Source organism: Microbacterium yannicii, from assembly GCF_024055635.1.
Classification (GTDB): domain Bacteria; phylum Actinomycetota; class Actinomycetes; order Actinomycetales; family Microbacteriaceae; genus Microbacterium; species Microbacterium yannicii.
Map to the genome: position 1 here is coordinate 1 of NZ_JAMXMB010000018.1, position 82,163 is coordinate 82,163.

Genomic DNA, 82,163 nt, shown 5'->3' on the forward strand with positions numbered 1-82,163 from the left:
ACGTCTGCGTGCCGACGCCCCCCTCTGGAGGAATCCTCTTGTTCAGCGCCATCGCGCGGATCTTCCGCACACCCGACCTTCGTCGGAAGATCGCATTCACCCTGGCGATCATCGCCCTGTACCGCTTCGGCGCGCACATCCCGGCGCCCTTCGTCGACTTCCCGAACGTCCAGACGTGTCTCGAGGCGTCCTCGGGCACCGAGGGGCTGCTGTCGCTGGTCAACCTCTTCTCGGGCGGTGCACTGCTGCAGCTGTCCATCTTCGCGCTGGGCGTCATGCCGTACATCACGGCGACGATCATCGTCCAGCTGCTGCGCGTGGTCATCCCGCACTTCGAGACCCTCTACAAGGAGGGCCAGTCGGGCCAGGCGCGTCTCACGCAGTACACGCGTTACCTGACGATCGCGCTGGCGCTCCTGCAGTCGACCACCCTTGTCACCGTGGCCCGCAGCGGCCAGCTCTTCGGGACGACGAACGTCCCCGAGTGCGAGCAGCTCCTCACCAACGACGTGTGGTGGGCACAGCTCCTGATGATCATCACGATGACCGCCGGCACCGGCCTCATCATGTGGTTCGCCGAGCTCGTCACCGAGCGCGGCATCGGCAACGGCATGTCGCTGCTGATCTTCACCTCGATCGCCGCGGCGTTCCCCGTCTCGATGTGGGCGATCGCGCAGTCCAAGGGCTTCGAGGTGTTCCTGCTCGTCCTCGCGGTCGGCATCGTCGTCGTCGCGCTCGTGGTCTACGTCGAGCAGTCCCAGCGCCGCATCCCGGTGCAGTACGCCAAGCGCATGGTGGGTCGCCGCACGTACGGCGGCACCAACACCTACATCCCGATCAAGGTGAACATGGCCGGCGTCGTGCCCGTCATCTTCGCCTCATCGCTGCTGTACATCCCGGCCCTCATCGCACAGTTCAACCAGCCGCAGGCCGGTGAAGAGGTCCCGGCGTGGGTGGCCTGGATCCAGCTCTACCTGGTGCGCGGCGACCACCCGCTGTACATGGCGCTGTACTTCCTGCTCATCGTCGGGTTCACCTACTTCTACGTCGCGATCACGTTCAACCCGGTCGAGGTCGCCGACAACATGAAGAAGTACGGCGGCTTCATCCCCGGCATCCGTGCCGGCCGGCCGACCGCGGAGTACCTCGACTACGTGCTGACGCGCATCACGCTCCCGGGCTCGATCTACCTCGGTCTGATCGCGCTCCTGCCGCTGATCGCCCTCGCCACGGTCGGCGCCAACCAGAACTTCCCGTTCGGCGGTGCGTCGATCCTGATCATCGTCGGCGTCGGACTCGAGACGGTGAAGCAGATCGACGCGCAGCTGCAGCAGCGCCACTACGAAGGGCTTCTCCGATGACCCGTCTCCTCATCGTCGGACCGCAGGGCTCGGGCAAGGGCACGCAGGGCATCCGCATCGCGCAGGCGTTCGGCATCCTTCCCCTCTCGACCGGCGACGTCTTCCGCGGCGCCGTGGCGGCGGGCACCGAGCTCGGCGAACAGGTGAAGGCCATCATCGAGGCCGGGGATCTCGTGCCCGACGAGCTGACGAGCGCGGTCGTGCGCGACCGCCTGTCGCAGCAGGATGCCGCGGCCGGCTTCCTCCTGGACGGCTACCCGCGCAACGTGGCCCAGGTCATGCACCTGGACGAGTTCCTCGAGGGCCGCGACGAGGAGCTGGACGCCGTGATCGAACTCGACGTGCCGCGTGACGAGAGCATCGCGCGGATCTCGCTGCGCGCCGCCGAGCAGGGCCGCAGCGACGACACCGAAGATGTCATCGCCAACCGGCTCGCGATCTACGAACGCGAGACGGCGCCGATCCTCGACATCTACCGCACGCGCGGCATCGTCGACCGGATCGACGGCGTGGGCTCGCTCGACGAGATCACCGACCGCATCATCGCGGCGCTGGAAGCGCGCGGCCTCGACCGCGCCGCTGCCGCCTGAGCCCGTGTCGCTGCGCCGCTCGATCTACAAGTCGCCCGCCCAGCTGCGGGCGATGGTCGAGCCCGGACTGATCACGGCCGCCGCACTCGACGCCGCGCGCGCCCTGATCGCTCCGGGTGTGACGACGGGGGAGCTGGATGCCGCGGCATCCGCTCTCATCACCGCTCGAGGTGCGAAGTCCAACTTCCAGATGGTGCGCGGCTACCGCCACACCATCTGCGCCTCGGTCAACGAAGAGGTCGTGCACGGCATCCCCGGCGATCGGGTGCTCGCCCCCGGCGACATCCTGTCGATCGATGCGGGCGCCGAGTACAAGGGCTGGAACGGCGACTCCGCGTTCACCTTCGTGCTCCCCGACGACGCGCGGCCGGAGATCGTCGCGGAGCGTCAGCGGCTGTCGGACGTGACCGAGCGGTCGCTGTGGGCCGGCATCGCCGCACTCGCGTCCGCGAAGCACATCGGCGAGATCGGCACGGCCGTGCAACAGTACATCGAGGCGAACTCTCCGGAGTCGGGAACCTTCGGCATCCTGCGCGAGTACGTCGGCCACGGCATCGGCCGCAAGATGCACGAGTCGCCCTCGGTCTTCAACTACCGCGTGCCGGACCCGGGACCGGAGGTGCGGCCGGGGCTCGTGCTCGCGATCGAGCCGATGGTCGTGATCGGGGACCAGGCCACCTTCGTCGAAGAGGACGGCTGGACGGTCTCGACGCTCGACGGCACGGCGGGCTCCCACTGGGAGCACAGCGTGGCCGTGCACGAAGACGGAATCTGGGTGCTCACCGCACCCGACGGCGGTGCCGCGGGCCTGGCGCCCTTCGGCGTGACCCCGCGCGAGATCGCCTAGGAGGCACGACATGGCACAGGCAGCACGCAAGACCAACTGGTTCGCGATCTGGGTGACGGTCGGCGTCGTCGTCGCACTGGCGCTCGTCGTCGTGCTCGTGGTGACGCTCAACAACGCCGCGACGCCCAAGCCGCTGCCGACCGAGGTCAACACCCCCTCCGCGTCGAACATCGACAGCGAGACCGGCGCGATCCTCGTGGGCGACGGCGAGGACCGCCTCGACACGTACGTCGATTTCATGTGCCCCATCTGCAACCAGTTCGAGCAGGTGTACGGCGCCGAGATCGAGGGCATGGTCGACGACGGCAGCATCACCCTCGGCATCCACCCGATCTCGATCCTCGACAAGCAGTCGAGCGGCACGCAGTACTCCACGCGGTCCGCCAACGCCGCGTACTGCGTGGCCGTCGAAGACGCCGACGCTTCGCTGCCGTTCCTGCAGGCGATGTTCGAGAACCAGCCCTCCGAGGGGTCCAAGGGCCTCACGAACAGCGAGATCCTCGACATCGCCGCGGGGGTGGGCGTGACCGGCATCGACTCGTGCGTCAACGACGGCACCTACGCCGGCTTCGTCAGCGCGATGACGGAGGAGACGCCCATCCAGCCCGGCTCGCAGGGCATCGGCACACCGACCATCGCGGTCAACGGCGAGGTCATCGCGAACTCCTCGCTGCCGCCCGCGGGTCAGCTCGCGACGCTGTTCGAGTAAGCATCACGACGGCGGGATGCCGCCGCCCGCGGCATCCCGTCGGTGATTTGCCGAGGCATCCACTATCACGTATGATTGATCTTTGGTGCGTTGCGCCTTCATTGGCGTGTCGTAGCACCGAATCCCATCCACCGCAGACCGACCGGTCTGCAGAACTGTTAGCGAGCGTATGGCGAAGAAAGACGGTGTCATCGAAATCGAGGGCGTGATCTCCGAGGCGCTGCCCAACGCGATGTTCCGCGTTGAGCTGAGCAACGGACACAAGGTCCTCGCTACGATCTCCGGCAAGATGCGGCAGAACTACATCCGCATCATCCCCGAGGACCGTGTCGTCGTGGAGCTCTCGCCCTACGACCTCACCCGCGGGCGCATCGTCTACCGCTACCGCTAGACCGGTCGAGAAGTAACGCCCCACGTGCGCCCGGAAGGTCGCGCGTGCCCGGCGAAGACAGCGAAACAGGAAACAACATGAAGGTCAAGCCCTCCGTCAAGCCCATCTGCGACCACTGCAAGGTCATCCGTCGCCACGGTCGCGTCATGGTGATCTGCAAGTCGAACCCGCGTCACAAGCAGCGCCAGGGCTGATGGGCTGCTGCGCTTCGCGCAGCCCCGGCACGCACAACTGAACACATCACAGGCAGGGTCAGAACCTCTTCGGAGGGGACACCTCGGGCGGAGGCCCGGGCACCGATCCTGCTCCACACCTCCACTCACTCCACAGGAGAAACCGCATGGCACGTCTTGCCGGCGTTGACATCCCGCGCGACAAGCGCGTGGTGATCGCCCTCACGTACATCTACGGCGTGGGCCGTACCCGTTCCAACGAGATCCTCGCTGCGACGGAGATCGACGAGAACATCCGCGTCAAGGACCTCAGCGACGACCAGCTGATCGCCCTTCGCGACCACATCGAAGGCAACTACAAGGTCGAGGGTGATCTGCGGCGCGAGGTCGCCGCCGACATCCGCCGCAAGGTCGAGATCGGCTCCTACGAGGGCATCCGCCACCGTCGCGGCCTCCCGGTGCGCGGTCAGCGCACGAAGACGAACGCTCGCACCCGCAAGGGCCCGAAGCGCACCGTCGCCGGCAAGAAGAAGGCGCGCTAGGCCTCCGCCGGCGCCCCAAGGATTCAGGGAGAGAACGCACATGGCACAGGCCAAGTCCGCCGCGCGCAAGCCGCGCCGCAAGGAGAAGAAGAACATCGCGCTGGGCCAGGCCCACATCAAGTCGACGTTCAACAACACGATCGTGTCGATCACCGACCCGTCCGGCGCTGTCATCAGCTGGGCGTCGTCGGGTGGCGTGGGCTTCAAGGGCTCGCGCAAGTCGACGCCGTACGCCGCCGGCATGGCCGCGGAGTCCGCTGCCCGCCAGGCGCAGGAGCACGGCGTCAAGAAGGTCGACGTCTTCGTGAAGGGTCCGGGTTCGGGTCGCGAGACCGCGATCCGCTCGCTCACGGCCGCCGGCCTCGAGGTCGGCTCGATCCAGGACGTGACGCCGCAGGCGCACAACGGCTGCCGCCCGCCGAAGCGCCGCCGCGTCTGACGCTTCGCCCTTCGACAGGCTCGGGGACCGCTCCCTGAGCCTGTCGAAGGGCCAGCCTTCGTTTTCGGATGCCTCGGCACGAGGCATCCTGATCAAAACTCAACACCTCACCCACCGCACGTGTCATATAGCGGGCACGTGATCGAAAGGAACACATAGTGCTCATCGCACAGCGTCCCACTCTGACCGAGGAGAAGATCGGGGAGTTCCGCAGCCGTTTCGTCATCGAGCCGCTGGAGCCCGGCTTCGGTTACACGATCGGCAACGCGCTGCGTCGCAGCCTCCTGTCGTCCATCCCCGGTGCCGCAGTGACGTCGATCCGCATCGACGGCGTCCTCCACGAGTTCAGCACCATCCCGGGTGTGAAGGAGGATGTCACCGAGATCATCCTCAACATCAAGCAGCTGGTCGTCTCCAGCGAGCGCGACGAGCCCATCACCGCGTACCTGCGCAAGACCGGCGCCGGTGAGGTCACCGCCGCCGACATCTCCGCGCCGGCCGGTGTCGAGGTGCACAACCCCGAGCTCGTCATCGCGACGCTCAACGACACCGCCAAGTTCGAGCTCGAGCTCACGATCGAGCGTGGCCGTGGCTACGTCTCGGCGACGCAGAACCGCAACGAGTACGCCGAGGCCGGTCAGATCCCGATCGACTCGATCTACTCGCCCGTTCTCAAGGTCTCGTACCGCGTCGACGCGACGCGTGCCGGTGAGCGCACCGACTTCGACAAGCTCGTGCTGGACGTCGAGTCGAAGTCGTCGATCGCCCCGCGCGACGCCGTCGCCTCGGCCGGTCGCACCCTGACGGAGCTCTTCGGCCTGGCCCGCGAGCTCAACGTCGAGGCCGAGGGCATCGAGATCGGCCCCGCGCCGGTGGAGACCGTCCTGTCGAACGAGCTGTCGATGCCGATCGAGGACCTCGACCTGTCGGTGCGTTCGTACAACTGCCTCAAGCGTGAGGGCATCAACACCGTGTCGGAGCTCGTAGCCCTCTCGGAGACGCAGCTCATGAACATCCGCAACTTCGGGCAGAAGTCGGTGGACGAGGTGCGCGACAAGCTCGTCTCGCTCGGCCTGTCGCTGAAGGACTCGGTCCCCGGGTTCGACGGCGCGCACTTCTACGGCGGCTACGACGACGAGACCGTCTGAGTTCCGGACCCCCCGAAACTGATCCTGGAGTAACAAAGAATGCCCAAGCCCACGAAGGGTCCCCGCCTCGGAGGCGGACCCGCCCACGAGCGCCTGCTGCTTGCCAACCTGGCCGCTGCGCTGTTCACCCACAAGTCGATCAAGACGACCGAGACCAAGGCCAAGCGCCTGCGTCCGCTCGCCGAGCGCCTGATCACGTTCGCCAAGCGCGGCGACCTGCACGCGCGTCGTCGCGTGCTGTCGGTCATCGGCGACAAGTCGGTCGTGCACGAGCTCTTCACCGAGATCGCGCCGCTGGTCGCCGACCGTGAGGGCGGCTACACCCGCATCACGAAGGTCGGAAACCGCAAGGGTGACAACGCGCCCATGGCCGTCATCGAGCTCGTCCTCGAGCCCGTGACCAAGAAGCCGTCGGCCAAGAAGGCCGCTGCCGCCAAGGCTGCGCCGGCCGAAGAGGCACCGGTTGCGGACGAGGCCCCCGCCGCGGACGAGGCCCCCGCCGCCGACGAGGCCGCCGCTGCCGGCGCCGAGTCGCAGGAGGAGGGCGCGGCCGCCGAGGCTGCAGCCGCGGACGCCGTCGAGGCTCCCGCCGAGGAGAAGTCCGAGTAATCGGACCCCTTCGCACCGCGAGACCCGCCACCCCTTGTGGGTGGCGGGTCTCGCTGTCTGTTGCCGCCGAATAGGGTGGTCAGGTGCGCATCCGCCTCGACATCGCCTACGACGGCACGCACTTCCGCGGCTGGGCCCGCCAGCCGGGCCTGCGTACGGTGCAGGAGACGCTCGAGGCCTCGCTCGCCCGTGTGCTGGGCGGCGACCCGAGGCTCGTCGTCGCCGGTCGCACCGACGCGGGGGTGCACGCCACCGGCCAGGTCGCGCACGTGGACCTCGCTGACGCCCAGGTGCAGCGCCTGCTCGCGCGGCACGCGCGCCCCAGTGCCGGAACGCCGACGCTCGACGACCGCGCCGCCGCGCTCGCCGCGCGCATGACGGGCGTCCTCGGCGCGTACTCCGATGTGGCGGTCCTCGCATCCCGCCTCGCGCCGGAGGGCTTCGACGCCCGGTTCTCGGCGGTGTGGCGGCGCTACGAGTACCGCGTGGGTGACACGGTGACGGGCTACGACCCGCTCGAGCGCCACCGCACCACCACAGTGCGCGCACCCCTCGATGCGGAGGCGATGGATGCCGCGGCCCGCGCCCTCATCGGGCTGCACGACTTCGCCGCCTACTGCAAGCCGCGCGAAGAGGCCACAACGATCCGCACGCTGCTCGAGTTCGACTGGCACCGCGACGAGGCCGGCGTGCTGGTGGCCAACGTCAAGGCCGATGCGTTCTGCCACAGCATGGTGCGCGCGCTTGTCGGAGCGTGCGTGGCCGTGGGGGATGGGCGGCTCGATGCGGATGATGTCGTCGAGATCCGCGACGCGCAGGAGCGCGTCCCCGAGGTCAAGGTGCTCGCCGCCCGCGGGCTCACGCTGACCGAGGTCGGCTATCCGGCCGACGAGCTGCTGGCGCAGCGGGCCGAGCAGACGCGCGCGCGGCGCGATCGCGAGTAGCCGCCCCCCGCTAGACTGACCGGACGTTTCGGCGGTCGACTCGGGGGTCTTATGCATAGGCGAAGCCGGTGTGCCGGGGTGGTCTTGATCAGCGCACTGGCGGTGGCCGCGCTCGCCGGCTGCGGGCCCGCGCCCTGGGATCCTGCCGGCGGTGGCACGCCGACGGCATCGTCGACCGCGGTGCCGACTCCGGTGCCCAACGACCTTTCGGGCGGGGCCACCCAGCGCACGCTCACCGCCGGCGCCGTCACCGCCACCATCGACTACTGGTCCACGCTCGCGATGGACCAATGGACCGCGGACGCGGTGAAGCCGGTCAGCATCTCGCTGATCACGACCGTCCAGCCCGACGACGGGCAGAAGGTCTACCTCCAGCGGGCATCGATGACCGCTGTGCCGTCCACCCCGACGGGAGCACTCGAGGCGCTGCCGCCGCAGCTCGACGCGTCGACCGTGAGCCCCGGCTACCTGGTGCTCGATCCGTACAGCTACTCGCAGACGTTCAACGTCGGCCCGGTGCCCCCCGAGGCGACGTTCGTCACGCTGCAGTTCAGCTACGACTTCCTCGTGCAGACCACTCCGACGTCGAGCGAGTACGCCAAGCAGACGGCCACCGACACGCTCACGGTAGCTCTGACCGACTGATCAGGCGTTCGACGATGGCGGAGCCCACGCGCTCCCACCTGTCGCCGCCCTTCTCGCTCGCGACGCGCGCGGCCTCCCGGCCGGTGTACACGAGCGTGTCGAGGTCGTACCCCAGCACCGACGCCGGCGCCCACCCTGCGCTCGCGGTCGGGCGGATCGGCAGGGCGCCGTGCACGTCCAGGCGCGTGATCCGGTCGAGGATGGTCCGCAGCAGGTCGCGGACCGCGGCATCCGGCCTCGGCACCAGCACCACGACGTCACCCGGTGCGGGCGAGCCGACATCGGACTCGGCGGGGAACGCGGCGCGCACTTCTTCCTGGAGGCGCTCCGACAGTCGTGCGAAGGCCGCCGCGCCCGCGGTCTGGCGGATGTCGGGGGCGTCGTCGAGGCCCAGGTAGACCACCGCCCACTGCTCCGGTGTCCTCTCGGCGCGCAGCAGCCGCTCGCCGGCGATGCGCTCGAACTGATGCCACCCCGTCGACACCGCCGCGGGGCGGCCCAGGCCGCTGTCGCGCGCCGTCGTCCCGACGACGGCCACCACCGCGCAGGCGACGTAGACCAGCATCCCGACCGACGAGACGAGCCGCAGCAGCATGAAGTCGTCGCCGCCCGACGGCGGATAGACGAAGCCCGCGACGAACGTGGCGAGCCCCATCACGAAGAAGGCGATCGATACGATCACCAGGGGCAGCACGAGCCGATCGCTGCGACGACTCGCCGACCGCGCCCAGTCGAGCACGAAGAGACCCGCGAAGACGGATGCCGCGAAGAAGGCGGTGCGGTACGCCATCGTGAACCACGCCAGATCGTCGATGCTCGCGAGCACCACGGCGCACGCGCCGGCGACGACCGCACCGACCCACACGTACGGACGCAGGCCCCACGCCGCCCGGAAACCCGACCACAGGAACGCCGGCGCGCCCAGGAGCGCACCCAGTGACGCACGCCGGAGCCCCTCCATGTCGGTGATCTGCCCGGCGACGACGCCGAAGGTGGCGAGCATCGCAAGGGTGAACGCGAAGCTCCAGTACAGCGTCGGCGGCCCGGGTCGCAGCAGGAAGGCGACGCCGATCGCCAACATGGTGGCGAGCGTCGTGATCACCGCCTGAGCGATGCCGAGATCGACGCCGAGACCGGCGATGAGGTCGGTCATGCTCGTCCTTCCGTCACTGCCGGGGCGAGCGGCAGGCGGACCGTGACGGTCGTGCCTGCCCCCGCCTCGCTGTCGATCTCGAGGGTGCCGCCGTGTGCGAGCACGATGTCGTTGCTGATACCGAGGCCGAGCCCCGTGCCGCCGGATTTCTGCTTCGCCTCCTCGGTACGGAAGTACGGGGTGAGCACGCGGGGCAGATCCTCCGCGCCGATGCCGATCCCGCTGTCCGCCACCGTCAGCACGACCCTGCCGCCGTCGACCGCTCCCACGATGCGCACCCGCCCGTCGCGCGGGGTGTACTTGATGCCGTTGCTCACCACGTTGTCGACCACCTGACGCAGCCGGAAGCCGTCGGCGGTGATCGGCAGCGCCTCGTCGGCGCGCACATCGACCGAGATGTCGTTGGCGGCCGCCGTGGGCCGGAACGAGGCGACGGACTCGAGAAGGATCTGCCGCAGATCGATGTCGGCGACCTCGTCCCGGCCGGAGAACCCGCGCCGGGAGGTGGTGACCAGGCTCTCGGTCATGGTGAGCATGCGATCGCTCGCGGCAACGATCGACTCGAAGCGCTCGCGCGTGCGAGGGGTGAGCTCGTCGAGCTCGAGGGCCAGCTCGGCGTTGCCGATCATGACCGTGAGCGGATGCTTCAGCTCGTGCGAGGCCATCGCGGTGAAGCGCTCGCGCTCCCGCTGGGCGTAGGTGAGCGCCGTGACGTCGTGCACGAGGAGCAGGATGCTGGACTCCTCGTCGCCCCGCGCCGACAGCCGCTTCGCGGTGACCGACAGTGCGCGCCACTCGCCCTCCGCGGTGAACAGCCACACCGAGGCATCCGTGAAGGTCTCACCGCGGGCGGCGCGCGAGAACGGCCGCTCCGAATAGGGCACCGGCATCCCTCGCAGGCCGGTGTATTCGACGGACTGCGCGGGCAGTGTGGGATCGAGCGCGTCCAGCCCGTACAGCCGCGCGTACGCGTCGTTGACGGCAAGGACCGTGCCGTCCTCCGAGATCCGCGCGATGCCGGTGTCGATGCCGTTGAGGATCTCCATCGTCCGGCGCTCCTGGTCGGACCGGCGGGAGAGGGTGGCGGTGAGCCGGTCGGCCTGCCGCCGCAGAAGGCGGCGCAGCGAGCGGGTCCTGCGCAGCGAGAGATGCGCGGTGATCCCGATGAAGGTGAGGGTGAGGAGCACCACGAAGACGCGCAGCGCCCCCAGCGGCCCTGGGGTCATCGCCGAGTCGAGCAGCAGGATGAGCCCGATCAGCGCGAGCATGATCGCCAGCGCGGTGGTGCGGAAATGCATGGCCACCCACATGACCGGGAATGCCCACAGGTAGCCCAGGCGCAGGTCGCTGCCGCTCGACACGAGGCCGATCGCGATCGCGTCGGCGAACGGGACGGCCAGCACCGCGGATGCCGGAAGCCGCGACCACGGCGCCGTCAGCGTCGCGAGCGTCAGAGTGACGATCAAGAGGGTGCCCAGCAGGAAGTTCCAGTGACCGAACACCGCGGGCTGCAGCACCATGACCAGGATCGCCGTGATGAGCAGGCTCGCCGCGAGGACGAGCTGTGTGAGCCAGATCGACCGCGTCCGGCCGTCGGGCGCGCCCACCACGGGCATCGTCCGTGCTGCCCCGATAGCCATGGTGCGATTCTATTGGCCCGGCCATCCGGCATTTCGGGCCGCGCCGCACCCGCGCGCAGAAGGTTCGTTGCGGATGCCTTGCGCAAACCTTGCGGGAGCCCTCGCGTTCCCTCGGCGGAGCGTTGCGGTGGGCGGGAGAGGCTGTACTCGTGCCGGAGACCCCGGTGCCCTGATCTTGAAAGCGACGAACGTGACACAACTGGTCCCGCTCTCCGTCTCGGCCCACGGCTTCGCCGATGACTTCGAGGCTGTGCTCGACGACACCTCGGTGCACCGTTCGACCATCGGCTGCGTCATCCCGGCCTACAACGAGGAGGAGTCGATCGCTCAGGTGATCGAGTCGCTGCTGAGCCAGACCCGCGTGCCGGACGTGATCCACGTCGTCGTCAACAACACGTCCGACCGCACCGTCAGCATCGCCTCGGCGTTCGCGGGAGCCCACGAGATCACCACCGAGCTCGGCGAGCAGTTCACCGAGGTGTTCGTCCACGACATCGGCAAGAACCCCGACAAGAAGGTCGGCGCGCTCAACTACGGCTACACGCTCGTGGAGGGCTACGACTACCTGCTCGGCGTCGACGGCGACACGGTCGCCGACGCGAAGGCGGTCGAGTACCTCGAGTCGGAGGCGACGTCCGACACCCGTATCGGCGGCATCTCGGCGATCTACTCGATCGACGAGAAGCCCATCAAGGGCGGCATCGCGAAGTTCCTGATCACGGGCCAGCGCGCGCAGTTCGCGGCCTTCAACCTGCACAACCTGCTGCGGGGCCGCAACATGGCGGTGCTCGGCGGCCAGTTCTCGATCTTCTCGACGCAGGCCCTGCGAGACGTCATGAAGGAGAACCACCAGTCCACGCCGTGGGTCAAGGACTCCGAGGTCGAGGACTCGCTGCTGTCGCTGCAGATCAAGAGCGCCGGCTACCTGACCAAGATCAGCCCCTTCGCGCGCGCCGATGTCGGCGGGATGACCACGCTGCGGGGCCTCGACGCCCAGCAGGTGAAGTGGACCTACGGCGCCATCGAGCTCATGTGGCCGGGACAGCGCGGCGATACCAAGGGGCAGCCGTTCCACCCGAACCTGCGCGTGCGGTGGCTCGAGAACTTCGGCATGCTCACGAACCTGTTCGTGCGCGTCGCGTTCGTCGCCCTGCTGGCCGGCTCGCTCTCGCTCGGCGCCTTCGTGTTCTCGCCGTGGTGGCTGCTGGCGCCCGCGGTCGCGATCGCACTGAACACCCGCATGGCGCTCACCATGGGCAACCGCACCGCGCGCGACATCGTGTTCGCCGTCACTCTCGTGCCCGCCGAGGTGTACATGTGGCTGCGGCTCAGCTACTTCGCCCGGTCATGGACGCGCTTCCTGTCGCGCAAGAAGGTCGACAACTGGGCCATGCAGGCCAAGGCCGAGCGCGGTGCGGGCCTCGGCCACTGGACGCCGCTCGTCGTGGTGATCGCGGTCATCATCGCCATGGCCGTCATCTGGTCGATGCTCGGCCCGACGGTGCAGTCGACCATCCTGTGGATCGGCTGGCCCATCGTCGGCGTCGTCACGGTGCTGCAGACACTGTCGATGTTCTTCAAGCTCATCCGTCGTCAGCACGGATACAAGGTCTGACCCGCACCCGAAGCGAGTCGGAACTGGGGAAGAGCGCCGCGGCTGGGGAGCACGGCGCGGGGGAGGAGGTGAGGATGCCCACCTTGGGGAAGGCGGGCATCCTCCCGGATCTGTGAAAGGCATCTGCTCGTCTGGGGCGAGCGGATGCCTTTCACGTCTGCCTGGGTCAGACGGCGTCGGAGGTCAGACGGTAGCCCACGCCGCGAACGGTCTCGATGTACCGCGGGTTGGCCGCGCTCTCACCGAGCTTTCGGCGCAGATTCGTCATGTGCGCCTCGACGGCGCGCTTGTCGGCATCCCCGACGAAGTAGCTGGTGACGTACGATTCGCCGCGCAGGACGAGCGTGAGGTCTGCCTTGCTGCGGACGCGTCGCTTCGACTCGAGCAGCGTCGCGAGCAGGTCGAACTCCGTCCGCGTGAGATCGAGTTCGGCGCCGCCGACCAGCACGATGCGGTTCTCGGGATGAAGCCGCAGGTCGCGGTGGACGAGCCAGTCGCCGGCAGCATCGTCCTGGCCATCGACGAGGGCGGGAGCGGATGCCGCGGGCACCGGAATCACCAGGGCGGCGGATGACGAGGACGCCGGGGTCTCGACCTCGTCCGCGATCGGACTGATCGGGATGGATGTCGTCGAGGGCCGGCCACCCGGGAAGGAGGGACCGACGCGGTCCTGAGACGGAGCCACGACGGGCGCGGCAGCACTGTCGCCGGCCCGGGAACGGCGCAGGAGCGCCTCGACGCGAGCACGCAGTTCGCGCGGGCGGAAGGGCTTCAGCAGATAGTCGTCGGCACCGGCACCCAGGCCGGCGATCACGTCGGCCTCGTCGTTCAGGCCCGTCAGCATGATGATGAACGTGTCGGACTGGGCGCGGATGCGCTTCGCGGCCTCGATGCCGTCGATACCCGGCATGTTCACATCGATGGTGGTGAGCACCGGTTTGTATGTCAGCACGGCGCGCACGCCGTCGATCCCATTGCCGACCGACACCGTCGAGAATCCCGACGACTCGAGGACCTCAGCGAGGACGTGCCGGATCTCGGCGTCGTCTTCGATGATGACGGCCGTCTTCAACTCGTCGGACGGATTGCTCATGCTGGGGATGAGTCCTCTCTTGCACAGTCGACACTCCCGCGTCGTAGACCGGCCCCAGCCGCGACCCCCGACGCATGCGGAGAGTACTCACGATGCTACACACCCCGGTATTGCCTGGTCCGGGGTCAATCCCCCACGATCACCTCGCGGGTGAGCCCGATCGCCGCCTCGGGCCACCACCGACCGGCGGCCGGACCGCCGTTGCACTCGCCGTCGCTCTCACCCGGCGGCTTGATCCACAGGTTGGTGTCCACGACGTCGTCGCCGATGGTGCCGCCCGGCTCCCCGACGAGGCGGCCGGGCGGGTTGCACCATTCGCCGTTCGAACCGGCGCCGTTGCGCGAGGTGTCGATGACCGCGTGCAGCCCGTCGAGGCGCGCGGCCACGTCGTGGGCGTACGCCACCTCGTCGTCGGTCGGCTGGAAGTTCGACACGTTGGTCGCGAAGCCCCGGATGCCGCGGCCGTCGTCCGACGCCCGGTCGATCTGCTCGATAAGGCCGGCCATCTCCCCGGCCGGCAGCCAGTCGGAGTGGCCGCCGTCCACGTAGATCCACGTGCTGTCGGAGGCGATCGCGTCGACCGCGGACGCCAGCTGCGAGACGCGCTCCGAGACGTTGCCGCATTCCGGGGCGAGGGCGAGGCTGTCGGGCTCGAGCATCACGAGGGGCGAGGTGTCGGCGGCGGCGCGCAGCGCGTCGCCGATCGCACCGGTCCACGCGGCGTAGCCGTCGTCGTCCAGGCCGCCGGCGGACTGCCCGCCGCAGTCTCGTTCCGGAAGGCCATAGACGACGAGCGCGAGACGGGCGGACTGCGCCCTCGCCTCCTCCGCCAGGTCGGCGATGCGCTCGCCGACGACGTCGGTGGGATCGCCCTCGGGCGTGAGCCAGATCGCGGTCGGCTGTTCGCTCAGGTACTGTGCCGCGTCGTACTCAGGGCTTCCCGCTGCGGCGCGGGACGCGGCATCCGTCGCCTTGGACTGAGCGGATGCCAGCACCCGGGTTCCGGGGCCCGGCGGCTCGGGAGACCGCGCGTTCAGGGCGACCGCGGCGATGGCGATCCCGACGACCACGACCACGCCTGCGGCGACGAGGATCGTGATCGTCCGTCGCGAGATAGCCACGAAGGCGACTCTACGAGAACATCGCCCCGCTGCACGCGGTCAGGCCGCTGCGCGGCGTGGCCGCGCCCTCTTGGTGCGCGAGCCGACGAGCGCGAGCAGCGCGGCCGCCAGCGGGCTGGCCGAGGTCGCCTCGGTCTCGAACGCGTCGGCGACGATGGCCGCGGCGCGCTCGAACTGGCGCGCCTTCTCGACCGCGGCACGCTGTTCGGCGACGACGCGGTCGGCGGCGGCGTACTCGCCACGCAGGCGCACGCGCTCGGACTCTTCGATTCCGCGCCGTTCGGCGGTGCGCTCGAGCGTCTCGGCCGCACGCGAACGCACCGCGATGCTGCGGTGCAGCTCGCGCTCGGCGGCCTCGCGCGCGAGGCGGCTGGCGTCGAGGGCACCGGCGAGCTCGGCGCGGACGGCGGAAGTGGATGCGGCGGCCATGGGGTCCTCCTGGGTTCTCGGAACACCACTCCAGAGGCGCTCGCCGGCGTTTTCGTACATCCCGCCGGGACAGGGGGTCGACACTTCCTGAGAGGTCCCGATGTGGACATGTCAAGGTCACCCGCCGGCAACGCCGGCGGCATAGGCTGGCGTCGACATGAAGGTCATCTCGTACAACCTGCGCAAGCACCGGGCGGCGGGCGAGCTCGCCCACCTGGTGGAACGCCACGGCGCGGACGTGCTGTGCCTCCAAGAGGCCGACACCACCGACATCCCTGACGAGATCTCGGGTCTGCGGCTGGCCGATTCCACGCAGCGCAACCGGCTGGGCCTCGCGCTCTACTACCGCGAGAACACGTTCCGCGCGGTCGACGTGCGGGCCATCGCCCTCAAGAAGTCGCTCCACGACCGCGTGCTGAAGCCGGCGGAGGAGCGGATGCTGGGGGTCAGGCTTCACGACATCGACGAGAACATCGACGTCATCGTCGCCTCGTTCCATGCCGCGCCGCTCACGGCGCTCAACTCGCTGCGGCGCCACCAGATCCGCACCGCGCTGGGTGAGCTGCAGCAGCTGGGCGAGGGACTGCCGGCGCTCATGGTGGGCGACTACAACTATCCGGTGTTCAAGGAGCGGCTCGGCCAGCACGTGCGCGAGCAGGGGTACGAGCTCAATCTCAGCGACTCGCGCACCTACACGCGCTACCGCTTCTTCCGCGGGCACTACGACTTTGCGACGTCGGTCGGCTTCGAGATCGACCGCGTGCGCACCCTCCCGCAGGGCCTCAGCGACCACCTGCCCATCCTGGTCACCGCTCACCCCGCTCCGGGCGTGAAGCGCGTCGTCGAGATCGCCGAAGCCGAGACCGGCGCCGCCTGACGCCGCGCCGCGCTGAGACCGGTCAGGCCGCCAGGATCGTCGGGTCGGGCTCGGGCCACTTCTCGATGCCCTGCACCACCCAGAACGCGAAGAACAGCGCGAGGGCGATCGCTTCGACGATGAGGACGACCGGGATGCCGGAGCTGTCCGCTCCCGGCAGCAGCACCACGTACGCGATCAGGGTGACGACCAGACCCACCGCGATGCCGATGTAGAGCCCGCGGAACAGCGGCGTCGGCTGCGGGCCGCGCCGGGGGAAGGCGTTGCGCACGGCGACCGCCGCGAACAGTGCGAAGAAAGCCGTCGTCGCCACGAAGTGCGCCTGCTGCAGGAACGCGTCCCGCGCGAATGCCCACGTCAGGCCCGTCGCCACGAGCACGATGGCCGCGACGAGCAGCGACGGCCACACCACCGCGAGCGACACCTGGCCGAGTGCGGCCAGCACCAGCGCGACCAGGAGGGTGAGCGCGCCCAGCACGAGGTAGACGGCGACGCCGTTGGCTACATCCGCTTCGTATGCCGGCGGAAAGCAGCGACCTTCGCACGGGACCGTGACGCCGGGCACGGCATCGGGCGAGAGCGTCGTCGGTACGAGCGCCACGAGGGGTGCGAAGAGTGCGGCCGCGTCGAGCAGTGCACGTTCGGCGCCCCGGCCCGACAGTGCGAAGAGCGCGAGGGATGCCGCGATCAGCGCCCCGACGAACACGTCGCGCGCCGGCGTGTAGAAGTAGTCGCTCACCGAGGTGAGCCATCCGTAGGTCGTCGCGGCTTGGGCGATCGCCACGAAGATCGCGACGACGGTGCCGGCTATGCCGATCCGCAGGTACCGATAGGTGCGCTCGAGAGAGGTCGAGACGGCAGTGGCCATGACGCCACCCTAGCGAGGGGCGGGGTCAGCGCAGATCACAGGGCGCGAGCGGCGACCATGAGCTTCTCGGCGGCGCTGCGAGCGGTGCTCACACGCTGCGCCGACATGGAGCTGACGCTGTAGCCCGCCGCCGTCTTCATACCCACGAGCCGCGCGAGGGAGGGGGCGAGCGAGGAGTCGGCCTTCTCGAGCAGGGCGATCGCGTCGCTGTGGTTCGCGGAGTTGGAGTATTCACCGAGCTTCGCGCAGCAGACGACGTCGGCGGCCGCGATGCCGGCATGCACATACAACGTCACGAGGCTGTTCGGGCTGGCTTCGCCCAGCTCCTGCAGGTCTTCGGCGTCGCTCCAGAAGCCCTCGGCCTGCTGCAGGCGCCCGGCTCGCTCGGTCGCGCTGCAGCTCTTCGTGCGCTGGTTCTTCGGTGTCATCGGCGTCCGTTCTTCCTCAGGGTGCGGCGCAGCCAGTCGGCGTCGCTCGTGAATGCGATCCCCTCGGCGACGACACCGCGCAGCAGTGGCTCGGTCGAGGCATCCGCCAGGTCTTCGATCGCGAGATCCACGATGCGTGCATCGTTGCCTGTCCACGCGGTCGCCGCTCGGGTGAGGCCGACCAGGTTGCGTCCCCAGTCGTCGTCCGAAGTGTCGTCACGCCGGACAAGCAGGATGTCGAGGTCACTGTCAGGGCGCATCTCGCCGCGAGCGGCCGAGCCGAAGATCGCGCCGAACACCGGCGGCTCGGTCCAGCCGTCGACGTGTCGGCCCAGGCGCGAGAGCAATGCCGACTTGAGGTCGGCGAGCTCTCTGATCGCATGTGCTGCGAGGTGCTCATCATTGAGGGCGTATGCGTGGCGTCGGCCGACCGTGCGTCTCTGGACGATCCCCTGCTCGGTCAGCCTCTCGACAGACCCGCGGATGCCGACGATCGAGCGCTCGGGAATGAGCTCGTGCAGTCGCGGCACGCTGTACTCCGCGGCAGTCGAGGCCAGGACGCGCAGCACGTCACCGTCGACACCATTGGTGACGACGGCAAGCGGGCGCTGGATCTCCACAGAAGAAATTGTATCCCTAGAGGTGGTTTTCCGTCTATAGAGACGGAATTGTGTCTCCCGCGCACGGCGCCGCTCGCTAGTAGGTAGACGCGGCGCACTGCGCGGCGGCGCCCACGGCGGCCGGCGGGCTGGTCGCGCCGCTCGCACTGCTCACGACCCTCGCGATCGAGTCAGGCCAGGCGCTGTTCCTCGCCCAGCGCACCCCGAGTCTGCGCGACATCGTCGCGAACGTGGCGGGTGCGGCGATCGACCTCGCCATCGTCCACCTCGTCGAACGGCGCCCGACACCGGATTGACGGATGCCGGGGACCGCCGTCGTCGGGGTCAGAACGGTGCCGCGGAGTCGTCGCCGGGGACGAAGACGACGCGTCGCGGGGGATCGTCGAGGTAGGGCCGCCCGGCGGGACTGGTCCACTCGAGGGTGCCGCCCGGGAGCTGCCGCACCTTCCAGTCGGTGGCGTGCTTCAACGTGTGGTGGCGTGCACACAGGCAGGCGAGATTGGTGACGTCGGTGGGTCCGCCGCGCGCATGGTCGTGGGTGTGATCGTGGTGACATCGCCGGGCTGGTCGGCGGCATCCGGGAAAGCGGCAGTGCTGATCGCGGGCATTCAGGAATCGCTGCTGCGCTGCGGTGGGTTGATAGCGGTCGACCGCGAGGACCATGCCCGTGACCGGGTGAGTCATGACGCGGTCCCATCCCGGCGCCGCGCCGGCCAGGCGGCGAGCGGTCTCAGGATCGACGGGCGCCACTCCGTCGAGCTCGGCGCCACTGCTCGTGACCCCGGTGAGTGTCGTGACCGGAATCGTGATCTGCACCGTGGCCCGGATCGCACCGAGCCCGCCGGTGGTCGCGTCGAGCGTGGGATCGATGCCCGGTGTGCCGGTGAGGAGCATGTCGGCGACGAGATCGGCGCGGATCTGGTCGATGGTCCGCTCGTCGAACCAGACGTCTTCGTCGTGCACGGTGCCGGCGCCGCTGCCGGCGTCGGAGCCAGAGCCCACGGCGGAATCGCCGTACGAGCGGCCACCGAGCGCCGCCTCGTCACGCACCGAGTCACCGACCTCGGCGCGAGGGATGCCCGCCTCGCCGCTGGCCGCGTCACCATCGGTCGCACCACCGGTGCCTGAGCAGGCAACAGCAGGGTCGCCGAGTCCGGAGTCGCCGGAGGTGGATGCGGCGGTGGCCGCGGCATCCGTCCCGTCCTGCGGCCCGAGAACCGCACGGCGCCGAGCGGCGTCCGTGCGCTTGATGAGGTCGGCCTGGCGTGTCGTGCGGTCGAGGATGCCGTGGGCGATGACGGTGGGCAGAAGCTGGCTCAGCACCGACATGCTGTCGTCGACGTCGGTGACCCAGATGCGCCGACCCTGCACGGCGAGGTCGTGACGTTGCTGCAGGGTGAGCGGGTTGTGGATGTCTGCCTGCTGCTTCGCGAACGCGCGCGTGCGCGCGGGTGTCGTGGTCTCGGCGTAGTCGAGCACGGTCTCTTCGAACGCGGCGCGAGTCATGGGGTCGTCGAGCGCAGCGCCGGTGTCGAGGATCGCGCTGACGTGGCCGCGCGAGATGCGGCCCTCGTCGAGGGCGACGACCGTGGCCGCGAACGATGTCGTCAGGCGATGGGCGTCCCACATGTTCGACTGCATCGTGCGGTCGTTCGTCCTGACGGCGAGCCCGAGCTCCGCCGCCAGTGCTCGCAGCGGCATGTCGCGTTCCTTCGACCGCTTCGACGGGATGCGAGCCTTCTGCTCCTCAGCGAGCGCGAATGCCTCGGCCAGCAGGCGGAGCTTGCGGGCCTGGAGCGTCGCCTCTTCGTCGTGAATCCGGCGCAACTCGTCGGCCAGGTCGCCGGCGCGTTGCGCCTCGACCTCGTCGCGTCGTGCATCGTCCACGATGTGCCCTTCCGCCGCGCAGCGCGCGTGCGTCGTCCCCGAAGGGAGCCTCACCGCGACACGCGGGGCACTCGCGTATCGCATCGTCCGACGCCACCGGATCACCGGTCGCTTCGACTACTTCCATCTTGCCGAGGGCCTCCGACATCGCCGCGGCGATCAGGTGACCCTTCGACTGGAGTGGTTCCATCATGTCGGGGGCTTCCGACATCGCGCGATCCGCTCCGCCTAGCCCCGGCGTCACGACCGCGGCACCGCCGAACCCGCCCCATGCGCACCGCGCCGACACGCCGGCACGCGCCGACCCCGCACGGCGGAGTCTATGCCGCAGCTGCGGGCTGCGGCATCCGTCCTACGATCCGAAGTACTGCCGCGCCGAACGCGTGTAGAGCAGGATCAGGCCGATGATCGACAGGATGCTGCCGCCGATGGCCGACCAGAGCGTCTCACCCGTGAAGATGCCGAGCAGCTCGAGCACGATGTTGGCGATGAAGACGATCGCCGCGACGGTGCGCGCCGTCGGGTTGCCACGCCACAGGCCGACGCCGACCATGAGGGTGATGATGCCGATGACGAGGCTCAGCCATCCCACGATCGCGGCCGGCGTGAGGAACACCCCGGCGATGATCACGAAGATCGAGCCGATGATCTGCAGGAACCCCGACAGCCACGCAATGATCGCGACGAGGGTGACACCGAGCGGGCGCTGAGCCATGGAGACGTTTCCCTTCACGTGGCGCCGCGGCCGGCACCGTTGCGTTCACCCTAGCGAGGGGGACGGATGCCGCAGCACGGCCCGCTGCGGACCGTCACAGCTGCTCAGCGCGAGGCGGCATCAACTGAGAGGCTTCTCTCCGCGTCGCGGCCCCTGCTCAGAACGAGGCAGGCCCGGCTTGACGGGAGGACTACGACACGAGCGTCGGTGGCGATGCGACTCGGAAGGACGTGAGCCGGCTCGCGTCAGCGAGAGTTGCGCGAGCGACGGACGCCCGCGGCGATGGCCAGGGCTGCGCCGGCGACGAGCAGCGCGCCGCCGCCGATCCACAGACCGAGCGTGGTGCCGCTGTCGAGGCCAGTCGACGGGAGTCCGTCAGCGCCGGTCACAGTGATCGCGGCGGTTCCGCCGGCAGAAGTCGCCGAGACCGCGGCGACGTTGTACGTGCCGGTCGCGTCGGACGGGAGCGTGATGTCGACCGCGGTGAGCGAGCCGTCCGCCTCGGACTCGGCGGCACCGGTCGCGGTGGTGATCGCGAAGCGCACCATCCCGATCTCGGCGGCAGCGCCGTTCTCGCCGGTCACCGTGATGGTCACCGCTTCCTCGCTCGAGAACGTCTCGGCCGCGCACTCGAACGAGACGGTGCCGCCCGCCTGCGTCGTGGTCGGGGAGGTCGTGCAGGATCCGGACGGCGGATAGATGGTGGATGCCGAAGCCGCGGGCGCTGCGACGGCGCCGGCGAACACGAGACCGAGCGCGAGCGCCGAGGCAGCGGCAAGTCGCGATGTGCGGGGAAGGGGAGACGACATCGGGACGAGTCTACGAACCATTGCACGTACCGGCAACCGCGGACCCGCCCGTCGTAGTGGGCGTCGAACGCACCTGCAGCGTCGGAGCCGTTCCCACGGTGCGCGCGGTGACCGTCGCGGTCGTCGACTGACCCGGGGCGAGGTCGGTGCTGAAGCTCAGCACCCGTCGGCCCTCATGGGTGCCTCCGCCGAAGCCGGAACCGTCCGAGAGTGCCGCGTCGAGCAGCTCGAAGCCTTCAGGGAGATAGACGTAGCCGACGGTGCGAGCGGTCCCGGGTGGCACGTCATACGTGCCGCCGCCGGTGATGTACCTCGGCAGCGTGGCGGCGTCCGCGGGGGCGGTGTTCGTCACCGTGACGGTGAGCACCGCGTCGCCGCTGGCTTCGCCCGAAGCGCCGAGGTCGCACGTCGCCCAGGCGACCGTGCTGGACGCGGTCTGGTAGAAGTCCATCTTCGAACCCGTGCCGTCGTTGAGGTACACGCCGAAACGTGAGGCCGCGGCATCCGACCGGGGCAGTCCTCCCGCGAGGGTCGTGTCAGCGAGCACCTGCTGGTCGTCTTCGTGCGCGCTCCACAGCAGAAGGCGGTTCTCGTCGCCTGCCCGCGTGAGGGCGCCGACGAGCGTCGCGGGGTCGATGTCACCTCGCGTCAGAGCGTCGAAGACGGCTGCCGCCGCTGCGGCGAAGAAGGCGTCCTGATCGGCCGGGCGCGGGTAGCGCTTGTACACCTCGTTGAGCAGGAGCGGGACCGCCGACTCCGGGGTGAGCACGTCGCCCGTGGGCAGCGTGACGGGTCCGGTGGCCTCGAGCAGGTACGACAACGTCACGGGGTCGATCGCGATGACGCCGTCGACCTGCTGTCCGCCGTGCTCGCGCGCCCACATCTCTCGGGCGAGCGCCGCGGAGACCGCGAAGTCGGGGACCTGCGTGACGTTCTGGAGCCAGCGGCCCGGCCGCTCTCCGTAGATCGCCTCGACCTCTTCGCCGAGCGGCAGGACCGAGGTGTCGTAGCGCGGGTAGTCGGTGGACGACTCCTGCGCGGTCATGCTGATGGTGCCGTTGTCGGTGTGTACGAGGGCGATCGCACCAGGGATGCCGCCGAGCGAGCGCCACTCGGCGTTGTTCTGGAACAGCACCAGATAATTGCGGGGGCCTTCGGCGCCGAGCATCGACGGCAGGAGAGCTGTCGCGTTCGCGAGGGCGTCGGTCGCGGTGCGGGCGTCGCCGAGCAGGGCATCCACCTCGTCGACGGCTTCTCGCACAGGGGCTAGGAGCGCCGTGCGATCGATGGCGGAGACGGATGCCGCTGCTGCCGCGATCCCGTCGGCCGTGGTGTCGGCGGCACCGGCGATCTGCGCGAAGGAGGTCGGATCGATGCGGCCGTCCTGAGGCTTCAGGGCATCGACGCTGAAGCCCGAGGCGACATCGGCGAGCGGTGTGAGCGCGGTGCCCGCGACCTGGTCGATGGACGCCGCGACGGCTGACACGGCGCTGAGCTGCGGCCCGATCCACGGCATGCCTTCCGCGAGGTTCCACAGCGGATCGGAGGTCAGCTCGCGGGCGGCCGCTGTGTCGGCCGAGATGCCGGCGATCGCACTCGACGCGGCGGCGGGATCGGCGATGCTCGCACGCACCGCGGCGGCCGAGGCCTGCGCGTCGCGCAGGTGCGAGTAGGCCAGCACGCCTCGAACCGCGACCCACGCCGTGACGACGACGGCGCCGATGAGAAGGGCTCCCAGCACCCAGGCGACGACGACTCCCGCTGTACGTGCGGCCGGGGGCAGAGGGGACTCGGTCACCCGACCCACCCTAAGCGACAGGCCCGGGTGTTCTCCGAGTGGTTGTCATGGGCGGCCACGCGCGAGAATCCCACGCTGCTGTTCTGCGGGTTGATCTGGGTAGACTCGCCGCATTGCGCGGCAGCGTGGCGGCGTCCGAACGAGGGGAGCGCGCCATGACCGATGCGACCACTCTTGCGCCCGCCGGTCCGACGACCGCAGCCGTGGCGGCTGTGCGGGGGCGGCGCAGTCAGAGGCGCGGCATCCGTCTGCTCTTCGTGTACGGGCTGGTGCTCGCGCTCATCGCATTCTGGCCCGTGCCGGTGGACCGGGGGGCGGCCGGGCTGCTGCGCACGATCTCGCGCACGGTGCCGTGGCTCACCTACGACCTCATCGAGACGACCGCGAACGTCGCGCTGTTCGTGCCGCTGGGTGTTCTGCTGGCGCTCGCCCTGCGGTTGCATCGGGGGCTCGTCGTGCCGCTGGCGCTCGTCACGACGCTGATCATCGAGACCGGGCAGGCGCTGTTCCTGACGCAGCGCACACCGAGCATGCGGGACATCGTCGCAAACGTGCTCGGCGCGGTGATCGGACTCGCGATCGTCCTGCTCGTCGAACGGCGCACGGCGGCCCGCTGAGCCTGGGTGGACGCGAGGCCGTCCGGTGTTGCCCCGCCGCGTGGGCGAGATCGCGATGGTCAGGGGCGGCCCATGCCGTAGTAGGTCCAGCCGGCGGCGCGCCAGGCGGCGGCGTCCAGGCCGTTGCGCCCGTCCACGACGATGCGACCGGTGGTGAGGCTGGAGGCGTGCTCGGGGTCGAGTTCGCGACGGTATTCGTCCCACTCTGTGACGAGTATGACGGCGTCGGCGTCGCGGATGGCGTCGTCGCGGTCTTCGATGTAGGTCAGCTGCGGATGCAGGCGACGGGCGTTCTCGATCGCGGCTGGGTCGGTGACGATCACGTCCGCCCCGAGTCCGCGCAGGCGCACAGCGACGTCGAGCGCGGGGGAGTCGCGGATGTCGTCGCTGAAGGGCTTGAAGGCCGCGCCGAGCACGGCGACACGCTTCTCGAACACCGAACCGTCGAAGGCCTGCAGGACGAGATCCACCGCGCGGTCGCGCCGGCGCAGGTTGATCGCGTCGACTTCGCGGAGGAAGGCGACGGATTCACCGCGGCCCAGCTCTTCGGCACGAGCCGAGAAGGCGCGGATGTCTTTCGGGAGGCAACCCCCGCCGAAGCCGATGCCGGCGCCGAGGAAGCGGCGGCCGATACGCGCGTCATGGCCGATGGCGTCGGCGAGCTGGGTGACGTCGGCGCCGGTGACCTCGGCGATCTCCGCCATCGCGTTGATGAACGAGATCTTGGTCGCGAGGAACGCGTTGGCTGCGACCTTGACGAGTTCGGCAGTCGCCCAGTCGGTGACGATGAAGGGCGTACCGGCGGCGACGGCGGGGTGGTACACCTCGCGGAGCACCTGGGCGGGATCGGTCGCCTGGCCGCTGTCGGTCGGGGCGCCGCTTCCGGTCGCTGAGCCGCTTCCGGTCGCTGAGCCGCTTCCGGTCGCTGAGCCTGTCGAAGCGCCGACACCGACCACGAGCCGGTCGGGTTCGATGGTGTCTTTCACCGCCCATCCCTCGCGCAGGAACTCGGGGTTCCAGACGAGGATCGCGCCGGTCGCTTCGATCCGAGGCGCGAGCTCTGCCGCGGTGCCGACGGGAACCGTCGACTTGCCGGCGACGATGTCGCCGGGCCGCAGATACGGCAGGAGTGAGTCGACCGCACCGTTGACATACGTGAGGTCTGCCGCGTAGCCGCCCTGCTGCTGCGGGGTGCCGACGGCGACGAAGTGCACTGCGGAACCGGCAGCCGCCGCCATATCGGTCGTGAACGTGAGGCGCCCTGACTCGACGCCGGCGGCGAGCAGTTCTTCGAGGTCGGGCTCGAAGAACGGCGCCTCACCGCGGGACAGCGCCTCGATCTTGCGCGGGTCGACGTCGATGCCCACGACCTCGTGCCCGATAGATGCCATCGCGGCCGCGTGGACCGCACCCAGGTATCCGCATCCGATGACGGTCAGGCGCATTGTTCCTCCGAAGTCTGTCGCGACGATGATCGCGCTCCTTCCTATCAGAGTCGCGTTGCACCAGTTCGCCTGCGTCGTTACACGACCGACCACACTGCGCTCAGCGACGGATGCGGTGTTGCTCGCGTGGCCATCCGGCGAGAGGGCGGGTGGGCTGCTCGCCGCTACGCGAACCGGAGGGCGAGCACCGCCAGCGCGCCGACCGCGAGGACGCCGAGCACGAGCAACAGGTAGCCCCACCATCTCATGCCCGGCGCTGTGACCTTGCGACTGCGCTTGCGCTTTCTCGATCCGCTCGCCATGCGGCCACGATAGGCATGCCTCTGTTTCGCGCAGGTGAACTTCGCAGAACTCACGGCACTTTCATCACGCACCATCGCCTCGCTAGCCTCGAGAGGTCGGAGGAGGAGCCATGGTGGGGGATGCGATCGTCGTCGGCGTGACGGATCGGCCGGTGTCGCAGCGGGCTACGGATTGGGCCGCGGACCGAGCGGCCGCCACGGGCCGCGGGCTGGAGCTGCTGTCGGTGGTGGGGGGCGCGACGGGCGCCGTCGGCGAGGACGAGGTCCTGCAACGCGCAAAGGCGAGTGCTCAGGCGTTGGCCGATGCCGAGGTCGTGCGTCTGAGCGGCAAGGGCCTCACCGTGCGCGCGAGCGTCTCACACGGCAATCCCACTGAGGTTCTGATCGAGCAGTCGAAGGATGCCGCACTGCTCGTCATCGGCAGCGACATCCGTGGCGACGATCATGAGAAGAAGCGTGGCCCGCACGGCCGACGCATCGTCGCAGGAGCGCACTGTCCCGTGGTCGTGGTGCCCGACATCGACACGTCGGACCGCCGTGGGGTCGTGGTGGGCGTGGACGGGTCGGATGTCTCGCAACGCGCGCTGGAGTTCGCCGCCGCCGAGGCTGCGGCGTCGGGCGACACGCTGACGGCAGTGTCGGCGTGGATCCCGGTGAGCGTCGGTACCGACTACGCGATAGGAGGAGTGTCGGACTACCCCGACCTCTACCTGACGGACCTCCAGCAACAGACCGAGCGCGCGCTCGACGAACTCCTGACCGATGTGCGGGCCGCCCATCCGGAACTGCCTATCGGGACGTACGTCGCGGAGGGGGATCCGGGCTACGTCATCAACGAGGCAGCCGCTACTGCGCGGCTTGCGGTCGTCGGCACTCATGGACGCACCGGGATCGCGCGGTTGCTTCTCGGCTCGGTGAGCGAGCATGTGCTGGCGGAGTTGGTGACCGTGACCGCCGTCACGCGGTGAAACCTCGCGTTTCCCCGACGAGTGGTGCGGGGTAGGATCTGTCGAAAATGCGCATCAATGTCGCGGCGCCCTACCGACCATCGAATGGTGGGATCTGCCGATAGATGTGCGACCGATTTCGGTCGCTTGTTCAGACGAGGATGATGCGAGTGGTCGATCTGCGTGGCGTTGATCTGTTCAATTGGAACCCGAGCCGCCCGATCATGCGGGGGCCAGTCGGCCGGCTATTGCCCTTTCGGCGGCCAGTCAACAACTTCGGCGACATGCTCGGGCCCGTCGTTGCCACAGAGCTCGCCCCGAGCCACCGCGTAGCCGCGCAACCGATCCGACTTCTTTCGGTCGGAAGCGTGCTCCACTTCGCTCGCGATGGCGACGTGGTGTGGGGCTCGGGGATCAACGGCAAGGTCAACGAGCCACTAGCGGCGAGCGTCCTGGATGTGAGGGCGGTGCGCGGGCCGCTCACGGCACGCGTGCTCACGCAACGAGGCATATCGGTGCCGAGCGATGCGTTTGGCGACCCCGGAGCTCTCGCGCCGGCACTTTTCGGCGTTGAGCGGTCACCACAGCCGCGCCTCGAGCTGACGAGCCTGCCCAATCTCCACGACTATCGACTCTGGGCGGATGCGCCCGGTCTCATTAGCCCGCGACTGGACTACCTCACTGTGTTGCGGACCATTGCGGATTCGAAGCGGATCGTGACTTCGTCGCTCCACGGCATCATCATCGCCGATGCGCTCGGCATCGACGTGTCGCTCGTCCGCCCAACCGCGGAGTCGATGTTCAAGTACGAGGACTACTACGAGGGGACCGGTCGACGTCTGCCGAGCTTCAGTACGGACCGTGAGCGATCGCTCGAGTCGATCGCGCCGAAATCGGCTTGGGACCCGACGGACCTGGTCAACTCTTTCCCACGTGATCTGTGGTCACTGGATCCCTCGGAAGAAGCGGCGCGGTCGGGTGTGACATGAGGGCATGCCCTAGAGTGAATCCGGGCTTCGGGCAACGTCGGCATAGCCGTCCGGCGTTGCCTGACTGCGCTCGACCTGGGGAGCTCGTGTTGGCAACCGCCGTCAGGAAGGGCAACCGTGCTGTCTCCGGAAGATAATGAGCATCTGCAGGCGCTACGCACCACGACGTTGAGTGTGCTGGAGCGAGTTTTGGCGGGGGCGACCGATATTGCGCTCATCGACGCGCCGAATCAGCGCAATGTCGGCGATTCCCTCATCTGGGCGGGCGAGATCGCGTACTTCCAGAAGCTGGGACTCCGTATCCGCTACATTTGCGATCTTTGGTCATACGATCCCGCAGGCCTCCGGCGAGCGATGCCGGAGGGCGTGGTCCTGTTCCACGGTGGCGGCAACTTCGGAGACCTCTGGCCGGGGCATCAGATTCTCCGCGAGAAGGTGGCGCGCGACTTGACGGACTACCGGGTCGTGCAGCTTCCGCAATCGATTTATTTCGCGGACGATGCTCGCGCTGCCGAAGCGAACGCGATCCTGGGGGGCCATCCCGACTTCCATGTGCTCATCCGTGACTCTCTGTCGATCACTCGCGCCGCGGAGCAGCTCCCGGACGTGACGATCTCGTTCTGCCCTGACATGGCGCTTGGATGGACTGCCCCCGCCAGCACCTCCGACGCGGCGGCAGCCTCCGACCGGGTGGTCGTGATCGCGCGCGCAGACAAAGAAGCATCGTCGGGCTTGGACACGGTAGATGCCGCTTGGCTCCCCGGGCGGGAGACCCACGTCACGGACTGGGCGGAACTGAGCGCTGTATCGCGTAGATGGCGGTTCTATCGAAATCTGTCGCTCTGCACACGGTTCTACGCGAAGGTTCGTAAGAGGATCCGCTTCCTCCCGGTCCGCTTGCCGAATCGGTTCGCACAGTGGGTGATCACCGGTATCAACGATGTGAACGTATCCAACGCGGTCCACTTGTATGACGGCTCGCGCGCCGTCGTGACGGATCGACTGCACGCGCACATCCTCGCGGTCCTCATGGGAATCCCCCACGTCGTGCTCGACAACAACTACCAGAAGGTAAGTCAGATCATGCGCGACTATTCTGGCGGCTTCTCGACCGTCGGCTACGCGGATGATCTGACCGAGGCGCGGTCGCTGGCGATGGCGGTGAAGGTGTGATCGCGTTCGTAACTTCGCTGCGACACCCGCAGAACTCGGCAGACTATGACCGCGTCGAGTCGCTGCTGCAAGAGACTCTGGCCTCGGTGACGAACCAGGACCTCGATGACTATGTCGTCATCGTCGTCGGGAACAAGCGACCCGTCTTCGCTTTGCCACCTCGCGTCTATTTCGTCGAAGTGGACTTTCCCGCTCCTGCCCCACCGAGTGGGCCGCAGACCGACCTCAACTCATTTGTCTGGGACAAGGGGACGAAGATCGGCGCGGGGCTATTGCGGGCGCGTGACTTCACTCCTGACTATGTGATGATCTTCGACGCCGATGACTACGTGAGTCGCCGAATCGCCGACCATGCGGCACTCCATGACGGCCAGCCGGGGTGGGTTGTCGAGCGCGGCTGGATCTACTCACATGCGACCGGCGTGTATCGCGCGGTCGGGGACTTCCATCGCACGTGCGGTACGTGTCACATCGTTCGATGGGACGCGTACGAAGTCCCGGAAGGTCTCGCTGTTAGCGCGACCCAGTCAGAGATCGCTGACGCATTCGGCGATCGACTGAGTCGCATTCTGGGAGCGCATCGTAACGCGCGCACATGGTTGGCGGAGCAGGGATGGCAACTGGAGCCGCTCCCGTTCAAGGGTGCGGTGTACAACGTCGACACGGGCGAGAACCACTCCGGAAAAGGGCTGTCGGGCCTATCGTGGCCTGCCAGCGCGCGGTTCACCCATGAGTTCGGAGTTGTGCCGCCACGCCGCATGCGCGATCGGGTGATCGCTGCCGTTGGCCCTACTGCAATCGCGGCCACCGCGCGACGTGTGCTCGGGAGGATCGTGCGTCGTCCGGAAATCGCCAGTGCTCAGCAGCCGTAGCGGTCGGCAGCAGACTGCGAAGACGAGGAGAGGCCCGGGATGAGTGACGGACTTCGAGCGCGCGCAACACGCTCGATCGGCTGGGTTGTGGTCGAACGCTGGTCTGTCCGTTTGATCTCCCTCCTGGTCCTCGTCGTCCTCTCCCGGCTACTCACACCGGCGGACTTCGGTGTCGTGGCGCTCGCGATGTCGGTTACGGCCGTGCTGCAGGTGTTCGCCGACTCAGGCTTCAGCCGGGCGCTCGTTCAGCGCAAGACACTTGGACCAGCCGATGCCTCGACGGCGTTCTGGATGTCGCTATCGGTCTCCTTGGTTCTTGCGGTCGCGTTGGTAGCCACCGCTCCGGTGATCGCTTCGGCCCTTGGTACTCCGGACCTGACACCGATCCTCCAGGTGCTGAGCGTGGCGCTACCGCTCAATGCTCTATCGCAGACTCCAGCTGCCTTGCTCGAGCGTGAACTCGACTTCAAGCCGCTTTCCGTCCGCCAGCTCGTCGGCGCCCTCTGCGGGGCGCTGGTCTCGATCCCGCTCGCTTTGATCGGATGGGGTGTCTGGGCGCTCGTGGCTCAGACGGTGGTGTCCGCGGCCGCTGCGGTCATCACGCTCTGGTCGTCCACGCCGTGGCGCCCCCGCTGGGAGTTCTCACGGAAGTCGTTCCGTGAACTCTGGTCGATCGGTGGAGCCATCCTCGGCGTCGACCTTATGGATGCGGTTCAGGCCAACATCGACAAGATCGTGATCGGCGCCCTCTTCTCCCCGACAGAGTTGGGTTACTACTTCCTGGCTCAGCGCCTCGGGACGATACTCATCGAGCTCGTGACCTCTGTGGTGGCTCGAGTTTCGCTGACGACGTTCTCGCGTGTGCAGGACGATCCGGTGCGCCTCAACCGCATCTTCCGTCAGTTGACCTTCGCGGCGTCGGCGGTGAGCGTCGGCGTCTTCGGACTCGTTGCCGCGCTTGCTCCGCAGATCATCCCCGCACTGTTCGGCCCGGGCTGGGACGCGGCGATTCCGATTCTCTGGGTGCTCGCCCCAGGGTGGGCCCTGGGGGCGGTGATGTACTTCGACCGCAGTGCCCTCCTGGCCACGGGCCATGCGGCGTCTGCTCTGTGGCTTGCGATGCTGACCAACATTGTCAGCGTCGTGATGGTCTTCCTCTTTGCTCCCTTCGGCGTCCTCGGCATCGCATTCTCGCGCCTGGCTCGGTTCATTGTGTGGCCTGTTCGCCTTGTCGTTCTTCGCCGCACGATCGGACTCCGAGTCTGGCGTTACCTTGCTCAGATCGGCCGTTGCGTACTGGCGTCCGTCATTCCGCTTGGCGCGGCTTTGCTCCTCCAGCTCACGGGCTGGGCGCACGTCCCTGCGGCTCTATGGACGTTTGCGCTACCCGTCGCCATCCTCGCGGCCACGACCTATGGTGCTCTCTTGTATCTGTTGGCTGGCGACGAGAACAGGGCGGTCATTCGTCCGTTGCTGTCTGCGCTAGTTAATCGCGTGACACGTCGGTCGTAGTCGCGCTCCTGCGTCACTTGACTGATCTTGCCACTCGATCAGCGATGCTGAGAATGTCCTTCGCGGACTGCTCCCACGAGTATTGTGCTGCGTTTGCAAAGCCGGCTTGTCTCAGTCGTGCGCGCAGCGCCGCGTCGGAATCGAGCACGGTCAATGCTTCGGCAATTTTCGAAACGTCGAGCGGATCGAAATACAGGACCGAGTCGTGCAGGACTTCCGGCAGCGACGCCGCGTGCGAGGACGCCACGGGAACTCCGCACTGTTGCGCTTCGAGTGGCGGAATGCCGAACCCCTCATATACCGAAGGAAAGATGAAGGCGCGCGCATCCTGGTACAACCGGACGAGTTCGTCGTCATCGACGCGTCCTGTGAATTGCACGCGCGTCGTGGCCGGTAGGTCGTACTTCTGAGCTACGAAACTTGAAGTCTGCTCGCCGATGATGATCAGATCCGACTCGACGGAGTCTTGGGCAACGGAGTACGCCGCCAATAGCCGCCGGAAGTTCTTGTGTTCGTTCGGCGACGATACAGCCAGGAAGTAGGGTCGCTCCGGATCCCCTGTCCCCGGGCGGAAACGATCATCGGCAGCATTCGACACCACCGAGATCTTTTCGGCGTCGATCCCATAGTGCGAAGCGATCTCCTGCCGCGAGAACTCACTCACGGTGATGACCGCCTGGCTGGACGCGAGCATACGAGGGACTATCACTCGGTAGAGAAGTCGAAACGATCGGGAGAAGCTTGTCGGGAATCGGACATAAGTGATGTCGTGGTGCGTGCTTACCTGACGTCGATACCGCATCGGCGACGTGCTGGCGAGGTTGAGCAGAAGTGGACTGCCCTGCTGAGCCAGATATCGCGGAAGCTCAATCTGCTCCCATGCATGGCCACGCAGTCGGCCCACCCGGATTACATGGTCCTCGTCCAGCCACTTCGGAACCGTCGCATCGACGGGGACGACCACCGTGACGCCGTCACGGAGACCCGCGATTTGGCGGAGAGATTGCTCGGCGAACCGCTGGACACCGGTTGCCGGCTGAGAGAAGAAGCGGCCGTTGACGACGAGTTGGCTGGCGGCGGTCGCGGTCAACGTCTGCCTGCTTTCGCCAAAGACACTGCCTCGTGGTACATCTGTTCGAGCAACCGTGCGAGGGTCCCCCATTCGCGCGAAGCCATGTCGACTTCGGGCTCTCGCTTAGCGCCCCGTACGCGCTCCAGAGCAGATCGAAGAGCCTCGCCGGTCAGCTGACCGGCGTAAGTCACGACCCACTGAGGCCCGAACTCCTGGACAAGGAGCGCTGTGGCTTCTGACAGCGGCACGATGATTGGGCGATTAAGCGACAAGGCCAGGAGCGCTGCGCCAGAGTTGTGCATCGACCGGTAGGGAAGCACGACGGTTTCGGACGCAGCTATCTCGTCCACCAGTTCGGCGTCATCAAGAAATCGAAGATCGAGATGAATGTCAGCGCTCTCTTGTGCGGCCTGGCTGATCTCGATGCGGTCCTGTGCCGTCGCGGGCTTGCCGCACACGTGCAGTTGAAAGTCGGGTTGCGGCAGTTGTCCGAAGGCCTCGATCAATGTGTTGGTGCCCTTGTATGCACGTTGAAGGCCGAACGTCAGAAGCCTGCCTCGCGTACTTGCCCCGACGCGGGGAGCGTCATACCAGTCGCGGTAGTGCCCGTGGGGCAGGAGGCGAGTGCGTGAGGGGACCGGCGTTTGGGTCGCCGAATTGAGGACAATCCAGAGCGTGGTCGCGGAATCCAGCGCAGCCAGAACGCGTCGCTCCAAGGCCGGGCCTGATTCGTGAGGAGCAACGTTGTGGACGGTCCGCACCAGCGCCGAACGTGACGCCCGCACGCGGAGAATGAAGAGCCACAGCAGCAAACACTTGATTGTGCTGACGAGAGCTGACCGATGCCGAGCCATGTATTCCGGCCAGTGAAAGTGGACAACATCGAAAGGGCGCCAGAATGCCGTGGTCCATCGGAAGTACTCGGTCCGAATTGCCGTACCATCCAACGAATCGACGAGCAGAGATGTGTAGGGATTCTCAACGGGGCCCGGGTATCGAGCCGGGTCCGGCAAGACCTGCAGCACGGTGAGCTTTCGCGTTGAGACCGGCATATCCGCCTTCGCTAGGGGTGAATCTGATGTGTTCGTCGGCTGCTGTGTCATCGCGCGCGCAGGCCATCTCTGGTGGGCCGTGGCCGTGCTCCGACGCGGGTTCCGACCCGCCGAGAACGAGTTGCTCGGCGAGGGTATGTGAGCCACAGAACACCGAGCCCGAGCACGATCACCAGGAATCGTGTGGAACTGAAGTAGTAGATCCTTGTCAATTCCAGAATCCCGACCGCGATTACGCAGTAGATCAGCATGCCCGGAATACCTCCCCGGCGAACCTGACCGGCGATGACGACGACGGTGACCGCGAGCACGCAGAGGAACACCGCGCCGCCCCATACCCCTAGTGAAGCGAGCGGAACGGCCAGCCCGGAGATGTTGTTGAACTCGGGGTTCGATGACTGTTCGAGCAGCTGCTCATATTGACGGAACCTACTCGAACCCGAGACGAGCGGCAGCTCACTGATGCCGGGGATCAGCGATGCGAAGTTCAGGTCGGGCGGCGCTGCTTCACCAAACAGGACGCCATTGTTCACTGCCGTCGCGTAGTAACCGAGCAGTCGATTCCAGGAGAAGCTGACGATGTCTCCATCTCCGCGTGCGGCGTAATAGTTCGCCCAGGAACGGTTGTACTCGAGAATCGCGAAGAAGATCAGCAGGGCGCCCCATGCGAGCACGAACGTCGCGATGGTTCTAGGAACGGTGGCCACCAGGCGTGGGGCGCGGTCCCGCAGGATGAGCGAAGCGATGAGGGTGCTTGCGACGAGTTCAACGATCGCGAGCCGCTCGCTGAAAAAGAATGCTCGAAAAACCGCCAGGGCGAACAGCGCAGTCAGAAGCGGATAACCCGATCGAGCCGATGTGCGCCTACGCAGGATGATCAATGGTCCGAGGAGAACTCCGAGATGCATCCAAGTCGTGATCCCCGACACCGGTGCAAGTAGACGATTCTTGATGGTGCTCATGACACCGAACTCACCGTTGAGCGCGCTGATCAAAACGCTCGGAGTCAGCCCTCGAGCGACTCCCAAGAGAATCCAGGCTCCGTATGCGGCGAAGGTGATGGTGGCGATGATGATGACCGCGTGATTGATCCAACTCACCTGAGCGCTAGTCAGCGTGACTCGCGTGCTGCCGACATACAGCGGGGCCGCAAGCGCGAACACCAAGGCGATGACGAGCGTCACGAGGACGATCGCCAGGGCGAAGTCGCTCGTCAAGAACGACGGTTGGCCCCACATTTGTCGAAAGTCCTGGTCGGGGATCGCCAGCGATCCCACCAATGCCGGGACGGGAATCATCAAGAGAAGTCCAAGCGGAGACCACGCCCAGTGCATCAGCATGCTGATGCTGGTGCTCGAATGTTCTCCGCCGGTCGCTTCGATCGAGCTGAGGGGTGCGGCCACGCCCGCGCGTCGCCCCGGGCGATACCGCACTGCAGTCCTCATGCTCTTAGCATCTCTTCCGACAGCTGGGTAATGGCGGTATCGAACGCGGATGCCAACACCCGATCGTTCATGGACTCACCGAAGGTGCCGGCATGGGCCGCGAGGCGCGCGGCCTCTTCCGGGTCGTGGATGCACCGTTCGAGCGTGGCGGCAAGAGAAGCGGCATCGCCGGGTTCGAATGTGAGCCCGTTCACACCGTCGGTCACCTGCTCAATCGCACCACCGTGATTGGAGATGATGGTGACGCATCCGTGCGTGATCGCTTGCGCGACGACCTGCCCGAAGGGCTCCGGGTGGCGAGATGGGACCACGACGATGTCCGTGGTCCGAAGCCGGGTTGGCACGTCGTCGATGTGTCCGTGGAACGTGGTGGGCACGCGGCCTTGGGCAGCCTTCGCCTCGAGTTCGTCCGCGAACGCCGCATCCGCGAAAAACTGCCCGCCGTAGATGTCCAGCCTCAGATCTGTTCCCGGGTTGGCTTTCGCGACCAACTCGACGGCGTCGATCAGCGTGTCGATGCCCTTCCATCGATCCAGCCTGCTGAAAGACGCGATCCTGATGGCGTGCTGACCGCTCAGAGGGGCGACCCGTCCCTGCGAATCGGACGTATCCACCCCAGAAAGCGGGTACGCGACTCGTGCGGGCCTGGAGGCGAGAATGGGGGGGAGCGTTCCTCGAGTCCATTCGCTGTTAGCCAAGTAGCCGGCAAACCGGCGGAGGACGACGTTGGTGTCGAACCAGCGCTTGAGGCGCGTCGAGTCAGGTGGTGCGGCTTCGGTTCGCAGGTAATTGACCATCCCTCGACTCGGCACTCCACTGAGGGCGAGGGCAAGGGCCGCGTAACCGCTGTTCGCAATCACGATGGTGTTGCTGTCGTGACTCTTCAGGATGGCGCGGAGACGTGGGATCGAACGAAGGAGAAGACGGCGAGAGTAAGGTTCGTTCGGAAACACGACTGTGGTCTCCACGCCCTTGTCTTGCAGCTGACCCGTGACAGGACCGCCAGCGACGAAGACCACCTTGCGTTTGTGCGAGCTGGGCTGTCCAAGATAGCGCTGCAAGCCCAGCTGTCCGCCTCCGGGTTGCCCACTGTGGTCGACGAAGACGAGGTTGAGGCTGGGTGCAGCCTGCTGGTCCTGGCTGTGAGTCATGTTTCTACTGCCTCTGCACCTCTAGCGGCGGACACATCTCGCCCACGATCGCTCAACCAGCGTCCGGATCCCGGCTCCCCAGAGAACCGCTCGAGCAGCGAACGCATCGCGGAGACCTGCGACTGGCGATTCATGGACGCGCGCAATGCTCGGGTCCCCCGCACCGCGAGGTCGTACACAGGTCCGCGATCCAATACCGACAAGATCATCTCGGCGGCCTCGCCGGCGGACCCTGCCGCAACGAGGCCGATTCCGTCGAACGGAGAAATCGCGCGGACGACAATGGGATGCTCGAACGAACCTGCATCGAGGACGCTGAGCGGGAAACCCTCATAGATGGCGGAGTGATAGTACACCGAGGCTTGGCTGAGAAGATCGATGAGAGCATCGCGGGAGAGCCAGCCGGTGACGGCGATCTGAGCTTGCTGCAGCCGCCTTGTGAGCTCGGGATCACCCTCACCGGCCCAGACGAATTCCACATCCGGCCGAGACTGCCGGACAAGATGCGACACTTCGATGAAGTGCCCCGGGTCCTTCTGAGGCGAGATGCGGCCGATCATCAGAACGCGTCGGCCCGGATCGAAACCGGTCGTGTTGCCGCCGTCGTCGGGGGTGACCGTGGGTGAGTTCGGGACGATGTGGGTCACTGCCGCCGAGTCGAGCGACCGGGCGAGTGATTCTTCATGGGGCGTGAGCGCGAGTGTCACCCTGGAGCGCTGCGTCAATCTGGCTTCTGCAAACCGATAGATCGCTCGTCGGATGCGCGACTCACTCGTGTCCTCAAACTTGTACGCGTGCGGTGCGTATGCGACGGGAGCGTCAAGGCGCCGCGCACGGGCATAAACGCCCGCCCAACTCGAGTGCGCAATGACAAGGTCTGGTCGCAGATTCTCGACCTGAGCGTCAACGGCCTTTGCGCGGCGGAAGAGCCCGGTAGGCATTCGCGAAGCGGATGCGAAAGCATGCTCCCCTGTAGGCGACTCTTCCCCCTCCCAGAGCAGGTGATGCTCATGCTCCGGGGTCAGCTTCGCCCACAACTGCACCGCCCGTCCGACGCCGGCGCCATAGCACTCCACAACGTGCAGAATCTTCGTCATCGGTATTCCCCGGTCAGTGAGCGGTTGTTCCGGGTGCAAGGACAGCGCGCACTGTCTTCGCCAGAATCGCGATGTCGCCGACGAGCGACCAGTTCTCGACGTAGTAGAGGTCCAGGCGGACCGTCTGGTCCCAGTCGAGTGCGCTGCGTCCGCTGACTTGCCAGAGCCCGGTGATGCCGGGACGGGCGAGGAGGCGCCGACGGGCGGCATCCGAGTACAGCTCAACTTCCGCAGCCACCTGTGGACGCGGGCCGACCAGGCTCATCGATCCGGTCAGGACATCGAAGAGCTGGGGGAGCTCATCGAGCGAATACTTGCGGATGAACCGGCCGATCGGGGTGATCCGAGGATCGTTCTGGACCTTGAAGAGTGGTTGGGTCGACGTTCCCTGTTCCTCGAGCAGCGCCGCAAGCTCGGCATCGGCGCCGACTCGCATCGAGCGGAACTTGTGCATGCGGAAGGGACGTCCCTTGAGACCGATGCGCTCTTGGCTGAACAGGAGCGGACCCGGACTGGATGCCATCACCGCGATGGCGACGACCAGGAGGACCGGCAAGAGAAGGATTATTAGAACAGTGGAGCTGAAGATATCGAACGCGCGCTTGGCGAATCGCTGCCCGGCGGAGAAGCGCGGTGTCTCCACATGGATGAGCGGAAGGCCCGCGACAGGACGGGTATGAATGCGTGGCCCCGCGATGTCCACGATGCTAGGCGCGAGCACGAGATGCTGCCGCCCCGCTTCGAGCGACCACGAGATCTGCTTCACCTTCGAGGGGGGAAGATCGTCGGTGCTCGTGACGGCGACGGTGTCGGCCTTGGTGGCCGCGATGGCTCGCTCGACCGCATTGACGTTGCCCATGATCGGGATATCGGTGTCGGGTATGAACCCCGCGATTCGCCCGGTCGGCACGCATGCCCCCACCACCTGATAGCCGGCGGCCGGTGAACGCCGCAGCTCGTGAGCGATCTGGCCGACCGACTCTTCCGATCCGACCAGCAGCACTCGTGCGGAGTATTCGCCGACGGAGCGCTTGGCGGCGAGCCATTGCCGCCACAGCCACCGCTCGAGAATCAGCGTGGCGATGCCGAGAGGGAGAGAGATCAGGAGGAAGCCGCGTGCGACGTCGACCCGCAAGAGGAATGCCACGATCGCGATCAGTCCGAACAGCCGCAGGCTCGCATCCGTGACGCGCACGTATTCGGTGTTCCCGATGCCGATGACTCGGTAGTTGCGGGTGTCATGCAGAGCCAACGCCAGCATCCAACCTACGACGACCACCGCAGAGAAGATCCAGTACGACAGTTCGCCGAGCCCCGCGACCTCAGCGGGCTCCAACCCGAACCACAAGATCTGCGTACCGTAGACGACCCAGACGACGACGAGCAGGTCACTGATGAGCAAGCGGCGCGCATAGCTCCGTCGCCAGTTGGCGTGGCCGTCGCGAAGTGGCCATCCGGGGGAGCTGGCGGGTTCGGTCGAAGGCGTCCTTTCGGAAGCCCGGATATCCACTGTCACACATGCACCTTTCGTGGGCGGGGAGTCCTCGCCGACTCGAAAACGTACGCGCTTGCGGGTGTCGTGGATATCTCGGGTGCAACTCACAACATCGATCGCTGTTTCCACGGTACCAGGGGAATCGGAACCATGCGCCAGAGCGAGCGAGCCTGTAACGAGATGTTTCCATCGCCGTGCGCGGATATGTCATTTACCGCGGGAGAGACCGATTCCGCGAGCCGCACCGGTGCTCGACCAGCGTGATTCTTTGGCAACACTTCTCGCTGAAGGTGGCAACAATGTCACAGGCGCATGCCCAAATCCCTACTGCACAAAGACGAGCTCGTCGCCACTCCACACCACGACATCGGCGCCCGTGACATCAATCGCGAGGGCAGCATCGGCGTCCACGGCGGCGGCGCAGCCGATCGCTACTGGTTTAGCAGCACCAGCCGGAGCGACCCGAGACAGCGCCACACCGGCGCACTCATGCTCAGCGTGCGCGACGACGACCTCCCCTCCATCGATCGCGACTGCGATCGCGCTCTCGGGCGCGAGCTGTTCCCATACCGTTCCTGTCCACGACCACGCGCGACCATCGCACACCAGCGCGATCACGTCGCCCTGGGCGTGAAGGCCCGAAGAAGCGCCGCACGGTGCAGGAACTGTCGCGGTGGCGAGATGTATGGACGCGGCATCCTTCGGATCTACGAAGCGCGACGCAGTCAAGACGTCCGGGTAGGACTCCCAGAACTGGCCGCGCGTGTATGTCCGCAGTGCCTGGGCGTTGCAGCCCGCGACGCCTGCAACGACTTCGGCATCGGCTCCCGTGAAGGCATTGAGCGTAAGCACCCTCTCGATCCCGAGATAGTTCGGAGTCACCGCTATCCAGGTCGCCCCGGCGTCTGACGACCGTTCGATGACGGGCGCGCGACCGCCGCAGGCCCCCGCCGTCGCCCGCCACCATTGGGTCTCGCCGATGGCCAGGAAGCGCTGCTGGTCTGTCGGCAAGGCCGCCTCGCCGGTCGGAGTGGGCGTCGGCGTTCTCACCCCCAGCGTGAATGTCGGTGCCGGGGCCATCTGGCCGGTCGGCGTTGCCGTGTGCACACGCTCATACGCCGTCATGGCGACCACGCCGACCAGCACCGCCAGCACGCTGACGGCGCCGATCGCGATCCACCTCGCGAGTCCACCGCCACGCATCATGTCGTCCGCGCGTCAGCGGACCTGGTCCGAGCCGTCCTGCCAGCTCGGAGACACCCCGGACTGGCGGATAAGGTCATCAATGGTGAGCGGGCCGCTCTCAGGACCGGGCTCTGCTGGCACCGATCGCGGCGTCGGGGCCGAGGTCGGGTCGATGGTCGTCATCCGACGCTCCGCGCGAGATGCGGCGCTTTCGGCCTCCGTCGGCATGGAGCGAGACGGGCGAGGCACAGTCGCGTCCGACACCGGCTCCGCCGCGGCATCAGGAGCGCGCCGCGGGCGTGCGTCTGGCGTAGGGACGGGCTGCGCTTGCGGTGTGGGTGTCGCCGGCGCCTTCGTCGCGGGCGCGGCCTGAGAAACGGTCTGCACCCCGGGAACGACTGGCGTGGCTGTTGCCTGCGTAGCCGGTGTCGCAACAGACGGAGCTGCGCTCTTCGACGCGGCAGCCGACTTCTTGGTCTCCCTCGCCTTTGCGGCGTCCGCGGCTTTCGCTCGCTTCTTGGCCTTCGCCGGCTTTTCGTCGACGTAGCCGTAGGCACCGTACCCGTACCCGTACCCGTAGCCGTACGCGTAGGAGTCCGGCCCGCGCGTGGGAACCATCGTGAGCGCTACGCCTGCGATGTGCGCCCCGACGGTCTCGAGAGTGTCTACGGCGCCCGAGAGCTGGTGCCGGTTCGTGCGTCCCGCCGAGACCACGACGATGGCGCCGCTCGTCGCCTTGGCGAGGATGGCGGCGTCCGTCACCGGAAGCAGCGGGGGAGCATCACAGAGCACGACGTCGAAGTCACGCTCGAGCACTTCGAGGAGCGTGTGCATGTTCTTCGAGCCGAGCAGCTCGCTCGGGTTCGGCGGGATCTTGCCGGCGGGCAGCACGTAGAGGCTGCGGTTGCCCCAAGGCAGCATGACGTCCGTGATGCGCGCGCGGCCGATGAGCACATCGGTCAGGCCTGCTCCGCCTTCGATTCCGAGGTATTCCGCGACCTTCGGCTTGCGCAGGTCGGTGTCGAGCAGCGCGACGCGGTTGCCGGCGTCGGCGAGCGCGATCGCCAGGTTGATGGTCGAGGTCGACTTGCCCTCACTCGGCACGCTGGAGGTGACGACGAACGACGAGCGCCCACCCACGTCGAGGAACTGCAGGTTGGTCCGCATCGCGCGGAACGACTCGGCGCGGGGGCTGAGAGGGTCGTCATGGACGATGAGCGGACGCTCTTTCGCCTTCGGGTCGAAGGCGATCGCGCCGATGATGGGCCGGTCCGTCACCTGCTCCACGTCGCGCGGCGTGCGGATGCGCGTGTCGAGTACGGACCGCAGCACCGCGACTCCCACGCCGAGAGCGAGACCGATGAGCGCACCCAGTGCGAGGTTCAGCGGGACGTTGGGACTCGACGGCGTGAGCGGCGGAAGCGCGTCTTTGACCCGGGACAGTCGCACCGGGCTGCTTGATGTGCCGTCGGCGTTCTGCACGGACTCGATCGACTCCACGGCCGCCGAAAGCGAAGCCGCCAGAGCATTCGCTGTCTCAGCCGCTTGGAGTGGATCGGCGTCTGTCACGGTGATCGAGATCAGGGTCGTGTTGGCGGTCGTCGACGCCTCTACTCGCCCCGCGAGGCCCGCTGCCGTCGTCCCCAGACCGAGTTCGGCGATGACCGGGTTCATGACGATGGGAGTCGATACGAGGTTGGCGTAGGTCGCAACGCGGGACTGCGTGAAGCTGGACCCCTGCTGCAGTTCGCCGATCGACGAGCTGGCCTGCGTCGAGACGAAAACGGTGCTCTGCGCTTCGTATTGGGGCGTGCGGGTGAGCGACCATCCCGCGGCCAGACCGATCCCGAGCAAGGTGGCCACGATGATGATCAGCCAGTTCTTGCGCAGGATCCGGATGTAGTCGGTGAGCTCCATGTCGCCTCTCGCGCGTTCCGTATGCTTCCGGTCATTGTTCCACAGGGGAATTCCGGCACTGTTTCGGGGATGTCACACAGCGACGGCGCGCACGGTCGCCGCGACGGCAGTAATTGCCGGCTCCAACTGCGATGCCGACAGAAGATATGTCTCCCACGGCTGCCGGTACGGGTCGACGACATCGTCGTCGTTCGGGTCGCCGAGCGGGGTGACCAGGCCGCGGTAAGAGGCGACAACCGACGCGACAGCGCGCAGCCGAGCCGACGCTTCCGTCCCAGCCTCGTCGGCGGCGGCCCGCAGGTCGGCTTCTGGAACGGCGGCCGCGATGCGGCCGAATTCCCGGATCGTGAACGTCGACCTCAGCCGCGATGGGGCCAGTTCGGCGACGGCCCGCCGGTGCTCGCGAGTCATGGTGAGGATGAGATCGGGGGAGGTGAGGTGCTTCTCAGTGAGGAAGCGGGAGCGGTGGGCCGCTGCGTCCTGTTCGAGGACGCCGAGCGCGACCGCGATGTGCGCAGCCTCCGGCGTCATCGGCGCAGCGGCGAGCCCACGTGTCCCCGCGCTCGCCACCTGTGGCGAGAGGTCGGCGAGCCTCGCGCGGAGCAGGAGTTCCGCGAGCGGTGAGCGGCAGATGTTGCCCGTGCACACCGTCAGGATCTCGAACAACGGGTGTCCTCCGCGGGGCAGGGTAACGTGGGCGGGTGCCTGACAAGCCTAGCGATGCCTCCTCCGGCGGGGCGCCGCCGGTCTTCGAGCCGGTCGACGTGTGGGCGATAGAAGCCCCGAACGCGATGGCACAGGCCGACTTCGAAGCGGCCGCCGATGCCCAGCGTGGGCAAGACGCGGCAGGGTCGCTCGAACCCTCAGCTGAGGAAAAGCGCCGGGGGCGCAGCCGGAGTCGCGCCCCACGCACGGATTGGCGCCTCGGTGGGCGTACCGTGCTGCGGTGGCGCGAGGGCCTTCTCGCAGTTGCTCTCATATCGCTCGGATTGGGCGTCGTCGCCGCCACCGTCGTCAGTCAGTTCTGGCTCTCTCCGTGGGCCGCGGCATCCGCCACGATCCTCATCGGGATCGGGATGCTGGTGCCTGTCGTGTGGGCCTTCTCGAGGTCACGGCCCGTCGGCCTGCTGCGCTTCCGCGCGATCGATCTGCTGTACGGGCTCGTTCTCGGAGCACTCCTTCGGACGACCCAGGGGTGGTTGCAGGGCATGGGCGGATCGCCTGCACCGTTGCCATCGTTCTCCCGTGTTGACGGTGCGATCTCGGTGACGACAGTGCTCGGCGACATCCTCGCGCCGGTACTCGTTGCACCTCTGCTCGAGGAGCTGTTCTTCCGTGGCGTCGTGCTGGTCGCCCTCTACACCGTGCTGCGTCGGCCGTTCGGCAAGGTCGCCGCGGGAGTAGGCGCGGTCGCCGGCTCGGCGGCGCTGTTCGTGGTCGCGCACGCGATGCTCGGATCGACGAGCGTCGACGGCATCGTGGTGCTGACGCTGCTCGCGAGCGTGTGCGGGTTGCTGGTGATCCTCACCGGTCGCATCTGGGGCGCGGTTCTCACGCACGCCGTTTTCAACGCAACTTTCGTCGTGCTCGCACTCGCAGGAACATTCTGGAACTGATGCACGGATTCTCGGGGCGATTGCAGAATTGTGTCCCCCTTTCGGGGGACACGATTGAAAAATGGTGTCCCCCTTTCGGGGGACAAGTGTTGCAAGGTGTTACCTGCCGGTAACGAATCGGCGTAGAAATCGTCTCGCTTTCTGCGCTACCGTCGAAAAACGGGGAAGCCCTTGCCAGCGTTGCCGCCCCCTTAATCCCACTGCACATTCGTTACCAATAGAGGACTGACATGCTGAAGAAGACGCTCGCGGCCGCCGGAATCGCCGGCGCCCTCATCCTTGGAAGCTCTGCTGCGGCTTTCGCCGATTACCCCGCGACGGCGCCCGTCACCGCAGGCGACACCACTCTCACCGTGGGGCAGTCGACCACCATCACCGCCAACGACCTGGGCGACTACACGTCGGTCGACTTCTCGGTCAACCCGACCTCGGGCTCCACGCTTTCGTCGATCGTCGTCGCTGCTGCTGCCGGCGGCGTCACGAAGCCGGTTGCCAACGGAACCGCATCCGCGACCTTCACCGCCAACGCTGCAGGCACGTACACGGTCACCGTGGCGGCGACTGACGGCGCACTCGGCTCGGTCACCATCAGCGTCGCCGCGGCGGGCTCGACCCCCGCACCGGGCGCACTGCCCGCGACCGGTGGGACCATCCCCGCTGCGGCCATCTGGGTCGGCGTCGGAGCAGTCGGTCTCGGCGGCATCGCCGTCGCAGCCGTCGCAGCGCGTCGCCGCACGCAGAAGAACTGAACGATTCACTGACGACGACCCCGGGCGCGAGCCCGGGGTCGTCGTCGTTGTACCGGCGGCCCGATATCGCGCTGGTGATCGCGCTGGCGGGTTTCGCGGCATCCTGGGCCGTCCTCTCTGTCTACGGCGGCATCACCGCTGCGCCGTGGCTGCAGCAGACCATCGACCTGGTCGTCATCTCGGCGCCCGCGGTCGCCGCGGTCTTCGTCGCGGTCGTCGTCGCCGGGAGGCCGGGCTTCTGGCGCCGAGTCCTTGTGGTCCGGGGGAGCGACCTCCTGTTGGGTCTCGGCGTTGGTCTGACAGCCAGGGCGCTGGTCGAGGTCGTCAGTCCCACGACAGGAAGCCTCCTCGCGGGATTCGGCGGCGCGTCACTCGGCGGCATCGCCGTACTCATCGTCGGCGCAGCGATCGTCACTCCGATCGTGGAGGAGCTCTACTTCCGCGGCCTCATCGTGCCCGCCGTCGCCGAAGCGAGCGCGGGTGCGGGACGCATCGTGGCGGCGGTCACGTCGGTCGTCGTGTCGACGGTGGCATTCGTCGCCCTCCACTACATCGCCTCGAATGGCGCGGCCAGCTGGCCGGCGCTCATCGGGCCGGCCGCTGTCAGCGTCGGATGCGGCATCCTCTTCCTCCTCACCGGCCGGCTCGGCGGCCCGATCGTCGCGCACGTGGTCTTCAATGCGATCGGCGTGGCGCTCCTGATCTGGTAACCCAGGCGGTAGAGCACGGTTTGGCTGCGGCATCCGTCTGGCGTACTATTGATCTTTGGTGCCTGCTCTGCTGACCGGGCATCGACGAACGTGAGCCCTCCACTGGCGTGTTCCGGCCCTTCGACTAGCTCAGGGACCAACCCGGAACCACCCCGGAGTGGGATTCACGAACCTCTCCGTTCGAATCAAGAAAGCAGCACTACTGTGACGCGCACTTACACCCCCAAGGCTGGCGAAGTCCAGCGCGAGTGGCTGGTCATCGACGCGACTGACGTCGTCCTCGGCCGCCTCGCCTCGCACGCCGCCATCCTTCTCCGTGGCAAGCACAAGCCGACGTTCGCACCGCACGTCGACCAGGGCGACTTCGTCATCATCATCAACGCCGAGAAGGTCGCCCTCACGGGCCAGAAGCTCGAGCAGAAGAAGGCTTACCGTCACTCGGGCTACCCGGGCGGCCTGAAGTCGGTCACCTACTCGGAGCTCCTCGAGAAGAACCCCGTCCGCGCCGTCGAGAAGGCCGTCCGCGGCATGCTCCCGAAGAACTCGCTCGGCCGCGACCAGCTGTCGAAGCTCAAGGTGTACCGCGGTGCCGAGCACCCGCACGCCGCGCAGAAGCCCTCCGCGTACGTTTTCGACCAGGTCGCCCAGTAAGCGCCGGACAGACAAGGACAGACTGATGGCGAACATCGAAGAAGAAACCACCAACTACTCGACCGAGACCCCGCTCGACGAGACCGTGACGACCGTCGAGCGCCCCGTGCTCTCCGTGTCGGGCGCGGCTGTCGGCCGTCGCAAGCAGGCCATCGCCCGCGTGCGCGTCATCCCCGGCTCGGGCACCATCACCGTCAACGGCCGTGCGTTCGAGGACTACTTCCCGAACAAGCTGCACCAGCAGCTCATCACCGACCCGTTCACGGTGCTCAACCTCACCGACGCGTACGACGTCATCGTGCGCATCTCGGGTGGTGGCCCCTCGGGTCAGGCCGGCGCGCTGCGCCTCGGCATCGCCCGTGCGCTGAACCAGATCGACGAAGAGAACAACCGCCCGACCCTCAAGAAGGCCGGCTTCCTCTCGCGTGACGCCCGCGTCATCGAGCGCAAGAAGGCCGGTCTCAAGAAGGCCCGCAAGGCTCCGCAGTACTCGAAGCGCTGATCGGCTTCACCACCGCATGCCGATCTTTGGCACGGACGGGGTGAGGGGGCTGGCCAACGGCCCCCTCACCGCCGATCTCGCACTCTCCCTGGCCCAGGCGACCGCCGTCGTCCTGGGCCAGGGGCGTACTGCCGAGGCGCGACGCGCCGCCGGCAAGCGCCTCAGCGCCGTCGTCGCCCGCGACCCCCGCGTCTCGGGCGAGTTCCTCTCGGCCGCCGTCGAGGCAGGGCTCGCCTCCTCGGGCGTCGACGTCTATGACGCCGGCGTGCTGCCGACTCCCGCCGCGGCGTTCCTGATCGCCGACATCGACGCCGACTTCGGCGTCATGGTGTCGGCATCCCACAATCCCGCCCCCGACAACGGCATCAAGATCTTCGCGACCGGCGGCGTCAAGCTGCCCGACGTGGTCGAACAGCGCATCGAGCGCGCCATGGACGGCCCGAAGCTGCTGCCCACCGGCGCTGCCGTCGGCCGCATCCGCCGGTTCGCCGACGCCGAAGACCGCTACGTCGTGCACCTGCTCGGTTCGCTGCCGCATCGCCTGGACGGGCTGCACGTGGTGCTCGACTGCGCGCACGGCGCGGCATCCGGAGTCTCTCCCGAGACCTTCAAGGACGCCGGCGCCCGCGTGACCGTCATCGGCGCCGACCCCGATGGGGTCAACATCAACGACGGCGTCGGCTCGACGCACCTCGACGTGCTCGCGAAGGCAGTCGTCGAGTACGGGGCCGACGTGGGCATCGCGCACGACGGCGACGCCGACCGCTGCCTCGCGGTCGACGCGAACGGCACGATCGTCGACGGCGACCAGATCATGGCGATCCTTGCCGTGTCGATGAAGAGCCGCGGCCGCCTCGCGGACGACACGCTCGTCGCGACCGTGATGAGCAACCTCGGCCTGCACCGCGCCATGTCGGACCACGGCATCCGCGTCGAGACCACCGGCGTCGGTGACCGCTACGTGCTCGAACGCATGAACGAGGGCGGCTTCTCGCTCGGCGGCGAGCAGTCGGGCCACGTGATCATGAGCGAGTTCGCCACGACCGGCGACGGCGTGCTCACCGGCCTGCACCTTGTGGCCGAGATGGCCCGCACCGGCAAGACACTCGCCGAGCTCGCCTCGATCATGACCGTGTACCCGCAGGTGCTCGTGAACGTCCGCGGCGTCGATCGCACCCGTGCCGGCTCCGACGAGGTGGTTCAGGATGCCGTCGCCCGCGCCTCCGCCGAGCTCGGCCTGTCGGGGCGCGTGCTGCTGCGCCCGTCCGGCACCGAGGAGATGGTGCGCGTGATGGTCGAAGCGGGCTCCGAGGACGACGCGCGCCGGCACGCGGACGTGCTCGCCGATGTCGTGCGGGAGCGGCTCGCCCTCTAGGCGCCAGCGCGGTTGCGGCGGGGCGGCGGCGATGCCGCACGCCCCGGCCGCCGGCATCCGGGATACTGGATAGCGTTATCTGCACGCGCACGCCCGGGGAGACGAATGTCGAAGAGCGCCAAACCTGCCACCCTCGCCGACGTCGCGCGACTGGCGGGAGTGTCGGTTCCGGCGGCGTCGCGGGCGCTCAACGGCGGTGTGCGCGGCAAGCAGAGCGGATCGCCCGAGCTCCGCAGCCGCGTCGAAGAGGCGGCGCGGGCGCTCGGCTACTCGGTGAGCCCGGCGGCGCAGGCCATCAAGGGCGGCCGGGCCCGCACCGTCGCGTTCATCGTCGGCGACATCGACGACTTCGGCTCGGCGACCATGATCGCCGGCATCATGCACGCAGCCGAAGAGCGCGGCGTCTCGGTCGCCGTGCGCACGACGCGCGACGACTCGGCGCGTGAGATCGACCTCCTCGCGCAACTGCGCGGCGAACGCCACCTCGCCGTCGTCATGGCGACCAGCCGCACGACCGACGCGGCGCGTGAGGCGGCCGTCAAGGAACAGCTGATGGTGCTGAACGACCACGGCGCGCGGATCGTGGTGATCGGCGACAACGACCTGGGCTTCCCGACCGTGACCGTGGACAACCGTCACGCCGCACGGCTCCTTGCGGAGGGACTTGCGGATGCCGGCAACCGGCGCTTCGCGATGGTCTCGGGCCCCGACATCGAGGTGACCGCACTGGAGCGCGTCGGCGGATTCGCCGAGGGCCTGGCTGCGCGCGACATCGGAGTGGACGAGCGTGACATCGTGCACACCGAGTTCTCACGCGACGGGGGATACCGCGCGGTCGAGCAGCTTCGGGATCGCCTGGCGGAGCTCGACGTCATCGCGGCGATGAGCGACGCGATGGCGGTCGGCGTGATCGCGCGCCTGCGAGAGCTGGGCGTGCCGGTGCCGGCCGACATCGAGGTGACCGGGTTCGACCACGTGCCCATGCTCGGCGACGTGCTGCCCGGCTTCAGCACCGTCGAGGTGCCGCTGGAGGAGTTCGGAGGCGCCGCGCTCGCGCTCGCGCTGGATGAGAGCGCGGACGCGGCGGAGACGATCGCCCTCACCGCGACCCCGATCCTCCACGGCACTCCGCTCGTGCCCGCGTAGGCGGCATCCCACCGTCGTCCAGGGTTGCCTCGCGCTCGTCGGTCATCGGTGGAAAGCGCTTTACGAATTCGAGTGGCAAACGTTGTCCACTTTGAGGTACTCTCTCGGAGACGGAATGGTTCCGGCACGAATCAAGGGAGATCACATGCATGACGCGATGACGCGGGCAGGGATGCGTGCCCGTATGGGCCGCCGCTCGCCCTGGATCGCCGGCGCAGCAGGCATCGCTGTCGCGGCACTCGCGCTGACGGGGTGCAGCAGCCCCGCGGACGACGGCGACGAGAGTGGCGCGCCGACCGAGAAGACCACGATCCGCTTCCTCTACGCCACCGGCGACGAGACCTGGAACTCGGTGGTCGACAACGTGGTCGAAGCCTTCAACGACCAGAGCGACACGACGACCGTGCAGCTCGACCCGCTTCCGGCCGGGAGCGACTACGCCACCGCGCTGAAGACAATGGATGCCACGGGCAACTGGCCCGCCGTCGTCGACATGCGCGACACCCTCACCTACGTCAACGCCGGCAAGCTCGCACCGATCCCCGATTCGGTGACCGAGCTGATCCAGCCCGAGGCGTTCGGCACCGCGGAGGACGGCAACGTCTACACCGTGCCGTACAGCGCGCTCAACGGCGAGATCGGCCTGAACATCGTCTACAACAAGGACTACTTCACGGACAACGACCTCGAGGTGCCCGAGACGTACGACGACTTCCTCGACCTGCTCGACGACATCAAGGCGAACGGCGACGCGCCGCTGGCGACCGCCGCGGCCGAGGTCTGGCCGAGCGACCAGCTGTGGAAGCCGCTCGCCGCGCCCTACTTCGCGGAGTACGGCGACGAGGGCGGATTCTGGACCGCCGCGCAGAACGGCGACGCCAGCATCGAGGACCTGCGCGAGCCGCTGCAGGAGCTGCTCGACATCACCAACGACTACGTGCTCGAGGGCTGGCAGTCCACCGCCGACGCGCAGACCACGACGCTGCTCGTGAACGACATGGCGGTCATGGCGACGTCTTCGGCCGGCATCGGGCGTCTCAACGACATCCACAAGGTCGACCCGGACTTCAACGCAGGCCTGTTCATCATCCCGGCAGAGGACGGCACCATCAACGTGCTCAAGAACGCGGTCAACGGCGACACCGCCGGCGGCCTCGCGATCTCGGCCCAGGCGGCCGAGGACGACGCCCAGTACGCCTCGGCGACGGAGTTCCTGGAGTACTTCTACCAGGTCGACACCGCCAACTTGATGGAGTCGCAGGGCTGGCTGGCGCCGAACATCGTCACCGCGGACGAGATCGAGCGCAACACCTCGATCCCGGGCTCGAAGGACTACTTCGCCCTTCTCGAGAACCCGAACCTGACGTGGTACGAGAACGTGTCGAACCTGTCGACGTTCAGCGCGTTCAACACCTTCTTCCGCCAGGCGCGCATCGAGATGCAGGACGGCCAGTCGTCGATCGACGACACCATCGCCAAGGTGCAGGCGGAGTTCGACAAGACGGTCGCAGCGGGCTGAGACCACACGTGACACGGTGCCCGGGCAGCGGCCCGGGCACCGTGGAACGGAGGCGAGGAGGTCTCCATGACTGATCAGAGTGCCCTGCAGGGGCAGACCGCGGTGGTCGGCGCCGCCGTTCGACTCACCGGTGAGGGGCCGCTCGACGGCGCGCCGGAGGGCGCGGCCGACGACGTCTCGTTCGTGCCGGCCGGACCGCCGATCCAGCAGCGCCGTACGCGCCGCTTCCGTTCCACACGGTGGGTGATGCTGGGCTTCATCGCCCCCGCGCTGGTGGTGTACCTGCTGATGGTGATCGTGCCGTCGCTGCAGTCGCTGCAGCTGAGCTTCACGAACTGGGACGGCATCAGCCCCGACTACGACTACGTCGGCGTCGCCAACTACGACGAGATCCTCACGAGCGGCCGGTTCTGGAACGCCGTCAAGAACACCCTCATCCTGGGGCTCGGGTCCGCCGTCATCATCAACGCCATCTCGCTGGGCGTCGCTCTGATGCTCGACCATGTGGGGCGCTGGCAGGGGCTCTTCCGCACCGCGGTGTACCTTCCATCGCTTGTGAGCGCGTTCATCCTCGCCACGATCTGGAAGTACCTGCTCAACTACAACTTCGGCGCCGTGAACGTCTTCCTGCGTGACATCGGGCTGCCGGACTGGGCGCGGGACTGGCTGGGCGACAGCTCGATCGTGGTGTGGGTCATCCTCTTCATCACGTGCTTCACCCTCGGCGGCAACACCACGCTCATCTACCTCGCCAACCTGCAGTCCGTGCCGCAGGACCTCGTCGAGGCGGCCCGGATCGACGGCGCGAACAGCCGTCAGGTGTTCCGCCACGTCACGTGGCCGATGCTCGCGGGTGCGGTCACCGTCAACATGACGCTCGCCATGATCGCGGGGTGGACCATCTTCGACCAGGTCATGGTGCTCACCTCGGGCGGACCCGGGTTCGTCAGCGAGACCATGGCGTTCTTCATCTACAAGGTCGGCTTCGGCGAGTACCGCGCCGGCTTCGGCAGCGCGGCGGCGATCGTGCTGTTCCTCGTGGTGATCGTCAGCACCGTGGCGGCGAACGCCTACATGCGCAAGAGGGAGATCCAGGCATGAGCACCGAGACGCAACTGCTCGTCGCACCCGAGCGCACCCGCCGCCGTCGCCCGCGGAGCCGCAAGAGGCTCACCGCCGGCCAGGTCGTCGTGATGGTCGTCCTCGCGGTACTGGTCCTGATCATCGCGAGTCCTGTGCTCTACGCGCTGCTGAACTCGTTCCGGTCGTACGGCGAGATCACGGTGGACCCGATGGGCCTGCCGACGACGTTCACCCTCGACAACTACGTGCAGCTGTTCCAGGAGACGGACTACGGCGAGGCGCTCGTCAACACGCTCATCATCACGCTCTCCACCGTCGTGCTGCTGATCGCGATCGTGCCCATGGCCGCCTACGGCATCGAGCGCGTCGGGGGCCGCACCTCTCGGTTCGTCTACATCCTCTTCATCGCGGGCCTGATGATCCCGTTCCAGGTGCGCATGATCCCGCTCGTGAAGGGATTCGACGAGGTCGGCCTGTACAGCACCCTCACGAGCGTGATCCTGGTGCATCTCGGCGGGGCGGCGAGCTTCGGCATCCTTCTCTATTGCAGCTTCCTCAAGGGCATCCCCATCGAGGTCGAGGAGGCGGCGTCCATCGACGGCGCCGGACGCCTGCGCACGTTCTGGTCGATCGTGTTCCCCATGCTGCTGCCGGTGACGTCGGCGTTCGTGATCATCCAGGCGCTCGGGCTCTGGAACGACTTCTTCATCCCGCTCGTGTTCCTCGACTCGTCGTCGGCGGGCACGATCAACGTCGCGATCAACCGGATGGTCGGCCTGCTCACCTCGCAGTGGCAGCTGATCTACACCGGCGCCATCCTCGCGATCGTCCCGTCGGTGGCGATCTTCGCCGCGTTCCAGCGCTACTTCATCAAGGGCATGTCGGTCGGGGCGGTGAAGGGATGAGCGCCGCCCCCACGACCTCGCAGCGCGGTGGCCCGGCGGCCCGCGTGCGGGCCCTGCTCGCCCTCGACGGCGCGCTTGCGGGAACCGTCCTGGCCGTCTTCCGCGCCTTCGTGGTCTCGGTCTCGTTCATCGGATGCCTCGTCCCGGTGCTCGCCTTCACCGCTCTGGTCGGCTGGCAGGCAACGCATCTCGCCGTATGGCTGGGCGCGGCGGCGCTGCTGCCGCTGGCGCCGGCGACCTATGCACTGCTGCGCGGAGTGCGCACGGTGCTGGCCGAGCGGGCCGACGCGCGAGCCGGCCGGGAGTTCTGGACGTCATTCGCACGCGGATGCCGCGACCTGTGGTGGGCCGCGCTCGGCCTGAGCGCGATCGTGGTCGTGCTCGAATACGACCTCGCGCTCTTCGGCGGCGCCGACGCGGTCGTGCTGCTGGCCGCGGTCGCGGCGGCGGTGGCCGTCGTGCTGCTCATCGGCGTGTGCGTCGTCGCGGCGGCGCAGCCCATGGGGACGGAGCGGACCCTGCCCGGGGCCGTGGAGACGGTGACCGCAGCGGTCCGCGCGATCGTCCGCCGCCCGCACATCGCGCTGAGCTGGCTGCTCCTCACCGGGCTCGGCCTGGCGGCCACCGCGCTGCCGCTGGTCGGCCCCGCGATCGCCCTGTTCCTGCCCGCCGCCGTCGGCGCCGGCATCCATATCTGCAACGACGCCCTGCGTCTTCCCCTGAACGACGAGACGAGACGGACTCCGTGACCGAAGCCGCCCATCATCCTGCCGCCCTGATCCCGCGCGAGAGCGCGCCTGCCGTACCGGTCACGGTCACCTCCCCGGACTCCGCGCCGGTCACGAGCCGCGCGCGCGTCGGAGCGTTCGAGCTGCGCTGGCGGGACGACGCACCGGCCGCGCTGGTGGTGCCCTCCTCGACGCACAGCGGCCGGCCGGGGATCGGCCTCATCGAGGTGTTCACCGCGGTCGAGCAGCGGGCCCGTACCAGCCAGGCGTACTGGCGGTCGGCCGTCGGCGAGCGGCTGCGCGTGCAGGGCTCCCAGGTCATCGCCGAGCCTGATGCCGTGCGCGCCGTCATCGTGCAGAGCGACGCGATCAGCGGGATCGAGGTGCGGACCACGGTGACCGCGCCCACCGGCACCGCGTCGGTGCGCGTGGAGAGCGAGATCCGCAATGCGGGGCGCGAGACCGTCGTAGTCACCGCGATCTCGTCGGCGACGATCGGGTTCGGTGGCTCGGCGAGCGACCTGGACGCGATGATGTGGGGCTCGGCCGCGAGCGAGTGGCTCGCCGAGAACAGGTGGAGCGAGGTGCCGCTGCGCACGCTGCTGCCCGACATCGCACTTGCGCTCCACGACCAGGACGCGCGCGGGCACGCCGGACTCACCAGCCATGGAGCCTGGTCGAGCGGCGAGCACGTGCCCTGCGGCTACATCTCGCGCGAGGACGGCGAGACGCTGGCGTGGCAGATCGAGACGAGCGCAGGCTGGCGTGCCGACCTCTGCCAGACACAGGAGGGCGGCGTGCTGTCGCTGCTCGGCCCGACCGATCTCGAGCACCAGTTCGCGCACGAACTGCTGCCCGGTGAGGCGTTCACCGCCGTGCCCGTCGCGCTGGCGGTGACGACGGCGCGCACGCGAGCGCCGGGCAACGCGCTCGCCGAGCTCACGCGGTACCGGCGCTGGCTGCGCGGTGCCGCCGTGGGCGGGCAGCACCTGCCGGTCGTCTACAACGACTTCATGAACACGCTGATGGGGCAGCCGACCACCGACAAGCTGCTGCCGCTGGTCCGCCGTGCGGCAGAGGCGGGCGTCGAGGTGTTCTGCATCGACGCCGGATGGTTCGCGGATCCTGCGATCGGCGACTGGTGGTCGACCGTGGGCGAATGGCGTGAGGCGCCGACACGGTTCCCCGACGGCGGACTGCGGCGCGTGATCGATGCGATCCGCGATGCCGGCATGGCGCCCGGCCTGTGGCTCGAGCCCGAGGTGGTGGGCATCGACAGCCCCGCCTCCTCGCGGCTTCCCGACGACGCGTTCTTCCAGCGGTTCGGGCAACGCGTGCAGGAGGACCGCCGCTACCACCTCGATTTCCGGCATCCGGCCGCTCGCGCCCATCTCGATGCGACGGTCGACCACCTCGTCGAGGAGCTCGGCATCCGCTATCTGAAGCTCGACTACAACATCAATCCCGGCGCGGGTACGGAGCACCACGCCACGGCGGCAGGCGATGGGCTTCTCGGCCACACGCGCGCATTCCGTGACTGGCTGGTGCGGGTGCAGCAGCGCCACCCGTCGCTGCTGGTCGAGAACTGCAGCTCCGGCGCGATGCGCGCCGACTACGCGCTGCTGGCCGTGACGCACCTGCAGTCGACGAGCGACCAGCAGGACTTCCGGCTGTACCCGCCGATCGCGGCGTCGGCTCCGGCATCCGTCCTCCCCGAGCAGTGCGGCAACTGGGCCTACCCCGCGCGCGACATGAGCGACGAGGAGACCGCGTTCACGCTCGTGACCGGGCTGAGCGGTCGGCTGTACGTGTCGGGGTTCCTCGATGACCTGCGGCCGGCCCAACGTGCGCGGATCGCCGAGGCGATCGCGCTGCACAAGGAGCTGCGCGAGTCACTCCGAACGGCGTTGCCGTTCTGGCCGCTGGGGCTTCCGGCATGGGACGACGAAGCGATATGCCTCGGACTGCATACGCCGGACGGCGACCTGCTGTTCGTGTGGGATCGGGATGCCGCCCCCGCCGCGTTCACGATCCCCGGGGTGTCGAGCGCCGAGGTGCTGTTCCCCGCCGATGCGGCCGACTGGCGCCTCGGCGCCGGCACCGCGGGGCTGGAGGTGTCGACGCCGGCCGGGATCGGCGCGCGCGTGCTGCGGGTGACCCGTGGCTGAGCGCGGCACGATCCGGCCGGGACGCGTGTTCACGGACGACCGCGGGCGGACGGCGCAGCTGCACGGTATCGGCCTGCAGCGCGTCGGCGACCGGTGGCTCGCGTGGGGCGAGGACAAGGCGGCGGGGGACCGGTTCACGGCCGTCGCCTGCTACTCGTCCCGCGATCTCGCCGACTGGCGCTACGAGGGCGACGCACTGACGGCCGCCGACGGCGACCTCGCACCCGACCGCGTCGTCGAGCGCCCCAAGGTGCTGCAGCGACCCGACGGACGCTGGGTGATGCTGGTGCACGTCGACGGCCCAGTCGACGGCGAGCCCGGGGACTACGCCTTCGCGCGCGTCGGCTACGCGATCGCCGATCGCCCCGAGGGGCCGTACGCGTACGTGCGCAGCGAGCGTCCGCTCGGCAACCTGAGCCGCGACATCGGCGTCTACCAGGAGGGCGGTGTCGGCTACTTGCTGTCGGAGGACCGCGACCACGGGCTGCACATCTACCGCCTGCGCGACGACCATCTCGGCGTCGAGTCGGTCGTCGCGACGCTTCGCCAGCAGGCGAATCCGGCGATCGGCTACGAGTCCCCGACCCTGGTGCGCCACGACGGCCGCTACTACCTGTTCGGCTCCGACCTCACCGGCTGGAGCATGAACGACAACATGTACACGAGCGCCCCGGCGCTCGAGGGGCCATGGGACCCGTGGCGCCCCATCGCGACGCCCGGCACCCGCACCTTCGAGTCGCAGGTGAGCGTGGTCGCCCCGGTCGGTGACGGGTACGTCTACGTCGGCGACCGCTGGGACCCGGAGCGCCTCGCCGAATCGCCTGCGGTGTGGCTGCCGCTGCGCATCGACGACGGCCGCGTGCAGCTGGAGTGGCGCGACCATTGGAGCGTCGAGGAACTCGGCGCATGAGGGCGGCACTGCTGATGGACCCCGCGCTCGTGCCGTTCGTGTTCGGCGAGCGGGAACGCGCCCGCCTGGGGGAGATCCTCGAGATCGACACGACGGTCGCCGCGACCTCCCTCGCGAGCGTCCCGGACCCGTCCGGCGTCAACCTGCTGATCGCCGGCTGGGGGGCCAAGATCGGCCCCGGCGACCTGGACGCCCTGCCCGGCGTGCGGGGGATCGTGCACTGGAGCGGCGGAAACGGCGTGCTCGACGCGGATGCCGCGGCCCGCGGCATCCGCATCTCCACCGCGAAGGCGGCCAACGCGATCCCGGTCGCAGAGTTCACCCTCGCGATGATCACTCTCGCCGCGAAGGACGCCTTCTGGGCGTCGCGTCGCTACACCTCCGAGCAGCGGTTCGTCGACCGCGAGGCCGAACTGCCCGACACCGGGCTGTACGGCACGACTGTCGGGATCGTCGGCGCCTCGACCATCGGCCGGCTCGTCATGCAGCGGCTGCGAGACACCGACGTGCGCGTGCTGCTGTACGACCCGTACGCGACGACGGCCGACGCAGAGGCCTTCGGAGCCGAGTTCGTCGACGACCTCGGCGCGCTCGCCGCCCGCACCGATCTGCTGTCGATCCACGCGCCTGAGATGCCGTCGACCATCGGCATGGTCTCGTCCGACGTGCTCGCCGCTCTGCCCGACGGTGCGACAGTGATCAACACCGCCCGGGGCGCGCTGGTGGATCAGGACGCCCTCGTCGCCGAGCTGCAGCGCGGCCGGCTGCGGGCGATCCTCGACGTCACCGAGCCCGACCCGCTGCCCGCCGGGCATCCGCTGTACGAGCTGCCGAACGCGTTCCTCACTCCGCACCTGGCGGGCTCGATGGGCAATGAGCTGCGCCGGCTGGGTGAGGTCGCGCTCGCCGAGATCGAGTGCTTCGTCGCCGGCGAGCCCTTCGCGCACCCGGTGCTGTGACCATCCCTGGAGCAACCGTGCCCGTGATCCACAACCCGATCCTCCGCGGGTTCAACCCCGACCCGTCGATCCTGCGCGTCGGCGACGACTACTACATCGCCACCAGCACGTTCGAGTTCCACCCGGCGGTGCGCCTGCACCACTCGCGCGATCTCGTGACCTGGACGACGATCGGTCACGCCCTGGACGACGGCTTCGCGCTGCGCGGCATCCCGGACTCCGGCGGGGTGTGGGCGCCGAGTCTGACGCACGCCGACGGCAGGTTCTGGCTCGCCTACTCGATCGTGCGGACGATGGACGGCGACGACAAGGACATCGACAACTACCTCGTCACCGCCGACGCCATCACCGGGCCGTGGAGCGAGCCGGTGCATCTGGGATCGCGCGGGTTCGACTTCTCGTTCTTCCACGACACCGACGGCACGCACTGGGTCGTCGGCGTGCAGTGGGACCAGCGCCCCGAGCATCCATCCTTCTCCGGGCTGGTGGTGGAGCAGTATCTGCCCGCGGAGCGCCGCACGAGCGGGGAGGCCGTCCGCATCTACCGGGAGGACGGCCTCGTCGAGGGTCCCAACCTCTACCGCATCGGCGATTGGTACCACCTCCTCATCGCCGCCGGAGGCACGGGGTGGAACCACGGGATCACCCTGGCGCGGTCCCGCAGCCTGCTCGGGCCGTACGAGCGCGACCCGCGTGAGGCAGTGCTGACGACCCGCGATGCACCGGGGCATCCGCTCCAGAAGGCCGGCCACGGCGAGCTCGTGCAGGCGCCCGACGGCCGGTGGTGGCTGGCGCACCTGGCCAGCCGGCCCACACTGCACCTGGGCGAGCGCTACAGCACGCTGGGACGCGAGACGTGCCTGCAACGGGTCGTGTTCGACGACGAGGGCTGGCTGCGGCCCGCCGACGGCGGCCACCACGCGAGCGTGGAGGTCGCGGTTGCCGGCGAGTGGGAGGGGACGGATGCCGCACCCGGCCCCCGCGGCTGGACCGACGACTTCGACACCGACGTGCTCGACAGCCGACGATGGTCCACGCTCCGCGCGGCGCTGCCGGTCGAGGTCGCGGATCTCGACACGCGGCCGGGATGGCTGCGGCTCCGAGGGGGGCACTCCGCGGCATCCGTCTTCGACCAGTCCATGATCCTGACGCGCGTCGAGGAGCATCGCGCCTCGTTCGAGGTGCTGCTGGACGCCGCGCCGCGCAGCCCGCGGGAGGCCGCCGGGCCGATCGCCTGGTACGACCGGTCGGGCTGGATCTGGCTGCAGGTCACCCACGACGAGGACGACGGCCGGCACCTGCGCGTGGTGCGCCGAGACGGCGGGGTCACGACGAGGTCCGCGCCGGTCGCCGTGCCTTCGGGTCCGCTGAGGCTGCGGCTGGAGCTCGACGGCCCGGACCTGCGGTGCGCGTGGACCGATCCCGGCGAGGGGGAGTGGATGCCGCTCCCCGGTGTTCAGCCTGCCTGGACGCTGTCGGACGACCACGGGCCGCGACTGCGGTTCACCGGCCTGTTCTTCGGCCTGCGCGCGGACGACCTCGACGGCCGTGGCTGGACGGTCGACGTCGATCGCGTCGACGTGCGATTCGTGCCCGACGCGGGCTGAATCACCCCTTGACGTCGGCCGTCGCGGACGTCATGGTTAAGCGGCAAACGTTATCCAACAAGGAGAGATCGATGAAGATCGACCACAGACGCCGGACGCGTCGCAGCCTCGGCGCCCTCACCGCGGCGGCGCTGACCCTCGCCGGGCTCACCGCCCTGCAGCCGGCAGCCGCCGAAGAACCGGCGGCCGCGGCATCCATCCCCGCGATCGTCCGCACGGTCAGCGATGCCGGCTTCACCCACCCCGGGATCGGCTTCACCGCGGACCACCTCGAGAACATGCGCACCCAGGTGCTCGCCGGGGTAGACCCCTGGGCCAGCTACTACGAAGCCATGACCCAGACGAAGTACGCGGCGCGCACCTTCTGGGCCGAGAACGCGAAGCCCGGCACGGATATCCCGAAGAACGACGCGTATGCGGATGCCGGCATGCGCTCGAGCGCGCTGCGCGACAGCCTCGGCGCGATGGCGCAGGCGCTCGAATACGTCGTGACGGGAGACGAGCAGTACCGCGCGAACGCCCTGCACATCCTGCGCACGTGGAGCAGCCTCGACCCGGCGAAGTACGCCTACTTCGCCGACGCACACATCCACACCGGCGTGCCGCTGTACTACATGCTGATCGCGGCCGAGGTCGTGCGTGGCACCGCACCGGCGAACACCTCCCTCGACGGGTACGACCTGCGCTGGACCGACGAGGACCAGCAGCGCATCGAAGACAACCTCGTGCGTCCGGTGCTCGACACGTTCCTGTCCTCGCAGAACCGACTGTGGAACCAGCATCTGTACGGCGTCATCGGCATGGTCGCCGCCGCCATCTTCCTCGACGACGCAGACCTCTACGCCCAGCGCGTGGAGTGGTTCACGGTCAACGCGGGCTACCAGAGCGAGCACGACCTGTACGGCGGGAACGTCAACGGCGCGCTCGCCTCCCTCTTCCGCGAGATCCCGGCCGATGCTCCCGGCAACACCACCGGCGCACCCTTCGTGCAGCACATGGAGATGCTGCGGGACCAGGCTCACGGGCAGGGCGACGTCGACATCTTCGTCGCCCTGGCGCGCCTCGTCGACAATCAGGGCACGACCCTCGACCCGGTCGCGGGCACCGTCTCGACCGCACCCGACGCGGTGTCGCCCTACCGGTTCCTCGACAACCGCATCCTCGCCGGCGCCGACACCTTCGACGCCTTCATGATGGGCGAAGAGGTGCCCTACATCCCGGCCAACGAGGGTGGCGCCATCTCGCAGGCGTACCGCGGCCGCCTTCAGGATCCGATGAGCGAGGCGTATCTGCAGTACCGCTACGTCGCCGGTGTCGACGTCGAGACCGAGGCGCCGCACGTGGCCGAGCTCTACGCGCACCGGGACGGGCCGCTGTACTACTACGGCACCGGCGTGCAGAACTTCTGGAACGACCGCGGCTCGGACTACACCGCTGCCGAGTACTGGGTGGCGTTCCCGGAACAGCTCGCCGAGGTGCCGGGCGCGGCCGCGCCGCTGGCCGACGGTCCCGAGCTCTCGACGGCGAGCTTCGGCACGCCGCTGGGCGGGGGAGCGCAGCGCGAGACGGACGGGGACGGCACCGAATTCATCCGGCTCGACGCGGCGGCGGACGACGCGCAGCTCGCCGTGCGGCGCGCGGTGTGGTCGGACAGGACCAAGACCGCCCTCGTCGGGATCAAGGTCCGCAGCGACGGAGTCGCCCGGCTCCAGGTCGCGCGCACGTCGGCGGAGCAGCAGTTCGCGGAGGTCGTCGTGCCCGACACCGGTGGCCAGTGGCGCTCCGTCTGGCTCGACGTGAACGCCGACAAGGCGCCCGCAGCCGTCGGCGACAACATCGTCTTCCTGAAGGCCACCGGGTCGGATGCCACGGTCGACGTCGCGGGCGTGCTCGCGCAGGCGAACGGCGTGCTGACGCCGCCCATGTTCGCCGACGCCCCGGCCGTCGACGTCATGGCAGTCGCCGGCGAGCCGTGGGCGCGGGCCTTCCCGACGACGGACACCGGCGGCGGGGTTCAGCTGGAGCTGCAGAACGCGCCCGCGGGCGCGGGACTGGCCGGTGACACCGTCAGCTGGACGCCCACGCGGAAGGGTGCGACCGACATGATCGTCGCCGCATCCGACGGGACCACCGTGACGGCGCTTCCCCTCGCGATCACCGTCGCCCCGAACCGCGCGTCGGCGATCGGCAAGCTGGTCGATTGCATCGACGGCGGTGCCGAGCTGTACACGACGACGAGCTGGCAGCAGGTGGAGACGCTGCAGGCGCAGGCGCGTGAGGCGCGCAAGACGGCGAGCTCCGCCGAGTTCGCCGACCTGCTCGCCCGGTTGGGTGACGCGATCGACGGTCTGCAGCGGCTCAACCCGCAGCTGCCGGACGGCTCGCTCGACTACACCGGCATCGTGAGCGCGCCCGCGCTCACCTCGTCGCAGCTGCGGGCGCTGGCCGACGGCGACAACCAGACGTCGTGGGGTGACCAGCGGGTGCCGGCCGTCGTCTTCGACTTCGGCCCCGGGTTCCGCCTCACCGCGGAGGCGTTCGGCTTCCAGGCCCGGGACACCTTCCCGAACCGGGCCGAAGGGACCAACGTGTACGGCTCCGATGACGGCGCGACGTGGACGCTGCTGACCGAACACCCCAACGCCGGGCAGGATGCCGCGATCGAATGGATCGCTGTGCGGGAGGACGTCCGCGACCAGCGGTTCCGGTTCGTGAAGTTCCAGGTCGACGAGCCGGGCGTCCCCTCGGATCCCGCCTTCCCGGGCATCTGGAGCATCGCCGACATACGGATCGACGGCGTGCGCAGCGAGGCGACGGGCACCATGGACACGGTCACCATGACCTCGCCCGACGGCGTGGCCGGCCGGGTGGTCGCCGGCGACCGCGTCGAGATCGCGATGACCGGTCCCGCGGGCAACACGGATGTGGCGGTGAGCGTGCTCGGTGAGCAGGCACAGGTCACCGCGTCCGCTCCCGGCGAATGGCTGGCCACCGCGGCGCTTCCTGCCGGTGCCCCGGCGGGCGCCGGCGTCACGTTCCAGATCACGTTCACCACCCCCGACGGCAGGCCGGCCGACCCGGTGGCGGCGACCACGGACGGGTCGAAGCTGTTCCTGTCGACCGACGTCGGTCTCGTCGACGACGCATTCCGTGCGGCCACCGTGCGGCGTCCGGACGGTGTCGTCGACGCCGCGTGGACCCAGTACACGGCGAAGATGTTCGACGGCGACGCCACGACCCACTCCGACACGCGCCTCAACGCGGGCACGTACGGCAACATCTGGGACTTCGGCGCCGGCACCCGCGTGACGCTCACCGGCGCCGAGCTGCTCGTCCGGCAGGACGGCTACGGCACGTCGCGGATCGCCGACATGCGGCTGGAGGGGTCCAACGACCTGATCTCCTGGGCGCGGCTGACTCCCGCGGTGCCGGCCAAGACGCTGGAATGGCAGCGCTGGGCGGTGGCGGGGAGCACGGCCTACCGCTACATCCGCATCGCGAACGGACAGATCCTCGGGGTCGCCGAGCTTCACCTGTTCGGGACGGTCGACAGGGGCACCGCAGGGTAGGCCGGTGCGGGGAGCACTTCAGCTTTCTGAGCGACGAACGTCATCGATTTGAGACATGAGACTCCCAGTCCTTAGAGTGTCGAGGGTGCTCGCACCTGGGGGACGAGCACGGCGATCCGTGCGAAGGCCCCATGCCGTCGCGCGGAGGACCGGGTCGGTGCCGGGTTCTGGGGACCCGGCACCGGATCTCGGCCCCGGTTCGTCGACGGTCTGCGCCACCCGGGATCCCGCGGGATAATCGGAGGATGCCGGAGCCAGGACCTCGATCGCGCAGACCCGCCGGGCAGACCCGTGCGCTCATGCTCGAGGTCGCCGTCGAGCGGGTGAAGGCCGAAGGGCTGCAGCTCGACTACGCGAACATCGAGCTGGAAGACCTGATCCGCGCGGCCGGCGTGCCGCGCTCCACCGTCTTCCGCATCTGGCCCGACCGGGCGGCGTTCGTCGCAGACCTGGTGCGTGCCCTGTTCGAGGCCGATCCCGGATTCGAGACCGGCTTCGACGACGAGACCCTCGGCTTCGTCGAGCAGGCCCTCGCCGGAAGCGCCGACGTGGCCAGCTCTCCCGAGGAGAAGGAGGCGGCCCTCCGCGAGGTCCTGCGTGCGGCGGTCGCGCACAACATGGCCGCTGTCGAGGACACCGTCGCCTGGCGCGTGTACCGCACGATGTCGGCGGCGGTCTCGAGCGGCGATGCCGTGCCGGGCGGCGAGGAGATCCGCGCGCTGCTGTCGGAGATCGTCGGCCGGTACCTGGACCGGATGGCGGAGCTCTACCGTGTGCTCAACGCCGCCTTCGGGCTGCGCATGAGGCCAGGGGTGAGCGAGCGTGATCTCGCGGTCGCCGTCATGGCCACGATCGACGGCATGGGCGACCACCGGCGGATCAACCCCGAGCTGATCGACGGTCCGCGGACGGTCGCCCTGGGCGTGGAGGGTGAACGGGAATGGCACCTGGCCGGAATCGCCATCTCCGGCATCCACACGGCGTTCACCGAGCGCATCGCGGCGTAGACGACGGCGTAGACCGGCAGCGCTGACCCTGGATCAGGCGGCCGGGGCGCTCCAGCTGAGCGACTCGATGTAGCGCAGCAGCACGCCCTCGCGCAGCGCCCACGGCGACACCTCGAGCTCGTCGACGTCGAGCGCGCGCATCGCCTCGTGCAGCACGACGGCGCCGGCCACGATCTGGAACGTCCGGTCAGGCGTGATCCCGGGCAGCTCTTGGCGCGCCGACGCGGGGATGCGCGCGAGCCGCGGAATCCACGAGCTCAGCGAAGCGCGGGGCAGCAGCATCCGTTCGATCCCCGACCAGCCCGGCACCGGATAGCCGACCAGCTTCGCCAGTGAGCGGATCGCCTTCGACGAGCCGACGACGTGATCCGGTCGGGCGAGGGTGCCGAACGACGCGGCGACGGGCGCGAGCGTCGCGCGTGCATGCTCGCGCAGCTTCTCGACCGCCGCCTCGCCGGGCGGGTCGTCGGGAAGGAATTGGATCGTCATGCGGCCGGCACCGAGGGGGACGGATGCCGCGGCCTCGGGCAGCTCGTCGGGCCCCGCCGCGATCTCGAGCGAGCCGCCGCCGATGTCGAACAGCAGGATCTGCCCGGCCGCCCAGCCGAACCAGCGGCGCACGGCGAGGAACGTGTACCGCGCCTCGGTCTCGCCGCCCAGCACCTGGAGCGGCTCGCCGAGTGCCGCCTCGATCAGCGCGATGACCTCGGGGCCGTTCTTCGCCTCGCGGACGGCCGAGGTCGCGGTCGCGAGCAGCTCGTCCACGCGCTCGGACGCCGCGACCGCGCGCGCCTCGGTGACCGCAGCGACGAGCGCGGCCACCCCTTCTTCCGTGATCGAGCCGTCGGGCGCGAGATAGCGCATCAGCCGCAGCACGGTGCGCTGGCTCGTCGTCGCGAGCGGCCGGCCGCCGGGGCTGACGTCGGCGACCAGCAGATGGACGGTGTTCGAGCCGATATCGAGGACTCCGAGGCGCACGCGTTCAGAGTAGCGGCAGGGTTCCCGCCTCGAGTCACACGCACGAAACATGAGCGCCGCCTCTGGCGAAACGGCCGATCCATAGTGTCGGCACCGCTCGCATTCGCGAGTCCCATCGTCCAGGAGGCCCCATGCAGTCACCACCGAAGAGCCTGCAATCACCACCGAGCGGTACCGGCAAGAAGAGCAGAGCGCCCTTCGTGATCGTCGGCGGCGCGATCGTCGCTGCGGCCGCCATCGTCGGCGGCGTCATCGCGATCCCCGCGGTCAGCGGCGCGTCCGACGCTGTCGCTTCGGGCACCGACGAGGTGCCGTCCGTCACGGGAAAGCCCGCCCTCGGCTCGCCGCGCGACCCGCTCAGCGCCGACGAGCTCGGCTACGCGCTGCATCTCGCCACCGCGGACGCCAGCGTGCCCGGCGACGTCACGTCGGTCGACGGCTCCGAGGCGCCACAGGTGCTCTCGGTCGACGTCTCGACCCGCGACGTCGACCACGCTGAGCGCATCGTCGACGTCGTGCTGTACGACTACACGTCGAACCGCACGATCCTGCAGGCGGTGAACCTCACCACCGGTGGCGTGGAAAGCTCCGCGAGCGCGGGCGTCCAGCCGCCCCCGAGCCCCGACGAGGTCGACTACGCGTTCGGCCTCTTTCTCGACGACGCCGCGGCGAGCGCTGCCGTGCGCGACGAGTTCGCGGCGATCACCGGCACCGCGCTGGAGTCGATCGATCAGCTCGGCGTCAGCGGCGGGACCTTCCTGCCCGACGCCAGCACCATCGGCGGCGAGGCGTGCGCACTCGACCGCTGCGTCGAGATGCAGTTCCGGGTTCCCGGGGGCGGCTACCTCGACACGACGGCCTTCGTCGTCGACCTGTCCGCACACACCGTGATCGGCATCCGATGAGAGGCGCGACCCCCGTGAAGAAGCTCACCCGCACCCTCGCCGTCGCCGCTGCGGCTCTTGCCGTCGCGGCGGGGCTGGCCGTGGTGCCCGCGACCGCAGCCACCGCCGCGGCGCCGACCGTCAACTGCTCGGGCGACGCCCTCATCGAGAAGTCCTTCGACAACGGCACGCAGTGGCAGATGTGCTGGCGTGTCGACAGCAAGAAGGGACTCGTGCTCGAAGGCGTCAACGTGAAGGCGCCGGGCGAAGACGGCTTCCGCCGCGTCATGGACTCGGTCTACCTCGGGCAGCTGCACGTGCCCTACGACACCGGCAAGAACCTGTGGAACGACATCACGTCGTACGGCTTCGGCAACCAGTACCTGCAGAAGCTCAGCGCCGCCGAGTGCGGCGATGGATCCCTCCGCGACGTCGCCCAGACCTGGACGACCACGCGGCGCGGCGAGACCACGACGTGGATGCGCACCATTCCGGCACTGTGCATCACCGACACGACCAGTCCGATGGCGTACCGCTCGCACGAGCAGTCCTGGGGCTCCATCGAGGACGCCCCGCTGTTCACCGCCGACGGACAGGGTTTCAGCCTGCAGATCATCTCGAAGGTCGACTGGTACGAGTATGCGACCAAGGTCGAATTCTCCGATCAGGGCGCGATCTCGTTCGACCTCGGCGCGACGGGCGACGTCTCGTACGAGGACTTCGACGCGGACGCCACCACCGGGTGGCCCATCGGGACGGGAGACACCGCGTTCGCGGCATCCCACTGGCACAACGCCATCTGGCGACTGGACTTCGGTCTCGATGCGCAACAGCAGATGGCCGTGGAACAGTACGACTCGGAGCTGGGCGAGATGGGGGAGAAGGTGCATGTGATGCATACGGCGCCCACCGCGATCACCAGTCCTGCCAGCCTCACCCCGGTCACCGACCTCACCTGGTGGCGGGTGCTCGCGCCGGACAGCCTGAACGCCGACGGCCACGAGCGCTCGTACGAGTTCGTGTTCCCCGGATCGCAGCTCTACCAGGGCGACCCGGTGACGCAGCCGCTGATCTCGTTCACCAACTACAACGCCTGCCAGGAGTACGCGACCAACAACCTCAACACCGCGTGCGCCGAGAAGAACGTGGTCGACTACGTCACGACGGGCGCCGGCCAGACCCTCACCGACCCGGTCGCGTGGGTCAACAGCGGGTTCCACCACGTCGTGCGCGACGAGGACCAGAGCCCGATGCAGACGCACTGGCAGTCGTTCTCGATCATCCCGCGCGACTGGACGAGCCAGTCGATGGGCACCCCCGACGGCCGGTCGTGCATCGACGGCGACCCGGGAGGCGAGATCCATACCGACGAGACGCCCTGCGAGGTCGTCGAGCCCGAGCCGACCGAGACGCCCGACCCGGGTACCACGCCCGACCCGGGTGCGACGCCTGACCCCGGTGCCACCCCCGGCCCGGGCACCACACCCGCTCCGGGGACCGATCCGGGGCAGGGCGGGGAGCCGCCCGCCGGCACCGCGACGGTGAAGCTGTCGACCAAGAGCGTGGCGCCCGGCGGATCGATCGACCTGACCGGCGCGGGCTTCGCGCCGGGCGAGGACATGAAGATCTCGCTGCACTCGGATCCGATCGACCTGGTGACCCTCGTCGCCGACGAGGCGGGCGCCGTAACGGCGACCGTCGAGATCCCGTCGTCGGCAGCTCCGGGAGCCCACCGGATCGTGGCCGTGGGGCAGGAATCGGGCCTCGAGGCATCCGCCGACCTCACTGTCACCGGCACACCGGCGGCGGCCGGACTGGCGTCCACCGGTGGCGTGATCGCCGGGGGAGTCGTGGCGGCCGGACTGCTGCTGGTCGCCGCAGGCGGGGTGCTCCTCGCCCGCCGCCGGCGCACCGCCCACGAGGCACTCGCCTCGTAGTCCCGTGATGACCCGGCCCGCACCCGTGCGGGCCGGGTCATCGCTTCCGACACCCCTCAACGGAGGTCTTCATGCGTCGTCCGGTCGCGGCATCCGTCGCCCTCGCCCTTGCCATCGTCACCGCCGCCCTCGTCGGCGCCCCGGTCGCGATCGCCGCCACCGGTGCGGCGGAGGCGGACGCCGCCGCTGCCGTGAGTGCCGACACGTCGTCGTCGCGGGCGGCTGCCGTGGTGGCCGCCGCGCAACAGGAGGACGACCCCGGCAACGAGCCGAACGAGGCCGACATGGTGTTCGCGGCGATGATGATCCCGCACCACGCCCAGGCCGTCGAGCTCTCGCGCATCCTCGCCGCGACGACCGGCATCGACGACACCTCCGTCGCGCTCGCCGCCTTCATCGAGCGCGATCAGAGCCTGGAGATCGAGCGCATGCAGGCGTGGCTCGACGCCTGGCATGGTGCGGGTGTGCTCGACCACGCGCACACCGGCACGATGGCCGGCATGGCGACGGCGGAGCAGATCGCGCGACTGGACGCCCTCGACGGGGTCGCGGCGGAGCGGCTCTTCCTCGAGCTGATGATCGCCCACCACGAAGGCGCGCTCGCGATGACGCGGGATGTGATCGACGCCGGAGTCAACACCTGGATCCGTGTGCTCGCCAAGCACGTCGCGGCCGAGCAGCAGCGTGAGATCGAGGCGATGACCGCCCGGCTCGGCACGCTGTGACGTCGCTGCGCCGCACCACGGCGGCGGTCCTCGCGGCGGTCCTGGTCGCGGCCGGCGTCGCCGGGGGAGCCGCGGTGTCCGGTCGCACCACCGTGTTCCGGGCCGAGTCCGGCTCGATGGCGCCGGAGATCTCCGAGGGCGACATCGTCGTCGCCGTACGCGCTGACGGCGCCGTCCCCGACCGCGGCGACGTCGTGCTCTTCGACGATCCGGGGGAGTGGGCGCGCGTCGCGGCGCGTCTCACGGGTGTCGATCGCGTCGCACCCACGTTCGTCAAGCGGGTCGTCGGCCTTCCCGGCGAGCGGGTCTCGTGCTGCGACGGCGACGGTCGCGTCATGATCGACGGCGAACCGCTCGCGGAGCCGTACCTCCCCGCGGGCACGACGCTGGCGAGCGTGCTGGCGTTCGATGTCATCGTGCCGCCCGACGCGGTCTTCGTGATGGGCGACAGTCGGTCGGCCTCGATCGACTCTCGCGACCTCGGGCCCGTCCCGCTGCACGATGTCTTCGCGGTGCAGCAGTGGGTGCTCAGGATGCCGTGATCTCGGCGCTCGCCGCGGCGCTCAGGTCGGCCGCCGCGGCGCGCAGCCGATCGAGGTGGCGCGTCGCCGCTTCGAGGCGGCCCGTGGCCGTCGACAGGGCAAGACCGCCGACCAGGCGACCCTCCGCCGAACGCAGTGGCACGGCGACGCATGCGCGCCCGTGTCCGCTGCGTTCGACGTACCAGGAGTAGCCGGCCTCGCCCACCTCGGCTGCGATACGCAGGTGCTCCTTCGGCGCGATGCCCGACGTGCGCGCCGTTGTGACGACTTCACGCACACGCTCGTGATCCGCGGGCGGAGCGGTGGTCGGCACGAATCCGGCGAGCAGCAGTCGTCCGATCGCGGTCGACGCGAGCTGACGGCGGGTGCGCTCGGCGGAGGCGAGGGGCAAGATCGGATCCTCGTCGACGATCACGACCCGGCCGTGTCCGTAGTTCACGAGGTGGATCGCCTCGCCGGTGTCTGCGCGCAGCCCTCCGACGATGTCGGGGACGACCGGGGCATGACTCGGCGCCACCAGGTGCGCGAGCTCGACCACCCGCACTCCGAGCACGAAGCCGTCGAGTTCCGGATGCCGCAGCAGATACTCCTCACTCACCAGCGAGTTGATGAGGCGATACGCGCTGGATCGCGGCATCCCGAGTGCACGGGCGATCCCGTTCGCCGACAGGGACGGGCCCGACCGTGCGACCTCCTCGAGGACCGCGAGCGCCTGCCCGACGCCCGTGCTCGGACCGCTCATGAGTGCGGCAGTCGTTCGCCCGCCGTGGCCAGGGCGTCGGCCGCGACGGGGGTGTCGTAGGCGCCCGCACGGGCCAGCGCGATGCCGCCGGCTCGCAGCCGCACGGTATGTGCGATCGCGGCGGCCGTCGCGATGGCGGTGAGGATGGCCAAAGCGGCGGCGCGATCGCCGTCGATGCCGGCGACCTCCACCGCGGCGACGCCGGCCAGCGCCGCGGCGCCGGCGATCGCGGGCCACGCCTCGCGCAGCGAGAACTCGCCGATGCGCACGAGGTAGGGCACCGCTGCCGCGCAGACGAGGAGGTAGGCCACGACGAACGCCATGCTCGTCGCGAACGCGACCGTGTGATGAAGCAGCGACTGGCGGCCGGCGAGCGTCTGCGCGATCGTTCCTGCGGCCAGCAGCACCCCGACTGCCAGAGCGGCGAGATGCGGCGTCGCGAATCTGCGGGAGGTGCGGCCGAGCCAGCGCGGCACCACGCCTTCGCGCGCCATGGTGAAGAGGAGTCTCACGAGGGCGTTCGAGCACGCCAGCGTGCAGGCGATCCACGACATCGCCACCACAGCGTCGACGGTCGGAGCCATCCACGGCGCTGCGTCGATCGCGATGCCGGAGATGAGCGGCGATGTGCGCCCGCCCGCGCCGCGCGAGATCGCGGTCAGCTGGGCCGCGACGCCGAGAAGGTAAACGACCGCGAGGGCGGCAGCGGTCCACACCAGTGCGCGCGGCACGCTCGCCAGCGGTCGCCGCGCTTCGGGGCCGAGCGCGGCCCCGCTCTCGAAGCCGACGAAGCACACCAGCGCTATGCCGATGCCGGTCGCGAAGGACGAGAGTGACGGGAGCGAGCCCGGATCGGGGAGCAGGGGCGACAGGTCCCAGCCGCTGGCGCTGAGGACGGCGACGGACGCGGCCAGGATGGCGGCCACCGAAACGACCTCGACGACGAGCATCGTTCGGGTCGAGACGCGGGCGCCCCACACGATGGGCGTCACGATGACCGCGACGCACGCGAGCGTGAGCGCGACCGTGGTGGCAGCATCCGTTCCCGTACCCGCCGGCACGGCCTGCGCCGGCCCGGAAACCGCCTGAGCGGACAGGTCGGCGCCCGCCGCGTCGAGCAGCGACGAGATCCGTCGCACACCGCTGCGCAGGGTGTCGATCGCGACGCTGGCATAGCCCAGCGCCATAGCGACTCCGGCGACGATGCCGACGACGGGGCCGAGCCCGCGTGTCACGAACGTGTAGATGCCGCCCGCTGCCGCGATGCGGCGCGTGAACACCGAGATGGACAGTGCCACGAGCATGATGACGCCCGCCGCCACCAGCAGCGCGACGTACGCGAACGACCCGACCGAACCGACGAGCCCACCGGCGGCCGTCAGCAGGATACCCGCCGGTGCCACCGCCGCGACGGACTGGGCGACGAGGTCGAGGGTGGTCACCGATCCCCGGCGCAGACCATGCAGCGGGGATCGGGCGGTGAGGCTGGTCGCCGGCCGAGCCTGCGCGATCGCGTCGCCGAGTGCACTCATCTTCCCTCCGAGGGACACCGTACGAGCGAGAGATTTCTCCCGGAGCACACCTTTGTTTCGCGGCGGTGTCGCGGAGTGGGAAGCGTGAGCTGGCGCGCGAGGACGGACATGGCCGAGGCTACGATCCGCGGGGGTCGACGGACGCCGGGGGTCGCGGCATCCGTCATCTCCGCCGTAGCGGCTACGATGGGCGCGATGTCCGCCGATGAAGCGACCACCTACGAGACAGGTGCGATCACCCCAGTCCTCTCGCTGTACCGCGAGATCGATCGCGCCGACTGGGCGCGTCTGGCCGCCGGGCTGACTCAGCCCCTGAGCGAGACCGAGATCGTCCAGATCCGCGGTCTCGGCGACCGCCTCGACATGGCCGAGGTCGCGCAGGTCTACGTGCCGCTGTCGCGGCTGCTGTCGCTGTACGCGGAGTCGACGAAGCGGCTCGGTGCCGAGGAGTCGGGGTTCCTCGGCGAGGCGGACTCGACGACGCCGTTCATCGTCGGCGTGGCGGGGTCGGTCGCGGTCGGCAAGTCCACGATCGCGCGTCTACTCCGCGAACTCACCTCGCGCTGGCCCGGGACGCCGCGCGTCGAGCTGATCACGACCGACGGCTTCCTCTACCCGAACGCCGAGCTCGAGCGGCGCGGCCTCATGGATCGCAAGGGCTTTCCCGAGTCGTACGACCGCCGGGCGCTGGTGTCGTTCCTCACCGAGGTGAAGAGCGGCGCCCCCGAGGTGCGCGCGCCCTTCTACTCGCACATGCGCTACGACATCGTGCCCGACGCGGTCGTCACGGTGCGCCGCCCCGACATCGTCATCGTCGAGGGCCTCAACGTGCTGCAGCCGCCGCCCACGCCGAACGACGTGGCGGTCAGCGACCTGTTCGACTTCTCGATCTTCGTCGACGCGGATGCCGCGCACATCGCCCAGTGGTACGTGGACCGCTTCCTCGCCCTGCGTCGCGCCGCGTTCAGCAACCCGAACTCGTTCTTCAACGTCTTCGCGCAGCTCTCGGACGAAGAGGCCGTGGAGCGGGCGCTCGGCTACTGGAACACGATCAACCTCCCCAACCTCGAGGAGAACGTGCTGCCGACCCGGCACCGCGCCAACCTCGTGCTGCAGAAGGCCGCCGACCACAAGGTCAAGACGGTCCTGCTCCGGAAGCTGTAGCGCCTAGCCGCGGCGCAGGCGGCGGCCCGCGGCATCCGTCCCGTTCTTGGCGAGTCGCCAAGGAGTGCACCTTGAGCGCGTCGTTGTTGGCGAGTCGCCGGGTTTGGCTGCCGGGTGCCCTGGCCCGCGGCATCGGTCCCGTTCTTGGCGAGTCGCCAAGTTGTGCACCCTGAGTGCGTCGTTGTTGGCGAGTCGCCGGGTTTGGCTGCCGGGTGCCCTGGCCCGCGGCATCGGTCCCGTTCTTGGCGAGTCGCCAAGTTGTGCACCTTGAGTGCGTCATTGTTGGCGAGTCGCCGGGTTCGGGCGATCGGGTGCCACTGGCCCGCGGCATCGGTCCCGTTCTTGGCGAGTCGCCAGGTTGTGCACCTTGAGTGCGTCGTTGTTGGCGAGTCGCCAGATTTGGCGACCGGATGCCCGGGCCCCCGGCATCCGCTATTCGTAAGGGAGCCGCGCAAAACCCCGCCCTTAGCATGGACCGCATGTGTGGAATCGTCGGATACGTGGGCCCGCGGCAGAGCCAGGCCGTCTTGATCTCGGGGCTCTCCCGGCTCGAGTACCGCGGCTATGACTCCGCCGGAATCGCCGTGATCGACGGCGACGGGGGTCTGGGCATGCGCAAGCGTGCCGGCAAGCTGCAGGTGCTGCGCGACGACCTCGCGGCCCGCCCGCTCGCGGACGGCACCACCGGCATCGGCCACACCCGCTGGGCGACCCACGGCGGCCCCACCGACGGCAACGCGCATCCGCACCTCGCGGACGACGACAAGCTCGCCGTCATCCACAACGGCATCATCGAGAACTTCTCCGAGCTCAAGGAAGAGCTGCTCGCCGGCGGCTTCACCTTCCGCAGCGAGACCGACACCGAGGTGGCGGCCGTGCTGCTGGGTCGCGAGTACGAGCGCACCGGGGATCTGGTCGAGGCCTTCCGCGCCGTGGTCACGCGCCTCGAGGGTGCGTTCACGCTGCTCGCGATGCACCAGGACCAGCCCGGGCTCGTCGTCGGCGCGCGCCGCAACTCGCCGCTCGTCATCGGGCTGGGCGAGGGAGAGAACTTCCTGGGCTCGGACGTCGCCGCCTTCGTCGAGCACACGCGCAACGCCCTCGCGATCGGCCAGGACCAGATCGTCGCGATCACGCCCGCGGGCGTCGAGGTCACCGACTTCGCGGGCAACGCGGTCGAGGTCGAGCCGTTCGAGGTGACCTGGGATGCCGCCGCCGCCGAGAAGGGCGGCTGGTCGTCGTTCATGGCGAAGGAGGTGTCCGAAGAGCCGGACGCCGTCGCCAACACGCTCCGCGGCCGCATCCGCGACGGCCAGGTCGTCATCCCCGAGCTCGACGGCCTCGACGAGCTGTTCGCCGGCATCTCGCGCATCATCGTCATCGCCTGCGGCACCGCTGCCTACGCGGGCCAGGTCGGCAAGTACGCGATCGAGCAGTGGACCCGCATCCCGGTCGACGTCGAGCTCGCGCACGAGTTCCGCTACCGCGACCCGGTGATCGGGCCCGACACCCTCGTGGTGTCGATCAGCCAGTCCGGCGAGACCATGGACACGCTCATGGCCGTGAAGTACGCCCGGGAGCGCGGCGCGAAGACGCTGTCGATCTGCAACACCCAGGGCGCCACGATTCCGCGCGAGTCCGACGCGATCGTCTACACGCACGCCGGCCCCGAAGTGGCTGTCGCTTCGACCAAGGCGTTCGTCGCGCAGATCACCGCCCTGTACCTGATGGGCCTGCACATCGGTCGCATCCGCGGGTCGGTCGCCGCTGCGGATGCCGCCGAGCACGTGCGCGAGCTCGAGGCGATCCCGGGCAAGATCGCGCAGATCCTCGAGCGCGAGCAGCCCCGCATCGAGCAGTTCGCCTCGTGGATGGCGGACACGCGGTCGGTGCTGTTCCTCGGGCGCCACGTCGGCTACCCGATCGCCCTCGAAGGCGCGCTCAAGCTCAAGGAACTCGCATACATCCACGCTGAAGGTTTCGCCGCCGGCGAGCTCAAGCACGGACCCATCGCCCTCATCGAGCCCGGCCAGCCGGTGTTCGTGATCGTGCCCTCGCCGCGCAAGTCGGCTGAGATGCACAAGAAGGTGATCTCGAGCATCGAGGAGATCCGCGCCCGCGGCGCCCGCGTCATCGCGATCGCCGAAGAGGGCGACGCGGCAGTGCTCCCCAAGGCCGACGAGGTGCTGCGCATCCCGCTCGCGGACCCGTTCTTCGAGCCCCTGCTCGCCGTCGTTCCGCTGCACATCTTCGCGATGGGCCTCGCGACCGCCAAGGGCCTCGACGTCGACCAGCCCCGCAACCTGGCCAAGTCCGTCACCGTCGAGTAGGCGCGTCTCCGGCGAGTGACCGCGCTGCGCCCGTGCTGGGGCCGAGCTGCGCCCGCGGTGCGCCGTGACTTGGCGTATATGTACGCGACACCCTGGCGTGTCGCGTACATATACGCCAAGTCATCGAGGCGGGGCGGGAGACGGGGGGCGGGCTCCCTGACGCGGCGCGATAGGGTGACGGATGCCGCGCACCGGCGCGGCAGGAGGTGCATGTGATCGTCGGAATCGGCGTCGACCTCGTCGACATCCCGCGGTTCGAACGGACCATCGAGCGGACGCCGAAGCTGCTCGACCGACTGTTCTCGGAGGCAGAGCGTGCGCTGAAGCCGCACTCGCTCGCCGCGCGCTACGCGGCCAAGGAAGCGCTCATCAAGGCGCTGGGCGGCTCGGACGGGGTGCACTGGACCGAGATCGAGGTCGTGTCCGAGGCATCCGGTCGGCCCGTGTTCTCGCTCTGCGGGTCGACCGCCCGCGTCGTCGCGGACCGCGGCATCGTCGCGGTGCACCTGTCGCTCTCGCACGACGCCGGCCTCGCGACCGCGTACGTGATCGCCGAGTCCGCCGAGCCCTCGGTGGTGCCGCCCGGCCCTTCGGACTCGCCGAACCAGGGGATCCGCGCCGAGACCGGGCGCGGCGCCACCGGTCTCGACGAGAATCCCCTGTCTCGACGCCCGTCGGGCGCCCCGGACCATGCCCCGACCCCGACCCCGACCCTTGCCCCGACCCCGGCCCCGAACCCGGAGGAACCCGCATGAGCCGCCTGCCCGCTGGGGCGCTGCGCGAGGCCGTCGTCGACGTCGGCGCCATCGAGGACAACGTGCGGCACCTCCGCCGGCTCACCGCCTCGGAGATCATCGCCGTCGTCAAGGCCGACGGCTACGGCCACGGCGCGGTCCGCTCGGCGTTCGCGGCCCTCGCCGGCGGTGCAACGCGCCTGGGCGTCTCCGACATCACGGAGGCGATCGCGCTGCGCCGTGCGGGCATCGACGCACCGATCGTCGCGTGGCTGCACGCGCCGGGAGCCGACTTCGCCGAGGCGGCCGCCCTCGGGATCGAGCTCGGCATCTCGAGCCTCGCGCAGCTGCAGCAGGCGGCGGCCGCGGCATCCGCAGATCGTCCCGTCGGGGTGCACCTCAAGCTCGAGACGGGCCTCTCACGCAACGGCATCGCGCCCGATGCCTACCGCGTGGTGTTCGCCGAGGCCGCCCGGCTCGAGCGGATCGGGCGGGTGCGCGTCATCGCGCTGTTCAGCCACCTCTCCAACGCCTCGGTCGACGACGACCGGGCCGCGCTGCGGGCCTTCGAGGAGGGCGTCGGCGTCGCCGCCTCGCTCGGACTCGCCCCGCCGCTCCGCCACCTCGCCGCGACACATGCGGCCATCGACCTGCCCGAGTCGCGGCTCGGCTGCGTGCGGATAGGCATCGGACTGTATGGGCTGTCGCCGTTCGACGACCGATCCTCGGCCGACCTGGGCCTTCGGCCCGCGATGACACTGCACGGCGCGGTGGCGGCGGTGCGCCGCGTGCCCGCCGGCAAGGGCGTCTCGTACGGCTACGACTACCGCACCGAGCGCGACACGACGCTCGCGCTCGTGCCGCTCGGCTATGCCGACGGCGTGCCGCGACAGGCGTCGGGCGCGGGACCCGTGGTGATCGGCGGTCGGCGCTTCACGGTCGCGGGCCGCGTCGCGATGGACCAGTTCGTCGTCGACGTCGGCGACTCGCCCGTCGCCGTCGGCGACGAGGTCGTGCTGTTCGGCGATCCCACACTGGGCGCGCCCGCCGCGACGGAATGGGCGGATGCCGCGGGCACCATCAACTACGAGATCGTCACGCGCGTCGGACCCCGCGTGCCGCGTCGGCGGGTGTCGGAATGAGCGCGCTCGGCGTTCCGTTCTCAGGAGGGATGCAGCGGCCCCGGCCGGGCGCCCGCGTGATTCCGCGGCCCGCGCAACGGTCGGGGACCAGAGGTCTTGAGAACGGTACGAGGGAGGCGCGATGAGCGGGGGAATCGACGCGCTCGTGGGCACACGCGAGATCACCTCGCCGGACGCCATGGAGGCGCTCGGCGAGGAGATGGGACGGATGCTGCGCCCCGGCGACATGGTGGTGCTCACCGGTCCGCTCGGGGCGGGGAAGACGACGCTCACCCGTGGCATCGGGCGCGGGCTGGGCGTGCGGGGACCGATCCAGAGTCCCACCTTCGTCCTCGCGCGGACCCACCCCTCGCTGGTCGGCGGCACGCCGCTGGTGCACGTCGACGCGTACCGGCTGGGGTCGGCGGCCGAGCTGGACGACCTCGACATCGACTTCGACGGCTCGGTGGTCATCGTGGAGTGGGGCCGCGGACTGGTCGACGGCATCCGCGACCACTGGTGGGAGGTCGAACTGGACCGCGAGTGGCACGGGCGCGGGCAGGACGACGCCTGCTACGGCGTCGCGCACGAAGCGGACCTCGACGCCGACGCGCCCCGGCTCGTGCACATCGCCCGGCACGAAGCATCCGGTCGATCCGCTCGCTGAGCGCGGACCGCAGTGACGAGACGAGGCGTCGTCGCTCGCTCAACGACCGGTGCTGACACGCCGACTACCCTGGGAGGGTGATCCTCGGCATCGACACGTCGCTCGGCTCCGCAGTGGCGGTGGTCGAGCCCGACGGCGTCATCCGCTCCGAGGCGCGCAGCCTCGACCCGCGCGGCCACGCCGAGGCCATCGGCACGCTGCTCGAACGGGCGATGGCGGAGGCATCCGTCACTCCCTCCGACATCACGCACATCGCTGCCGGAATGGGACCCGGGCCGTTCACCGGGCTGCGCGTCGGCGTCGCGGCCGCCCGTGCGTTCGCCCTCGGGCGCGGCCTGCCGGTCGTACCGGTCGTGAGCCACGACGCCGTCGCGCTCGAGCTGCTCCTCCACAGCGCCCTGACCGCCGACTGGGGCTTCGTCGGCGACGTCGAGGACGGGGCGGCCGAGACGTTCGCGGTCGTGACCGACGCGCGCCGGCGCGAGTTCGCCTACACGCTCTATCGCGGCATCGACGATGACGGCCTGCCCATCCGGGTGGCCGAGCCCGCCCTCGTTCCGCGTGACGAGCTCGATGCCGTGCTCGCGGCCGCGGGGGCCAAGCGTCGTGAGGCCGACCGGATCCCCGCCGCGATGCTCGCGCTGGCCGCGGCCCGCGCCCTGTCGGCCGGCCGGACCGTCGGCCCCGACGACGCGCTCTACCTCCGCTCGCCCGACGTCACGCTGCCTCACGCTCCGAAACGCGTGAACCTGCCGGCCGCGAGCGGGCGGGCCGCGAACGGGCGGTCCGCCGCCGCCGCACCGCCGGCTCCGGCCGTGCGAGGGCAGGACCCGGCATGACCCTGCGCGCGGCCACGCCCGCCGACCTCGCCGCGATCATGAAGCTCGAGCGGGCATCGTTTCCGACCGATGCGTGGTCCGAGGCGATGATGCGCGAGGAGCTGACTTCGCCCCACGGGTGGTATGTCGTCGACGAGGAGGCCGGCCGGCTCGTCGGGTACGCGGGGCTGCGTGCTGTGAAGAGTGCGACGGATGCCGACATCCAGACCATCGCGATCGCCGAGGGTGCGCGTGGGCGAGGCCGCGGGCGCACGATGCTGCGGGCACTGCTCGCGGAGGCGGCCCGCCGCGGCGCCGCACACGTCTTCCTCGAGGTGCGCGACGACAATCCGGTGGCTCAGGGACTGTACGCGTCGGAGGGTTTCGCCGAGATCGGCCGGAAGCCCCGCTACTACCAGCCCGACGACGTCGACGCCGTCGTCATGAAGCTGGACGTGCGAGGGTGGCGCAGCGCTTCGGCCCCGGACGATGACGGCGTGGTGACGAGTGGGGGCTCGGCGACCCGCGGGGCTCCGGGCGCTGCGGACGGAGGGGTGTGCACGTGAACCGGGCCGAACCGCTGGTGCTCGGCATCGAGACGAGTTGCGACGAGACCGGCATCGGCATCGTCCGCGGCCGCACGCTCCTGTCGAACACGATCGCGAGCTCGATGGACGAGCACGCCCGCTACGGCGGCGTCGTGCCGGAAGTCGCCGCCCGTGCGCACCTCGAAGCGCTGCAGCCGTCGATCGAGGCGGCGCTCGCCGAGTCGGGGGTCGCGCTCGCGGACCTCGACGCCGTCGCGGTGACGAGCGGTCCCGGCCTCGCGGGAGCACTGATGGTCGGCGTCGGCGCCGCCAAGGCGCTCGCCGTGTCGCTCGAGAAGCCCCTCTACGCCGTCAACCACCTCGTCGGCCACATCGCGGCCGACATCCTCGATGACCAGGCACCGCCGTTGGAGTACCCCACCGTGGCGCTGCTGGTCAGCGGCGGGCACACCTCGCTGCTCCTCGTGCGCGATCTCACCACCGACGTGGAGCTCCTCGGCGAGACGATGGACGACGCCGCCGGCGAGGCGTTCGACAAGGTCGCGCGGCTGCTCGGACTGCCGTACCCCGGAGGGCCCGAGATCGATCGGGCCGCGGCATCCGGGGACAACACGGCGATCCCGTTCCCCCGTGGACTGTCGCGGGCGTCCGACATGGCGGGACACCGCTACGACTTCTCGTTCTCGGGGCTGAAGACGGCGGTCGCCCGTTGGGTCGAGCTACGGGAGGCGGCGGGGGAGCAGGTTCCGATCGCGGACGTCGCGGCGAGCTTCCGCGAGGCCGTCGTCGACGTGCTCGTCACCAAGGCTCTGGCCGCGTGCCGCGACTACGGCGTACCGCGGCTGCTGCTCGGCGGCGGCGTCATCGCCAACCGACGTCTGCGAGAGGTGGCGCTGGAACGCGCCGCGGCCGAAGGCGTCACCGTGCGCATTCCGCCGCTGTCGCTCTGCACCGATAACGGGGCCATGATCGCCGCGCTCACCTCCGAGCTGATCATGGCGGGCCGCGCGCCGTCGACGTTGGAGTTCGGGGCCGACTCGACGCTGCCGGTCACCGAGATCCAGGTGGCGGAATCGGCATGACGGACGAACGGATGCCGCGGCCTGCCGCCGCCGCCCCTCCCGAGCCTGTGGAATCAGGCGTGGGGGAGTCCGAGCGCCCGGTGGACGACCCGACTGTGACGCCCGTCGTGCCGGAGCCTGCCCCGGCGCCCGCCGAGGCGCAGGCTGCGCCGGAGGCAGCCCCGGAAGCGCTGGCCCCGGCCGCGCCCGCCGCGGCCGAGCCCGCTCCTGAGACCGCGGAACCCGCTGAGGCGACCGAGCCGGCCACACCGCCCGCGCCTCGGCCCGAACGTGCGGAGCCGTTCGTGTCGTCGGTGTCGCCCGACGTGGATCTCGCGCAGGACGCCTCGCCGCTGCCCGGGGCGCATCGGGGAGGATTCCAGCGACTGCCCACGGCGCCGGTCGCCGTCACCGTCGAGACGGCGCCTGCTGAACCGGGCGGTGAGTTCACGCCCGATGACTCGTCGTGGCAGGCGACGGACTCGGCGTTCCACAGCGGTCTGGCGGGCTGGGCTCTCGCCTTCGCGGTCGTCGGTCTCATCGTGTCGATGTTCGTGGGCTGGGGTTTCCCCATCGGGTTGGTGGCCGTGGTCTCGGCCATCATCGCGCTGCGGCGCCCGCTCGAGAACCGCGCCGTCGCGGTATGGGCGATCGCCCTCGGCACCCTGTCGATCCTGTACAGCGCGGGCTGGCTGCTCTACACCGCCCTGCGCGCGAACCTCCTCGGCTGACGCGGTTTCGGGTTTGGGGCGCATCCCGTGCGTTCGGGGCGTGCGGCGTGCGCCCCCGATCGACGCGATGCGCCCCGAACCCCTGTCGATGACGCCGAACGCGCCGGGAGGCAGGTCAGACGCGGTCGGCGAGGATCGCGGTTCGCCGGTTCCCGATGCGGGTGAGCAGCAGGGTCGCCGACTCGGATCCGCGAAGCTTCAGGCGCGGGCGCAGGACGGCGGGGTCGACATCCACCCCGCGCTTCTTGATCTCCAGGCGCCCGATGTCACGCTCCCGCAGAGCCTTCGAGAGCGCCTTCACGTCCGCCGGCAGCACCTCGCGCACGCGGAAGGTCGAGACGAACGGCGACGTGAGGGCGGCATCCGACGTGAGGTAGGCGATGTGCTCGTCGAGCATTCCGGCCTCGAGGCTTCGGGCGACATCGCCGATGAGACGGGCACGGATGACCGCCCCGTCGGGCTCGTGCAGGTAGGCGCCGAGCTCGCGAGCGGGCTCGTCCGCGGCATCCGTGTCGGCCGTCAGCTCGTGCGCCCGCGCGCCCTCACCGCCGTCACTGCGGATCACGAGGGCCGCTCGGCGCACGCCCTCGCGCGCCAGCGCGCCCGACCACAGCACCAGTTCGACGGTCGACCCGTCGGCGCTCACCCACTGCGCCTCGACGTCGTCGGGGATGAGCTCGCGATCGAGCCCGGGGCCGAGCTTCACGCCGGTCGGGAGGCGTCGCGCCACCTCGAGGACCCAATCCAACGACGGTGACCAGTCGTCGGGACGGGTGCGGCTGGTCTCCGTGTGGCCGGCGGTCCGTCGTGCGGGGTCGAGCCAGACGGCGTCGATGCCGGCGAGGTCGGTGTCCTGGGCGCTGCCGTGTCGCACCTCGACATCGGTGCCGAACGGGGCGAGGTTGTACGCGGCGATCCCCGCCGTCACCTCGTCGGCATCGACGGCGGTGACACGCAGTCCGAGTCCGGCGAGCCCCAGCGCATCGCCGCCGATCCCGCAGCCGAGGTCGGCGACGTGAACGAAGCCGGCGTCGCGGAAGCGGGCCGCGTGACGGGCGGCGATCGACAGCCGCGTCGCCTGCTCGAGCCCGGCGCGGGTGAAGAGCATCCGGTCGGCGAAGTCGCCGAACTTCGCCCTGGCGCGCGTGCGGAGGCGGGCCTGCCCCACGACGGCAGACACGAGCTCGGGGGAGTGGCCGTCACGGCGCAGGCGCGTCACGGCGCGCGCGACGTCGTCGGACGAGTCGACCGGCGCCATCGCGTCGAGGAGCCGGAGCCCCTCTGGCGTCAGGAGCGCTTCGAGTTCGGAGAGTTCCACCCGCCGAGCCTACGGCCCGTCGCCGGTGCGCAGGGAACCCCGTCGGAACCCCGTACGCCCCCGTGCGGAGTGCGGGGTTTGCTCCCGATGCCGGGGGGAGCGGCGGTCAGCAGACTCTGATCAAGAGCCGACTGGCACCTGTCAAGAGAGAAGATCATCATGGCCGACGACAACACCAACCTGCTGGGTCTTCAGACCAACGTGGATCTGGCGGACTCGCTCAACGACAACTCGGATAACTCGGACAACTCGGACAACTCCGACAACTCCGACAACTCGAACAACTCGACGAACGACTCGATGAACGACAACTCCGACAACTCGGACAACTCCGACAACTCGGACAACTCCGACAACTCGGACAACTCCGACAACTCGGACAACTCCGACAACTCCGACAACTCCGACAACTCCGACAACTCCGACAACTCGGTCGATCTCGATGTCGAGGACTCGGGGAACACGGAGGACTCGTACAACGACAACTCCGACAACTCGGACAACTCCGACAACTCGGACAACTCCGACAACTCCGACAACTCGGACAACTCGACGAACGACTCGTACAACGACAACTCGACCGACGTGGACGTCGCGATCACCGACTCGTTCAACGACGACCACTCCAACAACTGGGACACCGATGTCGACATCACCGACTCGTTCAACCAGCAGACCCTCAACGACCACTCGATCACGACGGGCGTGAGGCAGTACTCGACCGGTTTCCGTGACCTGAACCTCGGCGGCGGCGCCGGCGGCGCGGGCCTGGCAGCGGGTGCGGGAGCGATGACCGTCGACAACCGGTCTGCGATCTTCGACCAGTCGGTCAACCAGAACATCTGGGCGAACGACTCGGGCGGGGTGTTCCAGGTCTTCGGACAGCAGGGTGGCATGGCTTCGGGCGACCACGCCGTCGCTGCGGGCGATGACGCCGACGTCGACAACTCGACGAACTGGGACATCGACGTCGACATCGAGGACTCGTTCAACCCTGTCGACGTGGCGATCTCCGACTCGTTCCAGGACAACTCGGACAACTCCGACAACTCGGACAACTCGGATAACTCGGACAACTCCGACAACTCCGACAACTCGGACAATTCGGACAACTCCACGAACTGGGACGTCGACACCGAGATCAACGACGCGTTCAACGACAACTCGACGAACACCGACATGGACGTCGACCTCGACGACTCGTTCAACCAGGACAGCTCGACGAACACCGACATCGACGACTCGTTCCAGGACAACTCGCTGGACGCCGATCTGACGGTGGACGACTCGTTCAACGAGTACGACACCGAGATCGACGTCGAACTCGACAACGACGGCATCGTGAACAGCCCCGACGCCGCTCAGACAGAGTTCGACCTGTAGGAGCCCTGGGGAGGGTGGCGTG

The 82,163-nt window shown here is 68.9% G+C and carries 77 protein-coding genes and 1 pseudogene; 51 read left to right on the forward strand and 27 right to left on the reverse strand.

Annotation, left to right across the window (positions count from 1 at the left end; translation table 11 throughout):
* The first annotated feature begins 38 nt into the window (after positions 1-38).
* From secY to NCG93_RS08030, 12 genes are all read left to right on the forward strand, one after another.
* Positions 39-1,361: a preprotein translocase subunit SecY gene (gene secY, locus NCG93_RS07975; protein WP_194414494.1), complete on the forward strand. Its 1,323-nt coding sequence runs from the start codon at positions 39-41 to the stop codon at positions 1,359-1,361.
* On the forward strand, positions 1,358-1,951 hold the full coding sequence (locus NCG93_RS07980; protein WP_194414493.1) for an adenylate kinase: 594 nt from the start codon (positions 1,358-1,360) through the stop codon (positions 1,949-1,951). Before secY ends, NCG93_RS07980 begins: the two co-directional genes overlap by 4 nt.
* Positions 1,952-1,955: 4 nt before the next feature.
* Entirely contained in the window at positions 1,956-2,798 is an 843-nt protein-coding gene (gene map / locus NCG93_RS07985; protein ID WP_194414492.1) for a type I methionyl aminopeptidase, read from the forward strand.
* A gap of 10 nt (positions 2,799-2,808) precedes the next feature.
* Entirely contained in the window at positions 2,809-3,507 is a 699-nt protein-coding gene (locus NCG93_RS07990) for a DsbA family protein (protein ID WP_194414491.1), read from the forward strand.
* A 169-nt stretch (positions 3,508-3,676) separates the two neighbouring features.
* Positions 3,677-3,898 carry a translation initiation factor IF-1 gene (gene infA / locus NCG93_RS07995; RefSeq protein ID WP_017201569.1) on the forward strand — a complete coding sequence of 74 codons (222 nt, stop codon included), beginning with the start codon at positions 3,677-3,679 and terminating at the stop codon, positions 3,896-3,898.
* Between the two features lie 77 nt (positions 3,899-3,975).
* Positions 3,976-4,092, forward strand: coding sequence for a 50S ribosomal protein L36 (gene rpmJ, locus NCG93_RS08000; protein WP_017885303.1), 117 nt, complete (start codon positions 3,976-3,978; stop codon positions 4,090-4,092).
* A gap of 146 nt (positions 4,093-4,238) precedes the next feature.
* Positions 4,239-4,613: a 30S ribosomal protein S13 gene (gene rpsM, locus NCG93_RS08005; protein ID WP_163618869.1), complete on the forward strand. Its 375-nt coding sequence runs from the start codon at positions 4,239-4,241 to the stop codon at positions 4,611-4,613.
* Positions 4,614-4,653: 40 nt separating this feature from the next.
* The gene (gene rpsK / locus NCG93_RS08010; protein WP_018171470.1) at positions 4,654-5,052 is read left to right on the forward strand and encodes a 30S ribosomal protein S11; all 399 of its coding nucleotides are present in this window, start codon (positions 4,654-4,656) and stop codon (positions 5,050-5,052) included.
* Between the two features lie 158 nt (positions 5,053-5,210).
* Complete coding sequence (locus NCG93_RS08015) at positions 5,211-6,200, forward strand: DNA-directed RNA polymerase subunit alpha (RefSeq protein WP_163618871.1); 990 nt, start codon at positions 5,211-5,213, stop codon at positions 6,198-6,200.
* A 39-nt stretch (positions 6,201-6,239) separates the two neighbouring features.
* Positions 6,240-6,809 carry a 50S ribosomal protein L17 gene (rplQ, locus tag NCG93_RS08020; protein WP_194414490.1) on the forward strand — a complete coding sequence of 190 codons (570 nt, stop codon included), beginning with the start codon at positions 6,240-6,242 and terminating at the stop codon, positions 6,807-6,809.
* A gap of 83 nt (positions 6,810-6,892) precedes the next feature.
* Positions 6,893-7,753 (forward strand): tRNA pseudouridine(38-40) synthase TruA, encoded by an 861-nt coding sequence (gene truA, locus NCG93_RS08025; protein WP_194414489.1) that lies wholly within the window; start codon positions 6,893-6,895, stop codon positions 7,751-7,753.
* A gap of 78 nt (positions 7,754-7,831) precedes the next feature.
* Positions 7,832-8,398, forward strand: coding sequence for a hypothetical protein (locus NCG93_RS08030; RefSeq protein WP_252787483.1), 567 nt, complete (start codon positions 7,832-7,834; stop codon positions 8,396-8,398).
* Here the strand turns inward: NCG93_RS08030 and NCG93_RS08035 are convergent.
* Entirely contained in the window at positions 8,376-9,551 is a 1,176-nt protein-coding gene (locus NCG93_RS08035; protein ID WP_194414487.1) for a nucleotidyl cyclase domain-containing protein, read from the reverse strand. The genes NCG93_RS08030 and NCG93_RS08035 overlap by 23 nt on opposite strands.
* A complete protein-coding gene (locus NCG93_RS08040) occupies positions 9,548-11,191 on the reverse strand; it encodes a sensor histidine kinase (protein ID WP_194414486.1) in 1,644 nt (547 codons plus the stop codon). Before NCG93_RS08040 ends, NCG93_RS08035 begins: the two co-directional genes overlap by 4 nt.
* A gap of 190 nt (positions 11,192-11,381) precedes the next feature.
* Here NCG93_RS08040 and NCG93_RS08045 point away from each other — a divergent pair, with 190 nt between their 5' ends.
* Entirely contained in the window at positions 11,382-12,806 is a 1,425-nt protein-coding gene (locus NCG93_RS08045; protein ID WP_252787484.1) for a glycosyltransferase family 2 protein, read from the forward strand.
* Between the two features lie 166 nt (positions 12,807-12,972).
* Here NCG93_RS08045 and NCG93_RS08050 read toward each other — a convergent pair whose 3' ends face one another.
* From NCG93_RS08050 to NCG93_RS08060, 3 genes are all read right to left on the reverse strand, one after another.
* Positions 12,973-13,899 (reverse strand): response regulator transcription factor, encoded by a 927-nt coding sequence (locus NCG93_RS08050; protein ID WP_194414485.1) that lies wholly within the window; start codon positions 13,897-13,899, stop codon positions 12,973-12,975.
* A gap of 125 nt (positions 13,900-14,024) precedes the next feature.
* On the reverse strand, positions 14,025-15,020 hold the full coding sequence (locus NCG93_RS08055) for a glycoside hydrolase family 6 protein (protein ID WP_194414484.1): 996 nt from the start codon (positions 15,018-15,020) through the stop codon (positions 14,025-14,027).
* Between the two features lie 39 nt (positions 15,021-15,059).
* Positions 15,060-15,449: a hypothetical protein gene (locus NCG93_RS08060; protein WP_194414483.1), complete on the reverse strand. Its 390-nt coding sequence runs from the start codon at positions 15,447-15,449 to the stop codon at positions 15,060-15,062.
* 157 nt (positions 15,450-15,606) lie between these two features.
* Between NCG93_RS08060 and NCG93_RS08065 the strand changes: the two genes are divergently transcribed.
* Complete coding sequence (locus NCG93_RS08065) at positions 15,607-16,326, forward strand: endonuclease/exonuclease/phosphatase family protein (RefSeq protein ID WP_194414482.1); 720 nt, start codon at positions 15,607-15,609, stop codon at positions 16,324-16,326.
* 22 nt (positions 16,327-16,348) lie between these two features.
* On the opposite strand, the gene NCG93_RS08070 is transcribed toward NCG93_RS08065, so the two are convergent.
* From NCG93_RS08070 to NCG93_RS08100, 7 genes are all read right to left on the reverse strand, one after another.
* On the reverse strand, positions 16,349-17,194 hold the full coding sequence (locus tag NCG93_RS08070) for a hypothetical protein (protein ID WP_194414481.1): 846 nt from the start codon (positions 17,192-17,194) through the stop codon (positions 16,349-16,351).
* Positions 17,195-17,229: 35 nt separating this feature from the next.
* Positions 17,230-17,622: a hypothetical protein gene (locus NCG93_RS08075; protein WP_194414480.1), complete on the reverse strand. Its 393-nt coding sequence runs from the start codon at positions 17,620-17,622 to the stop codon at positions 17,230-17,232.
* Positions 17,619-18,242: a nucleotidyltransferase family protein gene (locus NCG93_RS20330; protein WP_194414479.1), complete on the reverse strand. Its 624-nt coding sequence runs from the start codon at positions 18,240-18,242 to the stop codon at positions 17,619-17,621. Before NCG93_RS20330 ends, NCG93_RS08075 begins: the two co-directional genes overlap by 4 nt.
* 324 nt (positions 18,243-18,566) lie before the next feature.
* Positions 18,567-20,129, reverse strand: coding sequence for an HNH endonuclease signature motif containing protein (locus NCG93_RS08085; protein ID WP_252787485.1), 1,563 nt, complete (start codon positions 20,127-20,129; stop codon positions 18,567-18,569).
* 352 nt (positions 20,130-20,481) lie between these two features.
* Positions 20,482-20,844, reverse strand: a complete 363-nt coding sequence (locus NCG93_RS08090) for a hypothetical protein (protein ID WP_194414478.1) — start codon at positions 20,842-20,844, stop codon at positions 20,482-20,484.
* Positions 20,845-21,089: 245 nt separating this feature from the next.
* Positions 21,090-21,653 carry an LPXTG cell wall anchor domain-containing protein gene (locus NCG93_RS08095; protein WP_194414477.1) on the reverse strand — a complete coding sequence of 188 codons (564 nt, stop codon included), beginning with the start codon at positions 21,651-21,653 and terminating at the stop codon, positions 21,090-21,092.
* Positions 21,654-21,663: 10 nt separating this feature from the next.
* Positions 21,664-23,451: a DUF4012 domain-containing protein gene (locus tag NCG93_RS08100; protein ID WP_252787486.1), complete on the reverse strand. Its 1,788-nt coding sequence runs from the start codon at positions 23,449-23,451 to the stop codon at positions 21,664-21,666.
* 155 nt (positions 23,452-23,606) lie between these two features.
* On the opposite strand from NCG93_RS08100, the gene NCG93_RS08105 reads away from it, so the two are divergent.
* A complete protein-coding gene (locus tag NCG93_RS08105) occupies positions 23,607-24,068 on the forward strand; it encodes a VanZ family protein (protein WP_194414476.1) in 462 nt (153 codons plus the stop codon).
* A gap of 59 nt (positions 24,069-24,127) precedes the next feature.
* Here the strand turns inward: NCG93_RS08105 and NCG93_RS08110 are convergent, their stop codons facing one another.
* Both NCG93_RS08110 and NCG93_RS08115 read right to left on the reverse strand, forming a co-directional pair.
* Positions 24,128-25,513 carry a UDP-glucose dehydrogenase family protein gene (locus NCG93_RS08110; protein WP_194414475.1) on the reverse strand — a complete coding sequence of 462 codons (1,386 nt, stop codon included), beginning with the start codon at positions 25,511-25,513 and terminating at the stop codon, positions 24,128-24,130.
* Positions 25,514-25,677: 164 nt separating this feature from the next.
* On the reverse strand, positions 25,678-25,815 hold the full coding sequence (locus NCG93_RS08115; protein ID WP_194414474.1) for a hypothetical protein: 138 nt from the start codon (positions 25,813-25,815) through the stop codon (positions 25,678-25,680).
* 110 nt (positions 25,816-25,925) lie between these two features.
* Between NCG93_RS08115 and NCG93_RS08120 the strand changes: the two genes are divergently transcribed.
* The 5 genes from NCG93_RS08120 to NCG93_RS08140 all read left to right on the forward strand — a co-directional run bounded on the left by NCG93_RS08120 (position 25,926) and on the right by NCG93_RS08140 (position 31,308).
* The gene (locus tag NCG93_RS08120; protein WP_194414473.1) at positions 25,926-26,783 is read left to right on the forward strand and encodes a universal stress protein; all 858 of its coding nucleotides are present in this window, start codon (positions 25,926-25,928) and stop codon (positions 26,781-26,783) included.
* Positions 26,784-26,932: 149 nt separating this feature from the next.
* Positions 26,933-27,751 (forward strand): glycosyltransferase family protein, encoded by an 819-nt coding sequence (locus NCG93_RS08125; RefSeq protein WP_194414472.1) that lies wholly within the window; start codon positions 26,933-26,935, stop codon positions 27,749-27,751.
* A gap of 117 nt (positions 27,752-27,868) precedes the next feature.
* Positions 27,869-28,924, forward strand: a complete 1,056-nt coding sequence (locus NCG93_RS08130; protein ID WP_194414471.1) for a polysaccharide pyruvyl transferase family protein — start codon at positions 27,869-27,871, stop codon at positions 28,922-28,924.
* Positions 28,925-29,010: 86 nt separating this feature from the next.
* On the forward strand, positions 29,011-29,796 hold the full coding sequence (locus NCG93_RS08135) for a glycosyltransferase family 2 protein (RefSeq protein WP_194414470.1): 786 nt from the start codon (positions 29,011-29,013) through the stop codon (positions 29,794-29,796).
* Positions 29,797-29,835: 39 nt separating this feature from the next.
* Positions 29,836-31,308, forward strand: a complete 1,473-nt coding sequence (locus NCG93_RS08140) for a lipopolysaccharide biosynthesis protein (protein ID WP_194414469.1) — start codon at positions 29,836-29,838, stop codon at positions 31,306-31,308.
* A 13-nt stretch (positions 31,309-31,321) separates the two neighbouring features.
* On the opposite strand, the gene NCG93_RS08145 is transcribed toward NCG93_RS08140, so the two are convergent.
* From NCG93_RS08145 to NCG93_RS08185, 9 genes are all read right to left on the reverse strand, one after another.
* The gene (locus tag NCG93_RS08145) at positions 31,322-32,398 is read right to left on the reverse strand and encodes a glycosyltransferase family 4 protein (protein WP_206687627.1); all 1,077 of its coding nucleotides are present in this window, start codon (positions 32,396-32,398) and stop codon (positions 31,322-31,324) included.
* A complete protein-coding gene (locus NCG93_RS08150) occupies positions 32,395-33,192 on the reverse strand; it encodes a glycosyltransferase family protein (RefSeq protein ID WP_194414467.1) in 798 nt (265 codons plus the stop codon). The genes NCG93_RS08145 and NCG93_RS08150 overlap by 4 nt, the downstream gene beginning before the upstream one ends.
* Positions 33,193-33,479: 287 nt before the next feature.
* Positions 33,480-34,835 (reverse strand): hypothetical protein, encoded by a 1,356-nt coding sequence (locus tag NCG93_RS08155; protein ID WP_194414466.1) that lies wholly within the window; start codon positions 34,833-34,835, stop codon positions 33,480-33,482.
* A 38-nt stretch (positions 34,836-34,873) separates the two neighbouring features.
* Positions 34,874-36,028 carry a glycosyltransferase family 4 protein gene (locus tag NCG93_RS08160; RefSeq protein WP_194414465.1) on the reverse strand — a complete coding sequence of 385 codons (1,155 nt, stop codon included), beginning with the start codon at positions 36,026-36,028 and terminating at the stop codon, positions 34,874-34,876.
* The gene (locus NCG93_RS08165) at positions 36,025-37,125 is read right to left on the reverse strand and encodes a glycosyltransferase (RefSeq protein WP_194414464.1); all 1,101 of its coding nucleotides are present in this window, start codon (positions 37,123-37,125) and stop codon (positions 36,025-36,027) included. The genes NCG93_RS08160 and NCG93_RS08165 overlap by 4 nt, the downstream gene beginning before the upstream one ends.
* A gap of 13 nt (positions 37,126-37,138) precedes the next feature.
* Positions 37,139-38,527, reverse strand: coding sequence for a sugar transferase (locus NCG93_RS08170; RefSeq protein WP_206687745.1), 1,389 nt, complete (start codon positions 38,525-38,527; stop codon positions 37,139-37,141).
* 417 nt (positions 38,528-38,944) lie between these two features.
* Entirely contained in the window at positions 38,945-39,775 is an 831-nt protein-coding gene (locus NCG93_RS08175) for a hypothetical protein (RefSeq protein ID WP_194414463.1), read from the reverse strand.
* 63 nt (positions 39,776-39,838) lie between these two features.
* Positions 39,839-41,722: a tyrosine-protein kinase domain-containing protein gene (locus NCG93_RS08180; protein ID WP_194414462.1), complete on the reverse strand. Its 1,884-nt coding sequence runs from the start codon at positions 41,720-41,722 to the stop codon at positions 39,839-39,841.
* 72 nt (positions 41,723-41,794) lie between these two features.
* Positions 41,795-42,388, reverse strand: a complete 594-nt coding sequence (locus tag NCG93_RS08185; RefSeq protein ID WP_194414461.1) for an arsenate reductase/protein-tyrosine-phosphatase family protein — start codon at positions 42,386-42,388, stop codon at positions 41,795-41,797.
* Between the two features lie 323 nt (positions 42,389-42,711).
* On the opposite strand from NCG93_RS08185, the gene NCG93_RS08190 reads away from it, so the two are divergent.
* From NCG93_RS08190 to NCG93_RS08270, 17 genes are all read left to right on the forward strand, one after another.
* On the forward strand, positions 42,712-43,338 hold the full coding sequence (locus tag NCG93_RS08190; RefSeq protein ID WP_241741888.1) for a CPBP family intramembrane glutamic endopeptidase: 627 nt from the start codon (positions 42,712-42,714) through the stop codon (positions 43,336-43,338).
* Between the two features lie 230 nt (positions 43,339-43,568).
* Positions 43,569-44,087 carry a hypothetical protein gene (locus tag NCG93_RS08195; protein WP_194414460.1) on the forward strand — a complete coding sequence of 173 codons (519 nt, stop codon included), beginning with the start codon at positions 43,569-43,571 and terminating at the stop codon, positions 44,085-44,087.
* Positions 44,088-44,161: 74 nt separating this feature from the next.
* Positions 44,162-44,797 carry a CPBP family glutamic-type intramembrane protease gene (locus tag NCG93_RS08200; protein ID WP_194414459.1) on the forward strand — a complete coding sequence of 212 codons (636 nt, stop codon included), beginning with the start codon at positions 44,162-44,164 and terminating at the stop codon, positions 44,795-44,797.
* Between the two features lie 204 nt (positions 44,798-45,001).
* Positions 45,002-45,448 carry a 50S ribosomal protein L13 gene (rplM, locus tag NCG93_RS08205; RefSeq protein WP_194414458.1) on the forward strand — a complete coding sequence of 149 codons (447 nt, stop codon included), beginning with the start codon at positions 45,002-45,004 and terminating at the stop codon, positions 45,446-45,448.
* Between the two features lie 25 nt (positions 45,449-45,473).
* On the forward strand, positions 45,474-45,950 hold the full coding sequence (gene rpsI / locus NCG93_RS08210; RefSeq protein ID WP_194414457.1) for a 30S ribosomal protein S9: 477 nt from the start codon (positions 45,474-45,476) through the stop codon (positions 45,948-45,950).
* 16 nt (positions 45,951-45,966) lie between these two features.
* Positions 45,967-47,325, forward strand: coding sequence for a phosphoglucosamine mutase (gene glmM / locus NCG93_RS08215; protein ID WP_194414456.1), 1,359 nt, complete (start codon positions 45,967-45,969; stop codon positions 47,323-47,325).
* A gap of 105 nt (positions 47,326-47,430) precedes the next feature.
* Positions 47,431-48,471 carry a LacI family DNA-binding transcriptional regulator gene (locus tag NCG93_RS08220; RefSeq protein WP_194414455.1) on the forward strand — a complete coding sequence of 347 codons (1,041 nt, stop codon included), beginning with the start codon at positions 47,431-47,433 and terminating at the stop codon, positions 48,469-48,471.
* Positions 48,472-48,616: 145 nt separating this feature from the next.
* On the forward strand, positions 48,617-49,990 hold the full coding sequence (locus NCG93_RS08225; protein ID WP_241741887.1) for an ABC transporter substrate-binding protein: 1,374 nt from the start codon (positions 48,617-48,619) through the stop codon (positions 49,988-49,990).
* A 66-nt stretch (positions 49,991-50,056) separates the two neighbouring features.
* Positions 50,057-51,091: a carbohydrate ABC transporter permease gene (locus tag NCG93_RS08230; protein ID WP_194414454.1), complete on the forward strand. Its 1,035-nt coding sequence runs from the start codon at positions 50,057-50,059 to the stop codon at positions 51,089-51,091.
* Complete coding sequence (locus NCG93_RS08235; protein WP_241741885.1) at positions 51,088-51,978, forward strand: carbohydrate ABC transporter permease; 891 nt, start codon at positions 51,088-51,090, stop codon at positions 51,976-51,978. The genes NCG93_RS08230 and NCG93_RS08235 overlap by 4 nt, the downstream gene beginning before the upstream one ends.
* Positions 51,975-52,727: a hypothetical protein gene (locus NCG93_RS08240; RefSeq protein ID WP_194414453.1), complete on the forward strand. Its 753-nt coding sequence runs from the start codon at positions 51,975-51,977 to the stop codon at positions 52,725-52,727. The genes NCG93_RS08235 and NCG93_RS08240 overlap by 4 nt, the downstream gene beginning before the upstream one ends.
* Positions 52,724-54,874, forward strand: coding sequence for a glycoside hydrolase family 36 protein (locus NCG93_RS08245; RefSeq protein ID WP_252787487.1), 2,151 nt, complete (start codon positions 52,724-52,726; stop codon positions 54,872-54,874). Before NCG93_RS08240 ends, NCG93_RS08245 begins: the two co-directional genes overlap by 4 nt.
* Positions 54,867-55,784, forward strand: a complete 918-nt coding sequence (locus tag NCG93_RS08250) for a family 43 glycosylhydrolase (protein WP_252787488.1) — start codon at positions 54,867-54,869, stop codon at positions 55,782-55,784. Before NCG93_RS08245 ends, NCG93_RS08250 begins: the two co-directional genes overlap by 8 nt.
* The gene (locus NCG93_RS08255; protein WP_194414452.1) at positions 55,781-56,743 is read left to right on the forward strand and encodes a hydroxyacid dehydrogenase; all 963 of its coding nucleotides are present in this window, start codon (positions 55,781-55,783) and stop codon (positions 56,741-56,743) included. Before NCG93_RS08250 ends, NCG93_RS08255 begins: the two co-directional genes overlap by 4 nt.
* A 17-nt stretch (positions 56,744-56,760) precedes the next feature.
* Positions 56,761-58,350, forward strand: a complete 1,590-nt coding sequence (locus NCG93_RS20335) for a glycoside hydrolase family 43 protein (RefSeq protein WP_252787489.1) — start codon at positions 56,761-56,763, stop codon at positions 58,348-58,350.
* 71 nt (positions 58,351-58,421) lie between these two features.
* Positions 58,422-61,919, forward strand: a complete 3,498-nt coding sequence (locus NCG93_RS08265; protein WP_194414451.1) for an alginate lyase family protein — start codon at positions 58,422-58,424, stop codon at positions 61,917-61,919.
* Positions 61,920-62,164: 245 nt separating this feature from the next.
* Positions 62,165-62,926: a hypothetical protein gene (locus NCG93_RS08270; protein WP_241741883.1), complete on the forward strand. Its 762-nt coding sequence runs from the start codon at positions 62,165-62,167 to the stop codon at positions 62,924-62,926.
* Positions 62,927-62,959: 33 nt separating this feature from the next.
* Here NCG93_RS08270 and NCG93_RS08275 read toward each other — a convergent pair whose 3' ends face one another.
* Positions 62,960-63,904, reverse strand: coding sequence for a Ppx/GppA phosphatase family protein (locus NCG93_RS08275; RefSeq protein ID WP_194414450.1), 945 nt, complete (start codon positions 63,902-63,904; stop codon positions 62,960-62,962).
* Between the two features lie 131 nt (positions 63,905-64,035).
* Between NCG93_RS08275 and NCG93_RS08280 the strand changes: the two genes are divergently transcribed.
* The 4 genes from NCG93_RS08280 (at position 64,036) to lepB (ending at position 67,992) form a co-directional block, all read left to right on the forward strand.
* Positions 64,036-64,809: a hypothetical protein gene (locus NCG93_RS08280; RefSeq protein ID WP_194414449.1), complete on the forward strand. Its 774-nt coding sequence runs from the start codon at positions 64,036-64,038 to the stop codon at positions 64,807-64,809.
* 14 nt (positions 64,810-64,823) lie between these two features.
* Positions 64,824-66,725, forward strand: coding sequence for a copper amine oxidase (locus NCG93_RS08285; RefSeq protein WP_194414448.1), 1,902 nt, complete (start codon positions 64,824-64,826; stop codon positions 66,723-66,725).
* Between the two features lie 71 nt (positions 66,726-66,796).
* Positions 66,797-67,450, forward strand: a complete 654-nt coding sequence (locus NCG93_RS08290) for a DUF305 domain-containing protein (RefSeq protein ID WP_194414447.1) — start codon at positions 66,797-66,799, stop codon at positions 67,448-67,450.
* Complete coding sequence (gene lepB, locus NCG93_RS08295; RefSeq protein ID WP_194414446.1) at positions 67,447-67,992, forward strand: signal peptidase I; 546 nt, start codon at positions 67,447-67,449, stop codon at positions 67,990-67,992. Before NCG93_RS08290 ends, lepB begins: the two co-directional genes overlap by 4 nt.
* Here lepB and NCG93_RS08300 read toward each other — a convergent pair.
* Together NCG93_RS08300 and NCG93_RS08305 are read right to left on the reverse strand one after the other, a co-directional pair.
* Positions 67,979-68,734 (reverse strand): IclR family transcriptional regulator, encoded by a 756-nt coding sequence (locus NCG93_RS08300; protein WP_194414445.1) that lies wholly within the window; start codon positions 68,732-68,734, stop codon positions 67,979-67,981. The two genes, lepB and NCG93_RS08300, sit on opposite strands and share 14 nt — an antisense overlap.
* Positions 68,731-70,266, reverse strand: a complete 1,536-nt coding sequence (locus tag NCG93_RS08305) for an APC family permease (protein ID WP_194414444.1) — start codon at positions 70,264-70,266, stop codon at positions 68,731-68,733. Before NCG93_RS08305 ends, NCG93_RS08300 begins: the two co-directional genes overlap by 4 nt.
* Positions 70,267-70,461: 195 nt before the next feature.
* On the opposite strand from NCG93_RS08305, the gene coaA reads away from it, so the two are divergent.
* The 9 genes and pseudogenes from coaA to NCG93_RS08350 all read left to right on the forward strand — a co-directional run bounded on the left by coaA (position 70,462) and on the right by NCG93_RS08350 (position 79,440).
* Positions 70,462-71,430 (forward strand): type I pantothenate kinase, encoded by a 969-nt coding sequence (gene coaA, locus NCG93_RS08310; RefSeq protein ID WP_194414443.1) that lies wholly within the window; start codon positions 70,462-70,464, stop codon positions 71,428-71,430.
* Between the two features lie 479 nt (positions 71,431-71,909).
* Positions 71,910-73,760 carry a glutamine--fructose-6-phosphate transaminase (isomerizing) gene (gene glmS, locus NCG93_RS08315; protein ID WP_194414442.1) on the forward strand — a complete coding sequence of 617 codons (1,851 nt, stop codon included), beginning with the start codon at positions 71,910-71,912 and terminating at the stop codon, positions 73,758-73,760.
* A 212-nt stretch (positions 73,761-73,972) separates the two neighbouring features.
* Positions 73,973-74,326 (forward strand): annotated as a pseudogene (locus NCG93_RS08320) (holo-ACP synthase); the annotation flags it as partial.
* 185 nt (positions 74,327-74,511) lie between these two features.
* The gene (gene alr / locus NCG93_RS08325) at positions 74,512-75,636 is read left to right on the forward strand and encodes an alanine racemase (protein ID WP_194414441.1); all 1,125 of its coding nucleotides are present in this window, start codon (positions 74,512-74,514) and stop codon (positions 75,634-75,636) included.
* Positions 75,637-75,757: 121 nt separating this feature from the next.
* On the forward strand, positions 75,758-76,282 hold the full coding sequence (tsaE, locus tag NCG93_RS08330; protein WP_194414440.1) for a tRNA (adenosine(37)-N6)-threonylcarbamoyltransferase complex ATPase subunit type 1 TsaE: 525 nt from the start codon (positions 75,758-75,760) through the stop codon (positions 76,280-76,282).
* Positions 76,283-76,359: 77 nt separating this feature from the next.
* Positions 76,360-77,121 (forward strand): tRNA (adenosine(37)-N6)-threonylcarbamoyltransferase complex dimerization subunit type 1 TsaB, encoded by a 762-nt coding sequence (gene tsaB / locus NCG93_RS08335; protein ID WP_194414439.1) that lies wholly within the window; start codon positions 76,360-76,362, stop codon positions 77,119-77,121.
* A complete protein-coding gene (gene rimI / locus NCG93_RS08340) occupies positions 77,118-77,666 on the forward strand; it encodes a ribosomal protein S18-alanine N-acetyltransferase (protein WP_194414438.1) in 549 nt (182 codons plus the stop codon). Before tsaB ends, rimI begins: the two co-directional genes overlap by 4 nt.
* Positions 77,663-78,730, forward strand: a complete 1,068-nt coding sequence (tsaD, locus tag NCG93_RS08345) for a tRNA (adenosine(37)-N6)-threonylcarbamoyltransferase complex transferase subunit TsaD (protein WP_194414437.1) — start codon at positions 77,663-77,665, stop codon at positions 78,728-78,730. The genes rimI and tsaD overlap by 4 nt, the downstream gene beginning before the upstream one ends.
* Positions 78,727-79,440, forward strand: coding sequence for a DUF4190 domain-containing protein (locus tag NCG93_RS08350; RefSeq protein WP_194414436.1), 714 nt, complete (start codon positions 78,727-78,729; stop codon positions 79,438-79,440). Before tsaD ends, NCG93_RS08350 begins: the two co-directional genes overlap by 4 nt.
* Positions 79,441-79,555: 115 nt before the next feature.
* Here the strand turns inward: NCG93_RS08350 and NCG93_RS08355 are convergent, their stop codons facing one another.
* On the reverse strand, positions 79,556-80,758 hold the full coding sequence (locus NCG93_RS08355; protein WP_194414435.1) for a THUMP-like domain-containing protein: 1,203 nt from the start codon (positions 80,756-80,758) through the stop codon (positions 79,556-79,558).
* Between the two features lie 159 nt (positions 80,759-80,917).
* Between NCG93_RS08355 and NCG93_RS08360 the strand changes: the two genes are divergently transcribed.
* Positions 80,918-82,141: a hypothetical protein gene (locus NCG93_RS08360; protein WP_206687625.1), complete on the forward strand. Its 1,224-nt coding sequence runs from the start codon at positions 80,918-80,920 to the stop codon at positions 82,139-82,141.
* Positions 82,142-82,163 lie beyond the last annotated feature (22 nt).

Bases quoted from the DNA above. Each gene is read 5' to 3' on its own strand.
- NCG93_RS07980 (WP_194414493.1), top strand. From the start codon at position 1,358: ATGACCCGTCTCCTCATCGTCGGACCGCAGGGCTCGGGCAAGGGCACG.
- NCG93_RS07990 (WP_194414491.1), top strand. From the start codon at position 2,809: ATGGCACAGGCAGCACGCAAGACCAACTGGTTCGCGATCTGGGTGACG.
- infA (WP_017201569.1), top strand. From the start codon at position 3,677: ATGGCGAAGAAAGACGGTGTCATCGAAATCGAGGGCGTGATCTCCGAG.
- rpmJ (WP_017885303.1), top strand. From the start codon at position 3,976: ATGAAGGTCAAGCCCTCCGTCAAGCCCATCTGCGACCACTGCAAGGTC.
- rpsM (WP_163618869.1), top strand. From the start codon at position 4,239: ATGGCACGTCTTGCCGGCGTTGACATCCCGCGCGACAAGCGCGTGGTG.
- rpsK (WP_018171470.1), top strand. From the start codon at position 4,654: ATGGCACAGGCCAAGTCCGCCGCGCGCAAGCCGCGCCGCAAGGAGAAG.
- rplQ (WP_194414490.1), top strand. From the start codon at position 6,240: ATGCCCAAGCCCACGAAGGGTCCCCGCCTCGGAGGCGGACCCGCCCAC.
- NCG93_RS08035 (WP_194414487.1), bottom strand. From the start codon at position 9,551: ATGACCGACCTCATCGCCGGTCTCGGCGTCGATCTCGGCATCGCTCAG.
- NCG93_RS08040 (WP_194414486.1), bottom strand. From the start codon at position 11,191: ATGGCTATCGGGGCAGCACGGACGATGCCCGTGGTGGGCGCGCCCGAC.
- NCG93_RS08050 (WP_194414485.1), bottom strand. From the start codon at position 13,899: ATGAGCAATCCGTCCGACGAGTTGAAGACGGCCGTCATCATCGAAGAC.
- NCG93_RS08060 (WP_194414483.1), bottom strand. From the start codon at position 15,449: ATGGCCGCCGCATCCACTTCCGCCGTCCGCGCCGAGCTCGCCGGTGCC.
- NCG93_RS08065 (WP_194414482.1), top strand. From the start codon at position 15,607: ATGAAGGTCATCTCGTACAACCTGCGCAAGCACCGGGCGGCGGGCGAG.
- NCG93_RS08070 (WP_194414481.1), bottom strand. From the start codon at position 17,194: ATGGCCACTGCCGTCTCGACCTCTCTCGAGCGCACCTATCGGTACCTG.
- NCG93_RS08075 (WP_194414480.1), bottom strand. From the start codon at position 17,622: ATGACACCGAAGAACCAGCGCACGAAGAGCTGCAGCGCGACCGAGCGA.
- NCG93_RS08090 (WP_194414478.1), bottom strand. From the start codon at position 20,844: ATGGCTCAGCGCCCGCTCGGTGTCACCCTCGTCGCGATCATTGCGTGG.
- NCG93_RS08095 (WP_194414477.1), bottom strand. From the start codon at position 21,653: ATGTCGTCTCCCCTTCCCCGCACATCGCGACTTGCCGCTGCCTCGGCG.
- NCG93_RS08105 (WP_194414476.1), top strand. From the start codon at position 23,607: ATGACCGATGCGACCACTCTTGCGCCCGCCGGTCCGACGACCGCAGCC.
- NCG93_RS08110 (WP_194414475.1), bottom strand. From the start codon at position 25,513: ATGCGCCTGACCGTCATCGGATGCGGATACCTGGGTGCGGTCCACGCG.
- NCG93_RS08115 (WP_194414474.1), bottom strand. From the start codon at position 25,815: ATGGCGAGCGGATCGAGAAAGCGCAAGCGCAGTCGCAAGGTCACAGCG.
- NCG93_RS08120 (WP_194414473.1), top strand. From the start codon at position 25,926: ATGGTGGGGGATGCGATCGTCGTCGGCGTGACGGATCGGCCGGTGTCG.
- NCG93_RS08140 (WP_194414469.1), top strand. From the start codon at position 29,836: ATGAGTGACGGACTTCGAGCGCGCGCAACACGCTCGATCGGCTGGGTT.
- NCG93_RS08160 (WP_194414465.1), bottom strand. From the start codon at position 36,028: ATGACTCACAGCCAGGACCAGCAGGCTGCACCCAGCCTCAACCTCGTC.
- NCG93_RS08165 (WP_194414464.1), bottom strand. From the start codon at position 37,125: ATGACGAAGATTCTGCACGTTGTGGAGTGCTATGGCGCCGGCGTCGGA.
- NCG93_RS08180 (WP_194414462.1), bottom strand. From the start codon at position 41,722: ATGGAGCTCACCGACTACATCCGGATCCTGCGCAAGAACTGGCTGATC.
- NCG93_RS08195 (WP_194414460.1), top strand. From the start codon at position 43,569: ATGCTGAAGAAGACGCTCGCGGCCGCCGGAATCGCCGGCGCCCTCATC.
- rpsI (WP_194414457.1), top strand. From the start codon at position 45,474: ATGGCGAACATCGAAGAAGAAACCACCAACTACTCGACCGAGACCCCG.
- glmM (WP_194414456.1), top strand. From the start codon at position 45,967: ATGCCGATCTTTGGCACGGACGGGGTGAGGGGGCTGGCCAACGGCCCC.
- NCG93_RS08220 (WP_194414455.1), top strand. From the start codon at position 47,431: ATGTCGAAGAGCGCCAAACCTGCCACCCTCGCCGACGTCGCGCGACTG.
- NCG93_RS08225 (WP_241741887.1), top strand. From the start codon at position 48,617: ATGCATGACGCGATGACGCGGGCAGGGATGCGTGCCCGTATGGGCCGC.
- NCG93_RS08230 (WP_194414454.1), top strand. From the start codon at position 50,057: ATGACTGATCAGAGTGCCCTGCAGGGGCAGACCGCGGTGGTCGGCGCC.
- NCG93_RS08235 (WP_241741885.1), top strand. From the start codon at position 51,088: ATGAGCACCGAGACGCAACTGCTCGTCGCACCCGAGCGCACCCGCCGC.
- NCG93_RS08240 (WP_194414453.1), top strand. From the start codon at position 51,975: ATGAGCGCCGCCCCCACGACCTCGCAGCGCGGTGGCCCGGCGGCCCGC.
- NCG93_RS08255 (WP_194414452.1), top strand. From the start codon at position 55,781: ATGAGGGCGGCACTGCTGATGGACCCCGCGCTCGTGCCGTTCGTGTTC.
- NCG93_RS08265 (WP_194414451.1), top strand. From the start codon at position 58,422: ATGAAGATCGACCACAGACGCCGGACGCGTCGCAGCCTCGGCGCCCTC.
- NCG93_RS08270 (WP_241741883.1), top strand. From the start codon at position 62,165: ATGCCGGAGCCAGGACCTCGATCGCGCAGACCCGCCGGGCAGACCCGT.
- NCG93_RS08280 (WP_194414449.1), top strand. From the start codon at position 64,036: ATGCAGTCACCACCGAAGAGCCTGCAATCACCACCGAGCGGTACCGGC.
- NCG93_RS08290 (WP_194414447.1), top strand. From the start codon at position 66,797: ATGCGTCGTCCGGTCGCGGCATCCGTCGCCCTCGCCCTTGCCATCGTC.
- NCG93_RS08300 (WP_194414445.1), bottom strand. From the start codon at position 68,734: ATGAGCGGTCCGAGCACGGGCGTCGGGCAGGCGCTCGCGGTCCTCGAG.
- NCG93_RS08305 (WP_194414444.1), bottom strand. From the start codon at position 70,266: ATGAGTGCACTCGGCGACGCGATCGCGCAGGCTCGGCCGGCGACCAGC.
- coaA (WP_194414443.1), top strand. From the start codon at position 70,462: ATGTCCGCCGATGAAGCGACCACCTACGAGACAGGTGCGATCACCCCA.
- glmS (WP_194414442.1), top strand. From the start codon at position 71,910: ATGTGTGGAATCGTCGGATACGTGGGCCCGCGGCAGAGCCAGGCCGTC.
- alr (WP_194414441.1), top strand. From the start codon at position 74,512: ATGAGCCGCCTGCCCGCTGGGGCGCTGCGCGAGGCCGTCGTCGACGTC.
- tsaE (WP_194414440.1), top strand. From the start codon at position 75,758: ATGAGCGGGGGAATCGACGCGCTCGTGGGCACACGCGAGATCACCTCG.
- rimI (WP_194414438.1), top strand. From the start codon at position 77,118: ATGACCCTGCGCGCGGCCACGCCCGCCGACCTCGCCGCGATCATGAAG.
- NCG93_RS08350 (WP_194414436.1), top strand. From the start codon at position 78,727: ATGACGGACGAACGGATGCCGCGGCCTGCCGCCGCCGCCCCTCCCGAG.
- NCG93_RS08360 (WP_206687625.1), top strand. From the start codon at position 80,918: ATGGCCGACGACAACACCAACCTGCTGGGTCTTCAGACCAACGTGGAT.